General features: G+C 44.7%; 110 protein-coding genes, 1 pseudogene and 1 riboswitch (2 of these 112 only partly in view). Of the genes and pseudogenes, 33 read left to right on the top strand and 78 right to left on the bottom strand.

The window, feature by feature from the left end; genetic code table 11:
* From atpA to ACFOJ8_RS02165, 20 genes are all read right to left on the bottom strand, one after another.
* Nucleotides 1-1,263: the 5' portion of a F0F1 ATP synthase subunit alpha gene (gene atpA, locus ACFOJ8_RS02260; RefSeq protein WP_380652103.1), read on the bottom strand. The gene continues 246 nt to the left of window position 1, outside the view; only the first 1,263 of its 1,509 coding nucleotides appear in the window; the start codon lies at nucleotides 1,261-1,263; the stop codon falls past the left edge of the window.
* Between the two features lie 17 nt (nucleotides 1,264-1,280).
* The gene (atpH, locus tag ACFOJ8_RS02255; RefSeq protein WP_380652100.1) at nucleotides 1,281-1,823 is read right to left on the bottom strand and encodes an ATP synthase F1 subunit delta; all 543 of its coding nucleotides are present in this window, start codon (nucleotides 1,821-1,823) and stop codon (nucleotides 1,281-1,283) included.
* Entirely contained in the window at nucleotides 1,823-2,338 is a 516-nt protein-coding gene (locus tag ACFOJ8_RS02250; protein ID WP_380652097.1) for a F0F1 ATP synthase subunit B, read from the bottom strand. The genes atpH and ACFOJ8_RS02250 overlap by 1 nt, the downstream gene beginning before the upstream one ends.
* A gap of 99 nt (nucleotides 2,339-2,437) precedes the next feature.
* Nucleotides 2,438-2,653, bottom strand: a complete 216-nt coding sequence (gene atpE, locus ACFOJ8_RS02245; protein WP_031545243.1) for a F0F1 ATP synthase subunit C — start codon at nucleotides 2,651-2,653, stop codon at nucleotides 2,438-2,440.
* Nucleotides 2,654-2,707: 54 nt separating this feature from the next.
* Nucleotides 2,708-3,442: a F0F1 ATP synthase subunit A gene (gene atpB / locus ACFOJ8_RS02240; RefSeq protein WP_380652096.1), complete on the bottom strand. Its 735-nt coding sequence runs from the start codon at nucleotides 3,440-3,442 to the stop codon at nucleotides 2,708-2,710.
* 13 nt (nucleotides 3,443-3,455) lie between these two features.
* Nucleotides 3,456-3,809, bottom strand: coding sequence for a hypothetical protein (locus tag ACFOJ8_RS02235; protein WP_380652093.1), 354 nt, complete (start codon nucleotides 3,807-3,809; stop codon nucleotides 3,456-3,458).
* A gap of 150 nt (nucleotides 3,810-3,959) precedes the next feature.
* Nucleotides 3,960-5,093 (bottom strand): non-hydrolyzing UDP-N-acetylglucosamine 2-epimerase, encoded by a 1,134-nt coding sequence (wecB, locus tag ACFOJ8_RS02230; protein ID WP_380652090.1) that lies wholly within the window; start codon nucleotides 5,091-5,093, stop codon nucleotides 3,960-3,962.
* A gap of 21 nt (nucleotides 5,094-5,114) precedes the next feature.
* Nucleotides 5,115-5,744: a uracil phosphoribosyltransferase gene (gene upp / locus ACFOJ8_RS02225; protein WP_380652087.1), complete on the bottom strand. Its 630-nt coding sequence runs from the start codon at nucleotides 5,742-5,744 to the stop codon at nucleotides 5,115-5,117.
* A gap of 67 nt (nucleotides 5,745-5,811) precedes the next feature.
* Complete coding sequence (glyA, locus tag ACFOJ8_RS02220; RefSeq protein WP_380652084.1) at nucleotides 5,812-7,047, bottom strand: serine hydroxymethyltransferase; 1,236 nt, start codon at nucleotides 7,045-7,047, stop codon at nucleotides 5,812-5,814.
* Between the two features lie 23 nt (nucleotides 7,048-7,070).
* The gene (locus ACFOJ8_RS02215; RefSeq protein ID WP_380652081.1) at nucleotides 7,071-7,616 is read right to left on the bottom strand and encodes a TIGR01440 family protein; all 546 of its coding nucleotides are present in this window, start codon (nucleotides 7,614-7,616) and stop codon (nucleotides 7,071-7,073) included.
* Nucleotides 7,585-8,013 carry a ribose 5-phosphate isomerase B gene (gene rpiB, locus ACFOJ8_RS02210; RefSeq protein WP_380652079.1) on the bottom strand — a complete coding sequence of 143 codons (429 nt, stop codon included), beginning with the start codon at nucleotides 8,011-8,013 and terminating at the stop codon, nucleotides 7,585-7,587. The genes ACFOJ8_RS02215 and rpiB overlap by 32 nt, the downstream gene beginning before the upstream one ends.
* Before the next feature lie 61 nt (nucleotides 8,014-8,074).
* Nucleotides 8,075-8,488 (bottom strand): arsenate reductase/protein-tyrosine-phosphatase family protein, encoded by a 414-nt coding sequence (locus ACFOJ8_RS02205; protein WP_380652077.1) that lies wholly within the window; start codon nucleotides 8,486-8,488, stop codon nucleotides 8,075-8,077.
* Nucleotides 8,488-9,531, bottom strand: coding sequence for an L-threonylcarbamoyladenylate synthase (locus ACFOJ8_RS02200; protein WP_380652075.1), 1,044 nt, complete (start codon nucleotides 9,529-9,531; stop codon nucleotides 8,488-8,490). The genes ACFOJ8_RS02205 and ACFOJ8_RS02200 overlap by 1 nt, the downstream gene beginning before the upstream one ends.
* Before the next feature lies 1 nt (nucleotide 9,532).
* A complete protein-coding gene (prmC, locus tag ACFOJ8_RS02195; protein ID WP_380652072.1) occupies nucleotides 9,533-10,384 on the bottom strand; it encodes a peptide chain release factor N(5)-glutamine methyltransferase in 852 nt (283 codons plus the stop codon).
* Nucleotides 10,371-11,450 (bottom strand): peptide chain release factor 1, encoded by a 1,080-nt coding sequence (gene prfA, locus ACFOJ8_RS02190; protein WP_380652069.1) that lies wholly within the window; start codon nucleotides 11,448-11,450, stop codon nucleotides 10,371-10,373. Before prfA ends, prmC begins: the two co-directional genes overlap by 14 nt.
* A 99-nt stretch (nucleotides 11,451-11,549) precedes the next feature.
* Nucleotides 11,550-11,765, bottom strand: a complete 216-nt coding sequence (gene rpmE / locus ACFOJ8_RS02185; RefSeq protein WP_160655192.1) for a 50S ribosomal protein L31 — start codon at nucleotides 11,763-11,765, stop codon at nucleotides 11,550-11,552.
* A gap of 117 nt (nucleotides 11,766-11,882) precedes the next feature.
* Entirely contained in the window at nucleotides 11,883-13,199 is a 1,317-nt protein-coding gene (rho, locus tag ACFOJ8_RS02180) for a transcription termination factor Rho (protein ID WP_380652066.1), read from the bottom strand.
* 190 nt (nucleotides 13,200-13,389) lie between these two features.
* Nucleotides 13,390-14,658, bottom strand: coding sequence for a UDP-N-acetylglucosamine 1-carboxyvinyltransferase (locus ACFOJ8_RS02175; protein ID WP_380652063.1), 1,269 nt, complete (start codon nucleotides 14,656-14,658; stop codon nucleotides 13,390-13,392).
* Nucleotides 14,659-14,685: 27 nt separating this feature from the next.
* On the bottom strand, nucleotides 14,686-15,336 hold the full coding sequence (gene fsa / locus ACFOJ8_RS02170; protein ID WP_380652060.1) for a fructose-6-phosphate aldolase: 651 nt from the start codon (nucleotides 15,334-15,336) through the stop codon (nucleotides 14,686-14,688).
* Between the two features lie 149 nt (nucleotides 15,337-15,485).
* Nucleotides 15,486-16,343, bottom strand: a complete 858-nt coding sequence (locus tag ACFOJ8_RS02165; RefSeq protein ID WP_380652057.1) for a class II fructose-bisphosphate aldolase — start codon at nucleotides 16,341-16,343, stop codon at nucleotides 15,486-15,488.
* Nucleotides 16,344-16,456: 113 nt separating this feature from the next.
* Here ACFOJ8_RS02165 and ACFOJ8_RS02160 point away from each other — a divergent pair, with 113 nt between their 5' ends.
* Nucleotides 16,457-16,969: a DUF2529 family protein gene (locus ACFOJ8_RS02160; protein ID WP_380652054.1), complete on the top strand. Its 513-nt coding sequence runs from the start codon at nucleotides 16,457-16,459 to the stop codon at nucleotides 16,967-16,969.
* A gap of 38 nt (nucleotides 16,970-17,007) precedes the next feature.
* On the opposite strand, the gene ACFOJ8_RS02155 is transcribed toward ACFOJ8_RS02160, so the two are convergent.
* From ACFOJ8_RS02155 to ACFOJ8_RS02145, 3 genes are all read right to left on the bottom strand, one after another.
* Entirely contained in the window at nucleotides 17,008-18,603 is a 1,596-nt protein-coding gene (locus ACFOJ8_RS02155; protein ID WP_380652051.1) for a CTP synthase, read from the bottom strand.
* A 142-nt stretch (nucleotides 18,604-18,745) separates the two neighbouring features.
* Nucleotides 18,746-19,282, bottom strand: a complete 537-nt coding sequence (gene rpoE / locus ACFOJ8_RS02150; RefSeq protein ID WP_380652048.1) for a DNA-directed RNA polymerase subunit delta — start codon at nucleotides 19,280-19,282, stop codon at nucleotides 18,746-18,748.
* Between the two features lie 73 nt (nucleotides 19,283-19,355).
* Nucleotides 19,356-20,189 carry a GNAT family N-acetyltransferase gene (locus ACFOJ8_RS02145; RefSeq protein WP_380652045.1) on the bottom strand — a complete coding sequence of 278 codons (834 nt, stop codon included), beginning with the start codon at nucleotides 20,187-20,189 and terminating at the stop codon, nucleotides 19,356-19,358.
* 150 nt (nucleotides 20,190-20,339) lie between these two features.
* Here ACFOJ8_RS02145 and ACFOJ8_RS02140 point away from each other — a divergent pair, with 150 nt between their 5' ends.
* Entirely contained in the window at nucleotides 20,340-21,911 is a 1,572-nt protein-coding gene (locus tag ACFOJ8_RS02140) for a BCCT family transporter (protein WP_380652042.1), read from the top strand.
* A 79-nt stretch (nucleotides 21,912-21,990) separates the two neighbouring features.
* The gene (coaW, locus tag ACFOJ8_RS02135; protein ID WP_380652039.1) at nucleotides 21,991-22,788 is read left to right on the top strand and encodes a type II pantothenate kinase; all 798 of its coding nucleotides are present in this window, start codon (nucleotides 21,991-21,993) and stop codon (nucleotides 22,786-22,788) included.
* On the opposite strand, the gene ACFOJ8_RS02130 is transcribed toward coaW, so the two are convergent.
* Entirely contained in the window at nucleotides 22,783-23,493 is a 711-nt protein-coding gene (locus ACFOJ8_RS02130) for an ATP-binding cassette domain-containing protein (RefSeq protein WP_380652036.1), read from the bottom strand. The two genes, coaW and ACFOJ8_RS02130, sit on opposite strands and share 6 nt — an antisense overlap.
* Before the next feature lie 80 nt (nucleotides 23,494-23,573).
* Between ACFOJ8_RS02130 and ACFOJ8_RS02125 the strand changes: the two genes are divergently transcribed.
* Together ACFOJ8_RS02125 and ACFOJ8_RS02120 are read left to right on the top strand one after the other, a co-directional pair.
* Entirely contained in the window at nucleotides 23,574-25,091 is a 1,518-nt protein-coding gene (locus ACFOJ8_RS02125; RefSeq protein ID WP_380652033.1) for a potassium/proton antiporter, read from the top strand.
* 2 nt (nucleotides 25,092-25,093) lie between these two features.
* On the top strand, nucleotides 25,094-25,702 hold the full coding sequence (locus tag ACFOJ8_RS02120; protein ID WP_380652030.1) for a hypothetical protein: 609 nt from the start codon (nucleotides 25,094-25,096) through the stop codon (nucleotides 25,700-25,702).
* A 37-nt stretch (nucleotides 25,703-25,739) separates the two neighbouring features.
* On the opposite strand, the gene ACFOJ8_RS02115 is transcribed toward ACFOJ8_RS02120, so the two are convergent.
* From ACFOJ8_RS02115 to ACFOJ8_RS02105, 3 genes are all read right to left on the bottom strand, one after another.
* Nucleotides 25,740-26,156 (bottom strand): OsmC family protein, encoded by a 417-nt coding sequence (locus ACFOJ8_RS02115; RefSeq protein WP_380652027.1) that lies wholly within the window; start codon nucleotides 26,154-26,156, stop codon nucleotides 25,740-25,742.
* Between the two features lie 66 nt (nucleotides 26,157-26,222).
* A complete protein-coding gene (locus tag ACFOJ8_RS02110; RefSeq protein ID WP_380652024.1) occupies nucleotides 26,223-27,443 on the bottom strand; it encodes an Nramp family divalent metal transporter in 1,221 nt (406 codons plus the stop codon).
* Nucleotides 27,444-27,480: 37 nt separating this feature from the next.
* Complete coding sequence (locus tag ACFOJ8_RS02105; RefSeq protein WP_380652021.1) at nucleotides 27,481-28,422, bottom strand: agmatinase family protein; 942 nt, start codon at nucleotides 28,420-28,422, stop codon at nucleotides 27,481-27,483.
* A 171-nt stretch (nucleotides 28,423-28,593) separates the two neighbouring features.
* On the opposite strand from ACFOJ8_RS02105, the gene ACFOJ8_RS02100 reads away from it, so the two are divergent.
* The 7 genes and pseudogenes from ACFOJ8_RS02100 (at nucleotide 28,594) to ACFOJ8_RS02070 (ending at nucleotide 35,364) form a co-directional block, all read left to right on the top strand.
* The gene (locus ACFOJ8_RS02100; protein WP_380652018.1) at nucleotides 28,594-28,938 is read left to right on the top strand and encodes an ArsR/SmtB family transcription factor; all 345 of its coding nucleotides are present in this window, start codon (nucleotides 28,594-28,596) and stop codon (nucleotides 28,936-28,938) included.
* Complete coding sequence (locus tag ACFOJ8_RS02095; RefSeq protein ID WP_380652015.1) at nucleotides 28,938-30,242, top strand: arsenic transporter; 1,305 nt, start codon at nucleotides 28,938-28,940, stop codon at nucleotides 30,240-30,242. The genes ACFOJ8_RS02100 and ACFOJ8_RS02095 overlap by 1 nt, the downstream gene beginning before the upstream one ends.
* 16 nt (nucleotides 30,243-30,258) lie before the next feature.
* Nucleotides 30,259-30,678: an arsenate reductase (thioredoxin) gene (arsC, locus tag ACFOJ8_RS02090; protein ID WP_380652012.1), complete on the top strand. Its 420-nt coding sequence runs from the start codon at nucleotides 30,259-30,261 to the stop codon at nucleotides 30,676-30,678.
* Nucleotides 30,679-30,800: 122 nt separating this feature from the next.
* Nucleotides 30,801-32,127: pseudogene (locus ACFOJ8_RS02085) on the top strand (IS3 family transposase).
* 194 nt (nucleotides 32,128-32,321) lie between these two features.
* On the top strand, nucleotides 32,322-33,344 hold the full coding sequence (locus ACFOJ8_RS02080) for an NADH:flavin oxidoreductase/NADH oxidase (protein WP_380652009.1): 1,023 nt from the start codon (nucleotides 32,322-32,324) through the stop codon (nucleotides 33,342-33,344).
* 22 nt (nucleotides 33,345-33,366) lie between these two features.
* On the top strand, nucleotides 33,367-34,272 hold the full coding sequence (locus ACFOJ8_RS02075; RefSeq protein WP_380652006.1) for an acetamidase/formamidase family protein: 906 nt from the start codon (nucleotides 33,367-33,369) through the stop codon (nucleotides 34,270-34,272).
* 12 nt (nucleotides 34,273-34,284) lie between these two features.
* A complete protein-coding gene (locus ACFOJ8_RS02070) occupies nucleotides 34,285-35,364 on the top strand; it encodes a glycerate kinase (protein ID WP_380652003.1) in 1,080 nt (359 codons plus the stop codon).
* A 30-nt stretch (nucleotides 35,365-35,394) separates the two neighbouring features.
* Here ACFOJ8_RS02070 and ACFOJ8_RS02065 read toward each other — a convergent pair whose 3' ends face one another.
* Nucleotides 35,395-36,231 (bottom strand): aldo/keto reductase, encoded by an 837-nt coding sequence (locus ACFOJ8_RS02065; protein WP_380652000.1) that lies wholly within the window; start codon nucleotides 36,229-36,231, stop codon nucleotides 35,395-35,397.
* A 178-nt stretch (nucleotides 36,232-36,409) separates the two neighbouring features.
* Between ACFOJ8_RS02065 and murJ the strand changes: the two genes are divergently transcribed.
* Nucleotides 36,410-37,933 carry a murein biosynthesis integral membrane protein MurJ gene (murJ, locus tag ACFOJ8_RS02060; RefSeq protein ID WP_380651997.1) on the top strand — a complete coding sequence of 508 codons (1,524 nt, stop codon included), beginning with the start codon at nucleotides 36,410-36,412 and terminating at the stop codon, nucleotides 37,931-37,933.
* Nucleotides 37,934-38,092: 159 nt separating this feature from the next.
* Here murJ and ACFOJ8_RS02055 read toward each other — a convergent pair whose 3' ends face one another.
* The 7 genes from ACFOJ8_RS02055 to ACFOJ8_RS02025 form a co-directional block, all read right to left on the bottom strand.
* Nucleotides 38,093-38,620 (bottom strand): chromate transporter, encoded by a 528-nt coding sequence (locus tag ACFOJ8_RS02055; RefSeq protein ID WP_380651994.1) that lies wholly within the window; start codon nucleotides 38,618-38,620, stop codon nucleotides 38,093-38,095.
* Nucleotides 38,617-39,153, bottom strand: coding sequence for a chromate transporter (locus ACFOJ8_RS02050; RefSeq protein WP_380651991.1), 537 nt, complete (start codon nucleotides 39,151-39,153; stop codon nucleotides 38,617-38,619). Before ACFOJ8_RS02050 ends, ACFOJ8_RS02055 begins: the two co-directional genes overlap by 4 nt.
* Before the next feature lie 9 nt (nucleotides 39,154-39,162).
* Nucleotides 39,163-40,752 (bottom strand): gamma-glutamyltransferase family protein, encoded by a 1,590-nt coding sequence (locus tag ACFOJ8_RS02045; protein WP_380651988.1) that lies wholly within the window; start codon nucleotides 40,750-40,752, stop codon nucleotides 39,163-39,165.
* Nucleotides 40,753-40,827: 75 nt separating this feature from the next.
* Nucleotides 40,828-41,856 carry an SEC-C metal-binding domain-containing protein gene (locus tag ACFOJ8_RS02040; RefSeq protein ID WP_380651985.1) on the bottom strand — a complete coding sequence of 343 codons (1,029 nt, stop codon included), beginning with the start codon at nucleotides 41,854-41,856 and terminating at the stop codon, nucleotides 40,828-40,830.
* A 68-nt stretch (nucleotides 41,857-41,924) separates the two neighbouring features.
* A complete protein-coding gene (locus tag ACFOJ8_RS02035) occupies nucleotides 41,925-42,848 on the bottom strand; it encodes an AEC family transporter (RefSeq protein WP_380651982.1) in 924 nt (307 codons plus the stop codon).
* Nucleotides 42,849-42,862: 14 nt separating this feature from the next.
* Nucleotides 42,863-43,150, bottom strand: coding sequence for an AzlD domain-containing protein (locus ACFOJ8_RS02030; RefSeq protein WP_380651979.1), 288 nt, complete (start codon nucleotides 43,148-43,150; stop codon nucleotides 42,863-42,865).
* Nucleotides 43,147-43,833, bottom strand: coding sequence for an AzlC family ABC transporter permease (locus tag ACFOJ8_RS02025; protein ID WP_380651976.1), 687 nt, complete (start codon nucleotides 43,831-43,833; stop codon nucleotides 43,147-43,149). Before ACFOJ8_RS02025 ends, ACFOJ8_RS02030 begins: the two co-directional genes overlap by 4 nt.
* Before the next feature lie 79 nt (nucleotides 43,834-43,912).
* On the opposite strand from ACFOJ8_RS02025, the gene ACFOJ8_RS02020 reads away from it, so the two are divergent.
* On the top strand, nucleotides 43,913-44,767 hold the full coding sequence (locus ACFOJ8_RS02020) for an HAD-IIB family hydrolase (protein WP_380659875.1): 855 nt from the start codon (nucleotides 43,913-43,915) through the stop codon (nucleotides 44,765-44,767).
* On the opposite strand, the gene ACFOJ8_RS02015 is transcribed toward ACFOJ8_RS02020, so the two are convergent.
* Nucleotides 44,768-45,373, bottom strand: a complete 606-nt coding sequence (locus tag ACFOJ8_RS02015; RefSeq protein WP_380651970.1) for an alpha/beta hydrolase — start codon at nucleotides 45,371-45,373, stop codon at nucleotides 44,768-44,770.
* A gap of 77 nt (nucleotides 45,374-45,450) precedes the next feature.
* Here ACFOJ8_RS02015 and ACFOJ8_RS02010 point away from each other — a divergent pair, with 77 nt between their 5' ends.
* Nucleotides 45,451-46,377, top strand: coding sequence for a VOC family protein (locus tag ACFOJ8_RS02010; protein ID WP_380651967.1), 927 nt, complete (start codon nucleotides 45,451-45,453; stop codon nucleotides 46,375-46,377).
* A 51-nt stretch (nucleotides 46,378-46,428) separates the two neighbouring features.
* Here the strand turns inward: ACFOJ8_RS02010 and ACFOJ8_RS02005 are convergent, their stop codons facing one another.
* From ACFOJ8_RS02005 to ACFOJ8_RS01990, 4 genes are all read right to left on the bottom strand, one after another.
* A complete protein-coding gene (locus ACFOJ8_RS02005; protein ID WP_380651964.1) occupies nucleotides 46,429-47,376 on the bottom strand; it encodes an ATP-grasp domain-containing protein in 948 nt (315 codons plus the stop codon).
* A gap of 20 nt (nucleotides 47,377-47,396) precedes the next feature.
* Nucleotides 47,397-48,443: an LLM class flavin-dependent oxidoreductase gene (locus ACFOJ8_RS02000; RefSeq protein ID WP_380651961.1), complete on the bottom strand. Its 1,047-nt coding sequence runs from the start codon at nucleotides 48,441-48,443 to the stop codon at nucleotides 47,397-47,399.
* A 77-nt stretch (nucleotides 48,444-48,520) separates the two neighbouring features.
* A riboswitch (SAM riboswitch) is annotated at nucleotides 48,521-48,623 on the bottom strand.
* A gap of 93 nt (nucleotides 48,624-48,716) precedes the next feature.
* On the bottom strand, nucleotides 48,717-49,316 hold the full coding sequence (locus ACFOJ8_RS01995) for a response regulator transcription factor (RefSeq protein ID WP_380651959.1): 600 nt from the start codon (nucleotides 49,314-49,316) through the stop codon (nucleotides 48,717-48,719).
* Entirely contained in the window at nucleotides 49,313-50,344 is a 1,032-nt protein-coding gene (locus tag ACFOJ8_RS01990) for a sensor histidine kinase (RefSeq protein WP_380651956.1), read from the bottom strand. Before ACFOJ8_RS01990 ends, ACFOJ8_RS01995 begins: the two co-directional genes overlap by 4 nt.
* 127 nt (nucleotides 50,345-50,471) lie before the next feature.
* Here ACFOJ8_RS01990 and ACFOJ8_RS01985 point away from each other — a divergent pair, with 127 nt between their 5' ends.
* Genes ACFOJ8_RS01985 through ACFOJ8_RS01975 form a run of 3 tightly spaced genes read left to right on the top strand, consistent with a single transcriptional unit; the run spans nucleotide 50,472 to nucleotide 53,576 of the window.
* Nucleotides 50,472-51,401 carry an ABC transporter ATP-binding protein gene (locus ACFOJ8_RS01985; protein ID WP_380651953.1) on the top strand — a complete coding sequence of 310 codons (930 nt, stop codon included), beginning with the start codon at nucleotides 50,472-50,474 and terminating at the stop codon, nucleotides 51,399-51,401.
* Entirely contained in the window at nucleotides 51,401-52,459 is a 1,059-nt protein-coding gene (locus ACFOJ8_RS01980) for an ABC transporter permease (RefSeq protein WP_380651950.1), read from the top strand. Before ACFOJ8_RS01985 ends, ACFOJ8_RS01980 begins: the two co-directional genes overlap by 1 nt.
* On the top strand, nucleotides 52,446-53,576 hold the full coding sequence (locus ACFOJ8_RS01975) for an ABC transporter permease (RefSeq protein WP_380651947.1): 1,131 nt from the start codon (nucleotides 52,446-52,448) through the stop codon (nucleotides 53,574-53,576). Before ACFOJ8_RS01980 ends, ACFOJ8_RS01975 begins: the two co-directional genes overlap by 14 nt.
* Nucleotides 53,577-53,617: 41 nt before the next feature.
* Here ACFOJ8_RS01975 and ACFOJ8_RS01970 read toward each other — a convergent pair whose 3' ends face one another.
* The 3 genes from ACFOJ8_RS01970 to ACFOJ8_RS01960 all read right to left on the bottom strand — a co-directional run bounded on the left by ACFOJ8_RS01970 (nucleotide 53,618) and on the right by ACFOJ8_RS01960 (nucleotide 56,407).
* A complete protein-coding gene (locus ACFOJ8_RS01970) occupies nucleotides 53,618-54,397 on the bottom strand; it encodes a hypothetical protein (RefSeq protein ID WP_380651944.1) in 780 nt (259 codons plus the stop codon).
* A 71-nt stretch (nucleotides 54,398-54,468) separates the two neighbouring features.
* Complete coding sequence (gene rarD, locus ACFOJ8_RS01965; RefSeq protein ID WP_380651941.1) at nucleotides 54,469-55,386, bottom strand: EamA family transporter RarD; 918 nt, start codon at nucleotides 55,384-55,386, stop codon at nucleotides 54,469-54,471.
* Between the two features lie 103 nt (nucleotides 55,387-55,489).
* Nucleotides 55,490-56,407 carry a hypothetical protein gene (locus tag ACFOJ8_RS01960; RefSeq protein WP_380651938.1) on the bottom strand — a complete coding sequence of 306 codons (918 nt, stop codon included), beginning with the start codon at nucleotides 56,405-56,407 and terminating at the stop codon, nucleotides 55,490-55,492.
* 180 nt (nucleotides 56,408-56,587) lie between these two features.
* Between ACFOJ8_RS01960 and ACFOJ8_RS01955 the strand changes: the two genes are divergently transcribed.
* From ACFOJ8_RS01955 to ACFOJ8_RS01915, 9 genes are all read left to right on the top strand, one after another.
* Nucleotides 56,588-58,030, top strand: a complete 1,443-nt coding sequence (locus tag ACFOJ8_RS01955) for a PTS mannitol transporter subunit IICB (protein WP_380651935.1) — start codon at nucleotides 56,588-56,590, stop codon at nucleotides 58,028-58,030.
* 23 nt (nucleotides 58,031-58,053) lie between these two features.
* Nucleotides 58,054-60,054, top strand: a complete 2,001-nt coding sequence (locus ACFOJ8_RS01950) for a BglG family transcription antiterminator (protein ID WP_380651932.1) — start codon at nucleotides 58,054-58,056, stop codon at nucleotides 60,052-60,054.
* Nucleotides 60,055-60,071: 17 nt separating this feature from the next.
* Nucleotides 60,072-60,497 carry a PTS sugar transporter subunit IIA gene (locus ACFOJ8_RS01945; RefSeq protein ID WP_380651930.1) on the top strand — a complete coding sequence of 142 codons (426 nt, stop codon included), beginning with the start codon at nucleotides 60,072-60,074 and terminating at the stop codon, nucleotides 60,495-60,497.
* A 1-nt stretch (nucleotide 60,498) separates the two neighbouring features.
* On the top strand, nucleotides 60,499-61,605 hold the full coding sequence (locus ACFOJ8_RS01940; protein ID WP_380651927.1) for a mannitol-1-phosphate 5-dehydrogenase: 1,107 nt from the start codon (nucleotides 60,499-60,501) through the stop codon (nucleotides 61,603-61,605).
* A gap of 147 nt (nucleotides 61,606-61,752) precedes the next feature.
* Nucleotides 61,753-63,747, top strand: coding sequence for a catalase (locus tag ACFOJ8_RS01935; protein WP_380651924.1), 1,995 nt, complete (start codon nucleotides 61,753-61,755; stop codon nucleotides 63,745-63,747).
* Between the two features lie 158 nt (nucleotides 63,748-63,905).
* Nucleotides 63,906-64,370 carry a MarR family winged helix-turn-helix transcriptional regulator gene (locus ACFOJ8_RS01930; protein ID WP_380651921.1) on the top strand — a complete coding sequence of 155 codons (465 nt, stop codon included), beginning with the start codon at nucleotides 63,906-63,908 and terminating at the stop codon, nucleotides 64,368-64,370.
* Nucleotides 64,354-66,999, top strand: a complete 2,646-nt coding sequence (locus tag ACFOJ8_RS01925; RefSeq protein WP_380651918.1) for an MMPL family transporter — start codon at nucleotides 64,354-64,356, stop codon at nucleotides 66,997-66,999. Before ACFOJ8_RS01930 ends, ACFOJ8_RS01925 begins: the two co-directional genes overlap by 17 nt.
* A gap of 42 nt (nucleotides 67,000-67,041) precedes the next feature.
* Nucleotides 67,042-67,290 carry a hypothetical protein gene (locus tag ACFOJ8_RS01920; RefSeq protein WP_380651915.1) on the top strand — a complete coding sequence of 83 codons (249 nt, stop codon included), beginning with the start codon at nucleotides 67,042-67,044 and terminating at the stop codon, nucleotides 67,288-67,290.
* 81 nt (nucleotides 67,291-67,371) lie between these two features.
* Entirely contained in the window at nucleotides 67,372-67,896 is a 525-nt protein-coding gene (locus tag ACFOJ8_RS01915; RefSeq protein WP_380651913.1) for a hypothetical protein, read from the top strand.
* Nucleotides 67,897-68,145: 249 nt separating this feature from the next.
* On the opposite strand, the gene ACFOJ8_RS01910 is transcribed toward ACFOJ8_RS01915, so the two are convergent.
* On the bottom strand, nucleotides 68,146-69,252 hold the full coding sequence (locus tag ACFOJ8_RS01910) for an amidohydrolase (RefSeq protein ID WP_380651910.1): 1,107 nt from the start codon (nucleotides 69,250-69,252) through the stop codon (nucleotides 68,146-68,148).
* 92 nt (nucleotides 69,253-69,344) lie between these two features.
* Between ACFOJ8_RS01910 and ACFOJ8_RS01905 the strand changes: the two genes are divergently transcribed.
* Entirely contained in the window at nucleotides 69,345-70,784 is a 1,440-nt protein-coding gene (locus ACFOJ8_RS01905; RefSeq protein ID WP_380651907.1) for a YfcC family protein, read from the top strand.
* A gap of 13 nt (nucleotides 70,785-70,797) precedes the next feature.
* On the top strand, nucleotides 70,798-71,937 hold the full coding sequence (menC, locus tag ACFOJ8_RS01900) for an o-succinylbenzoate synthase (RefSeq protein WP_380651904.1): 1,140 nt from the start codon (nucleotides 70,798-70,800) through the stop codon (nucleotides 71,935-71,937).
* Nucleotides 71,938-72,103: 166 nt separating this feature from the next.
* Here menC and ACFOJ8_RS01895 read toward each other — a convergent pair whose 3' ends face one another.
* From ACFOJ8_RS01895 to ACFOJ8_RS01870, 6 genes are all read right to left on the bottom strand, one after another.
* Nucleotides 72,104-72,955, bottom strand: a complete 852-nt coding sequence (locus ACFOJ8_RS01895; protein WP_380651901.1) for a metallophosphoesterase — start codon at nucleotides 72,953-72,955, stop codon at nucleotides 72,104-72,106.
* Nucleotides 72,956-73,018: 63 nt separating this feature from the next.
* Nucleotides 73,019-73,873: an MBL fold metallo-hydrolase gene (locus tag ACFOJ8_RS01890; protein ID WP_380656980.1), complete on the bottom strand. Its 855-nt coding sequence runs from the start codon at nucleotides 73,871-73,873 to the stop codon at nucleotides 73,019-73,021.
* A gap of 100 nt (nucleotides 73,874-73,973) precedes the next feature.
* Nucleotides 73,974-74,777 (bottom strand): phosphonate ABC transporter, permease protein PhnE, encoded by an 804-nt coding sequence (gene phnE, locus ACFOJ8_RS01885; RefSeq protein ID WP_380651899.1) that lies wholly within the window; start codon nucleotides 74,775-74,777, stop codon nucleotides 73,974-73,976.
* Nucleotides 74,777-75,586, bottom strand: coding sequence for a phosphonate ABC transporter, permease protein PhnE (gene phnE / locus ACFOJ8_RS01880; RefSeq protein WP_380651896.1), 810 nt, complete (start codon nucleotides 75,584-75,586; stop codon nucleotides 74,777-74,779). Before phnE (ACFOJ8_RS01880) ends, phnE (ACFOJ8_RS01885) begins: the two co-directional genes overlap by 1 nt.
* Nucleotides 75,558-76,361, bottom strand: a complete 804-nt coding sequence (gene phnC, locus ACFOJ8_RS01875) for a phosphonate ABC transporter ATP-binding protein (protein WP_380651893.1) — start codon at nucleotides 76,359-76,361, stop codon at nucleotides 75,558-75,560. The genes phnE (ACFOJ8_RS01880) and phnC overlap by 29 nt, the downstream gene beginning before the upstream one ends.
* A gap of 84 nt (nucleotides 76,362-76,445) precedes the next feature.
* Entirely contained in the window at nucleotides 76,446-77,432 is a 987-nt protein-coding gene (locus ACFOJ8_RS01870; protein WP_380651890.1) for a phosphate/phosphite/phosphonate ABC transporter substrate-binding protein, read from the bottom strand.
* A 180-nt stretch (nucleotides 77,433-77,612) separates the two neighbouring features.
* On the opposite strand from ACFOJ8_RS01870, the gene ACFOJ8_RS01865 reads away from it, so the two are divergent.
* Nucleotides 77,613-78,545, top strand: a complete 933-nt coding sequence (locus ACFOJ8_RS01865; RefSeq protein WP_380651888.1) for an aldo/keto reductase — start codon at nucleotides 77,613-77,615, stop codon at nucleotides 78,543-78,545.
* Between the two features lie 80 nt (nucleotides 78,546-78,625).
* Here the strand turns inward: ACFOJ8_RS01865 and ACFOJ8_RS01860 are convergent, their stop codons facing one another.
* From ACFOJ8_RS01860 to ACFOJ8_RS01820, 9 genes are all read right to left on the bottom strand, one after another.
* Nucleotides 78,626-79,609: a Gfo/Idh/MocA family protein gene (locus ACFOJ8_RS01860; RefSeq protein WP_380651885.1), complete on the bottom strand. Its 984-nt coding sequence runs from the start codon at nucleotides 79,607-79,609 to the stop codon at nucleotides 78,626-78,628.
* Nucleotides 79,610-79,686: 77 nt separating this feature from the next.
* Entirely contained in the window at nucleotides 79,687-80,922 is a 1,236-nt protein-coding gene (locus tag ACFOJ8_RS01855; protein WP_380651882.1) for a hemolysin family protein, read from the bottom strand.
* A gap of 148 nt (nucleotides 80,923-81,070) precedes the next feature.
* The gene (copZ, locus tag ACFOJ8_RS01850) at nucleotides 81,071-81,280 is read right to left on the bottom strand and encodes a copper chaperone CopZ (protein ID WP_380651879.1); all 210 of its coding nucleotides are present in this window, start codon (nucleotides 81,278-81,280) and stop codon (nucleotides 81,071-81,073) included.
* A 90-nt stretch (nucleotides 81,281-81,370) separates the two neighbouring features.
* Nucleotides 81,371-82,621 (bottom strand): cytochrome P450, encoded by a 1,251-nt coding sequence (locus ACFOJ8_RS01845; RefSeq protein WP_380651876.1) that lies wholly within the window; start codon nucleotides 82,619-82,621, stop codon nucleotides 81,371-81,373.
* Between the two features lie 98 nt (nucleotides 82,622-82,719).
* Complete coding sequence (locus tag ACFOJ8_RS01840) at nucleotides 82,720-82,875, bottom strand: hypothetical protein (RefSeq protein WP_380651875.1); 156 nt, start codon at nucleotides 82,873-82,875, stop codon at nucleotides 82,720-82,722.
* 210 nt (nucleotides 82,876-83,085) lie between these two features.
* Entirely contained in the window at nucleotides 83,086-84,870 is a 1,785-nt protein-coding gene (locus ACFOJ8_RS01835; protein ID WP_380651874.1) for a S9 family peptidase, read from the bottom strand.
* A gap of 232 nt (nucleotides 84,871-85,102) precedes the next feature.
* On the bottom strand, nucleotides 85,103-87,142 hold the full coding sequence (ptsG, locus tag ACFOJ8_RS01830) for a glucose-specific PTS transporter subunit IIBC (protein WP_380651871.1): 2,040 nt from the start codon (nucleotides 87,140-87,142) through the stop codon (nucleotides 85,103-85,105).
* Nucleotides 87,143-87,258: 116 nt separating this feature from the next.
* Nucleotides 87,259-88,092: a glucose PTS transporter transcription antiterminator GlcT gene (glcT, locus tag ACFOJ8_RS01825; RefSeq protein WP_380659874.1), complete on the bottom strand. Its 834-nt coding sequence runs from the start codon at nucleotides 88,090-88,092 to the stop codon at nucleotides 87,259-87,261.
* Between the two features lie 106 nt (nucleotides 88,093-88,198).
* Nucleotides 88,199-89,362, bottom strand: a complete 1,164-nt coding sequence (locus ACFOJ8_RS01820) for a M20 metallopeptidase family protein (protein WP_380651866.1) — start codon at nucleotides 89,360-89,362, stop codon at nucleotides 88,199-88,201.
* A gap of 163 nt (nucleotides 89,363-89,525) precedes the next feature.
* Between ACFOJ8_RS01820 and ACFOJ8_RS01815 the strand changes: the two genes are divergently transcribed.
* A complete protein-coding gene (locus tag ACFOJ8_RS01815) occupies nucleotides 89,526-89,846 on the top strand; it encodes a winged helix-turn-helix transcriptional regulator (protein WP_380651863.1) in 321 nt (106 codons plus the stop codon).
* A 54-nt stretch (nucleotides 89,847-89,900) separates the two neighbouring features.
* Here the strand turns inward: ACFOJ8_RS01815 and ACFOJ8_RS01810 are convergent, their stop codons facing one another.
* From ACFOJ8_RS01810 to gltB, 3 genes are all read right to left on the bottom strand, one after another.
* Complete coding sequence (locus ACFOJ8_RS01810) at nucleotides 89,901-91,067, bottom strand: MFS transporter (protein ID WP_380651860.1); 1,167 nt, start codon at nucleotides 91,065-91,067, stop codon at nucleotides 89,901-89,903.
* Between the two features lie 95 nt (nucleotides 91,068-91,162).
* The gene (locus tag ACFOJ8_RS01805) at nucleotides 91,163-92,623 is read right to left on the bottom strand and encodes a glutamate synthase subunit beta (protein ID WP_380651857.1); all 1,461 of its coding nucleotides are present in this window, start codon (nucleotides 92,621-92,623) and stop codon (nucleotides 91,163-91,165) included.
* 16 nt (nucleotides 92,624-92,639) lie between these two features.
* On the bottom strand, nucleotides 92,640-97,106 hold the full coding sequence (gltB, locus tag ACFOJ8_RS01800; protein ID WP_380651854.1) for a glutamate synthase large subunit: 4,467 nt from the start codon (nucleotides 97,104-97,106) through the stop codon (nucleotides 92,640-92,642).
* A gap of 118 nt (nucleotides 97,107-97,224) precedes the next feature.
* On the opposite strand from gltB, the gene ACFOJ8_RS01795 reads away from it, so the two are divergent.
* On the top strand, nucleotides 97,225-98,106 hold the full coding sequence (locus ACFOJ8_RS01795) for a LysR family transcriptional regulator (RefSeq protein ID WP_380651851.1): 882 nt from the start codon (nucleotides 97,225-97,227) through the stop codon (nucleotides 98,104-98,106).
* Between the two features lie 52 nt (nucleotides 98,107-98,158).
* The gene (locus ACFOJ8_RS01790; RefSeq protein ID WP_380651848.1) at nucleotides 98,159-98,587 is read left to right on the top strand and encodes a pyridoxamine 5'-phosphate oxidase family protein; all 429 of its coding nucleotides are present in this window, start codon (nucleotides 98,159-98,161) and stop codon (nucleotides 98,585-98,587) included.
* Nucleotides 98,588-98,667: 80 nt separating this feature from the next.
* Here the strand turns inward: ACFOJ8_RS01790 and ACFOJ8_RS01785 are convergent, their stop codons facing one another.
* From ACFOJ8_RS01785 to ACFOJ8_RS01710, 16 genes are all read right to left on the bottom strand, one after another.
* Entirely contained in the window at nucleotides 98,668-99,117 is a 450-nt protein-coding gene (locus tag ACFOJ8_RS01785) for a hypothetical protein (RefSeq protein ID WP_380651845.1), read from the bottom strand.
* A gap of 3 nt (nucleotides 99,118-99,120) precedes the next feature.
* Entirely contained in the window at nucleotides 99,121-99,921 is an 801-nt protein-coding gene (locus tag ACFOJ8_RS01780) for a DUF3100 domain-containing protein (protein ID WP_380656977.1), read from the bottom strand.
* Nucleotides 99,922-100,068: 147 nt separating this feature from the next.
* Nucleotides 100,069-101,130: a tartrate dehydrogenase gene (locus ACFOJ8_RS01775; protein WP_380651842.1), complete on the bottom strand. Its 1,062-nt coding sequence runs from the start codon at nucleotides 101,128-101,130 to the stop codon at nucleotides 100,069-100,071.
* Between the two features lie 26 nt (nucleotides 101,131-101,156).
* Nucleotides 101,157-102,587 carry an SLC13 family permease gene (locus ACFOJ8_RS01770; RefSeq protein WP_380651840.1) on the bottom strand — a complete coding sequence of 477 codons (1,431 nt, stop codon included), beginning with the start codon at nucleotides 102,585-102,587 and terminating at the stop codon, nucleotides 101,157-101,159.
* Between the two features lie 69 nt (nucleotides 102,588-102,656).
* Nucleotides 102,657-104,729 carry a TRAP transporter permease gene (locus tag ACFOJ8_RS01765; protein WP_380651837.1) on the bottom strand — a complete coding sequence of 691 codons (2,073 nt, stop codon included), beginning with the start codon at nucleotides 104,727-104,729 and terminating at the stop codon, nucleotides 102,657-102,659.
* Between the two features lie 66 nt (nucleotides 104,730-104,795).
* Complete coding sequence (locus ACFOJ8_RS01760) at nucleotides 104,796-105,830, bottom strand: TAXI family TRAP transporter solute-binding subunit (RefSeq protein WP_380651834.1); 1,035 nt, start codon at nucleotides 105,828-105,830, stop codon at nucleotides 104,796-104,798.
* A gap of 24 nt (nucleotides 105,831-105,854) precedes the next feature.
* Nucleotides 105,855-107,051, bottom strand: a complete 1,197-nt coding sequence (locus ACFOJ8_RS01755; RefSeq protein WP_380651831.1) for an acyl-CoA dehydrogenase family protein — start codon at nucleotides 107,049-107,051, stop codon at nucleotides 105,855-105,857.
* Between the two features lie 13 nt (nucleotides 107,052-107,064).
* Nucleotides 107,065-107,625 (bottom strand): Fe-S-containing hydro-lyase, encoded by a 561-nt coding sequence (locus ACFOJ8_RS01750; RefSeq protein ID WP_380651828.1) that lies wholly within the window; start codon nucleotides 107,623-107,625, stop codon nucleotides 107,065-107,067.
* A gap of 11 nt (nucleotides 107,626-107,636) precedes the next feature.
* Nucleotides 107,637-108,479, bottom strand: a complete 843-nt coding sequence (locus tag ACFOJ8_RS01745) for a fumarate hydratase (RefSeq protein ID WP_380651825.1) — start codon at nucleotides 108,477-108,479, stop codon at nucleotides 107,637-107,639.
* Between the two features lie 12 nt (nucleotides 108,480-108,491).
* Nucleotides 108,492-109,016: a MaoC family dehydratase gene (locus ACFOJ8_RS01740; protein WP_380651822.1), complete on the bottom strand. Its 525-nt coding sequence runs from the start codon at nucleotides 109,014-109,016 to the stop codon at nucleotides 108,492-108,494.
* Between the two features lie 10 nt (nucleotides 109,017-109,026).
* Entirely contained in the window at nucleotides 109,027-110,184 is a 1,158-nt protein-coding gene (locus ACFOJ8_RS01735) for a CaiB/BaiF CoA transferase family protein (protein WP_380651819.1), read from the bottom strand.
* Between the two features lie 29 nt (nucleotides 110,185-110,213).
* Nucleotides 110,214-111,056, bottom strand: a complete 843-nt coding sequence (locus tag ACFOJ8_RS01730; RefSeq protein WP_380651816.1) for an HpcH/HpaI aldolase/citrate lyase family protein — start codon at nucleotides 111,054-111,056, stop codon at nucleotides 110,214-110,216.
* A gap of 100 nt (nucleotides 111,057-111,156) precedes the next feature.
* Entirely contained in the window at nucleotides 111,157-111,813 is a 657-nt protein-coding gene (locus tag ACFOJ8_RS01725) for a GntR family transcriptional regulator (RefSeq protein WP_380651813.1), read from the bottom strand.
* Nucleotides 111,814-111,842: 29 nt separating this feature from the next.
* Complete coding sequence (locus ACFOJ8_RS01720; RefSeq protein WP_380651810.1) at nucleotides 111,843-113,198, bottom strand: MmgE/PrpD family protein; 1,356 nt, start codon at nucleotides 113,196-113,198, stop codon at nucleotides 111,843-111,845.
* Between the two features lie 185 nt (nucleotides 113,199-113,383).
* Nucleotides 113,384-114,865 carry a malate dehydrogenase (quinone) gene (mqo, locus tag ACFOJ8_RS01715; protein WP_380651807.1) on the bottom strand — a complete coding sequence of 494 codons (1,482 nt, stop codon included), beginning with the start codon at nucleotides 114,863-114,865 and terminating at the stop codon, nucleotides 113,384-113,386.
* Nucleotides 114,866-114,912: 47 nt separating this feature from the next.
* A protein-coding gene (locus ACFOJ8_RS01710) for an L-lactate permease (protein ID WP_380651804.1) crosses the window boundary here: on the bottom strand, nucleotides 114,913-115,343 show its 3' end. The gene runs 1,312 nt beyond the window's last position; 431 of the gene's 1,743 nt are visible here — the last part of the coding sequence; its start codon lies beyond the right edge, outside the window; the stop codon is at nucleotides 114,913-114,915.

Below are 115,343 nucleotides of genomic sequence, written 5' to 3'. Positions count from 1 at the left end.
CTTGAGGACTTCGACAGTACGTTTACCACGTTCGAGCTTAGCAGCTGTTGCTTCATCCAGATCAGAACCGAATTGTGCAAAGGCTTCGAGTTCTCGGTATGCAGCTAGATCGAGCCTCAAAGTACCAGCAACTTTCTTCATTGCTTTGATCTGTGCGGAACCACCTACACGGGAAACCGAGAGTCCCGCGTTGATCGCAGGCCTTACACCTGAGAAGAACAAATCGGATTGGAGGAAGATCTGTCCGTCAGTAATAGAGATTACGTTTGTTGGTACAAACGCACTGATATCACCGGCTTGCGTTTCAATGAAAGGAAGTGCAGTGATAGATCCGCCACCTAACTCGTCGTTAAGTTTTGCTGCACGTTCCAGTAGACGACTGTGTAGGTAGAAAACGTCACCTGGGTAGGCTTCACGGCCTGGTGGACGCTTCAATAGGAGTGAAAGCTCACGATAAGCAGCAGCTTGTTTCGTTAGATCGTCATAGACGATGAGAACATGCTTGCCGTTGAACATGAATTCTTCTGCCATTGAGACACCGGCATAAGGCGCAATGTAAAGCAATGGAGCTGGCATTGAAGCACCTGCTGAAACGACGATTGTATAGTCGAGTGCACCATTTTTACGCAGTGTTTCAACTGTTGCACGGACTGTGGATTCTTTTTGTCCGATAGCCACGTAAACACAGATCATGTCTTCATCTTTTTGATTGAGGATTGTATCGATCGCAACAGTTGTTTTACCTGTCTGACGGTCACCGATGATTAGCTCACGCTGGCCACGACCGATAGGAACAAGTGCATCGATTGCCTTGATTCCAGTCTGTAACGGCTCATCTACCGACTTACGCGCCATAACGCCTGTCGCCGGACTTTCAATTGGTCTCGTCTTTGTTGCCCCCATTGGTCCTTTACCATCAATCGGCTGACCCAAAGGATTGACGACACGACCGATTAGCTCTTCACCTACAGGGACTTCCATGATACGTCCTGTACGCTTGACTTCGTCGCCTTCTTTAATGTCGTCAAATGGACCGAGGATTACGATACCAACATTGTTTTCTTCGAGGTTTTGGGCAAGTCCCAAAACGCCGCTTGGAAATTCGAGCAGTTCTCCAGCCATAGCATCATTCAAACCATGAGCAAGTGCGATACCGTCACCAACTTGTATGACTGTTCCCACATCGGATACTTTCATATCAGCTTCATAGTTTTCGATCTGGCTTTTCAGGAGAGCGCTTATTTCATCAGCTTTAATTGCCATCAAATGTCACTCCTTAATTAGCTATTAGTTCTTTCTCTGAATCGATTCTTCAAATCGGACAACTGGGTGCTTATCGAGCCGTCGTATACCTTGGTCCCAATAAATACACGGATACCACCGATAAGTGATTCATTAACCCTATTCTCTATAAGCAGCTTTGAAAGTCCGGTCTTTTTAATAAAGACTTTTCCAACACTTTCAATTTCTTCATCAGAGAGAGGATATACCGATTCTATTACTACATTTTCCTGATTATAGTGTGCATTGTAATTCTTTATGAAATGAGCATGGACGGATTCAATCTCATCGAATCTATTACGATCCGATAAAATGAGTAGCATATTCTTCAGGGGTGCAGCAGCATCACTGAAGGCTTTTAATACCGCCTGTCTGCGATTTTCACGTGAAATCTTAGGATTATTCATGAAAGTGATAAAGCCTGGGGTGCTTTCAACTGATCTGACTACTTCGTCGAAATCAGATTTTACTTCCTCGAGCTGTCCATTTTCACTGACGATACTGAACAGGGCGTGGGAATATTTTTGAGCTGTGTTAGCCATTATTTACCCCCTGCTTCTTGTAGGTATCTTGCTACCAAGTCTTTCTGGTCTTGCTTGTTGATTTCTTTTGAAATCATCTTCTCAGCGATTAGAACAGAAATGTCAGCTACCTGATCATTGATGTCGCGGATAGCTTTTTGCTTTTCTCTTTCAATATCAGCTTTAGCGTCTTCCATCATCTGATTTGCACGCGTGTTTGCATCATGAATAATTGCTTCTTGCTCTTTCTTAGCTTGCTCTTTTGCGTTATCCATCATTTCGGAAATTTCAGCTTGTGTGTTTCTTAGCACAGCTTCATTTTCTTCTTTGAGATTCACAGCTTCCATCCTGCGTTGCTCTGCATCATCTATTTCTGAATGAATGAGCTGTTCACGCTCGTCCATAACTTTCTTGAGAGGTTTCCATACGAAGTATGAAAGAGCCACAAGAAGAACAATGAAGGCAGCCAGCTGTATGAGACTGTTACCAATTGCTGCCGGCACGGTGTCCGTAGCTCCTAAAATTAGAAATTCCACCTATGTACACTCCTTTCGCGAGAGTTTCATTCTATTTTCATAGTCGACATAATAAGAGGGCGAAATCTTAATAGAAGACTTCGCCGGATGTAACGTTTCTTAGAACATGAACATAAGCATGAATGAAATAACGATCGCGATGATCGGAACGGCCTCAACAACACCGATACCAATGAACATGATAGTCATGAGCGGGCCACGAGCCTCAGGCTGACGGGATACACCCTCAACTGTTTTAGAAACGATAAGACCGATACCAATACTTGCGCCAAGTGCTGCAAGTCCAGCAGCGATACCTACTGCGAGTAGATTCATCATAAGATATAGTTCCTCCTAAAATATTTTAAATGGTTAATTAAATTTTTTATATTAATGATCGTCGCTCACCTTATGGGAGAGATAGACCATTGATAACATAACGAATATGAACGCCTGAATGACACCAATGTAGATTGAGAATCCTTGCCAGATCATCAACGGGATGAATCCGCCAACGAAACCAATTGCACCCGAAGCCATTACCATGATAAGCAGTGAAAGTAGAATTTCACCTGCGTAGATATTACCGTAAAGACGTAGACCGAGCGTCAGGTTGTATGTGAATTCTTCGATGAACTTGAACGGTGCCATGAACCACACCGGCTGTACGTACGATTTAAGATATGCTTTTGTGCCGCGCATCTTGATTCCATAATAGTGGGTAAGTACAATCATCAAGCTGGCCAGTGTCAGTGTGACTGACGGATCGGCAGTTGGTGATTTCCACCAGAGAGTATGGTCTTCGTCTGGGGCTATAAAAGCAAAAGGCAGCCCAAGCATATTTGCAACAAATATGTATAGAATCAATGTCAGGGCCAGGAAGTGGAATCTTCCGCCTTGTTTCCAAGCCATGTTACCTGAAATGATACCTTTGACGAAGTTCATCAGTACTTCCATGAGTACCTGGCTTTTACCTGTCGGTCTCACTGATAGATTTCTTGTCATGAAGAAAGCAACCAGGAATACAACAAGTGATGAAATAATAACCATCATGACCGTCGACAGATTGAATGTGACCGGGAGGCCAAACAAATCAAACGTCGATATCGGATTTCCGTGCTCCATTTTCTCACCTCTTTCACTTCGTCAATTCTTTAATCGCACGAAACAGAATCATTATATAGCTGAGCAAAAGCCCGAGTGCTATACCAAATATGCTGAAGATTTCCGGGAATCTCACCCAGAAAAGACATGTAACAATAACGATCATAAGGCGCGCAACGGTACCTGTTCTGATTCTTCCATCCTCTGTATTGTAAGCCTTCTCAAGATTGTAATACCAGTTCAAGAGCAACATAATGGACGCAAGGGTACCCAAAGCGAGTCCGGCTGCAAAAGATGAAAATGTAAACAGATAGATGAGTAGGCTGATGATTAGAGGGAAAAGCAAAAATCTAAGGAAATGATGGGAAAATCGTCTGAAAAATGGCACTTTAACACTGTCTCCTAGTGTATTCTGCGGCTTTGTGATGTAAACCGTTACATTACTCTTGTAATGATATATCTTTGTATTTTTTATGTCAATATTATGGACAGATTAATTTCATAGTACATTTTTTATGACATATTATCGACATATTTCCTATATATCGAAGCTTTTGGGCTTATCTTTTGTAATTCCGTAGTAATATTTTATGTTTTCGCATATTCTGAGTGACGCTTTGCCGTCTCCATAAGGATTGTTGGCTTCTGCCATCTTCTGATACACATTGGCGTCCGTCAGTAGTTCTCTTGTCAGGTTGTAGATATTTTCTTTCTGAATACCAGCAAGTTTGAGCGTACCCGCTTCAACACCCTCTGGTCTCTCAGTCGTGTCCCTGAGTACCAGTACCGGCTTTCTCAGAGATGGCGCTTCTTCTTGGACACCACCGGAATCGGTCATGATAATGTGACTTTTTGCCGCGAAGTTGTGAAAATCGAACACATCAAGTGGTTCAATGATTTCAATGCGATCATGATCAGCCAAGTATTTACTAGCGATCTCTCTCACTTTTGGGTTTTTATGGATTGGATAGACGACAGTGACATCCTCGAATTCTTCGACAATTTCACGGACTGCACTAAAAATGTTCTCCATTGGCATGCCAATGTTTTCTCTTCTGTGGGCTGTAAGCAGAATCACCTTCTTATCTTTATGCTTCTCGATGATTTCACTCTTATAATCCTCATTCACTGTTGTCTTCAATGCATCAATCGCAGTATTACCAGTCACAGAAATATTTTCAATTTTTTTATTCTCTTGCAAGAGGTTTTCTCTGGATGTCTCAGTCGGCGCAAAATGAAGGTCAGCAAGTACACCTGTCATCTGACGATTCATCTCTTCAGGGAACGGAGAATATTTGTTGTTGGTTCTAAGGCCCGCTTCAACATGACCAATGTCCACTTCATTATAGAAAGCAGCTAGACTGCCACCGAATGTCGTCGTGGTATCTCCGTGAACGAGAATCATATCCGGCTGTGCTTCTTTGATGACAGATTCGAGACCAGCAATTACTCTGCCTGTCACTTCCGATAACGTCTGTCCTTGTTGCATAATATCCAGATCGTAATCTGGTGTGATTCCGAATATCTCGAGCACCTGGTCAAGCATCTCTCGGTGTTGTGCGGTAACCACGACTACTGGCTCAAGTTCCGGGTCATTTTTCAATGCCAGAACGAGTGGCGCCATCTTGATTGCTTCAGGCCGTGTACCGAATACCGTCATTATTTTCTTCATGTGCTCTTCCCCTTGTTCATTCTATTTTGTACCGAATAGTCTATCACCGGCATCACCGAGACCTGGTACGATGTAGCTCTTCTCATTCAGCTTCTCATCCAGCGCAGCAATATATATGTTCACATCCGGATGCGCTTCTTTCAAGACTTCCACACCTTCAGGAGCGGCAATCAAACAAATGAAACGGACTTTTGTCGCGCCACGTTTCTTAACCGCTGTAATTGCTTCAACAGCGGAAGCGCCTGTAGCGAGCATCGGATCGATGACGAATATGTCACGCTCCTCTATATCCCCTGGAAATTTCGCATAATATTCAATCGCTTCGAGTGTTTCAGGATCGCGGTATAGACCGATATGACCGACTCTCGCTGATGGAATCAGTTTGAGTATCCCTTCTTGCATACCCAGACCAGCCCTTAGAATCGGGACGATACCGAGCTTTTTGCCGCTCAATCTTTTTGCTGTTGTGCGTGTGACTGGAGTATCTACTTCCACATCTTCCAATGAAAGATCCCGTGTCACTTCGTAGGCCATGAGCATGCCCACTTCATCGACAAGTTCTCTAAATTCCTTGGTGGATGTCTTTTCATCCCTGATGTAGCTCATCTTATGCTGGATCAGCGGGTGATCCATTACGTGTACTTTAGCCATGTATGTTCAATCCTCCAAGTTTTTAAATCAAGCCGAAATAAGGCAGACCCTATCTCGGCATGTTGGTTTATTTATATAGCGGGAATTTGGACGTCAGTTCCGTCACTCTGTCTTTCAATGTTTCGTACTTTTTACCTTCTTTTACATTGGACAGTGTTTCAACAATCAGATCTGCCACTTCTTGCATCTCTTCCTCTTTGAAGCCACGCGTCGTCATCGCTGGGGTCCCGAGACGAATACCGCTTGTAATGAACGGCGATTCTTCATCAAATGGGATGGTGTTCTTATTGCACGTGATGCCGATTTCATCCAGTGCTTCCTCTGCCTGCTTACCCGTCAGTCCGAAACTTTTCACATCAACAAGAACGATATGGTTTTCCGTACCTCCACTGACGATTCTCAAGCCACCTTCAGCAAGACGATCTGCAAGTGCTTGTGCATTTTTTATAACCTGCTCTTGGTAAACCTTGAAATTCGGATTTAATGCTTCCCCAAAAGCAACTGCTTTCGCTGCAATAACATGCATAAGTGGACCGCCCTGGATACCTGGAAAAATATTTTTATCCACTTTTTTAGCATGCTCTTCCTTAGTAAGAATCAATCCACCACGCGGGCCTCTCAGTGTCTTATGTGTCGTAGAAGTTACGAAATCTGCATGTGGCACTGGATCCGGATGCAATCCAGCAGCAATGAGTCCAGCAATGTGGGCCATATCAACCATGAGGTAGGCTCCTACTACGTCTGCAATCTCACGGAATTTGGCGAAATCGATTTTCTTAGAATAAGCACTACCTCCAGCAACGATCATTTTCGGTTCGTGCTCTTTGGCAATGCTGAGTAGCTCATCATAATCGATTGCTTCGTCCTCTTTGCCTACACCATACTCGACAAAGTTAAAGAGCTTGCCGCTGAAGTTGACTGAACTGCCGTGTGTCAAGTGTCCACCATGATTGAGATTCATACCGAGAACCGTATCACCCGGCTCCAACACTGAAAAGTAGACTGCCATATTCGCCTGTGACCCTGAATGGGGCTGGACGTTGGCATGGTCTGCACCAAAAAGCTGTTTTACTCTCTCACGTGCCAGATCTTCGGCTGCATCAGCATTCTCACATCCACCATAATAACGCTTATGCGGATAGCCTTCAGCGTATTTATTAGTGAATATTGAACCTTGTGCCTCAAGTACCGCCTGGGATACAAAGTTCTCTGATGCTATCAGCTCAATATTGTTGTTCTGGCGATCCAGTTCTGCTTCAATCGTTTCAAAAATTTTCGGGTCCTGCGATTCAATAAATGACATGTCTTCTCTCCTTGAGTGCAAGTTTAGTAGTGCGCGCGAGGGCCACCGATAAGTTTCGGTCTAGAATATGCAATAGTGACATTGGCTTCATTGATCGTTCTCTGTTCCACTCTAAGCGGGACAGCAACATGACGAATATGCATACCAATCAGCGTCTGCCCAATATCAATCCCGCGATCCGCTATGGCGTGCTCGACTACTACCGGGTCTGTAAAATGGCTGAATGCATATTCGCTTAGACTGCCGCCGGCAGACCGGTGTGGAACGACGCTGACCGGCTGTAAGCCATCTGCGTGTGCTGTCTTACGCTCCATCGTAACCGCACGATTGATGTGTTCGCAACCTTGAAACATGATGTGCATCTGATGGCGCTCTGTAGCCTGATAAAATGATTGGTATATCAACTCTGCCACCTCCATCGAGCTCTGCCGGCCGATATGATGACCCATCACTTCAGAAGTGGAACAACCGATCAGCAGTTTCTCTCCATCCTTGAAGAAATCCACAGCTTCCAACTGTTCGATGAGTGTGTGAAGATCATTCTTCAATCTTGCAAACTCTGCGTTCATGTCTGCCCCCCTCATAATCGGTGCTGAGCCAGACATCAACTATATCCTGTGCGAGACCTGGTCCAATGACCCGTTCACCCATCGCCAGCATATTCGAATTGTTGTGTGCTCTTGTCGCTTTGGCGGAGAATGTGTCGTGAACAAGAGCACATCGGATGCCTTTGACTTTGTTCGCACTTATGCTCATTCCAATGCCTGTGCCACAAACTAGAATGCCGCGATCAAACTCACCTGAAGCGACTTTTTCTGCTACAGGACGTGCGTAGTCAGGGTAGTCGACGGAATCGGATGAATCCGGGCCGAAATCAGTAATCTCCACACCTTTTTCCCTAAGTGCGGCAACGACGGAAGCTTTAAGGTTGAACCCACCATGGTCAGAAGCAATAATCACTTTCATAAACTTCACCTCACCTTTATTATATATTAAAAGCTTACAGAGAAAAGCGGTCATAAGCAAATCAGAACTTGAATTTATCAATAAATCCTTTTAGTTGGATAAACGTGCGTTCATAATGTTCCATGCTACCCCCGTACGGATCGACGACATCCTCTTGATATCCTACGGCAAACTCACTGATCATCTGCACATCTGCAGATGGAAACTGTTCCTTGACCAACCGCTTGTGGACATCAGTCATGACGAGGAGCAGCGCTTCTTCTACATCCGCTTTTGTTAAAGGTTCAGGAGTTGAAGGTGCTACGAGACTTTCTCGCTCCACTATGGCTTGTGAGATGCTGTTCACCCCGCCCGAATGTACCATCAATCCTCTAGATTCGAATACAACATCAAGGGCATCATACTGTGTTTTCGCATAGCTCTCCGCCAAAGGACTCCGGCAAGTATTTCCTGTACAGACGAATATGATCTTCATCATGATTCTTCCTTGATGATTTCACTGCCGGTCGCTTTTTGAATACGGTTCATCAATGCTTCTGTCTCTTCTTTTTTTGGAAAGCCGTGGATATATATCTTGTCTACATCGGATTTATCCATCTTCCTCAGTGCAGCATAGAGATTACGCCCAGCCTCAGGGTAGTCCCTTTCCCCAGAACACAAACTGATGAAATACACATTTTGCGGAAGATATTTGCGTACGGACTCCGGAGCAATTACGCCCACTTTCTCATCCCTGTCCAGCTTCAACTTTGTACTGTTTTTGAATCCACCCTCCACTACTATGAGCGGCTGATGAGGGGCATAGTGCTTGTACTTCATGCCGGGAGCTATCGGTTTCTCTGCATCACCATGATGTTTGCAGAGATCTTCCTTCAGCACACCCTCGAGCATGCCTTTAGTGATGCTACCCGGTCGCGCAATGCGGAACGGAAACTGCGTACAGTCAAGCACCGTACTCTCGAGCCCGTATGTGGCTGGGTCACTTGCCACTACACCGTATACCTTCTTATTTAGATCATCAATCACATGACTGAAATCGGTCGGAGAAGGCTTACCGCTCAAATTGGCGCTCGGCGCTGCGAGTGGAAAACCAATCTTCTCGAGTATCGCATGACCCACTGGATGACTTGGCATCCTGACTGCGACTGAATCCAAGTCGGCTACAGCATTATCTGCGAGCACGCTACCTTTAAGAGGTACAATGAAAGAGATTGGACCTGGCCAGAAATGCTTCATTAATGTTTCTACTTTAGGATCCAGCGCTTCCGTAAATTCTGCCAGTTGTGCTGTACTATGAATATGTACAATGAGTGGATTATCACCAGGCCTTTTTTTGGCGGAGAATATCTTTTGTATCGCCTCCGGATTTCTCGCATCCCCTGCGAGTCCGTAAACGGTCTCTGTGGGAATGCCGATCACTTCTCCATACTCAAGTGCCGTTTTTATTTCATCAAGTTTCGAAGCGGTCATCTCATCACCGAGCTGATCCGATCTGATATTCCAAATTTTAGTCTCCACACTATACCTCCCATCTGAAATGAAGCATCCTATCATTTCCATTGATATCTTTTTTAACTTTAGGTTCTACCCTAGGCCACCGCGCTTTAATATAGTCGCACAGCACTTTAGCCTGTTTCCAGCCAATTTCAAAATAGACGGCGCCACCGGGCTTTAATACTTCATCTAGCCGGTCCACCATCCGCTTGTAGAGTAAAAACCCCTCTTCTTCGGCAAATAGTGCCAATACCGGTTCGTGTGCAACGACCGACCGCCCCATATCAGCGAGCTCCTCTCTACCGATATAAGGGGGGTTAGAAACGATGCAATCCACTTTAATATTTCGTTCAATTAGTGGTTCGAAAAGATTACCCTCGAACATATTAACATCTGCGCTTAGAGCTGTTGCATTCTTCCTTGCTACTTCAAGTACCGCTTTTGAAATATCAGTCAAGATCACTGAATTGTCCTGCCACGCGTTTGCCAACGTCAACCCTATCACGCCTGTGCCACAACCGATGTCTACCACTTTAAGCCCGTTGTCGGGTTCCGTGGTGAGGATGAGTTCTACCAGTTCTTCGGTTTCGTTTCTTGGAATCAATGTATCCCGCGTAACAGTAAATTTTTCACCATAGAACCATGCATGGCCTACAACATACTGATAGGGTTCCCCTGCTACTATACGTCTGATGGCAGCTTCATACTGCATTCGCTCTTCAACGGGCACTTCCATGTCATTCTCCAGCATAAATCGTGCCGTGCTCATTCCAAAAAGATCTTCGAGCAGCAAGGTTGCTGGCCCGGTTTCTTGCCCTGATACGCTTAAAGAGGCTTTCGCCTCTTTGACCATCTCTCTATAACTATAGGGATGCATTATTCAGTTCTTCCAGTTTGCTCGTCTGCTCCTCGATTGTCAGCGCTTCGATGACCTCATCTAGCTTCCCTTCGATAACCTGATCCAATTTCTGGATGGTCAGGCCGATCCGATGGTCGGTCACACGGTTTTGAGGATAGTTGTATGTGCGGATCCTTTCGGAGCGGTCCCCCGTACCGACCGCACTTTTACGCTTCTCGGCATATTCTGCCGTAGCTTCCTGTAGCATCATATCGTAGACGCGTGCCTTCAGAACCTTCATTGCACGCTCACGGTTTTTAATTTGTGACTTTTCGTCTTGTGATGTGACAACCACACCGGATGGAAGGTGAGTGATACGCACTGCGGAATCGGTGGTATTGACGTGCTGTCCACCTGCTCCACTTGAACGATAGGTATCTACTTTGATATCTTCGTTACGGATATCCACTTCCACATCCTCCACTTCAGGCAGCACTGCCACTGTCGCTGTTGATGTATGGATTCGGCCGCCAGATTCTGTTTCAGGTACCCGCTGTACACGGTGGGCCCCATTTTCAAACTTCAGCTTTGAAAACGCGCCTTCTCCCTGTATTAGGAAACTAATCTCTTTATAACCGCCATGGTCGTTGGCATTGGCTTCCACAACTTCGATTTTCCAGCCATTCTCTTCTGCATAACGTGAATACATCCTGAACAAGTTGCCGGCAAAAATCTGTGCTTCGTCGCCACCTGCTGCCCCCCTGATTTCGACGATGACGTTCTTGTCATCATTCGGGTCTTTTGGAATCAGCAGAAGCTTCAATTGATCTTCAAGCGCCGGTATCGCCTTCTCGGAATCGGAAATTTCTTCTTTAATCATTTCAAGCATTTCCTTGTCGTCGGTTTCCTTCATCATAGCGCGTGATTCCTCAATTGTTTCCTTATGCTGCTTATATTCCCTGAACACTTCTACTGTCTTATGCAAATCGCTTTGTTCCTTGGAGTATGTCCGCAGCTTGTTGGAATCACTGACAACATCTGGGTCGCTCAGCAGTTCATTCAACTGTTCGTAGCGGTTTTCAATTATCTCAAGTTGATCAAACATATAACTTCACCTTTTCATCTCTATAATCTTGTCAATTATATCATATTCAAGCACAAAAAAAACTGTACTGAAGCTCTACTCCAGTACAGTTGATCTCTATTATTCGTTTGCGCTTTTGAAACCGAATTTTTTGTTGAATTTTTCAATACGGCCATCTGCAGAAGCGAATTTCTGACGTCCAGTATAGAATGGGTGACATTCAGAACAAACCTCTACTTTGATGTCTTCATTGTTTACTGAACCTGTTTGGAATTCGTTGCCACATGAACATACAACGTTTACCTTGTTGTATTCCGGATGAATTGCTTGTTTCATTATCTACATCTCCTTTGCCCTGAACCATCTGGCACAGAGTTAATTAAGTGGGATTACCACTTCGATACTTATATATTATACACGATCTGCCACCAAAAATCAAGAGTGGATGCTCAATCATATTACCGGGCGACCTGTTGATTGGGAAGACAGCATTCGCTGTCTTAGTACATCAAAAAACTCTTCGTTCGTTTTTGTCTGTTTAAGAATTTTCAGGAAGCGCTCCGTAAAATCAGGCGCATCAGTGAATAGATTCCTGAGCTGCCACAACACATCGAGTTCCCGCTTATCGAGAAGCAGTTCCTCTTTCCTTGTACTTGAGCGTCTGATATCAATTGCTGGATAGATCCTACGCTCGCTCAAGTGGCGATCGAGATGCAACTCCATATTCCCGGTTCCCTTGAATTCCTCATAAATAACATCATCCATGCGGCTTCCAGTATCAACCAACGCAGTCGACAGGATCGTCAGACTGCCACCTGCTTCAATATTCCTTGCCGCACCGAAGAAGTGCTTCGGTCTGTGTAGACTCGCAGGATCCAGACCTCCAGATAATGTACGGCCACTCGGCGGGATAACTAGATTATACGCACGCGCAAGACGCGTGATTGAATCCATCAGTATGATGACGTCCTCTCCCATCTCAACAAGCCGTTTCGATCTTTCAAGGAGCAGTTCGGCAACTTTGACATGATGTTCCGGTGGTTCGTCGAATGTCGAGTGGACCACTTCTGCGTCCTCAACAGAACGTTCAAGGTCTGTAACCTCTTCTGGTCGTTCACCAATCAGCAGAATGAACAGTTTCGTGTTCGGATGGTTTTCAGTCATTGCATTCGCAATTTCCTTGAGAAGCGAGGTCTTCCCAGCTTTTGGTGGCGCTACAATCATCCCCCGCTGCCCAAATCCAATCGGTGTCACGAGGTCCATGATACGGGTCGATAAATCGGTCGGTCTGTTTTCGAGTTTTATGCGTTCTTCGGGATATAGGGGCGTCAATGCCTGAAAGTGGGGACGCTTCTTGACCTGTTCAGCATTCTGATCATTGATGAAATCCACCTGGAGCAGACCATAATACTTCTCATTTTCTTTGGGACGACGGACTTTGCCGGTGACTTTATCCCCTTTCTTCAATTCGAACCTTCTGATTTGGGAAGCCGAGATGTAGATGTCTTTTTCACCTTTAGAAAAGTTTACTGTACGTAGGAACCCGTATCCGTCCGCTTGGATATCGTCTAGGACGCCCTCCATATAATAATTACCGTCCTTTTCCATCTGTGCCTCCATTATTGCGAGGACAAGCTCTTTTTTATTCAGACGGCTATAGTTGGACAGACCGAGCTCTTTTGCGCGTACGGTCAGTTCCTTGGTGTTGTTCTTCTTATAGAGTGCATCAAAGGATTCATACTTCGGTGCATTGGAATCTCTTTCAGCCATATATTCACTTCGCTTTCATTTATTGAAGTTTTGATACAAAAGAGGTGCAAGGGGGAGAGATCGAGGTGAGGCTTTAACCATTCCATATTCTACACCATTGCTTTATAAAAATAAAGATGCTCCAGATTTGGAAACGACTGCAAGCAAAAAGCAAACTCGGACTGCCCATGCAGTCCGAGTTCTAAATGCTTCAGTCTTCTTTGACTTCCTCACGCCATATATCAGCACCAAGATCCGCTAACTTCTTGACGATATCGGTATATCCGCGGTCAATGTGATTGACGTTATGGATGGTCGTTTCGCCTTCTGCTGTTAGGCTGGATATCAATAGGCATGCGCCTGCCCTGAGATCACTGGCATAGACATGCGTGCCTTTTAGCTGCGAAGGGAATATGAGTGCCGACCCACTATTCTGCTCGATCTTCGCATCCATGCGCATGAGCTCATCCACATGTCTAAAGCGCGCTGGATAGATTGTCTCAGTAATTTTACTTACCCCATCAGCCTTGAAGAGAAGAGGTGTCAATGGCTGTTGGAGATCCGTCGCGAAACCTGGGTAGACCTGTGTCTTCACAGAAATCGGACGATAAACTTCAGGCTTCGTAATGGTCGCAAAGTCGTCGCCGACCTCTATTTCAACACCCAGTTCCTCAAGTTTTGCAGTCAACGACTCCATATGCGTCGGTATGATATTGCGTACTGTGAAATTCTCACCAACTGCCGCAGCGGCGATCATATAGGTCCCCGCTTCAATGCGGTCCGGGATTATATTGTGCCTAGTGCCGTGAAGATGCTTCACGCCGTTGATTTTGATTGTATCCGTACCGGCGCCTCGGATGTCAGCCCCCATGTTGTTGAGCAGTGAAGCCACATCCACTACTTCTGGCTCCTTAGCCACATTTTCAAGGATAGTTTTACCTTCCGCACAACTCGCTGCAATCATCAGGTTGATCGTTGCGCCCACTGATACAACGTCAAAGAAAATCTTAGCACCTTTCAGTTCATCGGCTATCAGATACATTGCACCATGTTCGTTCGTCACCTTTGCACCTAATGCCTCAAAACCTTTAATGTGCTGATCAATTGGTCTTGGACCAAGCGGACATCCACCAGGCAGGCCAATGACACATTTTTTAAAACGCGCAAGCATTGCGCCCATCATATAATAGGAAGCGCGTAGCGACTGGACTTTAGTATTCGGCAACGGCATATTCTCGGCCCCTTCAGGGCTGATTTTCAGTGTCGTTCCGTCCAGTTCGGTCCCTATATTAAGGTCATTCAGAAGGCTCATCAATGTCTTTACATCTGAAATTTCCGGCAGTCCTTCCAGTATAACTTCACCCTCAGAGGCCATCAATGATGCCGGGATTAGGGCAACTGCACTATTTTTGGCACCGCTGATTTCAACTTCACCGGTCAATGACCTGCCGCCTCTGACTTTGATTACTTCTTTACTCATAATTCTTCTCCTTATATGGCAGACCGACTACTGGTCCTTTATACTATTCCAGTCTTCTAGGAACTTTTCAATCCCCTTCTCAGTCAGAGGATGCTGTGTCAGCTTCTTCAAAACTTTGTATGGGATTGTCGCAATGTGCGCGCCTGCAGTGGCAGCGCCGTGCACGTGTGCTTCATTTCTAATGGAAGCGGCAATGATTTCCGTACTGATATTGTGGACAGTGAAAATATGATAGATATCATCGATCAGATCCATGCCGACCAGTCCGATGTCATCGAGTCTTCCGATGAACGGAGAGACGTACGTCGCGCCTGCGCGCGCCGCTGTTAGTGCTTGGACCGTATTGAATATAAGTGTCACATTGGTCTTTATCCCTTCAGTAGCCAATACTTTGACAGCCTTCATGCCTTCTTCTGTCATGGGAATCTTGACGACGATGTGCTCGTGTAGCTTTGCAAGTTCGCGTCCTTCCTCAATCATACCTTCTGCATCCAGCGCAATGACCTCACCGCTTACAGGACCGCCGACCAGCTCGCATATTTCAACAAGACGATCGTGGAAGGAAATACCCTTCTCTTTTGCCACAAGGGAAGGATTAGTAGTGACACCCGCCAGTACACCCCACTCATTAATTTCTTTGATTTCATCCATATTCGCTGTATCAATAAAGTATTTCATGAAAACAATGCACCTCCATTTTAGATTATCATATCATTATAAGATACTTTTTGCCGAGTCGGCAATAAATATAGAACTATACAGCTATTATACATCATCTTTACATTAATCAAATAAAAGCCATCCCAAATGGGACGGCTCTACTCACCCTAGGCTTTGTTGGATGTACCAAATTCCTTGATTTTGCCTCTTACTGTTTCTTTAACAGCTTCTCTAGCAGGTCCAAGATACTTGCGTGGATCGTAGACTTCTGAGTCATTGGCAAGTACTTCTCTTACACGCTTGGCTGAAGCAATCTGACTTTCGGTGTTGACGTTGATCTTAGCTGAACCAAGGGAAATCGCTTTTTGGATATCCTTAGTCGGTATGCCTGTTCCACCGTGCAGTACGAGTGGAATGTCGGATTGGTTGCCGATCTCTTCCATTTCTTTGAAGCCGAGGTTCGGTTCGCCTTTGTAAGGACCGTGTACGGAACCAAGTGCTGGCGCGAGGCAGTCGATGCCTGTTCTCTCAACAAGTTCACGACACTCTTCAGGATCTGCATAGATGACACCATCAGCAATAACGTCATCTTCTTGCCCACCAACAACACCGAGTTCCGCTTCAACAGAAACGCCTCTCTCATGAGCATAATCAACAACTCTCTTAGTTGTTGCGATGTTGTCTTCGAAAGGTCCGTGGGAAGCGTCGATCATAACGGATGTGAATCCAGCTCCGATTGCTTCGATACACTTCTCATAGCTTGACCCGTGATCGAGATGGATTGCGACAGGCACTGTGATGTTCATGTCAGACATGAGGCCTTCAATCATTTTTACCACTGTTTTCATGCCGCTCATATATCTTGCAGCGCCTTCTGAAACCCCAAGGATGACGGGTGCATTTTCTTCTTGTGATGCCATCAGGATAGCTTGGGCGAATTCAAGATTGTTCACGTTGTACTGCCCGACTGCATATCCTTCTTTTCTTGCTTTATTGAGCATTTCTGTCATTGATACTAAAGGCATTGTTGATTTCCTCCTAAAAGTTCTTTCCTTTAAAGTGATTATAGCAAAAATATTTGATTCTGAGCAATGTTTTGATACTATAGCAATACCATCAAGCCGAACGGAGAATCTATATGGATAAAATCTTGCAGACACAACTTACTAATATATACAACCATATTAACGCCCAAGAAGAGGAGATAGAAATGGCTGCACGTCTCTTAGCACAAGCAGTAGGCAGCGATGGTGAAATCCATGTGAAGACCTTCCACGATTTCAAGGGGATCGAAGGATTTTTACTATCTGGTTCGCTTGCCTTGCGAAAGACAAGGCTTTTTGATTCGACAGAAACCATCGATGCGCCGGATCGTGTTCTTGTTCTTGCCGAACAGTTCGATGATGAGGTGCACGCCTTTGTAGAGACCCTTCAAAATGGCGGGGTGGAGTTCGTATTGATCTCAAACTACAATAAGCATCAAGCTGAAACAATTGACCAGCTTCACCATTATATCGATTTATCTTCACCACGTCCGCTCATACCGACGCCGAATTTCGACAAAATTGTTAACCCTTATATGTCTGCATTTCTCTACTTGTATGATCACCTCTATGTGCTCATAGATGAGATGACGAATGATGCGTACTAGTTATCATGGAAACCCTGCTTAATTGGCAGGGTTTCTTTTTATTTGATGCAAGCGTTGATTAGGCCTTGGAACAATGGATGCGGACGTGTCGGTCTGCTCTGGAATTCCGGATGGAACTGCACAGCCACAAAGTACGGGTGGTCGCTCAGCTCAACCATTTCAACGAGACGGCCATCCGGAGACGTACCAGAGAACACCATGCCCTTTTCTTCAAGCTGCTTCTTGTACTGGTTGTTGAATTCATAGCGGTGGCGATGACGTTCGTCGACGTGTGCCTGACCGTAAAGTTCACGGGCAATCGTGCCTTGCTGGATTTCACAAGGGAAGCTGCCGAGCCTCAGTGTGCCGCCGAGATCCACAACATCCTTCTGGTCCGGCATCAGGTCAATAACAGGATGTGGTGTATTCTCATCAAGTTCACTGGAGTGGGCACCAGCGAGCCCAGCCACATTACGTGCAAATTCTACAGTGGCCAATTGCATGCCGAGACAAATACCGAGTAGCGGCACCTTGTTCTCACGTGCATACTGCAACGCATAGATCTTACCCTCGACACCGCGTTCACCGAACCCGCCTGGAACTAGAATACCATCAACCTCTGATAGCTCGGCTTCGTAGTTTTCTTGTGTAAGATGTTCGGAATTGATCCACTTGATTTCAACGTCCGACTGACGTTCGTATCCAGCATGTCTCAATGATTCCGCAACAGACAAATAGGCATCCTGCAATGCGACATACTTCCCGACAAGGCCGATCGTTACTTTACGTTCGATACTATTCAGATTCTGCAACAGCTGCTTCCAGTCCTTAAGTTCCGCTTCCTTGCCAGCGGAAAGTTCAAGACGATCTAGTACGAGATTGTCCATGCCCTGCTCTTGGAGGCTGATGACAATGTTATAGATTGTTTCCTCGTCTCTCGCTTCAATGACACTTTTCTTATTAATGTCGCAGAAAAGTGCAATCTTGTCCTTTAGATCCTCACCCATTGGATACTCAGATCGTACAACGATCATATCCGGCTGTATACCGAGCCCTCTAAGTTCTTTGACACTATGCTGGGTCGGCTTCGTTTTCATTTCTCCCGCAGCTTTGATGTAAGGTAGGAGCGTACAGTGGATATACATGACATTCTCGCGCCCCAAGTCACTTCGCAATTGTCTGATGGATTCTAAGAAAGGCAATGATTCTATATCACCGGTCGTACCACCGATCTCAGTAATGACGATATCCGCATTGGATTCTTCGCCCACTTCAATCAATCGGGACTTGATTTCATTGGTGATATGCGGAATAACCTGGACGGTACCTCCTAGATAGTCTCCACGACGCTCTTTCTTGATCACTTCAGAGTAGACTTTACCAGCTGTGACATTCGAATATTTATGGAGGTTAATATCAATGAAACGTTCGTAGTGCCCGAGATCGAGATCAGTCTCCGCTCCGTCCTCAGTCACGAAAACTTCACCGTGCTGATATGGACTCATCGTGCCCGGATCTACGTTAAGGTATGGATCAAACTTCTGAATCGTAATCGAGAATCCGCGGTCTTTTAGCAGCCTGCCGAGTGATGCAGCTGTAATTCCCTTTCCGAGAGAGGAAACAACCCCGCCAGTCACAAAAATATATTTAGTCATTGCACTTCCTCCTATAAAATAAAATAAAAATAGCCCCCTTCCACACTTGGTGAAAAGGAGCCGTTCTTTACAATCCCTGTTTCAGGGAGCCCAATAAAAATAATATCACTTTTCTCTTGAATGTCAACTGGAAGTTCAGGCTCTAAAGATCGTTCTCGTCTTCGTAGCTATCCTCAAGATCATCCGTATCGTCGTACTCGACATCGTCATCGATTGTTTCATCAACCGACTCCTCTATGTCGTCTTCACTTTCCACGTCTTCTCCGTTAAGCGGGGAGTCGAGGTTTTCTATGTCCGATTCGACAAGGTCTTTATCCTGATCGAAAGCTTCATCGAATCCTTCGTCGTCTGTTACGATTGGATCCTCGTCATCCACGGCAAGTTCGAACTTGTGGATTGTTGGCGCAATCTTATCTGAAATGTCATCGACTGAATACCAGTCGCGAAGTCCCCATACACCGTCACCTGTACTTAAAAATCTACCGTCCGTATTAAGATCCGTATAGAATTGTAGCACGCGGTTTTCTATTTCATCATCGGAATATCCTGCAACTTCTTTGAATTTATCAATGATATCGTACAGGTTAGCTTCTTTGCCGTTATCCTGCAGATACATGTATGACATGTCGATGAAAGAATTCTCGTCCATCATTTCTCTGTCGTACTCGTTGAGCCTCATTTCGTTCATCCTTTCCAGTCTGGAATATCAAAAGATATAATACAGGTAAATAGGCTATGAATCAAGCACTAATTCAATAGTTTATATACTTCATATATTTTCCGGCATCCTCGTCAACCATGACGAAACCGACCCTTTCAAAGAGCCTCTGTCGGCCCGCTTCGTCTATGACTACGACAAGCTGTTTTACTTCAGGGCGCATGCGCCTCAGAAACGTTCCAAGCTGCCTGAGCGCACTGGAGGCTACGCCGCGGTTACGTTCTGTTTCCTCTATAAAGAGACTGTTAATATGGAGCATGTCTCCCGTCAGCTCCCCTTCGATGTACCCAGCCGATTTCTCATTGTTAAGGATGATGTCGAATTTCACGAACGGGGGCTCGACAGCATCATTTTGTGCCAGTTTGATGTTATGAACGTACTTCAGATCCAAATCAAGATAGTAGAGACGCTCCTCACCAATCGGTCCATTCTCCTTGGTTGCTGAATGCATGAAACCTGCGCGTTCGTATAGGTTCCATGCGCCCTCGTTTTCTGCATCGACGACGAGATATAGATGATCAAAAGCTGCAAAGTGCTCCTGTACGAAGAGCGGCAGTGTCATCGCTACTTTCGTCCCGTAGCCTCTCCCCTGCAGTGCTTCATTGATTGACAGGGAGCGGATATACACAACTTCGTGGGGAGTTGCGTATCCCTCATGTCGATAGTGCTTGTGGAGTACGAAAAAACCGACAACTTCATTCGATTCATTCAATACGACGCATGGTGTTCGGTCCGGATCTTGGACAGCATCATCCAGCACATCAATAGGCAGGCTGGAGTAGATTTGTTGCTGCTCGCTCAACTTAAAAGTTGCCAGACTTTCTCTGTCTGCTTCCGTAAAGGGGCGAATATGTATTTCGCTACTCATCACTCTTCCTCCTTCCCAAATGTTCGTTGTAATGTTTTTAATACCCTCTCAAGTATAGAATAGTCATTCGGATATACAACAATTTTTAGCTGTTTATCTAAAATTTATAGGGGTAAATGAGATTAGACAACACATTTAGGGGGAAAACATTTGCTTAACGACAATTCAGAAGAAACATCTAGGAACAATGCGAACTCTAATCAGAAATCTAACATTGGAATCGTATTTTGGATTTCTGCTGTTATCATCTTAATAGCTGTTATATTTGCAGTTGTAGTACCAGACCGGTTCGAGACAGGTTCTGAAGCAGTTTATGGATGGATAGCCAATTACTTCAGTTGGTTCTTCATGCTTGCGGTGTTCGGTTTCGGTGTATTCTTGCTTTTTCTTGCCATCTCACCGTACGGAAGGATAAAGCTTGGAGGAGACCAGTCGAAACCGGAATTTTCATTCCGTTCATGGATTGGCATGCTGTTTTCCGCAGGACTTGGCGTCGGACTCGTGTTCTTTGGTGTAGCAGAACCCATGACCCACTACATGATTTCACCATTTTATAATGGAGAAACGGAATCTATTGAAGCCGCACGCATGGCAATGGGGTATTCATTCTTTCACTGGGGAATCTCACAATGGTCAATATTCGGTGTAGCAGGCTTGGCCATCGGCTACACCCAGTTCAGAAAACAAAAAGATGGTCTCGTTTCAACCGCACTTGAACCTCTGATGGGTTCCGAGTACGATATCAAGACACGCAACACTATCGACATACTGGCAGTCATTGCGACTGTGACCGGAATGGCAACATCTGTTGGTCTCGGTATTCTCCAGATGGACGGCGGGCTCAGTATCGCATATGGTATTCCATCCGGACCCATGACTCAGATCATACTTACGGCTCTAATGACCGGACTTTTTATACTATCTACGACGACAGGACTAAAGCGTGGCATCAAATGGCTCAGCAACCTAAATATGCTGCTTGCTGCCGTTATCACTATCTTCGTTCTAGCAGTTGGGCCCTTTACCTTTATCATGGAAAGCATTATTGTCGGACTAGGGGATTATCTGTCGAATTACGTGGGGTACTCCCTTAGAATGGAGCCCTACTCCGGTGAAACATGGGTACAGGAGTGGACTGTCTTCTATTGGGCCTGGGTCATCGCTTGGAGTCCTTTCATTGGTTCATTCGTCGCCCGGGTTTCAAAAGGCCGGACAATCCGAGAATATGTTCTTGGTATTTTAATCATTCCACCGATGCTATCTTTCATATGGATTGGAGCACTTGGCGGTACAGCTATCTATTCCGATCTGTTCAATGGAACCAACATCGGTGCGCTCGTGCTTGAGGATGATACAGCCGCACTCTTCGCACTTTATGATCAGTTACCAATGACGCAGCTACTCTCTGCACTGTCGATTTTGCTGATCTTTACATTCTTGGTCACTTCAGCCGACTCCGCAACATTCATCGTCGCAGGGATGACTTCCGGCGATACAGAGGCACCTGCTACCAGATTGAAGATCATCTGGGGAGTGCTAATCGGCGTATTGACAGTAACTCTGATTATTGCCGGTGGACTGACGAGCTTACAGGCGGCTTCATTGCTTGCTGGGTTACCTTTTGGCATTGTCCTCATAGCAATGATCTTCTCAGTTTCCAAATCCTTGAGGCGTGAACCGAATGATGCGCTGAGGCGGAAAACCCGAAAAGAACGAAAATAATCTTCAAATAAAAACGTTACGAATAAAGGATGTCATTGGTATAATGCAACCAATGACATTTTTTATGTGGAGGCAACTTATGAAAATCGGAATTGATGCAGGCGGTACATTGACAAAAGTCGCATATGTAGATGGCGACTATAGAAGATTTGAAAAATGGAAGTCTACTGATGTGGACACATTGATAAAAATGATTGACTCGCAGTATCCGCAAGATGAAGTTTTCCTTACGGGTGGAAAAGCGGAGTATATGGCAGAGAAACTTAACCGGAACCACGGGGTTTCCATAGAGTTCGATGCTACCTACAGAGGGCTTAAAACATTGATGGCAGAACAAGGCATAGCGCTCGAACGCTTCGTCTATCTGAATGTGGGGACGGGAACCAGTTTTCATCATGCCTCCTCAAAAGGACAAAAGCGTGTCGGTGGTTCCGGTGTTGGTGGAGGAACATTGCTTGGCCTTTCCAAGTTGCTAGTCGGCATCGATGACTACAACAAAATCATCCACCTTGCAGATACGGGCAATAGAGATGCGATTGATCTCAAAGTTCACCATATATACAACGGACGGCCGACGCCTATCCCGGGTGATTTGACTGCGAGCAACTTCGGCAATGTCATTTCAGGAGACATTGAATCCCTTGAGCCGGCTGACAAACTGCAGGCAGTCATCGGTCTCGTCGCAGAAACAGTGACTGCAATCGGCATCAACTTGGCTGAAGGTTATGACACGAAGGACATCGTTTTTATCGGTTCCACATTGTTTGATAACAAAGTGATGCAGGAAATCATCAATCGCTACGCAGGATTGAAAGGTGCGAAGGCACACATCATAGATAATGGTGAATACTCAGGTGCTCTCGGCGCCATTCTATAGGCGTCTATGATAGACCAGCGCGCTACCTGATCTACGTTCCACTTCCAAGGGCAGATCATAGCACACAGACAACATCTCGGAAGTGACCGCACTAGGACTCATGGGGCCTGTAATCCGCCCGCCCCTGACCAAAGTGATCGTATCTGCGTAGGTCAGTGCAAGCGAGGCATCATGCATACTGGTAATGATCGTCCTGAAGGGCGCTTCGCGCCTTAGCCACTGCATCATTTCGTGCTGGTACTTTAGGTCGAGCCCCTGCTCTATTTCATCTATCATGATGACAGGCTTTTCTTCAATAGAGAGTTGGGCACATTGAACGCGCTTGAATTCGCCTCCTGACAAGTTTTCAATCGATTGATTAGTAAGATGCGAAATATCAAAGCGTTCGACAGCTGCCGAGTAAGCAGAGCCAGACACTCTTTCCGATGTCATGGTAAGGTAGTCAGCAACAGATATTTTGAAGCGTGGATTTTCCTGTGGCAGATAACTGATCGTATCTTGCACGCCATTCAGTGGATCATCGTCCCAATATATCCGTCTTACTTTAATCCCCGGCTCGTCGTAGCCGATGATGCCACGCATAAGCGTGCTTTTCCCACCCCCATTCGGCCCAAGGACGATGTTCAAACCTCCCGAAAAAGTGGCACCTTCGATTTCGACTCCAAATTTTTCATATGCGATTCGAAGTTGTTCAATTTTTAACATGCGAAGCACCTCTGCTAGTATTTTCTATATGACTCACTTATAATTATATACACAAATGTAAAATAAGAAGGAGGCTTTTAATGGATGTCTACATAAATCAGCCTATTCTTCTCGTAGCCATCGTCCTCGTCCTCGGGGTGGTAATCACTAGATTTTCCTCAAGGCTCGGGTTCCCCTCATTAGTGCTATTTATCATCATCGGTATACTACTCAATCAAGTCATCTACTATGATGATGTAGAGACAACCCAACTCATCGGTATGATTGCTCTCATTATCATACTGTTTGAAGGGGGACTGCAGACTAACATCACCGCTATAAGAAAGGTTGCCGCACCGGCTGTCCTTTTAGCCACCATCGGCGTTCTGCTTACCAGCCTCATCCTTGGCGTATTCGCCTACTTCATACTCGATCTCGATTTGATGACTTCTATGTTGCTTGGTGCCATTGTCGGTTCAACGGATGCGGCTGCCGTATTCGCCGTATTCGGCAGTAAGAATATTAAAGAGAAACTTTCTACGACTATCGAGGCAGAATCCGGAACCAACGATCCGATGGCAGTATTTCTGACCGTCACTATTATTTCCGTCATTGAAATGCCGGGAGAAACTAATGTTTTCCTACTCATACTTTCTTTCTTCTGGCAGATGGGCATCGCGGTACTCATCGGACTTATCATCGGACGCCTCGCTGTTTATGTCATCAATCGTATCGACTTGGAAGCTTCAGGGCTCTACCCGGTACTCTCGCTTGGCTTTGCCATGCTCTCATTCGGTGTCGCGGAAGTCGCTAATGCCAGTGGCCTGCTTGCCGTCTACATCATGGCCTTGCTCATGGGGAATCGCCCTTTGACCTACAAGCATTCCATCCTACGCTTTAATGAAGGACTGGCATGGATGATGCAGATCATCATGTTCATCATGCTTGGATTGCTCGCGTTCCCTGAGGAACTTTTTAACTACACTTTCCAAGGTATCCTGATGGCTCTTATACTCATATTCATAGCACGTCCGATTGGCGTATTCCTTACACTTATCGCAAGTAAATATGACCTTAAGGAGAAAGCCTTCATCTCGTGGGCCGGACTGCGGGGTTCAGTACCTATCGTACTCGCAACCTATCCACTTGTCAGTGGCATCGAAAACGGCTATTTGATATTCAACGTCGTCTTCTTCATCGTCATCTTCTCTGCACTACTTCAAGGGAGTACAATTACTCCTGTTGCGCGCTGGCTTGGGTTCGATGAAGGAGAGACAGACGCACCACCTTATTCAGTAGAACTTCTGGCACTCGGCCAAACACAGAATGATATTTATGGGGTTGAACTGCCAATTCAGTCCGCTCATGAAAATGCTAAGATAAAAGATCTCGATCTGCCACCGGATATTCTTGTCATCGCCATTATTAGAGATGATGAATTGATTACCCCAAATGGAGAAACTGTCATGCATTCCGAGGACTTCATCTATATTATGATGCCTAGGAAACTCCGCGAACGTACAGAAGCCTATTTCAGCAAGGTAAAAGAAAATAAAAGTAGCAAATCGAAACGAACTGAGTCGGATACTGACGCAGAGAATAATCAGGGAGGCACATAATCATGAAACTACTCATCCCTTTACTCGTAGCACTGTTCTTTATGACTGCCTGTACGAGTACTGATGACCAGACAGGAACCGAATCTGACGAAGTCGAAACTGAAGAAACGACCGATGAAACAGTTGCGGAAGAAGAGACGGCTGAGCAAGAACTCCCTGAAGTTAGGCCGATTGATATTACAAGTGGAGCATTTCTCTCAAACTTCTTCTCAGGCAACTATGAATACAGAACTATATCCGTCCATTCAAGCTACGACTATATGGTTGCAACACTCGGCGAACCCGAAGGATCCGGGAGTGTTGTAGATGGCACTTACTATCACTATGATCATATTGGTTTCAATTTCCCACAGTCAGCCGGCGAGGTGGATGATACTAGCGCACTTAATGTCGATGGTATCATCATCTTTCCAGAAGATCTTACTAAGCAGGAAGCTGTAGAGCGTTTCGGATGGCCAAGCAGTGACGAAGTTTCAAACTTCAGAATGTTATACGACAGCGATCCTGAGAATGGCCAGTATGTAATGATGAACTACGACCAGCAAGACCGTATCACTGAAATCGTCCTTCAGTATAAAGACTTATCCGACACAGACTTCTACGAAGAATAAAGGCGACAGGCCAATTGGCCTGTCGCCTTTATTTGTGTTATTTAATCTCACCATTTAGCTCCAGTTTCGTTTCCACTGTCGCGTTTAGAGAATTGATCGCAGAACAGTATTTATCAGCAGACAGCTTGATTGCACGCTGTGCTACCTTTTCACTGACATCACCTCTGATTTTTACGATGATTTCTATCTTCGTAAATTTCTTCGGCTCTGTTTCAGCACGTTCCCCATCAATTTCTATCTTTATGGTTTCTATCTTATCCATGCTGTGACGCATAATGACATTAAGATCGATACCCATGCACCCGGCTACACCATGAAGCAACATTTCCATCGGTCTCGGGCCACTGTCATGACCCCCAGCCTCACTGCTTGCATCCATCGTCACTTCGTATCCGGAAACATCTCCTTTGGAATTATAAGTCATGTCGCCTGTCCATTGTGCACTGATCTTCATCACTTCGTCCTCCCGTTCGCTTTTATCTTATTATATTCGTTTGAACCCTTTATATACAGAGGTTATTTATAAAAATGTCGAAATCGCATCTACTAGACTGTATATTCCGAGGAAGGAGACAACAGCTGCAACAAGCCATCCAATGATATTCAACCATAGTGGATTGACATGTTGGCCCATTGTACTTCTCTTGTTGATCAGAACCATAATAAGTATCGCGATAATCGGCAGAATCAGTCCATTAAGCGCCTGCGCGAATAGTAAGACCTCAAGAGGTTCAAAGCCGAGTGCCGAAGTGATAATGCCGAGAATAATAATGCCCGAGAAAACGAGTTTGTAATTCTTATTATCGAATCCGCCTTTCCATCGCATGAAACTACTAACGGTGACGGCTGCACCCATCGGTGACGCAATGGCCGATGACAAACCGGCAGAGAATAGACCAATACTGATGAACAATGGCGCCAAGTCTCCCATTAGGGGTTCAAGCGGTGCCGCAAGCTGTACAATACTGGTTACTTCCGTGCCTTGAATCAAAGCACCTGCTGTAATCAGTATTGCTGCTGTAATCAGTCCGCCGACGGTAATGGTTATAATGGTATCGATCCGTGATTCCTTCAACCCATCCGCACTATCCCACTTTTCACTGACAGTGGACGCATGGATGAAGAAGTTATAAGGGACAACAGTCGTACCAATTATCGCAATAACAGTAAGTATTGAACCGTTCGGAATTCCTGGTATGAACGCTCCGCGCAGAACTGCGCCGAGATCGGAAGCTGAAACAAACATCGTTGTAATGAAGGTGATGCTCATAACTACAATCAGGAAAATCATGACTTTCTCAATGATTTTATAACTCCCGCTAAGACCAAGTAGCAAGATGACAACACCAATTACCGGTGCAACATAGTTCTCAGGAATATTAAATAGATAAGACACGCCGAGTGAAGTTCCAAGTAAATCTCCACTTATGTAGGCTGCGCACCCCACACAGACTGCAATCATAACCAACCATACTGATGCAAATTTCATTATCACGTTATCGAAGAGGTTGCGGATATTTTCCCCAAGTCCTTCGCCGGTAATTATGCCGATTCTTGCGACCATTTCCTGCAAGACGATTGATGCAATGACAGCAAAAATGATTGTCCATAATAGCGCAAAGCCAAAACCGGCCCCCGCTCGGGTCGCTGTAGTGACAGTTCCCGGACCGATGAACGACGCCGTAATAATGGCACCAGGCCCAATAATTTTCAATTTTTCAATCAGTTTATTTCTACTCAATATCTGCACCCCTGTCTAGGAGGAAGGTCCCCCATTCCTATTTTGTATGGCCACCATGAACGTGACCCGCAAGTACGTAGAGCACTGCTGTTGAAACAAAGTGCGCCGAATTCTGGTTTGCATCCTGCTGCGGGTAGACCTCGACAAAATCCATACCGCACAAACCCCGCTTGCCAAACTCGTAAATCATTGTAACTAGTTCGTGTGAAGTGATGCCGTTCCCATCCACTGGACCGCCAGGATTGAATGCAAAATCTAGCACGTCGCTGCAGATGGTCAGATATACCACATCGACTTCTTTTGCGGCCATATCGTAGATTTCATTAGCAAAAGCCTTCAAATCCGACGCTTCTTTGATGTCGTTGATGGTTAAAGTGACGGCACCAGCTTCTTGTGCGTACTTCCCTGTTTCAGGCTTATTTCGTGGCCCTTTAATACCAGTGTGAATCAGACTTTCGTTGCGCACACCTTCTGTCTCATAGAGGCGCATGAATGGCGTACTTCTAGCAAACGCATCTCCTTCGTAGTGCGGCATATTGTCGTAGTGGGAGTCCAAGTGAATGATGCCGACCTTCTTGCCTGTATTCGCCAGTCCTTTGACTACAGGATAAGTAATGCCATGGTCGCCGCCAAGTCCGACCAGGAATTTGCCACTCTTCCATAAGTTTTCTGCAAAGGATTCAATCCTGTCCATTGTTCCCGGTACGTCATGCGGTATGACGCTGACATCGCCGACATCACCAAGTGTTAAATGCTCTTCGACGTTGATGTGGTCGAGTTCCGGAAGATATGTACTATATCTAGCTGAAGAAAGTCTGATCTGCTTAGGACCGAGCTCACATCCTGTGTAGTCTCCCCAAGTACATGCCCCTTCCCAAGGCACACCATAAATCAGCACATCCGTATCATACTGGTTGGCGTCCGTTAGATTTTTCGCTCCGAGCATAGGGGGCGTATTACCATAAATATTCGATTCCATCATAAAACCTCCAGATTTTTATATGCGCTACCTTACCGATGATATGTATTTTTATTTCTACTACCTATTAACCTATACAGATGGTCCATAAACACCTGTTGACCATATAATAAAACCCTTATATAATTTTTAGTGTCTGATAACAAAATGATTATATGGTTGAGGTGTAGTATGGAAAAAAAAGAAATAGATATCAGCCAGGCTGCTGAAATTTTTAAGATTATGGGTGATCAATCCAGGTTATCAATGCTCGCCATGATGAACAGACGTGAGTGTTGTGTCTGTGACTTTACAGAATGCTTTCAAATGAGCCAGCCGGCTGTCAGTCAGCACCTGAAAAAGCTGAAGACCCTAGGTCTCATCACGGAAAGAAAAGAAGGCTACTGGACGTACCTTTCATTGAACGAAGAAAGTCCCTTCTATGAAGTTTTACCGAGACTTATCGCCACCGTGCCGGATATCGAAACGCACGTCTCATCATTGCTCGCATCATGTAGCAGTCGGAGTTGTTGCTGATGGAGAGCGTCCAGCCCTTTATCGCAGTTATCTTGTTTCTCATCACCCTGTTTCTCGTCATCCGTCAGCCGCGGGGTCTTGGCATCGGCTGGTCGGCAAGTCTCGGTGCAGTCGTTGCGCTGCTCCTTGGGGTTGTCAGTTTCGCTGATGTGGCGACTGTATGGGGCATTGTCTGGAATGCCACACTCACCTTTGTTGCTGTTATACTTATTTCGCTTGTACTAGATGAGATCGGATTCTTCGAGTGGTCCGCACTCCATATGGCACGTTTTGCTAAAGGCAGTGGTCTGAAGCTTTTCATCTATATTATTCTGCTTGGTGCCATTGTTGCTGCCCTATTCGCAAATGACGGTGCTGCATTGATCCTAACACCCATTGTGCTCGCTATGGTCAGAAACCTGAATTTCACTGAAAAGATGGTCATGCCATTCATAATAGCAAGCGGCTTTATTGCAGACACCGCCTCGCTACCATTTATCGTCAGTAATCTGGTGAACATCGTATCTGCCGATTTTTTCGGTATCGGGTTCATTGAGTATGCATCCCGTATGGTTGTACCGAACCTGTTCTCAATTCTGGCGAGTATACTTGTACTCTACATATTCTTCAGAAAAAGTCTGCCTCAGAATTATGATCTGTCCAAGTTAAAACATCCAGCACAAGCCATCCGAGACACTCGCATGTTTTCATGGGCGTTCCCGGTACTCGCCCTGCTACTCGTTGGATATTTCCTGAGTGAGCCACTCGGTGTGCCTGTTTCCGCCATTGCCGGTGTCATTGCCCTCTTCTTCATATTGTTGGCAAGAAACAGTGATGCTGTACCAGTGAAGTCAGTCGTCAAAGGAGCGCCGTGGGATATCGTCTTCTTTTCTCTCGGCATGTATGTCGTCGTATACGGACTTCAAAATGCCGGATTGACAGGCGTTCTTGGCCAATTCATTGGTGCTGCTGCTACACAAGGGTTGTTTGTGGGTACTATGGTAATGGGCTTCACTGCCGCCATATTATCCTCTGTCATGAACAACATGCCGACCGTGATGATCGATGCGCTTGCAATCGCCGAGTCCGGTACCGAAGGACTTGTCAAGGAAGGCCTCATCTATGCCAATGTCATCGGGTCGGACCTCGGACCGAAGATCACACCGATTGGTTCACTGGCCACATTGCTATGGCTCCATGTATTAAAGAAGAAAGGCATCAACATATCGTGGGGCTACTATTTCAAGATCGGTATCATGCTGACAATCCCTGTTCTGTTCATCACACTTTTAGGATTATACGTATGGCTACTTATCATTTCTTAACTAAAGGAGAATTATTATGTCCAAACCCATCATTTATTTTCTATGTACAGGAAACTCATGCAGAAGTCAGATTGCAGAAGGTTTCGGCAGCAAGCATTTGGGAGAGCAGTACGCAGTCTATTCTGCTGGAATTGAAGCACACGGTTTGAATCCAAAAGCCGTAGACATTATGGCAGAAGTCGGCGTTGACATTACCAATCAGGAATCGAACATCATCGATAATGATCTGCTCGCTCGTGCCGATTATGTCATCACCCTCTGCGGCGATGCCAATGACAACTGCCCCGTGACACCTTCTCATGTTACCCGCATGCACTGGGGTTTTGAAGATCCTGCGAAAGCTACGGGCTCCGAAGAGGAAATCCATGCCATATTTGCAGATGTGCGTGACGCCATTGAAGAGAGAATCATCCAATTCAAAAATGAAGGCAAGTAGGAAGGGTGAACTATAACCCGAATAATGGACAGTTAATAAAAAACGTCCATTATTCGGGTTTTTCTGTGCCCACTCAATGATCTCGTTTATAATGAAACAAAGTATTGGAACGGAGGTAGCTTATGGCACGGCATTTTTCAGCATTTGAAATGAAGCAGTTAGAAAAGAATCCAAATATTCTCAGAGTTTCAGAGCGCTCGATCACTTATCATCCGGAATTTAAGAAGGTGGCTGTCCAAACCTATCTTTCAGGGGGCACACCGGCGCGGATATTCATTGACCATGGATTTGACCTGGCGATTATCGGAAAAGAACAGCCGGGCCGGTCCCTCAGCCGGTGGCGGAAAACATATGAAAAGCATGGTGAAGTCGGACTGGAAAATGATTTCCGGGGCAGAGGGGCCACAGGACGGCCATCCGACACGGCGCGCTCAGCAGCAGAAAAATTAAAGCGGGCAGAAGCGCGGATTAAATATTTAGAGGCAGAAAATGAATTCCTAAAAAAGCTCGAAACACGCGAAAGGCAGGCGAAGCATCAGAGACGAGACTAAAACCGTCTGAAGTATATGAACTGATTGAACAACTCCATCGCAAGCATCCACTTAAAAATATGGTATCCCACCTATGCAAGCTCTCGGGTGTCAGCCGAAGTGGCTATTACGCGTGGTTAAAAGGAGAGGCAGGCAGGCAAATGAGAATGGAAACTGACAATAAGGATGCGGCATTGATTGAAAAGATCTTTGATGCAGAAAAGGGAAAAGTCGGTGCACTACAGATCAAACTGTCTTTGGAGAATGATTACGGCATCATCATGAACCACAAAAAGATCCGGCGATTGATGAAAAAATATCATTTAACCGTAACAATCAGACAGGCCAAACCGTACAGACATATGTTGAAAGCGACGAAGGCACACAGCACATGCAAGAATTTGTTGGGCCGGACATTCGATCAAAATGAACCGGGCAAAGTGTATCTGACCGACATCACTTACATTTACTATGGAAACGGCCAAAAAGCATATCTCTCCTGCGTCAAAGACAGTACAACGAAAGAAATCATTACCCATGTCGTCTCCGCTCTCTAAAGATGGATATCGTCTATCGCACCCTCAAACAGCTGAATGAAACCGTAGCGTTCTTTCATCCGGAAGCAATGATACATTCCGATCAGGGCGTCCATTATACCCACCCCGAGTTCCAGAACAGAGTCAAACAACTGGGTCTCCGCCAATCCATGTCCCGTCGGGGAAACTGCTGGGATAATGCCCCCATGGAATCCTTCTTTGGTCATTTTAAGGATATGGTGGACCATAAAGCGTGCCAGTCCTTTAAAGAACTGAAGCATACGGTTGGCAATTATATCAATAAGTATAATAATGAAAGATATCAGTGGGGATTAAAAAGGATGACCCCGGTACAATACCGAGGTCATCTACTCGCAGCATGACGCTTTTTTTAACTGTCTAAATTATGGGTTACAGTTCAGGGAGGCTATGACCTCCTTTTTTATTTCGAAATTTAGCGTTGTTCCAATAAAAATATTATTTAAAAAGTGCATTTATTTTGTAAATGAGGGGCTTTATCTTTGAACTTTCACTAAATTTGCATAACAATAGATATATCAGAAAAAGGAGGGGTTTGATGATTTCTTTATTTGAACCATATTCAATCAAGGGGCTGGAGTTGCGCAACAGGCTCGTCATGGCACCAATGTGCCAGTACAGTGCAGTAGATGGAATACCAGACGAATGGCATTTCACCCACTATACTTCGCGGGCGGTCGGTGGGACCGGCCTTATTATGTTCGAAATGACGAATGTTGAAGCAAGAGGAAGGATCACAGACCACTGTCTTGGCATATGGTCTGACGGACATGTTCCTCACTACAAGCGGATTGTTGATGCATGCCATCGACACGGTGCAAAGGTTGGTATCCAGCTGGCGCATGCAGGCAGAAAAGCACAAGACACTGAATTGCCGGTATCAAGCTCTGCGATTGCCTATAGTGATGAGTTCAAGACCCCTCACGAGTTATCCACTGAGGAAGTGGAAGAGATGATTGATGCATTCCGCTGGGGGGCAGAACGGTCGGTTCAGGCAGGTTTTGATACAATTGAACTGCACGCTGCCCATGGCTATCTCATCCATCAGTTCCAATCCCACCGTACAAACAAGCGTACAGATGAATACGGACAGGATTTAAGCCTCTTCGGATCAAAAGTGATAGAAGCAGTAAAATCTGTCATGCCAAAAGAGATGCCACTCGTCCTTAGAATATCTGCCGTCGAATTTGCAGAAGATGGCTACGATCTTGACCACGCCGTATGGTTGTCAAAACAGTATATTGAAGCCGGAGTAGATATGATTGATGTTTCTGCAGGAGGTGAAGGCAAACCTTCAGAAGAACGCTTCCCGGGTGCCTATCCAGGGTATATGGTACCTTACGCAAAAACTATCCGCGAAGAGACAGATGTTCCAGTTATGGCTGTCGGTTTGTTAGAAGACATCAACCTCGCTGAGCATGTCGTCGCTTCTGAAGAAGCGGACCTCATTGCTATCGGACGCGGCCTGCTCCGGGATCCATACTGGGTGCTGAATGCTTCTCAGGAAAAGCAGGAAAAGAGCGATGCATTCATTCCCAAGCAGTACGGACGCGCGTATTAGAATTCTGGAAGGATACTGATAGATGAAACATTCTTTGGATAAATCACATTTCTATTATGCAATGTCAAAAGATAACGAGGCCGTACTCACAGTCGGCTTCGGCGATACAATCGAAATAGAGACACACGACTGTTTCCAAGGCCAAATCACTTCTGCCGAGACAGTGCTCGACACACTCAACTGGGATCAGATTAACCCCGCCACTGGTCCAATCCATGTGGAGGGCATCAAAGCAGGTGATGTACTCAAAGTCACAATAGATAATATTGTACTGGACTCACGTGGCGTCATGCTGACGGGACCAGGTCTCGGTGTCATGGGGGAATCCCTCGAACGCATGGAAGCGAAGATGTTCGACATCGACACTGCGGGTGGCTACGTCTCATTCAATGGTCTTGAACTACCTTTAAATCCCATGATCGGCGTCATCGGTGTCGCACCTGCAGACATACCCATTAACAACGGTACGCCTGAGCGGCATGGTGGCAATATGGACAGCAAGAAGATTACGACAGGCGCCACACTGTACCTCCCCGTATTCCATGACGGTGCCCTTTTTGGACTCGGCGATGTCCATGCCAAAATGGGTGACGGTGAGATTAGTGTCAGTGGTCTTGAAATCGGCTCAAAAATTACCGTAACATTGGATAAAGCAGACAATATAGTAACACAGCACCCTGTTGTCATCGACCAAGATGGCATTCATATGATGGTTTCTGATGAAAGCCTCGATGTAGCGGTCGAAACATCTGTAAAACAGATGATTGCCCTACTCCACCCACATACTGATTTGACGCTATCGGAAATAACCATGCTGATGAGCCTAGTCGGAGAAACGCAAATCAACCAGGTTGTCGACCCGCTCAAAACAGCACGTTTCTTCGTGCCGCATAGTGTATTGGAACATTATAAGATTTCTTTTAGTTAGGGAGAGGATAAAATGAGGGTCGTCATCGCACCGGACTCGTATAAAGGGACGCTTGACCAACATGAAGTAGCAGCAGTGATATCTACATCGCTCGAAGCGCTCGGTCACACTGCTGTAATGAAACCCATGAGCGATGGCGGGGATGGATTGCTCCAGAGCTTTAAGAACGAAGGGTATACAAAGATTACCGTCAATATTACCGGACCTGAAGGAGATACTATCGAGGGCAACTACTATTTCAAGGACGGCACCGCAGTCATTGAGACGGCTGAAGCCTGCGGTCTTCATCTCCTTACCACTTCGCACCCAAAGGACCGGACTACGTTCGGCGTAGGTGAGATGATCATGCACGCAATGGATCAAGGTGCTGAGCACATCATTCTCGGTCTCGGCGGCTCATCAACGAATGATGGTGGCTATGGTATGTTTATGGCACTCGGCGGACGAGCTACCGATGAGGACGAAATGCCTTGCGGGATATTTAATAGGGATATCTCAAAAATCACTGCCATCGATACAGACTCTCTGCGTAAATTTAGTGACATCACATTGACCGTCGCTTCTGATGTTGATAATCCGCTGCTCGGGCAGTACGGTGCTATCCCTGTATTCGGACCCCAAAAAGGTATTGCTTCTGCAGAAATCGAATGGTTCCAAACGATGCTTTCCCACTTGGCAGAGAAAACTCGCGCTGCATTTCCTAAAAGCGATCCTTCCGCTTCGGGCGCCGGCGCCGCTGGTGGCCTTGGCTGGATGCTGATGAACCTCGGTGCCCGGATAACACCAGGGGGGGAACTGGTGGCGAGGGAGATCAACCTCGAAGAGGCGATAGTAGATGCTGATGCCGTCATCACTGGTGAAGGGAAAAGTGATGCTCAGACGCTTCACGGCAAAGTTCCATCTGTCGTTGCAAAATTAGCTAAAAAATACGAAAAGCCATGCTATCTAATATCTGGCCAACTGACCGCAGATCTAAATGACCATTTTGCAGCTGTCTACGCACTCGCAGAAACAGAGGGCGATATACAGAATGTGATGGAAGACACCGCCCTGCATTTAGAGCAAAAGATTAAAGAAATATTTTCTGAATAGAAAACTGTCCGGATTTTTCCGGACAGTTTTTTATTCGTCGAAGCTAAAGTTATCAGGATTTTTGCCGATACGCTGATTTCTATCTAGAGCGTCAATTCGTTTCATATCTTCGTCACTGATTTTAAAATCAAATATGTCTATGTTTTCTACTATACGAGACGGTGTCGCCGATTTCGGAATTGTAGATACACCATTTTGTACATCCCACCTCAAGATAATCTGGGCAGGTGTTTTATCATACTTACCGGCCAATTCCTGGATGATTGGCTCTTTAAAAACGCCACCTCGATTGAGTGGTGCCCAGGCCTCAAGCTGGATGTCTTGAGCTTCGCAGTAGGCACGCATCTCCCTTTGGGCAAGATAGGGATGGTATTCTAATTGGTTTACCATCGGTTTTACACGACACATCGCAAATATCTCCTCAAGGTGCTGCTGATGGAAATTGCTGACGCCAATCGCCTTTACCTTGCCTTCCTCGTACAATTTTTCAAACGCTCGCCATGATTCAGTATATTTTCCCTCAATCGGCCAGTGAATCAGGTAGAGATCTAGATAGTCTAGTCCGAGGTTCCAGAGACTCTTATTAAAAGCATTCAATGTTTCCTCAAACCCAAGGTCATCGTTCCAGACTTTCGTCGTAATGAATAACTCTTCTCTCGGCAGACCGGAAGCCTTGATTGCCTCACCCACGCCTTTTTCGTTGCCGTAGAAGGCAGCCGTGTCGATATGCCTGTAGCCAGCTTCAATTGCAGATAGAACTACCTGCTTCATCTGATCGCCTTCCTCCACTCTGTAAACGCCAAGGCCAATGATCGGTATCTCGACGCCGTTGCCTAATTTATAAGTCTCCCGATTTATTGTTCCCATTTCCTTCAATCCTTTCCTGTTCATCTCTATCTTTCATCTTATTCCACTTTCTGCATGCGTATCAAATATAACAAAATACAGGGTGGCTGGTCCTACGGCATACCGTTTCTGATAGAATATGGATTATTAGCTTTCAAGCCCAGTCGTATGTGACTGGAAGTTAGGATAGTGTGAACCTATGAAAAAAGCAGTCGTGCTCCTTATGATTCTAACTATTATTTCCAAGATTTCGGGGTTTTTCAGAGACCTCACTTTGGCCTACTTCTATGGTGCTTCTGAAATCAGCGATGTCTTCTTGCTGGCTGGAAGCGTCCCTACCATTGTCTTTGGCGTCATTGCTGCAGGTATCTCGACAGGTTATATCCCGCTCTACTCACGTATCGAAAACGAGCTTGGTTTTAGAGCTGGAATAAGATATACAAACAACCTGATCAACGTACTACTAGTTGGCACGACAGCCATCGTTATACTTGCCCTGATCTTCACAGAACCTCTGGTAAGAATATTTGCCCTCGGATTTGAAGGGGAGACACTCGCTCTCGCGGTCGTCTTTACCCGCTTTAGTATTTTCGGCATCTATTTCACTATTATCATACGTATCCTCAGCGCCTATTTGAATTACAATAAAGTATTCGCGATTCCCTCGTTAATTGGTATTCCAATGAACTTCGTATTGATTGTTGCTATCGTCGTCAGTAGCTACACAGAGTGGATTCTGGTACTTGCTGCGGCAAACGTCGTTGCCTTGTTTGTACAATTACTCATCATTATTTTCTTCTCATATCGACATGAATTTCGTTTTGAGATGGTATTGAAACCCAAAGATCGACACATCAAGCAAATGGCGTCACTCGCGTTACCAGTCATACTCGGCACAGGAGTGTCACAGCTCAACAGACTTGTGGACCGATCCCTGGCCTCATGTGTCACTATCGGTGGAATCTCATCCATCAATTATGCCAATACGATGAATACAGCATTTGTCGGTATTTTTGTTGCGTCCTTTGTTACCGTATTCTATCCAGACATATCGAGAAAAGGTGCCAAAGGCGATATGAAAGGCCTTAGACATACAATGAACCAGACCATTCTGGGCGTTCTCATCCTCATCGTCCCTGCCACCGTCAGTGCCATGATGCTTGCCGAACCAATCGTCCGCCTGTTATTTGACCGAGGTGCATTTGATGAAAAAGCAGTGGCGCTCACGACATCAGCATTCTTCTTCTATTCTATTGGACTTTCGGGTGCTGGTCTCAATATAGTACTTGCACGCGTCTTCTATGCCCTTCAGGATACAAAGACACCGATGGTTAACAGTGCAATCGCAATGGCCATCAATCTTGTCCTAAACTTTCTGCTTGCACCGCTACTCGGCATTGGAGGACTCGCACTTGCGACAAGCATCTCCTCACTCATTACAGTCGCACTGCTGACGTACCAGTTGCGCAAAAAACTTGGCCGTCTCAACCTGAAGGTACTCGTTCCTTCAATATTCAAAATAACAGGGGCTTCGATTCTATCAGCTAGTGTTGCTTTCTTGATCTACAAATTCATTGAGGTTTCTCTAGGACTCTATATCAGTACAATCGCTGCTATTTTTGTAACAGTAGCGCTCTACTTCCTATCTATTGTTCTGCTCAAGGTCGAAGGTGTCCAGGAATTCATAGATGCAGGAGTGAAACGTCTCAGAAGAAAGATGTAGGGTGAATACGTTCATTTCGAGAGCCTATATCCGATTTTCATGTATGTTTTACTCACGTAAAGAACGTCCAACCATATTCGGTTGGACGCTCTTTATTAAATGTGGAATTAAAATTCAATATAGTACCGGATATGATTTCTTTTTATTCTTGTATTGTCACTATAGCAATAGTGCACCGTACACCAGTCCGAAAATAATGACCAGTGCAGGATGGACTTTGAACTTAGTCAGCATCAGTAGACTGGCGACAGATAGTATAATTGTGTGCACCACTCCTGAGTCGATATAGGAGTTGCTGAAAAAATCGAAAGCGATGACACCAAGAAGTATCGCAATAACCGGACGGATCAGAGTCGTCAATGTATCGAACTTCTTCGTGCCTTTAAGTTTATACAATAAACCGGCAAGAAAGACCATAAGTAACAGTGATGGTAGAACGGTTGCTGTAACTGCCACTATAGCACCAACCACTCCTCCGACTTCAAAGCCAATAAACCCGGCCATTTTAGTGGCAATGGGGCCAGGAAGTGCGTTCCCAAGAGCCAATACTTCCGCAAATTCCTGCGAAGTCATCCATTCGTAGTTCTGCACTACTTCCTGTTCAACTAGTGGAATCGATGCCGGACCCCCACCGTAACCTAGAACGCCAGGGATAAAGAAGGCGAGGAAGATCTTCAGGTAGATCATACACGTCTCTCCTTCCTGAGAAGACTGAACGCAACAATCAACAGAATGATGATGGCAGGATGCACATTAAGTACTGCCAACAGCCCGAAGGCGATAAGTGTAAAGAGAATTAGAAAACGCCATGTCGTCCTGGCCTTTGCTTTAGTCAAGAATTCATAGGTCATTATGAAAAGCATCACACCGACCACTGGCATAACACCGTGACTCATCCCCTGCACCCAGCCGAGATCCTTGAACTCGGTAAAGAGGTTGAGCAGTATGATCATCAATATAATTGTCGGAAGAATGGTAGCGAAAACGGCATTGACCATTCCAAGCCACCCTTTTTGCAGATGTCCAATATAACCACCAAGTTTGGTGATGATGGGACCTGGAAGCACATTACCGATGGCAAGTGCATCCTGGAACTCGTCATCAGTCATCCACTTATAAGTGTCCACTACCTCTTTATGTACGAGAGGGATGGAAGACGGACCGCCTCCATACCCCAGCATACCCACTTTGAAAAATACCCAAAAAATTTTGAAATGCATTGCTTTCTCCTAATATATAGATATTGAACCATCTGTCCGAGATTCTGTACCACCGATTAGGGCACCGTTTTCTCCACGGATGATAGCTTGGCCGCGACCGAAACTATTCGGTTCGAGATTGACGTTGATTTTATGTCCACGTCTCGCAAGTGCACGGGCGTGATCAAAATCGAAGCGATCTTCGACATCGATTTCCATTCCGGACTTGAACTGCCACCTTGGCGCATCCAGTGCACTTTGTGGGTTCATTCCATAGTCAATCAAATTCATCGCCACCTGCAGATGACCTTGGGGCTGCATGAAAGCGCCCATCACTCCAAATGGTCCGACAGGTTGTCCTGATTTGGTTATAAAGCCTGGGATAATTGTGTGGAATGGCTTTTTACCTCCCCCGACATAATTGGCGTGTGTCTCATCCATTGAAAAGTTATGCCCTCTATTATGCAAAGCCATACCGGTTTTTGGGACGACGACGCCTGAGCCGAACCCCATATAATTGCTCTGGATGTAAGATACCATATTCCCTTCGTGATCTGCTGTTGCCAAGTAAACTGTCCCACCTTGTGGTAAGTCACCATGAGTTCTCAGTTCAGCCTCTTCCGTTATTTCGCTACGTCGCTGCGAGAGATAGTTCTCATTTAGAAGATCTGCTGTTTTGACCTTCATATACGCTGGGTCTGCGACATGCGTGGTCGTATCGGCAAATGCCTGCTTGATTGCTTCTATCTGATAATGATAGGTTCTATCATCCAACCTTTCAAAGGTATCATCTTTTAGCATACCAAGTGCCATAAGTGCTGTTACACCTTGTCCGTTCGGCGGAATCTCGTGGACTTCATGCCCTTTGTAGTTTATGCTGATTGGCTCCACATACTCTACTTCAAAGTCTTTGAGATCTTCGTGTGTCAATAGACCCCCTGTTTCGTTACTGTACTGCACAATACGATCAGCCAGTTCCCCTTCATATACAGTTTGGGCATTGGTATTCGCTATATCTTCGAGTGTTTCAGCATGGTGGGGCAATGTTTTTATCTCACCAGCAGATACTGTCCCGAAGACGTCGAGCCAAGGTTTGATCTCTTCGAATTCCTCTACCTGTTGGCTATAGTTCTGGTAGGCCGCTTGCCAGTATTTTGCTACAACTGGTGTGATGGCGAATCCTTCACGTGCTGCCCGGATTGCAGGGGCAAGCACTTCTTTTAATGTCAGGTTGCCAAAATCATTAATTAAACTCGCCCATGCTTTCGGAACACCCGGTACATTCACAGGCAACCAGCCGAACTTAGGCATTTCGTTGAACCCTTTTTGTTTTATTTGTTCCATGCTCAGTTGTCCTGGAGAGCGTCCGCTGGCATTCATACCGTGCAGTTTGCCGTTCATCCAGGCGATCATAAAGGCATCCCCACCTATGCCGTTGCTTGTCGGTTCCACAACTGTCAAAGTGGCAGCCGTGGCGATAGCTGCATCCATGGCATTGCCGCCCTGCTTCATTACTTCAATACCGGCGTCGGTCGCGACCGGGTGTGTTGTGGCCACGATGCCATTTTTAGCATAGACGCTGTAACGTCGATTAAGATATGGGTAACTGTAATGATTCATATGTACTCCCCTTTTTGAATATTCAAATATATATTGGTATGAAGAAATCCTGCCATCCAGCAGGACTTCTTGAATTTATCTGCCACAGCACTTCTTATATTTTTTACCGCTGCCGCATGGGCATGGATCATTTCTGCCCACTTTAACTTCGTTTACAATTGTCTGCGTCTTCAATTCAGACTCCTTGTGCCCGCGATACTTGAAGTGTCGGGTGTTTTCGACGATGCCTGCAATATTATCGAAGAATGCTTGCTGATTGTCTGCACTGCTGAATTCCACATTCAATGTCGTCAGATATTTTACAATTTCATCGCGCTTTGAAGCCTGCATGATCAGCTGCAAGAGAGAAATATAGATACTGTGGTATTTTTTGGCGGACACATCAACATTCTCTTCCACCCATGTTTTCAGTTGCTTGTGATGCTTAGACTCATCGATGTAGTTCGGGTCACTGAACTTAATGAACTTTGCAAATTCCGGCTCATAGTATGGCCGATCACCCTGGAGCTTACGTACCATTTCGTACTGATTGTAGTTCATGTCATCTATGACGATCTGCCGCTTGTCTTGGTCTATTGAGATATCGTATGGTGACTGTTCAAGAAAATTGACGAGTACAGCTGAGTCCATATCCATATCGTAATACTTCTTAAACAGGTGGATGAGCTGCTCGAAACTTACAATACCATAGAGATGCAGAGATGCACGAATAAGATTGAGCTTGCGCTGGATGACGAGCCGTTCTTCACGCATATCGTCGCTATCGACTGTCGCGAAAAGTTCAGGTACACCTTCCGCGATGAAGAAATTATCTTCCTGCGCTGGATCTTCAAAAGCATACCCCATGATATAAAGTCCGAATAAATCTTCAAGGTTGTATTTTGCCTCGGGTGCCGCGTAGGAATTTTCCCATACTCCAAAAGAACGTTCGTCAATATATTTGAAGGCATACACTGCAGTTTCCGGAGTACGCTGCTGTTCGACAATGGCATCAATCAGTTCACTTTTTTTGTATTTGGAAAAGTTTTTGACCGAAATGGTACGAGCTAGACGTTTAAGGTCGGTCATATTATAATCTTCCAGATAGGTTTTTACATTTTCCATATTAGAAAACTCCTTGTTTCTGATTCTACTTTTCATTTTACCACATCGATACTATCATTGATAAATAATCAGAAGACAGCCAGAGCAACATAGATTACAGCTGACACCGTCACCGAACTGAGCAATGTGCTCATCATAACAATTTCAGCTGCGTACTCAGGATCATCACTATACTCCTGAGCGATGATAGAGCTGTTCACTCCAGCCGGCATGGCAGATGCGATCAGTATTACCTGCGCTACGACACCCTCCATGTTGAATAACAGGAGTAATCCGAAAGCCATGGCGGGACCTAGGATGAGCCGAGTCATGGCACCGACAAACGCACTCCATCTGAGACGCTTGAATTTTATTCCTGCAATCTGGGCACCGAGAATAAACAGAACCAGCCCAATCATAGCATTTCTAATATATGAAAGACCTGTTTCAATCGGAGCAGGAACGGGCAAGTGGAAGTAGTTGAAGATGAGACCAAGCGCCAAACCGTAGAAAATCGGCATTCTAAAGTATGAAAGAAGCGCTTGTACCTTGCCCACACTCCTGGCGCTGAGTGAGAAGATGCCATAGGAGAAGGCGAACATATTCTGGAATACTACCAACATGACTTGGATGCTCATGGCGTATGGATCGCTTCTGAATACGAGATCATTCACGGGTACGCCGTAGTTTCCAGCATTATAAAAAAGATTGGCGTTGGTAAACAGCACAGTCCTGTCTTTCTGGAGATTCATAAACCGGGCAATAAACCAGCATAGGATGAAAGATAGGAAGGCATAAAGTATAAGAAAACCCGTCACACCTAACAGCAGCGAAAAATCGATAGAAGATTCGTATAGACTCATGAAGATGAAAGCCGGCATAACATAATGTATGGAAAGCTTTGCAAGTGTCGAGCGGTCGAGTTTGAACTTTAACTGGATGACGTAACCTGTGACCACAATTAGTCCGATGGGCAGAATGATGCTTGTAAAGATAAATAGGAATTCATTCATTTTGTGTCATCCTTTTATAGCATGATAATGTATATGAACACTATGGAACCGAGTACGATGAAGAAAAGCGGAACGCGAAGCAATGCCAGTGCAATCGCAAAAAGTCCACCGAATATCCCATGAATGGGGTGTTCGACTGCACTGAGGATGCCAGGGAATATAAGCACACCGAGTGCTGCGTAAGGGATGTAGTTCAAGTATGCGACGCACCATTCGGGTAGGACAAGCCAATCTACAATGAAGGCTGGGATGATCCGTGGTACGATGGTAACGGCACAAAGTGCGACAATGAGAAGAATCAATTGTATACCTCCAATCGCTCAAGTATCAGGCCAAGCAGTGCAGCAAGCAATATTGCGACAATGATGGCGACACCGGATGGAAACGATGGAATGATGCTCATTATGTAATGCAACAGCATGCCGAATACTGCGACAATACCATATTTATAATGGACTCTGACTGCTGGAATCAGCAATGCGATGAAAAGTGCGTAGAGAGCGATACCACTGGCGACGATCCATTCGTCACTCATCCATTCGCCCGCAAGATATCCGACTGCAGAGAATACTACCCAGAAAAGGTAGGCAATGATAAATGTTGCAAAATAGTTAAGAAATGTTCGCTGCTCAGCGGTACTGTTTGCGGTCACTGCGAATGATTCGTCCGTTACATAGGATGAAAGCACCAGCCGTTTCAGGAAAGATTCGTGCTTGAGGTCATAATTGACCTTGAATGCCATGACAAAATGTCTCGAATTGAGTACGAATACAGCAACCACAATGGCCAGCGCACTACTTGACGCCAGCATCTGCAAAGCGAGGAACTGGCTCGCACCTCCGTACACCATGAAGCTCATCAGTACTGTATCCAGTAGCGACATGAGCGGTTTGGCACTGATTCCAAATGCAATCGCCACAGGCAGATAACCCATTCCGATGGTCATGCCATCCATGATGGATTTTTTAAAAGCTGTTTGCCCCACAATATCCCCCCGCGATAGAATAATAGAAACATTTTAACATACCTACTGGATGCACAGTGCATCAAAAAGATAAATTGGAGTGAAAAACAGAATGAAAGCAATAGCGTTGGACATGGATGGTACGATTCTCGATCATAGTGGGAAGTTCCCAGAAAGTCTGGTGAAGACACTAGAAGAGTTGAAAAGCAGAGGGTTTCTTATTTTCTTCGCCACTGGACGGACCCCTCATGAAATCGAAAGCATCACCCCAGCTGGGTGCCCTCTAGATGGCTATGTAGCCGCCAGTGGCATGGGAATCTACATTGATGGCAGGCTTGTTGAATCTACCTCTTTTGAACCAGACTTCATAGCACGTATGGTCGAAGAGGCAAGAAGTAAGGAAATATACTATGAGATCCACACACTGGAACATTCCAGCAGGACACTCCTTCAGGATCAGGCATATGTCTTTCAAGACATTGGTCAAGAACAGCCTGGAACCATGATGGATGCTGAATACAGCTATGCCAAAGAAACGCTTCGAAGTACAACACAATGGGTCTCTAACCTGTCTTTCGAACACGTAGTGAAAATGTTCTTCTTCAGCACTAATATGAAAAAAATCAGAGATTGGTACGATTATCTCGAGAACCACAAGGACAATGCAGTATATGCTCTCTACACCACAAGCCGTCATAACGCAGAAATTATGCTCGGCGGACGGGATAAAGCGACAGGCATGGAGGTTTTGCTTGATCATTACAATATCGACTTTGCGGATGTCCATGCTATTGGTGATTCGATGAATGACCTCCCTCTATTCGAGAAGGCCGGTCGCTCCACAGCAATGAAGAATGCATCTGATGCCATCAAAGAGAAGGCGCACGATGTCACTGCGTCGACATGCGACGAAAATGGCTTGGAGCGTTATCTCAGGATGGCATATCTGAAATAGTTACGATTTCACTTTAAGGTACCAAACATGCCCCTCCATGAGTTCTTCTGAAACAATTTCGTGGCCCCCATCGGTCAGCTTGACTTCTGTCGATGCGCCTTTTTGTTCAAGTTTTTGTTTTAACTGATAGGCCTCTCCAGCGGGTGCTATCATATCACGCGCACCAGCTGTCAACAGTACCTTTCTGCCGAGCAGATTGGCCTGTTCTGATATCTGCCCTTTATAGGCCGAGTGCATCAGGATTGCACCGGCGACCGGGAGCTGGTGATTGAGTAGAAGATGCGCAGCCATGTTGGCACCATTCGAGTAGCCGATATAGATGGCCTGCTCAAGATCAAGACCGTATTCGGAAAAGAGCTGCTCCAGCAAGCCCACGATCTTTTCGCCTTCGATTCTTAAGCTCTCTTCATTATGTCCACTACCCTGGCGTTTAAAGAATCGGACTTGTCCCTCGTCGTCGACGTCGCCACGTAGGGCCAGTACATTTGCAGTTCCATCGACCATGGCGGAAACCTCAAGCAGATCCGTTTCTCTGCCCCCACTGCCATGAAAAAGTATCAATGTATTCTGTTTACCGCTATTGGATTTTATAAATAAATGTTCCACTTTCACATCCTCCTTTATTAGAGTTTACCCTATTACTATAATATACTTGAAGCAATAGCACAGAAGGGGCGATATCCATGAAAGTTAAAGGCATCCATCATGTTTCTGCCATCACTAGGGACATTCTCGACAACCACGCATTTTACACAAACACCCTTGGTCTGAGACTGGTCAAGAAGACAGTGAACCAAGACGATACAAGCATGTACCATCTATTTTATGCTGATTATGAAGGAACCCCTGGGGCGGACATCACATTTTTCGAAATCGTTAATGCGCCGAAATACCAGCCAGGTACCAACAGTATATCGAGAACCTATTTTAGGGTACCGACAAAAGAAGCACTTGATTTCTTCAAAACGCGTTTTGCTTCAGCAGGTGTCTATCACGAAGGCGTCATCGAGCAGTTTGGTAGAACCATCATGAAATTCGAAGACAATGAAAAGCAGCGGCTTGCATTGATTGTGGAACAGAGCGATGAGCATAATACTCCAAACGACCATGCTGAAATACCGATGGCATACGCCATCACTTCAATCGGTGCTGTCGAGGTAACTGTGCAGTACATCAAACCGATGGTAGAGTTCCTGCTTCTCCTCGGGGGAGAAGTGGAGGGTAGTTTTGAAGACGGTGATACTGCAGCTATAATCGATGTCGGCAACGGTAGTGTATATATTACTGAACAGCGCAACAGTCAGTTAGAGAAGGAAGGCTATGGTAGTGTCCATCATTTTTCCTTGCGCGTGGATGATGAAGAAGCGTTGCTTTCAATAAAGCAGAAAGTCGACCAGCAAAACTGGCGGAATTCAGGCATTGTCGACCGCCACTATTTCAAAGCTCTCTATATCACCGCAGTCGGTGGCATTACAGTGGAGATTTCAACAGATGGACCTGGGTTTGATGTTGATGAACCTATAGAGGCATTGGGTGAAAACCTATCCCTCCCACCAAAATTCGAAGATCAGCGTGACTTCATCGAAACATATCTGGTGCCAATCAAATAAAATATAGATAAATGCAGCCGTAAAGCACATGCTTTACGGCTGCATTCGTCATTATTTGGTTACGTACTGCGCTTCAAGCGTATGCTTAAGGAATTTTGCCAGCTCGAGCATACCGAACTGTCCGGCTTTTGCCTCCGCATCGCTGTTATAATTTGTGTTTGTATTAATATCATAGGTGTAGAGTTGACCTGCTTCATCTTGAATGAATTCGATGCCTGCCACGTTGATATCATTGTCCCTAAGAACTTCCTCATAACTCTCGAGTACAGGATGATCGAAGTCTTCTATAATGCTGAATTTGGGTACTTCAGTAGGCATACTGTCCGCCGGACAGAATAGATCTTCGATTGAACATGCATCTGCCGGACATAATTCAAACCCTTCAGAAGTGTCGACACGAACAGCATAGACGAACTCGCCCCCGACAAATTCGCACCGTGTGATGAAAGACTGCGGAGACTTGATATAGTCCTGTATCAGAGTCACTCCATCAACTGGCTCTTCGAATGCCTCACTGTCGACGTATCTCTCAAGTGCTTCAATGGAATCGAACAGTTGGACACCCAAGCCCTTTCCAGCACGGTTGTGCTTCGTAATGAAAGAGTGTCCTTCAAACTGTTTTGCGGCTTCAATTATCTGTTGTTTACCGACGGCAGCGACTGTTTTCGGTGTTTTAACACCATGCTTCTCTAGTTCTAAGTACTGAAGCACCTTGCTGACTTCAAGCTGAAGTGCGCGACTACCGTTGATGACAGTACGTCCGTGGTGCTCGAGCCATGCGAGTACGGCATTGGCAAGTTCAGGTGCATAGCGGTTTCCCCGCGTGTGGGAAGATGCGCTCATCCTGTTGTAGAAGATGCCTTCAGGCGGTGCTTTTGTGAGATCCACTGTGCCTTGGGAAAGTTGCCAGTCCTCATAAGGCAGACCGAGTTCATCGAGACGCTTAAAAAGGTGCTCTGTCCATTCAGGATTTTCATGAAGTACATATATCTTTGTCATAATCATTTCCTCCTAGTTTATTAATTTGTTACTGCCCTCAATGCTTCCACTCTCGGCATCACTTGTTTTGAGAACCGTTCAAGTTCCTCAAGCTGCGGAGAAGACTGGAGCAGTAGCAGATCCACACCAGCCGCTTCGAATTCTAGAATTCTTTTGGCAATCTGATCCGGTGTACCTACAAGGTTCGGGCGCAACCCCCTGTTGGATACGGAATAATCCTGAAGCTGAATCTGCTGCTCCAGTTCCGATTTTGATGTGAAGTCTTCGAATCCTGCATAACCCGCTGCTTCCTTGACATCGGTGATTCGCGCTAATTCAGCCTTCGCTTCCGCCTCCGTATCTCGACAGATGACATAAGCTGCCATGCCGAAGGACTGGAATGATGGTTTATCCGCCTCTGATCGACGTGCCTTCATGCCGTCGATTTTCGCTTTAGCTTCCTCTACTGTATGACCGTGCATGACGTAGGCATCACAGTGTGAGGTGATGATATCCTTCCCCTTTTCACTTTCTCCACCAGCGTATAGTTTCGGGTGAGGCTGTTGGACCGGTTTAGGTGCGAGTTTTGCATTTTCTATTTGATAGAACTTGCCCTTATAAGAGAATGTCTCCTCACGCCACATTCCTTTTAGTACATCGAGAAACTCTTCAGTCCTTGCGTACCGCTCATCATGCGCAGTAAAATCTGCGCCGTATTGACTAGCTTCACCTGCCCACCATCCGGAAACAACGTTTAGCGTAAAACGTCCATTTGAAATGCGGTCGATATTTGCTGCCATTTTCGCCGTCACTGCGGGATTGTGGAAAACAGGCCTTACAGCAGTCATGATCTCAATTTTCTCAGTCACTAACGCAAGCGCTGCTGCTGTCGTCCAAGCTTCCAAGGAGTCCGCAGAAGTCCCTTTAATATCGTTTAGATACAGCTCGGCAATAAGTGTGACGTCGTATCCCCACTGCTCTGCCGACTGCGTCACTTTTTTTGCATATTCAAATGTTGATGGCATCCCTTCATCCTCAACATTTCTGAGCCACCCGCCAAAGATCGGCATCCAGAATCCATATTTCATCTCTCCATCTCCTTCTCTATTTATAAAAACAGAAGCCCTTTTCAAATATGAAAAGAGCTTCTTGCAACATTCATCTCTTCTCATCGTCCAGGCATACACCTGATGGAATTGGCACAGTATTCAAAGAACCCGCTGCCGAAGCTTCTTCGGGCCATCTCCCTCAGCTTCTCTGGATAAGAAAACAATTCATATTAAGTTGGTAGGTTAATGGATATAATAAACCAGAAAGAATTATCTGTCAACGGAATGTGCTTCATTTTGAGTGTCACACTTTTAATTTCTGTAATAGTATACGACGAGTTGTGTGCGATCACGGAGCGCAAGTTTATTGAGCATCTGGGAGATATAGTTTCTGACGGTCCCTTCGCTCAGGAACAACTGTCCTGAAATTTCCTTGTTACTAAGCCCTTCTGCAACAAGCTCTAATATTTCGCATTCACGTTTAGATAGTACTTCCATAGCCTTGAAATGAGATTTTGTCGACATGCTTTTGACGATATCACTATCAAATACTATATTGCCAGATACTACCGCCTCAATCGCAGGAAGAATCCCCTTGAAGTTATCTTTTAATAAATATCCTTTACAGCCGATTTTTAAAGCTTCATGAATATAAGCATCATCTTTAAACGTTGTGATTAGAAGAATATTGGCATCTTTACAATGTTCAAGTATGGTTCGGCTTGCCTCAAGCCCGGTGACACCTTCCATTCTAATATCTGTCATGAGTAAGTCCGGTTGGTATTTATGATACAGTTCTACCGCTTCTTCTCCACTACTGCCTGTAGCAATAACGGTGTAGCCCGATCCTTCAAGGATTGTCGCGAGCGCATTAACCACCAGTGCATCGTCGTCAACTATGACTATGTTCATCCACTTTCTCCTTCCTTATATAATGTGACGTGGACCGTAAAACCGTCATCATAAAATGTGTTGAACAGCCCGTTGTATTTGCCGACTACTTCCCGCATAGCAGGCAATCCCATCCCTTTTTTCGCTACAGGCTGCTTTGAGCCATCGTCTTTGACTGACACTATAATGAAATCTGTTTGTTCTCTAATGGCGATTTTAATTGTTTTTCCATCGGAGTGCTTTCCGAAATTATTGAGGCACTCTTTGACAATACTCAGTATATCCGTCTTCATTTCGTGGTCGAGAGAAGAAACGATATCATAGCGGAAACGTATCTGGCATCCCTTCATTTCACTGATGTAGTCGTCGATTCTCGTTTCAAGATCGATGGAAGTCTCATACAACTGGTGAATACTCGTACGAATATCATCCATACCGTTTTTCAACCGCTTCTGTAGGAGCCCAAGCGACTGCTTTACTTTTTCTTCATCCTTTATGTACTGGAGTGATTCTATCAATAAGATGCTTGAACTGAGAGAATGTCCAAGTGCATCGTGCATTTCTCTTGCGATGCGATTGCGCTCGTTCAATTCTGCCATATGGACGTCCTTCTCACGGTTACTCAGGACCATGTTGTGCTGGCGTCTGAGTAGCAGATTGTCGCTTGTCAGTTGGTCCCTTATTCTTCTATTCTCCTGCTCGTATGAATCAAGCCTGCCTCTTAAATAGCTGATGTAGAGGACAAAACATATGATCATTAAAAGAACGGTCTGCAGATTAACGATTGGTAGGATAAGCGTGACTAATGCAATACTCCCAAAACGTACTGCTAGTACCATGGTGAGCATTGGTACATAGAATATCCATTCGGCGCTTATAAGCAGAGAGACCAAATAGATCACTGCCACAATAAGAACAATGTGACGATACTCGAATACATCCACGATAAAGAACAGGATGAAGGCAAGCAATGCAATAATCAGGCTTGGTTCATCAATAGTGATGAAATAATAGGTTGTCAAAATAAAATACAGAATCAACTTCTCCATTACGTTTACCAGTGTCCCCACCCCGAATTCATGACATTTGTCATGTACTGATATTATTCTGCACACTAACAGCAATTCTAGTAACAGTATAAACTTAAAGTAACAATCAATACAGGAGGAGTTCATTATGATACGTATGGAGAACGTTGTTAAACGGTATAGCGACCTGATCGCCTTGGACCACTTTTCTTTCAGTGCCGAGGAAGGGGAAATCATCGGTCTGCTCGGTCCAAACGGGTGCGGTAAGACTACTGCTATCAATTGTATGCTCTCGTTGCTGACTTTCGATAAGGGGGAAATAGAGATCTTCGGCCAGCAAGTCCACCCGAACAACAACACGGTCAAAAGCCGAATCGGTATCGTTCCCCAAGAACTGGCTATCTTTGAAAAGCTGAACGTTTATGAAAATATAGATTTCTACTGCGGACTTTATGTCTCCGATAGAAGAAAGCGGAAAATGCTTGTCGAAGAAGCGATTGCTTTTGTCGGGCTCGATAAGTACCGTAGATTTATTCCAAAAAAGTTAAGTGGCGGATTGAGACGGCGACTTAATATTGCCTGTGGTATTGCTCATAAGCCATCCCTCCTGTTCATGGATGAACCAACGGTCGCTGTCGACGCACAAAGTAGAAACTTCATACTGGAAGGGATACGCAAAATGAAAGGCCAGGGAACGACCATCATCTATACGACACACTACCTCGAAGAAGCGGAGCAGTTGTGTGACCGCATGGTGATCATGGACTCCGGGCGTAACATTGCGCAAGGTACGGTGCACGAACTACAGAACTCTATATCTACCCAAGAACGGATTGATGTGGGGCTAATCACCGATGATCAGACCGTGGAAACACAACTTGAGCAACTGCCGCATGTCGTAAAGGTGACAAGGAAAAACGGTAACTATGTAATCCACTTCGAAAAGCAAGAAAACAACCTAGCGCACCTGATCAAATTCATGGAGTCAAAAAATATCACCTATACCGAGCTTTCGAGCGAACGGGCCACGCTGAGTGATATCTTCCTTGAGCTCACAGGCAAGGAGCTGAGAGACTGATGGGAATTTTACGCATGATCCGATACTTAATAAGCATCAATTTCAAAGATTTCGGATACTGGTTTTGGACACTATGCTATCCGCTTCTGCTCTGCGGACTGTTCACGATGACCACAGGCAGTATGAGCGATGCAGAGATCGAAGATATATCTGTTGGTATCGAATCAGGCAATCCTACAGCTGAAGTCTTTAATACAATGGATTTCATCGTTCTTTCTGAACTTGATGAAGCACAAGCAGTAGAACAGATGAAGTCTGGTGAACTGGACGGATACGTACATGGAAATGAGCAAATCGAACTACTCGTAACTGACATAGGGATCAAGCAGACCATTATCCAATCCATTCTGGATGAGATCAATAACATCGAGATGTCTGGCATTCCTTATCAGAACTTCGATTACGAGCAAGAATACATTATACCGGACAGTCAGAACACCCAACCCGAAACTATAATGTTCTATGCATTGGTCAGTATGATCACCATTTATGGTATGTTTTCAGCAATAGAGTTCATCTCAACAATGCAACCGAACTTGAGCCATATGGGGGCAAGGTTTTCTGCAAGTCCGTACAGCAAGTGGAAGTTTATCCTCTCGAGTATTGCCAGTTCATTGCTTTTGAATATTTTCTCAAATACGATTGTACTCGTCGCCATCGCAACGTTCTACCAGATATCTCTTTTCAACGAGCTCCGACCGACTCTACTACTGTTATTCATGGCTAACCTTACTGGGATCGGAATGGGACTGCTCATTGGCCTAATCCCGCGTATCACTGCGAACATAAAAACGACCATTGCAGTGATTCTGATGATTTCTCTCTCATTTCTTGCTGGCCTCACAGGTCCCGGGGGTAAGGTGGAGATTGCAGAAAACTTACCATGGCTGAGCAGGTTCAGTCCGCTTACAAGACTGACCGATACGATGTACAGAATCAACTTCCTTGGAAATTACAGCGACTACTGGGCGACAATCGGTTTCCTGTTAACTTATACGTTGCTACTTTTCGGTGTCACACTACTTGTATTGAGGAGGAAGCAATATGACCATATTTAAAGCGATTGTCCTCCATTTCTGGAAGTATAAGTACTTGATGCTGATTTTTCTGAGCGTCTTCTTCTTATTCGCTGTCGGCTTTTCGCAAAACAGCAATAGTCAAACTTATAGCAGCGAAGCTCTCGACTTGAAAGTTGTCGATCAAAGCGACAGTGAAATCAGTAGAGGGTTCATCGACTACCTCGCTGTCGACAACAATGTCGAAGTGATGGGAGCTGAAGCCGATACGAATGAACTGGAAGAGGAGATATTCCTCGGTATCAGCGACGGCATTATCCAGATACCGCCCGATTTTGAAAGTCGACTCAATGCATCTTCACCCGCCGTCGAAGTCACCAGTGACCAAAGAGGCATGGTTCACATGCAGCTTGAAAACATAATAAACCGATTTTTTGTTTTTCTTAATGCTACAAGCTCGACTTCCGAAGAAGTTGATTTTGAACAAATGAACACAATGCCTACAGAAGGAATCACTGTAAAACTGCATGAATCAGTAGATGTGGCATCACAAAGTAACTTCATGTCTATGAGTGGATTTGTCAATTTTGCCGGCTATTGGATCATGCTCTTCCTACTCATTGTTGTCGGCAATGTCATGTCCGAGTTCAACAAGGTCGAACTCAGGCAACGGGTCAATGTTTCACCGATGCCGACAAGGTCATTGATGCTTCAGACAATTGCTGCGCAAGCCGTGATCGGATTGTTTCTCGTATGCTTCATGTTCTTTGGCGGAATTTTGTTGCGGCTGGAACACCTTGAAAATCTACCGCTCGGTAAAATGCTTGTTGCACTTTTGCTGATTACAACATTTACACTTTCCGTCCACTACGTCATCGGTGCTTTGACGACAAATAAATTCATCATAAACGGATTGGCTAATTTTCTTGCCATCGGTATGGCTTTTCTGTCCGGCATTATGATGCCACTTGAAGTGATGGGCGAAGCCGCCCAAAATATTGCCCAGTATCTGCCGCTCTATCACTTCACGCAGATCTATGCATCACCCGATATATCATGGGTTGACAGCAGTTTACCAATATTGGTTCTAATTCTTTATATAACCGCGTTTTTAATCATCGGAATGATACTTGAAAACAAAAAGAAAATCGAATCATAAATAAGAATGTCCCTGAAGCAAGTCTTCAGGGACATTCTTATTTATTGAGCCATTTCAGGCAATGCTATCTCACCGATATCATTGAAAGAGGTAAAGGTAACTTCCCCTGAGAGTTCGTATGTGCCTTCCGCATCTTCACCCTCGGCATCGTAAGCCATTGAACGGATGAGAGAATCCTGCTTATCGACAATGATTTCTACATCGTTAGTCAATTGGGAAGTGTCGATATTTCCAAACTCCACGGCAAACAGTGCTTCAAATGTCTCGAACACTGCATCACTTTTTCCTTGTAGCGTATAAATCAACTCGTCGTCCGTTTCTTCCAATTCAAGTTCGCTTTTGATATCGGCGAATGATAAGACCGCATTTTTGTAGGTGACATGATAGAGTTGGCTGACATTGATTGAATCGGATATATCAATCCAATCGGTACCATTATTGTAAAATGTCGTGCCATCTTTTGAGATCGTGCGATCCTCACCTTCTGCCATCAGATGAAGGGCTGGCGGATCCCCATCCTTGAATCTCACGTCTGCCTCGAGCTTCTCGGGCTGGCCACCATCAACTGCAGCAGTAAGGTCAAGGATTGCTTCATAGCTTTCAATGCCTTCGGCCTGCTCAAGAATCTTAGCAAGTGAGTCGTCGTCCGTCTCTATCTCAGACAGTTGCCTATCTTCTACCTCAGTTGTTGGTGTCTCAGTTGTTTCAACTGCTGATTCATCTGATGACATCTCTGCATCATCTTCAGGTGCACCCCCCTGGCATCCGGCAAGAATTGCCGTTACTGCCAAGGAAGCAAGCAGATATTTTGGTACTTTCATATTTTCTTACTCCTTAGAATGCTCATTTCCGTAAATCATATCACGACTTTTTTCAATTCACTAATAATATGCTAGTGGCTTGCACGTCGTCTTGGTCTGTTCTGAGCCTCTCTATGCATCTCGCGGAATCGGCTGAACGTATAGAGTGCGAGCCCACCCCATATGAAAATGTAGGCAACGGTATGAATCTCTGTAAAAGCCTCTCCGTACATAAAAACACCGATCAGAAGCATGATTGTCGGTGCGAAATATTGTAAAATGCCGATTAATGACAGACGGATACGCTGTGCACCCAATGAGAACAAAAGTAGCGGAATCACCGTAATAATGCCTGTACCGATCATAATCAGGCTGTCTGAGTTGACGCCGAAGCTACCGTTACCGCTGCCTTCAACAAACAGAATATATATAAGTGCAAACGGCGCCAGAACGAATGTTTCAACAGCAAGGGCAAATACCGCGTCCATATTGATGACCTTCTTAATCAAACCATAGATACTGAATGATAGTGCCAGATAAAGTGAAATCCATGGCGCTGAACCAAGACCGACCGCGAGATATGTAACACCTATAAAGACGATGAGTATGGCACCCCACTGCAGTTTTGAGAAACGCTCACCAAGGACGACAAATCCGATCATGATGCTAATCAGCGGATTGATGTAGTAGCCGAGGCTCGCATCCAGAATGTGTCCGTTGTTAACCGCAATGATGTACATCAGCCAGTTCGAAGTGATAATGACAGACGCTGCAAAAAGTGCGACGATTTTCTTCTTCTCTTTGAATATGAACTTTAGATCTTTACGGAACAAATGCATTCTATTTGTCGCAAAGATGAAGATGATCATAAAAATAAAAGACCAAAATACCCTATGGGCGATAATTTCAAATGATGAAATATCTTCGACCTGCTTCCAATAGATCGGTAGAAATCCCCATATTACATAGGCGCCGAGTGCAAACAGGACACCTTTTTTACTTTCGCTCAATTGCACACCTCCGTTTTTCACACTACCGCAATTCTACTCCAAGCCTGACCTATTTAAAACATAAAAGAAGATCGAAACCAAAGTTTCAATCTTCTGAATAAAGCTATACTTGTTGTAAATTTCGGTGCATTTCATCTAGATGATGTCGTCCCCTGAAGTAGTAGGCAGCAACACTGCCGACCGTGAAATACATTACTATAAAGTAAGCAATCATCATGGCTATGACTCCTGATACAAGCATAACAACGAAGGCTGTCTCTTCAAAATAGATACCGAGGAGTGCTGCACCGCCAATGAAGAGTGCGTAGATAATAATTGGGATGATCCATAGAATCAAATTGCTGAATATTAGTTTGGTAATACTCTCGCCACCACGGAACATTACATCCCAAGCAATCTGGAATTTTTCAGTGGTAGGTATCAACGGCTCATCGATGTAGGCCATATAAACGAGAAAAATGTAGATTGTCGCAAATATATAAGGAATATATGAGAGCAGGACTAGCAGCAGGTTGAGTAGAAGCACTGTAGCGATCGTGCCGATTTCCCCACTTGAAAATGCACCTTCCATATTACTCGTGTCAAAAAATGCGAACACAGGAGCGTTTACCATCATGAAGAGTACCTGCATGAGCATACTCACTGCAAACGAAAAGATAAGATAAGCGACAAATGTCAGTAAACCGACTTTGATAACCTTACTGTAGTTGCCTTTTTTGAAAACTGCGAAGGCATCTTTGAACTGATAATCCTGCTCCTTGTATGTGGCAGTGAAGTATCGAAGTACGCCAACCGACAACGGATAGAAAATAAAAATTGCAATCAATATTAATAATAGAAAGATAAAAAATATAGACAATGCCGCAAATGCTGGCTCTAACATGAAAATAGGGAGAGCAACTAGCGAGATGAATGCAATTGTTGCAGCGTAGATCATAATAAAAATTAGGACAGTGAACCAGAATGTTTTCGTGTGCCGACCTTTGCCATTTGTCTTGAAGAGACCTTGATATTCGAACATAGAACTTCTCCTTTATGTATAACGTTTTCTCAAGTATAACATTACAGTATTTACCTTTTAAAACATAACATGTGTTTTGTCACAGTTTGTGTGCCAAACTCGCTTTTTGTTTATATTGTAAGTGTATATGTTACGAGCTATCATTTAGTTACAAGTAATTATTCATAAGGGGGAACATAAATGTCCGAACAAAAGAAAGGGTTGTCTCGAAAGGTTCAAGCTTTCGGTTCGTTTCTAAGCAGCATGATTATGCCAAACATTGCTGCATTCATTGCGTGGGGTATTATTACTGCACTATTCATTGCAGACGGCTATCTGCCAAACGAAGAACTGGCTGGCATGGTTGGTCCAATGATCACCTACTTGCTACCGCTACTTATTGCTTATACGGGTGGTAAACTAGTCCATGATGCGCGTGGTGGCGTCGTCGGTGCCACTGCTACAATGGGAATCATCACTGCATTCCCAGACTCGCCAATGCTACTTGGCGCGATGGTAATGGGTCCACTTGGTGGGTACCTAATCAAGCAAGTTGACCGCTTCTTGGTTCCTAGAACACGCCAAGGATTAGAAATGCTTGTCAACAACTTCTCAGCTGGTATATTGGCATTCTTGCTTGCTCTCTTCGGTTTCTACGGACTTGGTCCAGTGGTCTCTTGGCTGACTCAAAGACTTGGCGACTTAGTCGACGTCGTCGTTGATGCAGGCCTCCTACCACTAGCGAGTATATTCATCGAACCTGCCAAAGTTCTATTCCTTAACAACGCAATCAACCATGGTGTTCTGACACCACTTGCGACTGAAGAAGTTCAGGAAGTTGGCCGTTCGATCCTGTTCACACTAGAATCAAACCCGGGTCCTGGATTTGGTATCCTGCTTGCATATATGGTATTCGGTAAAGGCACAGCTCGTGCTACAGCACCTGGTGCCGCATTGATTCAATTTGTCGGTGGTATTCACGAAATCTACTTCCCTTACATTTTGATGAAACCAATACTTGTCGTTGCAGCAATTCTTGGTGGTGCAACCGGTATTCTGACATACACACTATTCGGTTTCGGTCTTACAGGCCCACCGGCGCCAGGAAGTATTGTTGCATACGTTGCAATGACTCCTGGAGGCGAACACCTCATCATGTTCCTCGGTGTATTTGCAGCAACGCTCGTATCATTTATCGTCGCTTCACTGCTGCTCAAATTTACAAAACAGCCTGATGACGATATTGCAGGCGCTACACAGAAGATGGAAGCAGCAAAAGGTAAAAAGTCCACTGTTGCTGGTACATTGAGCCAATCCGAAGCAGCTGCAGACGATACAGCAGCGACTACCTTCGACTATAGCCAAGTGGATAAGATTGTCTTTGCTTGTGACGCTGGAATGGGTTCAAGTGCCATGGGAGCGGGTATGCTTAAGAATAAGTTCAAAAAAGCAGGACTCGATATAGAGGTTACAAACTCTGCAATCAACCAGCTCAAAGGTGACGAAGATATTATCATCACGCAAAAAGTACTGACTGAGCGCGCAGAAAACAAAGTACCGACTGCAAAGCATATTTCAGTCGACAACTTCCTCAACAGTCCGAAATACGAAGAGCTGACAGAGGAACTGAAGAAACACCAATAGCTTGAACTAAAGGAGGTGCCATTATGATCAGCTCAAGAGAGAAGAAAATCATCAACGAGCTCATATATCATAATGGCACCTTTCTACTTATTAAAGAGCTTGCTGATAAACTCGGTGTCTCCTCTAGGACCATTCATCGTGAACTGAAGAATGTTACAGAAACGCTTGAGCAATTGAACATCCGAGTGATCCGTGAGTATAAAAAGGGTGTGAAAGTGGCACTCGACACGCCGGAAATTGATGCATTGACAACTTTCATCAATGCCAACGCAGATAAAGACCTCAGTACTGAAGAGAAGAAAGTTGCCCTGATCTATAACCTCATGCTGAATACCGAAGGCATAAAGAAAAGTGCCCTCGCTGTCGAACTCGGGGTGAGTGAACATGCAGTGGATGAGCTCATTGGACAGATGACTGGCACTTTAGGTGCATTTAATCTCGAAATCACTAAAATTCGTTCAATTGGCATTCAGCTTGTCGGAGACGAGTTGAACAAGCAGAATTTCCTCGCAGACATGATGGTCAACGAGCTGAATTCGAACAGTATCTACTCGGTCATTGAAAATAACTTTGTGTTCAGCTCATTGGTCAACAACAAAATCATGGGGTTGCTTGAAGCCGACAACATTTTCAAAGTAGAACGTCTACTCATGGATGAGCTCGATGTACTTCCTTATCAGCTGACTGAAAATGCCTATCTCAATCTGACCCTCCATATCGTGTTAGCCATCGACCGTACTGAACACGCTCAGAACGTATCAGTGAAACATTCACTTAAAGAGGAACTTAATAAAACTCAGGAATTTGAAGTTTCTCTAGCTTTGACCAGCAAACTGGAGACTGAGTTTTCAATTACGTTTCCTGAAGAAGAAGTCTACTTCATATGTATGCACCTTCGAGGCAGCCGCAGAAAGTTCCAGTCGGAAAGAGACATGGATTCCATCGAATCGGCGACAATTCATTTCATCAATACGGTTAGCCGGAGAATGGACTATCCTTTCTATGCCTACCCTGAACTCAAGGAAGGGTTGATACTCCATATCGAGCCGACACTACACAGAATGGAATCTGGAATCATCACCGTCAATCCATTGCTCGATACCATTAAGGAAAAATATCCAGCATTGTTTGAAGTCGTCGGTGAGAGTTTCAAGCAACACTTTGATACACGTAAGCTCAATGAGTCTGAAATCGGGTTTCTGACCATTCACTTCGGCGGTATTCTGCACGCTAATCCTAAAGTTGAAGTGACGACGGTCTGTTCCAGTGGTATCGGAACGAGCCGAATACTTGCGAACCAGCTCCGCAGCAGATTCAACAATTTGTACATTCGCCAGGAACTTTCCATTTCCGAAGTGGCAGAAACTGATATTCATGATAATGAGCTGGTACTGAGCACCGTACCGCTTGATCTTGAAAACTATATTCTCGTTAGCCCGCTGCTCGATGCCAGTGATGAGAAGAAGATTACGGAAGCCATCTCGCGTCTTGATGCTACCCCGCTGCGTCATGTACCAGAGAGAGAAATGGTTCAGGTCGACGTCAATCCTGACCAGGTGATACAGGCATCTGAACTCTACCTTAATCGCTCCTTTTTAGCAAAGGACCGCCGTACTGATGCCCTTGCATCAATAGAAGAGGCACTTTCTTCTGAAACGGATATGTCACAGGACGATATTATCGAGATTCTAAAGCTTCTCAAAGTGCGTTTTGAAACAACTGGATTCATCGTAGGAGAGGCCGGTTTCTCCTACCCTCACATCAGGTCACCAGTAATCAATGCCCATCGGATGGTGTTTATTCATAATCGAGCGGGTATAGAAGACCGGAACTATAAAGGAGAGACAGTGGCAGTCGACTATCAGATTCTTCTGCTCGTCCCCGAAAAGACACTAGTTGCTGATATGATCAGTGAATTGAGCGTCCTATTCGGAACGCATCACATGAATATCGGCTACTTGTTTGAATCGTCCACTGAGGTGGAAAATATAATGAAAGATTATATAAAGACACTCTACAAATAGAAGGGAAATGATTTTCAATGATACAAAAAGAAAATATTGTACTTAACCAGACAGCAAGCTCAAAAGAGGAAGCAATCAAAAAAGCAGGACAAATCCTTGTTGACCAAGGTGCCGTTGAAGCAGCCTATATCGACTCCATGCTAGAGCGTGAAAAAGTGGTTTCCACATTCATGGGTAACGGTCTCGCCATCCCACACGGTACAGACGAAGGGAAAACTTCAGTCATCAAAAGTGGGCTGTCACTCGTCCAAGTACCAGGCGGTGTCGACTTCGATGGAAACGAAGCCAAGGTCGTACTCGGAATCGCTGGAAAGAATAACGAACACCTTGAAATGCTACAGAAAATTGCTGTTCTATTTTCAGAGGAAGAAAATGCAGAGAAAGTAATCAACGCTTCGTCTGCCGACGAAATCATCGCACTATTCGAAAACGAGGACCTATAATATGAAAGCTGTTCATTTCGGAGCAGGCAACATCGGACGTGGTTTCATCGGCAAGGTCCTTCATGACAATGGATATGCAGTGACTTTCGCAGATGTGAATACTGAAATCATTGATGCATTGAATAAAGACCATGAATACACGGTACACATTTCTGAGGAAAACGGTGCGTCCTACAAAATCAGTGGTGTAAATGGTGTGCATACTGCAAATGATCCGGATCAATTGTCAGAAGCAGTTTCTCAGGCTGACATCATTACGACAGCAGTCGGTGTCAATATTCTGCCGATTATCGCTAAGACTCTTGCACCACATCTGGCAAATCGTCAGACTGATAAACCGCTCAATATTATTGCATGCGAGAATGCTGTACTTGCAACAGACACACTCAAAACTGCTATTTTCTCAGAAGTGAATGAGACGTTGCCTTCAAATGTCGGATTTCCAAACTCCGCCGTTGATCGAATTGTTCCCATTCAAAAAAATGACAATATACTCGATGTCAAAGTAGAACCGTTCTTCGAGTGGGTCATCGAAAAGAACAGCTGGGTAGGAGAAGATACCCTAGCGGGCGTAAACTATGTTGAGGACCTCATGCCCTACATTGAACGTAAACTATTTACTGTAAATACAGGTCATGCAGGCATCGCCTACTACGGCAAAACGCTTGGCTACACGACCGTTTCTGAAGCGATGGATGATGAAAAGGTTGTCTCTTACCTGAAACAGGTTCTTGAAGAAACGACGCTTTATCTTACTCACAACTACGATTTTACAGAAGTCGAACAAAAGCAATATATCGAAAAGATTATCGCCAGGTTCAAAAACCCCTATCTGTCAGATGATCTTGATCGTGTAGGTCGTGGTGTTTTGAGAAAGCTTAGTCCAAACGACCGGATCGTGAAACCACTTGTCTATCTTCATAATCAAAATATGGATCATTCCGCATTATCTAAACTTGTAATGTTTGCACTGCAGTTCAATAACAGTGATGATCCAGAACAGATTGAAATGAAGCAAAGAATCGAGGAAGCAGGCGTAAAAGGGTTCCTAAGTGAGCACAGTCAGCTTGATGACAAGCTTATAGAAGAAATTAGATCGAGCATATAAAACAAAAATTTGGGACCTGTCTTTCAGGTCCCAAATTTTTTATTTACCCAGCTTTATGCGCTCTAAAACTTCAAAGCATAAATGCGTGTAAACCCCTCTATAGGCTGATACTATGATGTGGAAGACATCAATTTCAGGGGGCTTATTATGAACAAGAAAAAAGAAGATTTACAGAAGAATACGATAGATAATACGAAAAAAGCAAAGATGACAACAAACCAAGGCCTACCCGTCAGTGAGGACGAATTTTCTTTAAAAGCTGGTGAACGCGGCCCAACGCTTATGGAAGACTTCCACTTCCGTGAAAAAATGACGCATTTCGACCATGAACGTATTCCAGAGCGTGTAGTACATGCCAGAGGGTTTGGTGTGCATGGTGAATTCCAAGTGTACGAATCTCTTGAAAAATATACAAAAGCAGACTTTCTGAATGATCCTAGCAAGAAGACGCCCGTCTTTGTTAGATTTTCCACGGTCGCGGGAAATAGAGGTTCTATGGACATCCCACGTGATGTACGCGGATTTTCTACGAAATTCTATACAGATGAAGGTAACTACGACCTTGTTGGTAACAACATGCCTGTGTTCTTTATCCAAGATGCCATCAAGTTTCCAGATCTTGTACACGCTGTTAAACCAGAGCCACACAATGAAATTCCGCAAGCAGCTTCAGCTCATGATACCTTCTGGGATTTCGTTTCCCAAAATACAGAAAGTGCGCATATGATTATGTGGCTCATGAGTGATCGCGCCATCCCGAGAAGCCTCCGCATGATGGAAGGTTTCGGCGTGCATACATTTAGGCTCGTCAATAAGGAGGGCAAAAGCCACTTTGTTAAGTTCCACTGGAAACCGAAGCTCGGTGCACACCAGGTCGTTTGGGACGAAGCACAGTTGATTAATGGTAAGAATATTGACTTCCATCGCCAAGATCTCTGGGAAAATATTGATAAAGGTAATGCTGTCGAGTTTGAGCTTGGATTGCAGGTTATACCAGAAGAAGACGAGTTCAATATGGACTTCGACGTACTCGATCCAACTAAAATCTGGCCTGAAGAAGATGTACCTGTTCAGCTCGTTGGTAAAATGACCCTTAATCAAAATGTAGATGATTATTTTGCGGAAACGGAACAGGTTGCTTTCCACCCTGGTCACGTTGTTCCAGGCATCGACTTCTCAAATGACCCATTGCTACAAGGTCGACTATTCTCGTACACTGATACACAGCTGATTCGTCTCGGCGGGCCAAATTTTCATCAGATCCCAATCAATCGCCCTGTTTGTCCGTTCGCAAACAATCAGCGAGAAGGCTACAACCAGATGAATATTACTAAAGGACAGACTTCCTACCATAAGAATGCTTTAAATGATAATCAGCCTGAACCTGCCAGTCCGGAAGAAGGCGGATTTGAACATTACAATGAAAAAGTCGAAGGTAGAAAAGTGCGCGCTAGAAGTGAAAGCTTTAAAGACCACTTCAGCCAAGCAAAATTATTCCTGAACTCCATGCAGGATCATGAGAAGCAGCATATGTTCGATGCTTTGAGTTTCGAACTCGGCAAATGCAAGAATATGTCAGTCAGAAACAATGTTCTAAGAGAAGTTCTCAATAAGATTGATCGAGAAATGACAGAGTACGTTGCGGACAAGGTAGGCGCTGAGCTGCCCGAAGCAGTAGAAGAATCCACATATAGTAAAAGCTCTCCAGCGCTTAGCATGACCAACCACCCTACTTCGCTTGAAACGCGTACACTTGGTGTCATGATTACACCGGATGTTGCGGAGGCAACATTGAAGGAGACAAAAGATAAGTTCGAAAAGCATGGCATGGATGTTAGCTTCATTTCTGATAAGATACACAGCATAGGAGATGTGATGGTTGAAGAGACCTTCGATACCGTTCATTCTGTCCTGTTTGATGCTGTTGTTGTGCTAAAAGGTAAGGAATCACTGCAGCCTGAGGCAATTGAGAACCTTGCCATAGCCTTCAAACATAAAAAGGCAATCGGATATGGCGTCGATGAAGGCGACATCTCCGATGTACTTCCGTTCTCACTGGATGCAAAAGGGGTGACCGACATAGAAAAGAATGTCGACCAATTCCTCGAGGATGTTAAAGCACACCGTGTATGGAATAGATGATCACTAGAATAGGAGACGCCCTCTGGGCGTCTCCTTTTTTACTTACATCTTTACAGAAGTGTCACATATTATCTTTTGACCGAACCTACTTCGCGTGCTAAACTATGGTATATTTCAATTAGTTGAGTATGCTCAACAATTAAGTGAGGGTGCAATACATGGATAAAAGAAAAGAGATTATCCACAATTTAAGGGATATTTACGGCTATGGTTATACACAGGTGTTTAACGATGTTACTGATTCTGTCGCGCGCCTTCATATTTCCAAAACACAGATGGATATCATTCAGTATATCTACTTGAACGGGCACGCCACCCCTTCGGCGCTAGCCTTGGCGCTCGATGTCCAAAGAAGCGCCATTACGCACACAGTCAAAAAGCTTGAACGCAAGAAACTTGTCATCATTAAACAGAATGAACTGACACAAGATAAACGCTCTAAGTTGATTCTTATGACTCCGGAAGCAGAAGCATTACTTGAAGAGTCGATAGACAGCATTCTCGGTAAGATTAGAGCAGATATATCGAATCTTTCACAAGATGAAGAAAAGAAGCTCTATGAAGCAACGCTCACAATTTTGAAGTATATACCTGGAGGAACACAAGATGAAACACATTCTTAAATTCAAATGGCCGGTCACAGTATTGATGCTCATCTTTGCTGCAACTACCTTTATTCTATCTCCCAATCTGACTCAGTTGGCAACAGAAAAAGGAGACATCCAACTCTCGGATGAATCTTCGAGTGAACAGGCAAGGCAGTTCCTTGAAGCTTATGGTCAAGATAAAGAAACGATGTCACTCGTGCTCGAGTTTGAAGACCAAGTCAGTTCACACGAGTCGGATATCGTCTCTTATATTGAAGAGATCAGAACGCTTGATGAGGTAGATAATGTTATCAATCCTTTTACTTATGATGCGTCTGTGCAGGAGAACTTTATCAATAACGACAACGGCGTCATTATGATTCCGATGGATTATGTCGGTCCGGTCAACGACATCAGCAGTATCGCAGCTTCAATCGAAGAGATGAATACGACAGATGCCGACACTTCCATGACCTCAAATGAGCTGATTCAGAGCACAGTCGAACAAGATGCCATGGAAGGTATACAGTCCACCGAAATATTTACTGTCATTATCGTTGTCGGCGTACTGCTGCTCATGTTCCGCTCCATTGTGACACCATTTGTACCTGTAGCAGTTGTTGGTGTCGCCTATCTGCTCGGCCAATCCTTTGTCGGTTGGTTCGTGGAGTGGTTTGGATTCCCGATTTCACCACAAACCCAGAGTTTTCTCATCGTCATTTTATTCGGTATCGGTACCGACTACTGTATTCTTTTGCTTAACCGTTTCAAAGAGGAGCTCGAACACCATGATAAATACGATGCCATCATCCGTACCTTCTCGACTGCCGGAAAAACAGTGTTCATCAGTGGTCTTTCCGGTGCCATCGTATTCGGCGTACTCTACTTCGCCAATTTCGAAATCTACCGTTCTGCAGTCGGCGTGGCACTGGGTGTCGTCTTCCTTTTGCTTGCAATCTTCACACTACTTCCTGTACTGATGTACCTGCTCGGAAGATATATCTTCTGGCCAAACATCAAGAAAACAGAATTCAAGGAGAGTAGGTTGTGGACACCACTTGGTATATTGTCCTTGAAGTATCCGACACGCATCATCTTCTCCATCTTTGCCATACTTATCGCAATAGCCCTGTTCTACGATGACGAAGTGAACTTCGACTCCATAGAAGAACTGGACGACGGCTACTCAACTGTACATGCAACCAATGTTGTTAGCGAAAACTTCGATGAAGGTCAACTCTTCCCAGTGCGGGTCATCCTATCTAACGGCGATGATCTTCTGAACCAGGAAAGCCTATCGAAACTGGATGCAATCTCCTCCACAGTCTCCGGCCTTGAAGGAGTAAAAGAAGTACAAACCATTACGCGTCCTGCAGGCGAAGCGATCGAAGACTTCAATGTACGTAATCAGCTCGAACAGACAAATGAGGGCATCGTAGAAATGCAGGACGGCTTAGCGGAGATATCGACCGGTCTCACCGAAGCAAGCAACAGCCTTGCTGACAATGAAGCAACAGGCGGTGATTTGTCTGAACTTGGAGCAGGAATTGATGAAATTAATGACAGCATCACACAGATCACCTGGTATATGCAGCAGACAGGAGACGCTGAAGGCGCAGCGACACAGCTCTCACAAGTTCAAGAAGGACTGACGACACTGTCTGAAGAAGTTGATGCTGCTAACACCCAGCTAAACGAACAGCAAGCAGCGGCGAGTGAACAGCTGAGCGAGCTAAGCAATGGTCTCGCTGATTCGGCTGAAGGCATTGATGAAATACAAAACGGCCTCGAAGAAGTATCGAGTCTGCTTGAGGGTATCAGTGATAACCAAGCAGTAGATCAAACAGGAATTAACGTTCCACAAGAATTCATAGATAATGACGAAATTGAGGCCGCTGTCGACCAGTACGCATTCGGTGATAACAACGAAGCCCTCATAATGAATGTCGTCCTTGCCGTTGATCCGTACAGTCATGAGGCCATGTCCACCCTAGACGAGATCCAAACAACTGTAGAAAATGAACTTCATCGTCTAAATAGCGATGACACCACCGCTTATTTTTCCGGGGTTACAAGTATGAACCGGGATTTGAATCAGATTTCAAATGACGACTACAATAGGGTTGTAATCATCTTCATCCTGACACTATTCGTAGTGCTTGCCATCATCTTTAGATCACTGATACTGCCGATTTCGATGATCAGTTCAATTTTCATTACCTATTTTGCATCAATTACGATCACACAATGGCTCCTTGGTTTCCTTGGGTATGGTGAACTGAACTGGGCGGTACCGTTCTTCAGCCTGATCATATTCGCTGCTCTCGGTATCGACTACTCAATATTTATCATTGACCGTTTCCGTGAAGAGTTGGCTGACCGTAGCATTCGTGATGCAATCGAACAGTCCATCAGACGCATGGGTGGTGTGGTTATTACAGCAGTCATCATTCTGTCTGGCACTTTTGCGGCACTGCTTCCATCGGGTATGGTCATATTGATACAGGTTGCAAGTGTCATCATCTTCGCTTTGCTATTCTATGCATTCATCGTACTCCCGTTGCTTGTACCTGCATTCGTCATCACATTTGGCCGTGGCAACTGGTGGCCATTCAGAATGCCAGGTGGCAGAGCACGCGAGAAAAAGTTTAGAGATAAAGAATAATGGGAATATAGAGGTAGTTGATACTATTCAAGGGGTGAAAAAATGCCTTCGCAAAAAAGTTCAGGTATTGCAGCGGTACTGAGTGCACTCGTCAATGGACTTGGCCAGATATATAATGGCCAAATTCTCAAAGGTATCATCATCATTCTTATACAATTGATAAATGGTGCTTTGACAGTTGTACTTATCGGATATGTATTCCTACCGATTGTCTGGATTTACGCTGTCGTTGATGCCTACCGTAGTGCTGATAAGATAAACGCCAGAAACTACCGTAGATACGGTAGCTAGAAGCAGGCTTATAAGCCTGCTTCTTATTTTATGTACGTTTAGAAATATGGTATAATTTCACTGAAGGGTGTGAATAAATAAATGGAAATAATCGGTCTTCTAGCAGGTATCGCCATTGTTGGTATACTGCTAATCATTTTCTTTTCGCTGATTGGTCTCGTCAAGTGGCTTCTTCAGGGCTACTTCCTTTTCCGTGTTGCAGAGAAAAAGAATCTTGATATGCCGCTGCTTGGTTTCATTCCGTTCGGTACGTTCTATCTGGGGGGCCAGATGTTTGATGGGCATGTACTTGATCGTGGCAAATTCAATCCTAGAACCATTGGACTTGCGTTTGCTATTATTGGTATCGTCGTATATGTAATGGGTCTCTCAATCGGCGACATTGCCATCACCTACGTTCTGATGGAATCCATTGCTTTCTTCGGTATTTTCAAAGCCTACACGAAAAACTTTGGTACAGCTGCACTGCTTGCAGTGCTCAATATGATTACTGTAGGTATCGCAGCCATCATCATCCTCTTCCTCTACAACCGTAAACTGGAAGAAGATGCGATGGGTATTGTTGATGAAGGTAGTATAGACGAAGAACAATACAAGAGCATATAAAAAAATCCTGGACGCTGTCCAGGATTTTTTTATACTCCTATATTTTTAATAGCCGATCCTCTACCACAGAGAGCTTACATCCGTCAGTTTTGTCGATGATTGTATAGAGAATACCGTTTTTGATGTAAACATCTCATCCTACCATCTTCATCTCTCGAATGAATCGATTTATCAAGTGCAAGTGGGGCTTGGATCCTCTCATCGTCAATAGTACTGACTCGCTCTTCTGCGTCACTCTTCCTGCTCCATTTATTCTACGTTCACGATTGCTTTGTACAGTATTTCAGTTCCATTCTGCATCGCTGAGTGTTCGAACGACATGTCCGGATGATGCAATCCTGGGGTGAGGTCACATCCGATTCCAATCATTGCCCCTTTCAGTTTCGGTAGTTTGACCGTATAGTAGTGGAAATCATCGCCACCACTCGTCACAATCGGTTCTAGACACTTTTCTTCTCCAAGAACATCCACAATAGACTTTCGCAGTACTTCAATCGCGTCCGGATGGCTCTCACTTGCTACGATTCCCGAGAACTCCATATCTTCGATTTTCACTTCGTAGAATTCCTCAATATACTTAAGAATGTTGAAAACGCGCTCTTTTAGCTTGTCCATCTGTTCGTTGGTCTGCGCACGCATGTCGATTCCACATTCTGCAGCACCTGGAATAATATTCAGGGACTTCCCGCCAGCTAGAAATTTCGTCATTTTCACCGAAGAAGGAATGACTGGATTGATGTGTATCTTTGAGAGCATATTAACGATGTCCGCACCGACCTCTATAGCATTGTGATTGAGGTGTGGTCTCGCACCGTGCGCATCTTCCCCAACAATTCTGAACTTTAGTGAGCTGGCGGCCCCGTGCTCAATGCTTGGTGTGGCAAAACCATTGGTCGCCTCCTCGATTGGCCGCAAGTGGATACCAAAGAAATAGTCGAGATCATCGACTATCCCTTCATCGACAACAGAAAGCGCACCCGTCCCCACCTCTTCAGCAGGTTGGAATATAAACCTCACCCCTCTGGTCTCAAGAGCTTTATCATCTTTAATTTTCAGCATTGTACCGATGACCATCGCGATGTGAGCATCATGACCGCAAGAATGATTGGCTTGCTTGATACCATTCACTTCCTGATAAAGTGCATCAATATCCGCTCTGATACCAATGACTGGGAGACCTTCATCGAAATTGCCGATGTCACAATAGAGCCCAGTTGTATTACTAAACTTTACTGGAGAAAAGCCTGCGTCTTTCAGATAATTGTATATATATTCGGTCGTTTCGGTCTCTTCGTAGCTCAGTTCTGGATGTGCGTGCATATGTTCAAATACTTCCTGTATATTTTCTTTTAGCAAAATATATCTCCTTCCATACAAGTTATTGAATATTCATTCACTCTCTACTATACTATATCTAATTAAAAGAAAATTCAAACTGGAGGTATTCTATGACAGAGAAAAATGAATCAACTGAAGAAAACGGTATTGAACCCAAGAAAAAGAAAGGCTTTCGCATGCCTGATGCTTACGCAATTCTTTTCTTCTTCCTTGTTCTTGCAGCCATCGCAACATACATAATCCCAGCGGGTACTTTCGAAACCGAGGAATCTGCCGAGGGTATAGATGTAATTATACCTGGTACATTCAGTATCATCGACTCCAATCCAGCTGGCTTTCTCGATATCTTCAGTGCCATTGTCGAAGGATTGATCAGTACTTCGAATCTCATATTCCTAGTACTTATCATTGGCGGCACGTTCGCTGTCATCGAAAGAACCGGTGCTATTGACGCATTGGTTACAAAGATCATCCGCATAACACAAAATAAGGAATGGCTGCTCATCGCCCTTGTAATGGTCGTATTCTCCATATTCGGTACGCTCGGAATCGTCGTCAACGCGGTCATCGCTTTCATACCGCTCGGTATTATCCTGGCCCGGTCGATGAAAATGGATGCTATCATTGGAATATCCATCATCTATCTCGGTGCCTATGTCGGCTTTGGTGTGGCTGTACTTGATCCGTTGACTATCGGTTTCGCACAAGAAATTGCTGAGATACCGACCTTCTCAGGAGCGCCGGAACGTACGGTGATGTACATCATCGCATTGATTGTAACCATGATTTATGTCATCTGGTACGCAAATCGTATCAAGAAAGACCCAAGCCGTAGCATACTAAAAGATAATCCTTTCCCGAAAGTCCCAACAGAAGGACAGACACTCGGTCAGCAAGATATGAAGTTGAAACACATTCTCGTGCTACTTGCGTTGGCAGGCGGCATTGGTGCCTATGTAACTGGTGTATTCATAGCGGACTGGAGTCTTGGTGAAATGTCTGCCGTCTTCCTAGTTATCATGGTTGCTACAGCAATTATAGGTAGAATCCACGTGAATGACATGATTTCAACCTTCATCGAGGGCGCCAACGCAGTCCTTTATGGTGCGCTTATTATCGGAATGGCACGTTCGATTGTCGTCATTCTAGAACAAGGATTGGTCTTGGATAGTGTCGTTAATTTTATGGCCATCATCATGGAGCCGTTCTCGAGTACAAGTGGCGCCATCATAATGTTTCTCGCTAACGGACTTTTCAATTTAATCGTCACTTCAGGGAGCGGTCAGGCAGCGATTGTCATGCCAATCATGGCACCACTAGCGGATATTATGGACTTCCCGCGTCAGGTCGCCGTACAGGCTTACACAATGGGTGATGGTTTCACCAATATCATTACGCCACTTTCCGGTGTTCTGATGGCAAACCTTGCTATTGCTGGCGTACCATATACTAAATGGGTCAAATTCGCCTTGCCGCTTGTACTTATATGGTATGTCCTCGGTATTATCTATATAATTGTCCTTGTAGCCATCAACTGGGGACCAGTATAGGAGGAAAAATTGAATGAAGATTACAGAAATCAGACTGCACCAGCTTTTGATGAAGATGAAGACACCTTTCACCACAAGCTTCGGTACCCAACAGGACCGTTTTATAACAATCGTTGAAGCCATTGACGATAGTGGTCTATCCGGTTTCGGAGAATGTGTATCTGGAGAAGACCCTCTGTACTCCGAGGAGTTCATGGATGCATCCATCATTGCGATGAAAAAGTATTTTGCACCACTCGTAGTGCAAAACGAAATAGAGCATCCTGATGAAGTTTGGGAACTGTTCAAACCTTTTAAAAGAAACAACATGGCAAAAGCCGCCATCGAAGGTGCTGTCTGGGATCTCCATGCCAAACAGAAAGGTATGTCACTATCAGAAGCCATCGGTGGGAAAAAGCGACAAGTGGAGGTCGGCATCTCACTTGGTCTTGAAGACACTGACGAACTGTTGCTCGAAAGAGTTCAGGAGAAAGTCGACGAAGGCTATAAACGTATCAAAGTGAAAATTAAGCCTGGTCGCGATATCGATATGATCCGTAAGATTAGAGAACGTTTCGGCGACATTCCACTCATGGCAGATGCCAATTCCGCCTACACATTGGATGATATCGAAACACTGAAGGCACTCGATGCCTTCGATTTGATGATGATCGAGCAGCCGCTCGCTGCTGGCGACCTTATTGATCACGCCAAGTTGCAGAAGGAGATTAGTACGCCCGTATGTCTTGATGAAAGTATTGATTCCTACGAGTCTGCTCTCGGCGCCATTGAACTGGGCAGTTGCAGAATTATCAATGTGAAAGTTGGGCGTGTAGGCGGTCTTACACAATCTATAAAGATCCATGATCTCGCCGAAAAGCATGACATTCCTTTATGGTGCGGTGGCATGCTAGAAGCGGGCGTCGGCCGCCTTCATAACATTGCCATTACGACTCTCAGCAACTTTACATTGCCCGGTGATACTGCATCATCCAACAGATATTGGTATGAGGATATCATCACTCCGGAAGTCGTTGCGGAAGATGGTATTGTAGATGTTAATACTTCATACGGTATCGGTGCAGATGTCGATTTCCACAAAATGAATCAGTACTTGAAGAAAACTGATGTCATTACAGAAGCAAATACTCCAGACATGATTTTCTACAATTAATTTTAAAAATAAAACTCGTATCGGACAAGATGACCGATACGAGCTTTATTTAATATATAGTTAGATATACCGAACAAAACCAGCTCGTCAAATCCTCCGACAAGCTGGTTTTAGCATTGTATTCTCAATCTTTTTATTCGCAGTTTTAGCTTAGGCAGGTCCTCCGCTACTGTACGCCCTGCTGACGCTTGAGTTCCATGACGATGATCTCTGGACGATTGAAGACGCGAAATGGGAAACGGCTATTGCCGAGACCACGGCTGACAACCATACTGGTATCATTTTCTTTATGAACACCTTCAGTATATTTGGGAAGTACACCTTGGTGCGGCGCATAAAGCCCTTTGACGACTGGCAGACGAATCTGTCCACCATGTGCATGACCGGTGAAGACAATATCGATTGGAAAGCTTGTGTATACATCAAATAACTCTGGGCGGTGAGACAGTACAATGGTAAAACGATCAGGCCTGTTCTCAAGGCGATGCTCAAGATCCTCTTTGAAATCATCCACTACCTGATGATCCCCATCCGTTCCATAGAACCACAAATCTTCCATACCGACCAGTCTAATATGGTCATTCCCGGCATTCAGACGTTCGTTGCTCCTACTGATATTCTTCATACCAGAGGCATCTATCGCCCGCTCGAGTCTGTCAAATCCCCTATAGTGAGCTTCATGGTTGCCTGTTACATAATAGGTTGGCAGAATGTCGACAAGTTGTGATATCAACCCCATAGACCGCTTGAAGTTTGGAGTACGGCGATCGATGACATCGCCTGTCACAAAGATGACATCGCCATCAATCTTCCTTATTTCACGAATCAGCTTGCTTGATCGAAAACCAAACCAAGCATTATGAAAATCGGAAATCTGAATGATCTTATAGCCATCAAAAGCTTCAGGGACCCGCAAGGATTCATGCGTATGGTAAGTCGTAGTGATATCCTTGTCCTGCTTGTAGAGAAAGCGAGCCAAAGCAATGGAAAAACCTAATGCGATATGTGAAAACTTCATATTACTACCTCGATTTTTTTCTTTCCATTATAAATTAAATCGGCACGCCTTGAAACTCATATTCTATTTTTCTTCATCTACGTATTTACCGTGGGACGGTTTAGCAACTTCATCGAAGTTTTCGACAAGCTTGTTCAGACCCTCACGTAGTTCTACCCCTTGTAGGGCTTTACCATGACCGAACACCGCCGTTTCAGGTTCGATAGATGCTAGTTTTTCGACAGACGCCTTTGCAGCTTCCCAGTCATTTGTAAAATAAACCGGTGGACCGTGAATCTCTTGCTTCTGCAGCATCGTCTTATACAATGAATCCTGCTTTACAGTAACGAAGGCATCGCCCACAATCAATGTTCGATCAGATGCACGATAGAAAGAGACGTGTCCTTCGGAGTGGCCAGGTGTGTGGATCCATTCAAATTCAGGCAAATAGGGAACTGTTCCATCTGCTGGTAGCGAGTGTACATTTTCTGCTAGATCAATCGGTTCCTTCGGATAGATTGATGACATCTTAGCCATCATCCCCCCTTCTACAGTCGGATCAGGATCCGGATAAGGGGTTCTTCCCGTTAGATAGGGTAGTTCCAGTTTATGAGCATATACCGGCACATCCCAATGCTCGATTAATTCGATAATCGAACCCACATGATCGAAATGTCCGTGCGTCAGAATTATGGCTTGCGGTCGCGATCCTTGTCCAAAACGCTCCTCCACCACTTTAATGATGGCATCCGAAGACTCTGTTAAACCAGCATCAATCAGTACAAAATTGGAACTTTCAGGGTGTCCCACCAAATGCAGATTGACAATTTTGTTCGTATAAGTGCAAAGGTCCGGCAGTACCTCTCTCACATTTCCACTTTCAGTCGAATAGGTCGGTATATTCTTATAGTCACTGCCATATTCCATTTTACTCATTATAAGCCCCCTATAAATTTAATGTATTTACCATTCATTTACCCAAGGTTTTGATGTTCTATTCTAAAAACGGAAAGTCCTCTGGGCTATGAAGACTGGGGAGCTAGACTAGGCGCCTTCTTATAGTTCCGGACAACACATCAATCAGGCTAACAAATACGATGACTACGAGAAGTATCATGCCCACTTCTTCCCAACTCCTCTGATAGGTGGCAAGTATGAGTGGTGCGCCAATTCCCCCTGCACCAACGATACCAAGCACTGTGGAAGCACGTACATCGATTTCAAAGCGGTACAATGCGTAAGACATGAACTCAGGCATCACTTGTGGGAATATGCCATACCACATGGATTGGACACTATTACCACCACTTGCTTTGATAGCATCGACGTTTTCAGTGTCCATCGATTCAATGACTTCAGCATAGAGCTTGCCGAGCATACCGATGGAATTGATACTGATAGCAAGGACACCTGCATAGGGACCAATACCGACTGCAGCGACAAAGATGATTGCAAAGATAAGTTCTGGTATGGCCCTTATGGCGTTCAGAATGGCCTTGCCCAAATAAGAAAACCTACCTCCTACATTTCGTGCCGCTAAGAACCCGATCGGAACAGCAAGCAAGGTTGCAACGAGGACACCAGCATATGCGATGGCGATGGTTTCAAACATATAAACAGTGTATTCGGCATATTTTCCATAATTACTTATGTTGATGATGGGTTCGATGAACAAACGACGTAAATTTTCAAATACCGATACTGAGGAACCATTCACCTGAAAAGGCGTCGATAGCACCGCACTGAGATAAATGCCTGCGAGTATGAATAATATCGCATATATGTACATACGTTTTTTGCGACTAAATGTTCCGTTGACTTTCAGTTTCTGGTTCTCATTCATTATTCAAGACGCTCCCTTAGCCTGTTGCTGATGAAGTCAATAATAGATATCACAACGAATAGCGTAAATATAATCGCCGCCACATTTTCATATGTGAACAAACTAAGTTGCTGTCTAAGAATAATACCAATCCCGCCAGCCCCTACAAAACCAAGCACGACAGATGCCTTAACATTGATTTCAAGACAATAAAGGGTGTAGGACGCGTACTGGGGTAAGATTTGCGGCATAACCCCATATCGTATGACCTGTAGCGTATTCCCTCCAGATGCCCGGATGGCTTCAAGTGGACCGACATCGACTGATTCGACTGATTCGCTCAACAACTTGCCGACAATGCCGATCGTTAGTACAGTAAGTGCCAGAATGCCTGATATATCACCAATACCAACTAGTGCGACAAATAATACAGCTAGAATGATCTCCGGTACAGTACGCAGAATATTAAAGAAGACTCTAACAATACGATAGAAAAATCTGTTTGTATTAATATTCGATGCTGCTAAGAAACTGATGGGTAAGGCAAGTATTGCGCCGAACGTAGTGCCGAAAAGCGCAATATTCCATGTTTCAAGTAGAGGCTGTACAACACTTCTCAAGTACTTCCAGCTCGGTGGCCAAAGGTCGTCCATTACAAAGAAGAAAATTATCGGCAATCCTTCAACGACACGATTCGGGAAAGCTTTTGTTTGGTAGACCGCACCAATATACAACAGAGTAATTATGAGGAGGACACCAAGGATGAAAAGTTTGAAACGCATTGGTGTCAATACAATACGATCAGATCTGTTCAGGCTGGGTTTCTTCATCCATCTTTTCCTCGTTTCCGATAAGGTCGTCTTCTTTAATCGGACGACCATATATTTCTTCGAACGTCAGCTCCGTCACTTCTTCAATCGGGCCATCAAAAACCAGTTCACCATTGCGCAATCCTATAATGCGGTCTGCATATTCCATTGCCATGTCGATGAAGTGCAGATTGACAATGGTCGTCAATCCATCTTCCTTACTGACACGTTTCAAATCTTTCATGACCTTATGAGATGTGGGAGGATCTAGACTTGCCACTGGCTCATCAGCCAGTATCACTTTCGGTTGTTGGGTTAACGCACGCGCAATACTTACACGTTGCTGCTGTCCCCCACTTAGATTGCTCGCCCTGATATAAGCTTTTTCTTCGATGCCGACGCGCTCAAGGTTGCTCATCGCCAGTTTCAGGTCACTTTGTGGAAACATTCCTAAAAGGCTTCTTAAAGTTCCAGTGTGCCCAAGCCTGCCGGCCAACACATTTCGGAGGACACTGATACGCTTGACGATATTATAGCTTTGAAAAATCATTCCTACATTGGTTCTTAACTTTCTCAAGTTGCGTTCTTTCAATTTAAGGATATCCTCATTATCTACAATCAACTCACCGCTCGTCGGTGTTACCATGCGGTTGATACTTCTGATAAGAGTAGACTTGCCGGCACCTGACATACCGACAATAACAACAAATTCTCCTCTATTGATTGTCAGATCTATGTTTTTTAATCCTTCATGTCCGTTTGGATATACCAACGAAACATTTTTAAATTCTATCAATAGGTCCACCATCCTGGGTTTGTTTGTAATATGTAAAAAAGGGATGGGAAGCAAGTCTCCCACCCCTCTAGCAAGTATGACCGCCTATTCGCTGAGTTCTTCTTCGAATTCTGCATAAACATCACGGACGATATCGTAATCTTCGGATGAGGCTTCAGCGAGTCCATCCCATTCGTAGATTTCGTACATGACTTCAAGCATTTCTTCGTTATCATTCAAACTCATAAATGCATCTGTAATCTGTTGCTTCATATCTTCAGGTAATTCCGAACGAACGGAAATTGTATCGTTTGGAATCTCATCTGTATTGCCAATAACCTTGACCTGATCCATAACATCTGGAAGTTCTTCTTCTACAGTAGCTCGCGCGTCATCGAACGTTGTTGCGAAATCTGCCTGACCGTCATAAACCTGTGTCACCGCATTATCGTGTCCGCCAACTGAAAGCTGTTGGAAGTGGCTCTCCAAGTTTTCAATTCCCATTTCTTTCATTTGTGCAGCAGGGAAAAGATAGCCCGATGTAGACAGCGTATCTGGATATGCCCAGACGAGACCTTCCTCAGCTATTAGATCGTCGATGCTCTCGATATCTGAATCAGCATTAACGATATACTGAGCAGTATATGATTCAGAACCATTTCTGATGGATTTCAGAATGACTTCAACGTTTGCTCTATCCTCAGCTTGTACGAAACTAAAAGGCGCAAGGAAGCCGATATCAACTTGCTGAGTTCTCATCGCTTCAATCAAACCGCTGTAGTCGACCATTACTTCTGCATTGACTTCTATCCCAAGCGCCTCGCTCAAAAATTCTTCAAGCGGTTCTGCTGTTGTTGCGATATTCCCTGCGTCACTTGAAGGAATGAATCCCATTGACAGCGATTCGACTTCTTCGCCTTCAGAACTTGATGCATCCGCTTCATTGCTCTCTGCATTTTCTTCAGTATTCTCCGAGGCGTCTCCTTCTTCAGTGGTTGCTTCTTCTGAGCTATCGTTCCCGCATGCTACAACAACTGCAGCAACTACGATGATTGATAGCATTAGAAGGAATCGTTTAAATACGATGTTCATTTCCTCTACCTCCCGAGTAGATATATGTATTTTATGAGTGGAAAAAGCCCTCTCCTATCCAAAATATTGAAATAGCATCTTCAAGTCAATGTACTTTACAGTATCTTAATCAAACCTATACATACTTAGCATTCAGATCTATATTTAAGCATGTGGTAGAATGAAAATGAGGTGATTAATATGGATAGAATCAAGCTTGGAGGTTCGGAACTTGAAGCTTCGAGGATAGTACTCGGCTGTATGCGCATTTCAGAATTGGAAACGGGGGCATTGGCCAGACATATCGGCACGGCAATCGACTGTGGCATCAATCTTTTCGACCATGCAGACATCTATGGAAGTGGAGAATGTGAGCGGAAATTCGGCAGATTGCTCGCTACTGAAGTGAATCGCGAAGATATTCTGATTCAAAGCAAGTGCGGTATCCGTCAAGGGGCCACAAAAGACATTCAGTACTATGATTTATCAAAGACACATATCATCGGTTCTGTTGATAATATACTAAAGAGACTCGAGACAGAATATTTAGATCTGCTCATGCTGCATCGACCGGATGCACTGATGGATCCTGAAGAGATTTCAGAGGCGTTCGACCAGCTCCATGCTACTGGAAAGGTCAGACATTTCGGCCTTAGCAACTTCAATGCGACCCAATTTGATTTTATCCAGAAGTATACGGACCATAAGCTCATTACCAATCAGGTACAGTTTGGACCCGCTGCTTCTCACATGATCAATAGCGGTATTCAGGCCAACACACCTTTTGACGGCGCTGCAGATAAAGATGGCGGACTGCTCGAACAATCCCGTATGAACAACGTAACGTTGCAGGCATGGTCGCCTTTCCATTACGGCTACTTCGAAGGCATCATCATGGATGATCCGAAATTCGACGTTCTTAATGCGGTACTCGAAAACATCGGCCGGTCGCATGATGTGACGAAGAATGCCGTCGTTGTTGCCTGGATACTTAGACATCCTGCCAATATGCAGACCATTATCGGTACAACCGATACAAAAAGACTTCAGAACATCGCTCAGGCAGCAGAGATCGAACTTACACGGGAAGAGTGGTATCATATCTACAAAGCAGCAGGCAATATGGTTCCTTGATCCAGTATAATTTTAATACGGCCCCCATCAATTATTGATGGGGGCCGTATCATTAGATACGCTGCATATACAGAAAAATTTTACTCATTATCTGCGGGATACAGTATGTCAGCGCCCTTTCTTGCCTTTTCAAATGCATCCATTACATGCATGGAGTGTTCGAGCCAATCAGATGCTGATTGATGGTCATTGTTATCGTAGACTTCTTTGAAATCCTCAATTTCAGAAACCATATTATTCTCATGCTGACCAAGGTCGATCGCTTTTTCGTATCCATCAGTACATATTTCGATGGAATCGATAATATTCGCTGATCCATTTACTTTGATATATCCTTGTTCTCCTTGTATCAGAACGCTGTTTTCGCTTTTCGTATCCTTCGAACCGACACACGTGGCGACACTGTTTGCATACTGCATTACGCAGACGCCCGATGTATCTATCCCGTTCTCAAACTTATTCGGGAAGTAGGAAACAGTCTCAGGTCTGCCAAAGAGCCCGATGACGAAGTGAAGGTTATAGATATTCAAGTCAGCTAATGCGCCACCTGAGTAATCAAGGTTGAAAACATTGGGTGTTTGCCCGCCCTTTAATACATCATATCGGCTGGAATACTGCGAATAGTTTGCCTGAACCACTTTAACATCACCCACTCTATGCAGATGTTCTTTTATTGCTTTGTAGTGTGGCAGGTGAATTCCGGTTACGGCCTCGAACAAAAACAAGCCCTTCTCCCGACTCAAATCGATGAGTGATTGAAGTTCACGCGTATTCGAGGTGAACGGCTTCTCGCAGATGACATGCTTGCCGTATTCGAGTGCCTGCTTGGCATACTTATAGTGTAGGTTGTTCGGCGAAGCAATGTAGACGGTATCGTATTGATTTTGAGCAAGCATTTCTGATACGTCAGTAAAGTGGTTGTCCACCTGATGTGCTTCAGCGAATGATTTTGCCCGCTCTTTAGTGCGTGAATGCACAGCATAGACTTCAACACCTTCAACCTGCTTCGTTGCTTCGATGAATCGATCTACAATGAATCCTGTGCCTATTGTTGAAATATTCAAATGAATCCTTCCTTTTCATGGTGTTTTTCTATAGTCTAACACATAAAAAGGTGTACATCCGTCTGGATGTACACCTTCTACCTACTGCCTTCTTTTACTATATCGACCTTGCGGATCATCTGGTCTTCCATGATCATCACCTCGAACTTGAGGTGGCCATATTGAAGCGTATCCCCTTCAACAGGGAAGTCTTTGAACTCCTTGAGCAGAAATCCTGAGAGCGTATCTTCTTCCTGTGGAATTTCTGTATCAAATATCGAATTCAGACGATGAAGAGTGATCTTTCCGTCACATACAATGCGGGTTTCTGTAATGGATTCCACGAGTGCATCATTCCTGAGATCTGTTTCATCCTCTATTTCAAAACCAAGCATCGCTTCTATAATATCTTCATGTGTCAGTATGCCTTCTGTACCACCAAACTCATCAATGACAATCGCAAGGTGACGTCGTTCTTTGGTCATTTTGCGCAGAACATATTCGACCGGTTGGAATTCATGTATGATCAATGGGTCCAGGTCACAAAAGTCCAAGAGATTCTTAGATGGATCGACCGACCACTGGAGCAGATATTTCGAGTGGAATACCCCAATGATGTCGTCCATATCTTCTGCGTATACTGGATACCTTGTATACATATGATTGATGACATGGTCACGCGCTTCTTCGTATGTCGCTGTTGAAGATATGACCTCCATCTCGGTCCTTGGGGTCGTCAGAACATCCTTCACATTCAAGTTACGGAATTCCAGTACCCCTTTGATTCTGTAGGACTCATCCTTTGCAAGCATCCCTTCGGAATCTGCGATATCAACAATGGTACGCAATTCATCTTTCGAGACTGATGCAGCCCCCCCAAGTTCCCCTTTTGAAAGTATTCTAGCCAGTGCATCCGTTAACCAGTTGAGCACAACAGTGATTGGCTTGAAAATGACGACGAAAAAAGTGATTATGGGTGCGACCGCCATCGCGATGGGTTCCGGAAATGTTGCGGCCACCGATTTCGGGATGACCTCTGCGAAAACAATGATGATAATGGTCAGTGCAGCAGAAGCGATCGCTACATTAACACCATAGTCGAGTGCCATTGTCGTCACGAGCGTAGGCAGCAGTATGTTTGCTATATTGTTGCCGATAAGTATCGTAGTGATAAATACACTCGGTCTTGAAACCAGTCTCAGAAGACGTTTTGCTGAAGCATCCCCTTTATTCGCCCTGGACTGTAATTTCATTTTATTGACTGCTGTCAGGGCTGTCTCACTACCTGAAAAAAACAGTGACACAAACAGCAGTATAATGATCGCAATGATCAATTTTTATCCTCCTCGAATATCTCTAGCTATCTTAATATTACTTTACACAGATTCTTTTCATTTTACCATTTTTTTATGCTGATGTGTACTGATTAGAAAGATTACGTATAGAAAATACCTACTCCTAACGGAGCAGGTATTACCAAAATCAATGTTTTACATCATAGCCCTGATTTTCTATGGCTTTTTTCATAACGGTTTCGTCTACTTCCGACTCATCATACTCAACGTTCACTTCATTCAAATCAAGATCAACATCTACAGAATGGACACCCCTAAGTCCCGACAATGCGCCTTCTACGGCACTCTTACAATGTGCGCAGGTCATACCTTCAACGGCTATTGTTTTCTGAGTCATTCAATCCCTCCTTATTCTTATTTAAAGTATAAAGTGTGTACCGCAGTATTTATCTTAATTGACCAGTTGTGCATGGTTGTTATATTCATCTTAGAGGAATCTGAAGTTGTTTACTTTTACTTTGTCGTTCGGTACAGCTGGAATGTCATTGAATTCGAAGCTGAAATCCTGCTCTGGTACATCATATGAGATTGTGTTGACGAGAAAATCAAGAGTCGCACGCATCATGACAATCGTAACAAATTCTCCGGCACAACGATGGCCGAAATCATAACTACCACCGCCTTGCGGGATGAAATTGAACGGCGTCTGTTGCCAGCCTCTGAAACGTTCAGGCATGAATGTTTCTGGCTCCACCCAGTCCGAAGGATGACGATTCGTGCCATACAGATCGAGCAGAGTCAGTGTTCCAGCTTCGAAGAAATACCCTTGCCACTCGAAATCGATATCTGTCCTTGCAGCGGCAAAAGGAAAGAACGGATAGTATCTGCGCACTTCCTGGATGAACCATTCAAGTTCAATATCATCTGCACCTTTCAACTTCTCCTTTTCTTTCGGGTGTTCATGTAGCGCGAGACCGATCATGGCTACCCAAACGCTCACCGCGTTCATTGGACGTATGAGGTTTAAAATTTCGACTGCTGCGGTCTCCTTATCTAAAAGCGCACCTTTTTCATCCCTATGAAAGGAGAATGTGTAAAGTGCTTTCCCCTGATCTACTTCAATCTTGCCTGCTCTGACGTCTTCCACGAGGTTTTCAATCCAGTCGTTGACCTTCGAACGGGAACGTCGCCCTTTCCAGTGCTGGAGACCCAGAGCAGCTGGCGATTCATATAGATCAGAAATCTGTGAAGCAAGTGCATTCTTTTCGGAGTCTTCAAGCGGTACCCCTGTCCATTTGCAAGCCACCTGAAGAAATACGACTTTTGCCGCTTCATACAGTGACACGGTCTCGAGACTCCCGGCTTCTTTAAAATACAATTGCCAATATTGGCGTACAAGCATACCAATCTCGTCCATCGCCTCGTCATCCATCTGGGCCATGAACATTGCCTTTCGATTGCGATGCGCTTCTCCATCAAGTCCTTGCACACCTCCTTCACCGAATAGCGTCTTCTCTACTCTGGAAGGTGCAGCGTCCCGACGTCTGAAACGCGTGTCGTCATAAAAAAGTTCTGCAGCCTCGCTACCGGTCAGACATATCGCTTTCTCTCCCATGATCCGGGTCTCAAACACATCGGTATTCAATGCTTCACGCCTATTCATTACGAATCCATATCCTTCTTTAAGTACACTCAGCGTCCGATCGAATCCATCATCTTTAGGCATTTCCTGTGCCACCATATCTCCTCCTATGAATACGTTTACTGTAGTCCTCCTCTTCCCTCTTAAATCAAGTTCTAAGCGTATGTATTGGTACAAAAAAACAGACCTGATGATCAGGTCTGTCCATCGTCATCCTTTTTTCTGAGTACAAAGAAGTTCGTTACTGCAAAAAACGCGCCAGCAAGTATGCCGAGCGGCCAGTTATCGAACCCGACGCCAACTAATACCAGAAAAAATATACCTGACGTTAGAGCGATAGCAATATGCATATATCTTCACCTTTCAGACCTGAAACACCTTTAGAGCACTGGTGACAGCTTTGATCATTCTCATAATGAGTCCAATTGAACTCAAGAACATTTCAAACAAAAAGCTGTACCAGGCTTCATTTTTATAGGACGGTATTTCATTTTCTTTTACAATGGATGTCCTTACCCACCTGACTCATTCTAATTGTCTGCACGGAGAATCACAAGAATCTACTGGTGCTTTTCGAGAAATTCGAGCATGGTCTTATACACTTTGATTTCATTTTGCTTCTTTGAAAATCCATGACCTTCATCATCCAACACAAGGTAGTCAATTTCTCTGCCTGAACCTCTTAGTTTCTCGACAATTTGATCCGACTCTTCTTTGACGACTCTCGGGTCCTTCGCTCCTTGGATGACAAGCATCGGTTTTGACATCGTATCCAAGTAGGTGATTGGCGAATCCTTCTGGAATCGCTCTTTATCCTTCTGCGGATCCCCGATCCAGCGCTCCATGATCGGTTTCCAATGATCTGGTACGGAATCATAGAAGGTGAAAAGATTGGAGACACCGAATATATCGACGACTGCCTTGAAATATTCCGGATGCCTACCATGCAGAAGCAGTGCCATGTAGCCGCCATAACTTCCGCCGACAAGGAAAAGTTTCTCGGGAGATGATATGCCATTGTTATAAAGCCATTTGATGGCTTCGACATTATCAAGACGTGGACCGTGGCCCCAGTCCTGCTCGACAAGTTTTACAAAAGAAGACCCGTAGCCTGTGCTGCCTCTGAAGTTTGGGCAGAATATATTATAGCCACGGTTCAAAAACATCTGGAACATCGCCCGGTAGGATTTGCGCTCTGCCGCCTGTGGTCCGCCATGTGGCCAGAATATCGTGAAGCCGTTGCTATTTTCATCTTTCGCACGAAACAGTAGTGCCTCGATTTCCAAGTTATCGTAGGATTTAAAGCGAATGGTTTCAGGTTCCACCATGTCATCCGATGTTACACCAAGCACGCGGTTCTTTGTGAGTGTGTTCCATTTTTCGTGGCTATATCTCCAAATGTTGAATGGCTCTGTTGCACTGCCGCCAAGTACATAGAGATCACCGCTCTTCACCGTACTCAACTGTTTAATGGAGGCAAAAGGCAGTATGATTTCATCAGACTGATCATGATTGAGATCATAGTAGTAGAGCTTATCCACAACACCTTTTTCCGTTGTGACGTAGAGCATGTTTGCATCACGGTTGAACTGGACTTCCGTCACCGATTCATAACCAAAATCCATGACTTTCGAGAACGCTTTATCTGTCAGATTGTATTTTGCCAAATAGCTATACTCACTCTCGTAATCGGTGGCAAACCAGACTTCATCATCCTTTATGAATGTTAACCCGCTGACCGTATGCACTTTATCCGGATCGGGGGTGATATATTCAAAACCCGAGCTTGTCTTGATGAACCCGAGAATATAGGTGTTAGCCAGTAACTGAAGATGTGCTGTATGCTTTTCATCGTTCGATACATCGACCAGATAGGTCGGCCCCCGCTCACCTTCGTGCAGCGTCTTTTTTTCACCTGTCTCAATATCGTACACCTCGGTATTCAGGAAGCTCTCATTTCCTTTTGAAGTCATGTAATAGATTTTATTGCCGTCTTGGGACAACTTGGCAAAGAAATACTTTTCATCCGATTCACCAGTGATGAGCGGTTTTGGCACACCGCCTTCAGGGCCAGTCGCATAGATCTGATAGTTCTCATCCCCATCATGATCATATCCAGCCAAGACATAGCGGTTTTTCGGATCAAATTTTATGAAGTTCGTATTCTCGTCCTTTTGCGCAAAAAGATATGGGTATGTATCTGCAGCATCCATAGCCCAGATATTCACTTTGCCATTCATATTGGTACTGAACAGGATCTTTTTTTCATCCGGACTCACAGTAAAGTTGTTGATATTATAAGACGTAAAAAACTGCTCAACCGTCGGTTTTGGAAATTCAATCATTGTACAGACCCCTTTTATTTAAATATACTCTTACCACTATTGTAGTCTAAAACTATTTTTGTGACAATTCAGACATAAAAGTATGATTTTATTCTATTTATCACCTCTCGCTTATCTCCATGAGTTAAACCACTCTTTATCCATCGCAAATACTAGAAAGCCAAATTAAAATTAGAAACCATGACGATATACAAAAAACAGCATGCACTTGATGTGCATGCTGTCCTTTATGCTACTTAATGTTGATGACGACATCATCATTACTTACTTTGCCAAATTCTCTGGCTGCAATTTCCGTACCGGCTGGTCCGGTGATGATAATCGGTGTAATGTCGCTCTTTGCATTCTGTCTGATGTGGTCAAGATCGACTTCCATCAGTACATCACCTTTTTTGATTTTATCGCCACTTGCAACTTTCAAATCGAAACCTTCGCCTTTAAGGTTCACTGTATCCAATCCGAAGTGGATGAGCAGTTCCAGTCCACCTTCGTTGACGAGACCGAGTGCGTGTTTGGTTGGGAAGTCAGTGACGATTTCACCGTCGAATGGTGCTCTGACTGTACCGCTTGATGGCTTGATCGCAATACCATCACCCATCATCTTCTCACTGAAGACTTGGTCTGGCACTTCGGCAAGATCCACTGCCTCACCTTCGATTGGTGAATAGACATCTTTATTCTCATCGGACATCATCTGTGAATCTTGTGCTGCTTCCATGTTATCGTCAGTCGATTCCGTCACTGTCGTTTCAGCTGGAGATGTAATCTCACCATCGATAATACGCTGCATGTCATTTCTAATCTGGTCTGATTTTGGACCGAAGATCGCTTGCATATTGTTGCCGACTTTCATGACACCTGAGGCACCAAGTGCTTTTAGTTTCGGCTCATCGACAGCGGTAGTATCTGCCACTTCTACACGCAGACGTGTAATACATGCATCGAGATGCTTAATATTTTCTTCTCCACCCATCGCAGCGAGTACATTGAATGGCAGTTCTTGTGCGGTAGAAACCGATGTTTCTGATGTCTCGTCTTCTCTACCTGGTGTTTTAAGATTGAGTGCCTGGATGAGGACGCGGAAGATAACATAGTAGATGACTGCATATGCAGCACCCACAACAAGTACCCACCACCACTCTGTACGGTTTTGTAGAATGCCGAACAGGAAGAAGTCTATGAAGCCACCTGAGAATGTATAGCCCAGGTTTAAATCAAGCAGGTAGAGGATGAGGAAACTGAGCCCATCGAGTACTGCGTGTATAACATAGAGAATTGGCGCAACAAACAGGAATGCGAACTCAAGCGGTTCTGTGATACCTGTTAGGAAACTTGTCAATGCTGCTGAGAGCATGATACCTGCAACATATTTTTTACGTTCAGGGCGCGCTGTATGATACATCGCAAGTGCTGCTGCCGGCAGACCGAACATCATGACCGGGAATTCACCCTGCATGAAGTTACCTGCTGTCAGCTCAACCCCATCACGCAGTTGTGCAAAGAAGATATTCAGATCTCCACGCACGATTTCCCCTGCTGCGTTCGTGTAGGTTCCGAATTCGAACCAGAATGGTGCGTGGAAAATGTGGTGTAGACCAAATGGAATAAGTAATCGCTTGATCATACCGAAAGCAAATACGCCGATTGCCGTATTCTCTTCCATGAGCCATAGGGATACTTCATTCATGGCATTCTGGATTGGCGGCCAAACGATGAACATTGCCAAACCGATGATGAATGCCAAAGCTGCTGTTACAATCGGTACGAAACGTTTCCCGGCAAAGAACCCGAGGAAGTCCGGAAGATTGATGTTGTAGAACTTGTTATAGGCCCAGGCTGCGAGTATACCGATGATGATACCGCCGAATACACCCGTCTGAATTGTCGGAATGCCGAGAACACTCGCAAAGGCCGGGTCATCTGCTGCCATTTCCGGCGTGACGCTTGCAATCTGACCCATAGTCACGTTCATGATCATGTAACCGACGAATGCTGCAATCGCTGCAACACCGTCACCCTTAGCGAGACCCACTGCCACGCCTAGTGCGAATAGTAAGGCCAAGTTGTCAAATACGACCGAGCCCGCTGCTTGAAGCATGTCGGATAATGCCACAATCCAACCGGCCTCTAAAAACGGCAGCCAATCAACCATCGCATCAGTCTGCAGTGCCGCACCAATACCGAGCATCAGGCCGGCAGCTGGCAGAATCGCCACTGGAAGCATCAGTGCTTTACCGATACGCTGTAGCTGTCCAAAAAGCTTTTTGAACATAATGATTTCCTCCTGAAATAAGATTTTTATGAAGAAGACACAGAAAAAGAGCATGAGAATACAGAGAATAGTTAAATAAACCATTCCTGTAGACTCATGCCCTTTCGGTAACACGTCTATTTAGAATAATGTTTGAAATGCTGTATGTGCATGGTAAGATAAACAACTTCTGAGTCATATACCTTGCGCTGCAATTTATTCTGTATCATCTTCATTATTTTTACAGCTATATTATAGCATGCCGGATATTGCGCTTTCAATAGCAAATCGAATTGTTCTTGCGAAGGGACACTTTCCCCATTCATCACCCGTTGCACGCAGAAGCTGATGTGCCGTACAAATCGATCGTACTGGATGGAGGACTGGTCGATCGTCGTATCAAGACCATATTCGATGATTACGATTGCCTGATGGACCACCTCCGATAAGACATTCATATCATGGAGTGAACGGTTGTATATGGAGGAGTGCACATGGAGTGCAATAAAGCCCACTTCTGCTTTTGGCAGATGGATGCCATATTTCCTGTTGAACATCTCAACAACAGCTTCAGCAATCCTGAATTCCTTTGGGTAGAGCGCTTTTGTTTCATTGACGAAAGGATTGGTGATCTCTATCCCTTCTTCCTGGCGCTTCATTGCAAAAAGCAGGTGATCTGTCAACGATAGAAGTATCCTGTTATTAATGTTCTCGGTCGTCATTTCGTCAATCAGTTCGATGGCCTCGAGTGTAGATTGGAAAAGTCGTTCGTCCGCCATGGTCAAAAGTGTCTGGTACCTACTCGTATCCTGCTGGCCTTCAAGCTTGTACACTTTATCTGCCTCTTCAATATTTAGGACGTCGCCACTCTTTCTGCCAAATCCAATGCCGCGCCCGATCAGTACTACTTCCTCGAATTCGTCCGTACCGATCACTACATTATTGTTCAATGCTTTTTCAATCGTTACCAAAGATCCTCCCACTTTCATCGTCTGTTCATTCAAATATATATAATGCCGACGATAAGTGCAAGGTGTAGATTTCCAACAAAAAAGGCCGGCAGCGCCGACCTTTAGTCTATTGTTTTTGTGTCGTGAAGTTCACAAGTGACCGGATTGCGGTTTCAATGCTCTTTTCAGAGAAGATGACTTCTGGACTGTGAAGGGAGTATGTGCTTTTCTCTTCGTCCTTAATCTGCGTACCGATTCGGAATGCTGCACCGACGTAGTCCTGCATGTAGAAGGCAAAGTCCTCAGAACCCATGGAAGGCTCCTTGAGTTCATGGAATTTTACATCGTCTCCACTATTGATGAAGTCTTGGACAAGTGCTTTATTGTTGATGACGGGCGGGCAATATCGGCTGTATTCAATCTCGCAATCAGCGTCCGACATCTTCACAAGATCGTCCGTATATTCTTCGAGCATATGCTTCGCCATCTCAATCGATTTTTCAGAAAAGCTTCGGATGCTTCCCCCAAAATGAAGGGAATCAGGAATAACGTTGTTCTTTTCTCCTGCATGTATTTGACCGACTGTGATAACGACTGGTGTCGCCGGATCGTTGAAACGGGAAGCAATACCCTGTATGAATTGAATGATGTTTGAAGCCAGATAAATCGGGTCGGCGGTCGTATCCGGGTGGGCAGCGTGGCCACCCTTGGCAGTCAGCTTGACGTCAAAGGTGATTGAGCCTGCCATCATATCCTCTTCTCTGTAACCTACAAGGCCCTCTTCGAGTGTCGGCCATGTATGGAACATGACCATCTTATCTACAGGAATTTCGAGACGCTTCAGTTCGTCATTGATATACTTCGCACCTTCCAAAGTCTCCTCTGCAGGTTGGAAGATAAATACTAGGTTGCACTGGAGATCTTCGTATAATTCGTCGATCACCTTCGCGAATCCGTAAATTATACTTGTATGGATGTCGTGTCCACAGGCATGCATGACGCCTTCATTCTCTGACTTGAAATCCAAGTCATTCTCCTCAGTGATCGGTAGCGCGTCCATATCTGCGCGTACGCCGATATACTCGAGGCCGGGATCCTTCTCCATTACCCCGATCAATCCGGTGTTTTCGGATAGCTCATAAAATTTAATCTTCGTATCTTCCAAACCATTTGCCACAAGCTTTGTCGTCTGATATTCCTCGAAGCTCAATTCCGGTTCTTTATGAAGCTTTCTTCTGAAGTTGACGATATGTTCCAGATGATCTTCTATTACTCGATCTTTTAAAGTCATTGTGAGCCTACTCTCCTAAGTATTAGTATTAAAACTCAATTTACATTGTATTTATCCTGTTCAAGGGTACCTAAACACCAAAGACAGATTTGATCATAATATTTTCAATATGGTTGTAAAATGCATATAAATGAGGGTATAATATTACTCAAGGAGTGATGACATGGATTATTCGATTTGTCCGAAACTAGAAAATGCTATGGGTGTGCTTGGTCAGCGATGGACTGGGCTCATTATTTACCAGCTGATGACTGGTCCAAAACGTTTCTGTCACTTGGAGGCTTCTATGGGCGTCAGCGGCCGTGTCCTTTCAGAACGGCTTAAAGCTCTTGAAAAGGAGAGTATTGTAAAACGTGAAGTCTATCCAGAGACACCTGTGAGAATAGAGTATACCCTTACTGAAAAAGGAAAAGCTGTCGAACCCTTCATGAATGAACTCCAGAAGTGGGCAGAAGAATGGTTCGAAGTGCCTCAAGAAGTATAGGAGATACCTCAGACAGTATATAAAAAGCATGTGTTCAAATTGAACACATGCTTTTTATGCCTTATTCTTTTCATATCTTCCATAGACTAGATAATAGACGATAGCACCGAGTGTCACCAACACAACCATCGAACTGTATAGCCCGTTATAACCTAGTGTTGGTACCAGCGTGCCCAGAATGTAGGAACCGACACCAAGACCAAAGTCGAGAGCGATAAAATAGGTTGATGTGGCCAATCCTACATTTTTAGCATCGGCCACCTTGATGCAGAGCGCCTGTGTAATCGATTGGAAATTACCATAGCCGAATCCGATCAGCACACCAGACAACAGCAACATGAAACCTGATGAAGTCTGACCAAGCGCGAGATAACCGAGTGCAAGGAGCGCAAAGGATGGATAGATGACGATATTTGCCCCACGCTGATCCATAATCCTTCCTGTGATTGGCCTTGAGATGAGTATGACAGTCGCGTACACGAGGAAGAAGTAGCTCGCTGTAGCGACCAAATTCTGTTCCTCCGCAAAGAGCGATATAAACGACAGCACCGTCGAATAAGTCATGCAGATGATCAGTACAACAATGCCGACGGGCATCGCATTACGATCAATCCACTCAAACTTCGGTTTCGGTTCCCTAGTCAGATCGACCGTCGTATTATCTGTTTTGACGAAAATTGTGAAAACACTTGCGATTAGAACAAGCACAAATACGATCATGAACAGTGTCTGGTATGTAATATGCTGGAGTAAAAAGAATGCCATGAACGGCCCGAGTGCGGTTGCCATTACAAAGCTCAGGCTGAAATAACTGATGCCTTCTCCACGACGTGACTTTGGTAATGCAAGCGCTGCGATGGTGCCGACCGCAGTGGTTGCAACTCCGTTGGCCAGTCCATTGAAAAAACGTACCAGAAGCAACATCGGTAGATTACCTGCCACAAAGTACAGACCATAGGTAACGATGAACATACCTGTTCCGATATACATGATTCTTTTCGCACCAATTAAACTGAGTTGATGTCCAGTTAGTATCCGACCGATCAGTGAACCGACGATAAAGATTCCTGCCACAAGCCCGGCAGTACTTGTAGAAACATTGAATTCATCCACTGCATATCCACTGATGGTAACCATCAACAGAAACATCGCAAGCATGATGAAGAAATTAAAAATGAATACAATCACAAAGTCCTTTGTCCATAAACGTTCTTTTACCATTTGACCATTCCTTAATATGTATGACTATTCAATCCACATCATACCATACTTGATTGAAACGCAAAGAGTGCCGGTCAAGATGACCGGCACTCTTTTTAGGAATAGATTCTATTCTGTACAGCGAATTTATGCGCTGCACGCGCTACTTCTCGTCCTTCTTTGATTGCCCACACGACAAGACTTTGACCGCGTCTGGCATCACCTGCAGCGAAAACCTTTCTGCGATTCGTCTTGTAATCGTGCTCATCAGCAGCAATCTTGTTGTTCTCGAGCTGCAGATCGAACGCTTTTGGTAGTGCGCTCTCCACGCCTTCAAAACCGATGGAGAGCAGTACAAGATCTGCCTTGAAATAGCGCTCCTGGTCTTCCATTGTCACATCAGTCAGTGGCTGCTGGCTGAGCACCTGTGTCTGGATGCCGTTTAGATCACCGACCAGATCGACATCATAAGCCATCGTCTGTACACCGTATGCACGCGGCTCCTGGCCGAATGCACTCTCATACTCTGCATGTGCATAATCGAGCTTGAACACTTGCTTTTGAAGCGGCCAAAATGGATTGCCATCGACCTTATCCGGTAGACGATCATACTTGTTCAGCTGGAAGACCGACTTACAGCCTTCTCTGAGTGCCATTGCCACGCAGTCAGCCCCCGTATCACCACCACCGATGACGATGACATGCTTATCCTTAGCAGTGATAGATGGTGAGTCGATTTCATCGAACTGGTACTGGATTTGTTCAGTGAGATAATCCATGGCGAACTGAATGTCCTTACTCTGCCTGCCCTCAAGCTTTAGGTCTCTCTGCTTGCGTGCACCTGTGGCAACAATGATTGCATCGTATTTCTCATCCAGTTCCTCATAGGTGATGTCCTTGCCGACTTCGACGTCGCAGATGAAATTCACACCGGCCGCTTCCATCAGTTCAACCCTACGTTCAACGACTGCTTTATCCAGCTTCATGTTCGGAATACCATACCTCAGGAGGCCCCCTGGCTTGAGATCTCTCTCGTATACATCTACATGATGACCCCAAGAGTTGAGCTCATCTGCAGCGGTCATACCAGCTGGTCCACTGCCGATGATAGCGATGCGCGTCTCCAGTCTATGATTTGGCGTCCTCGGTTCCACCCAACCTTGCTCAAAAGCTTCGTCAATGATCGTACGTTCGATGCCTTTGATGGCTACCGGATCACTGTTGATTGATAGCACACATGAAGACTCGCACGGCGCCGGGCACACATTACCGGTAAATTCCGGAAAGTTGTTGGTTTCCATCAGACGTCTGTAGGCTTCTTTGAACTGCCCTTTGTATACGAGGTCGTTCCATTCAGGGATATAATTACCGATCGGACAGCCAACCGTTTCTTTGCCGACCCCCATCCCCGTCTGGCAGAAAGGCGTTCCGCATTCCATACAGCGTGCGCCTTGCTCACTCGCATCTTCATTGCAGAAGCGATGCTGGAACGCTTCATAATTCGAGAGTCTCTCTTTTAGGTCCTCTTCTGCCAGAGCTTTTCTATGGTAGTTTATGAACCCTTTAAATTCACCCATACTACACCGCTCCTTTCTAGAATATGTTCATTTTATCCAGTTCTTTATCTTCAAAGACCAGTTCTCCATTGAATGCTTTCAGTTCTGCTTCTGCCTGAGAATGCGCATTTTCAAGACCATAACGAATCTTCTGCTGCATTTTTCTGTATTCGACAGGGATGACTTTGATAACTTCAAGCTCTCCTGCCTCTATTTTCCTGATTGCATCACTTGCTCTACCACTATTTGTAAGCGTCTGATGGTCATAGAGCATGTGCATCACTTTCGCCAGTTCTTCAGCATCTTCCACAAGACCCACTTCAATCATTTCATGGTTCATGTTGACCTGGTTCTCAATGACCGACTTCTCATTGATGATATAGGCGATGCCACCGCTCATACCTGCAGCAAAGTTCTTACCGATTCCGCCGATAATGACGACACGCCCACCTGTCATATACTCCAGTCCATGGTCACCGATACCTTCGACCACAACTTCTGCCCCACTATTCCTAACACCAAAGCGCTCTCCGGCAACACCATTGATGAATACCTGGCCATCAATTGCGCCGTATAGACACACATTCCCAACGATGATATCGTGGCTTCTCTCTGCAACCGGCGCCTCGACAATGATACGCCCACCAGAGATTCCCTTACCGACATAGTCGTTCAAATCACCGATGTGGTGCATTGTCAGTCCTTGCGGAATAAATGCCCCATAACTTTGCCCAGCATGACCGAATGTGTTCACTTTGTACGTGTCGGTTTTAAGTGTGGCCATACCTTGTTTCTTTGTAATCAGACTGCCAAGCTGTGTACCGATATTTCTGTGTCGGTTCCTGACATGATATGCCGCTTCATGCGATTCTCCTGCCTCTACCTTACTCTCGAAGTCTGGCAACAAGTTGAGATCGTCAAGTGACCATTCGAACGGGTGCTTCTGTACATCCACTTTTCTTCTTGCTCCATCAATCGGCGTCAAGAGAGGCGCAAGATCAAGCTCACCCAAATGATGGTTGGCTGTTTTCTCTGTATCCACTTCAAGATGTTCCACTGCACCGACAAGGTCATCCATGGATTTTAAGCCGAGTTCTGCCAAGATTTCTCTGATATCCTCAGCAATGAAATGCATAAAGTTGATTACATGCTCCGCTTTACCCGTATAGAGTTTACGCAGATCACCATTCTGCGTTGCGATGCCGACTGGGCATGTATCCTTGTGGCATACACGCATCATGATGCAACCGAGTACGACGAGCGGTGCAGTAGCGAATGCAAATTCTTCTGCACCGAGGGCACAGGCAATCGCCACGTCACGGCCTGTCATGAGCTTGCCATCGGTTTCGAGTGTCACCCGCGATCTCAGACCGTTCAGCTGAAGTGTCTGATGCGCTTCTGTGAGCCCAAGTTCCCAAGGTAATCCGGCATGCTGAATGCTTGTCAACGGAGAGGCACCTGTCCCACCATCAAAACCACTGATAATGATCTTATCCGCGTAAGCTTTCGCGACACCGGCAGCAATTGTACCGACGCCGCCTTTGGCGACAAGTTTGACTGAAATATCCGCTTCCTTATTGGCATTCTTCAAGTCGTGAATCAATTGGGCAAGATCTTCAATCGAATAGATATCATGGTGCGGTGGTGGTGAAATCAGTCCGACACCGGGCGTGGAGTTACGAATCTCAGCAACCCACGGATATACTTTCTGACCCGGCAGTTGACCGCCTTCACCTGGCTTCGCTCCCTGTGCCACTTTGATCTGTATCTCCTTGGCACTATTCAGATACTCGCTGTTGACACCGAAGCGTCCGGACGCCACCTGCTTAATGGCACTGTTTAGGTCTCTGCCATCTTCCTTCGGCAGGAATCGTTCACGATGCTCTCCACCTTCGCCGCTATTACTTCGCCCACCAATCTGGTTCATTGCTTCTGCAAGTGTTTCATGCGCTTCTTGAGATAGTGAGCCGAAACTCATTGCACCTGTTTTAAAACGCTTCACAATCTCTTCTTTCGGTTCGACCTGATCGATGTCGATCGGACGGCGAGATTTGAATTTCAATAGATGGCGAATGCTTGAATTCTGGCTGCTGTGCATATATGTCTTATATTCTTCATATGCTTTTTGGTCATTGGTACGACAAGCAACCTGGAGTAGTCGGATTGAGTTCGGGTTGATGGTGTGATCCTCACCTTGTTGACGCCATTGGAATCTACTGCCGGACTCAAGATGATCAAGTCTTCTATCCTGCATCTGTTTGTTTCTGTAGTCAATATCCTCAATCGATAGTCCGCCAATTTTGGATGGCGCATCCCCGAAGTAGTCGTGCATGACAGATTTACCAAGTCCCACAGCTTCGAATACTTGCGCGCCATGGTAGCTCTGAACAGTCGAAATACCCATTTTTGCCATGACTTTGATAAGCCCTTCCGTCAACGCCTTATTATAGTCATCAACCGAGTTCGTATCCTCACTGGAAACAGAGATCAGTGTCTCTTGGGCAATATACGGGTGAACTGCGTTGGCACCGAAGCCGATTAGTGTCGCAACATGGTGCACTTCCCTAACTTCAGCTGTTTTCACGATGATACTTGTCTGTGTACGGCACTCTGCCGCTATGAGGGCCTGGTGGACAGCGCTGGTCGCAAGAAGTGACGGAATGGCGTACCTGCTAGGCTCCTTCAATATGCGTTCATCAGTCAGTACGATGACCCCGTGACGTGTCGCCTGTTCTGCTTGGGATTTTATGGACGAGAGTGCATCCTTAAGTGAACCTGTATATGTGATGTCGATTTCAATGACTCCAAGTTGCTGTACATCCTCACGGTCCATGATGCGCTGATCAATGACTGGTCGATCCAACTGAACGCGGTTAACCGCTTCAACACCTGGTGTAAGCAGATTGCCTTCTTGACCAAGATACGTAATTTCACTTGTTACGATCTTCTCACGATAAGAGTCAAGCGGCGGATTCGTTACTTGCGCGAAGTGCTGTTTGAAGTAATCGAACAGCAGCTTTGAATGGTTCGACAAGAAGGCAAGCGGCTGGTCAAAGCCCATAGCCCCGATCGGATCTTTAACTTCGCGGGTCAGTGGCTTCATATATTTCTCGATATCTTCCTTCGTATATCCGAAGCGGACGAGCACTTCATGTAGTGTTTCCTTATCGATCGCTTCACGCTTGAACGGTGCTGATTCTGTATCGGCACTGCGCTTTTGTGTCATCCATTCACTGTAAGGTTGCTGTGTTGCGATATTATGCTTCAGTTCATCATTCTCGATGATCTTCGATTGATCAAAATCGACCAAGAGAAGCTTACCGGGACTCAATTGCCCTTTATAGAGTACTTCCGACTCCTCAACATCCACGACACCTACTTCTGAGGAGTAGATGATTTCGTTGCTTCTTGTGACATAGTAACGCCCCGGACGGAGACCATTGCGGTCTGTAAGTGCACCAAGTTTGTGGTTATCACAGAAACTGATCATTGTCGGCCCATCCCATGGTTCCATCAGATAGCTGTAGAATTCATAAAAATCCTTAACTGCCAGATTGTCGTAATCTTGGTACTTCCACGGCTCAGGAATCATAATCATCGCAGCTTGTTCTGGAGACATGGTCAAGCTCATGAACTCCATAACATTATCGACGATAGCCGAATCACTACCGCTTTCATCGATGATGGCCTCTATTTTTTTGCCCTTTTCGCCGAATGTATCTATGAGCCATTGTTTCGTACGTGCCTTCATCCAATTCATGTTACCTTTGATAGTATTAATCTCACCATTGTGCATCAGAAGACGGTTTGGATGGGCACGTGCCCAGCTTGGGAAGGTATTGGTACTGAAACGAGAATGGACAGATCCAAATTTTGATACATAGCGCGAATCATTTAGATCCAGATAGAATTGCTTGATCTGTCCGGCGCGCAGCCAACCTTTATAGACTATCGTTTCGTTAGAGAATGAGGCCACATAGTGACCCACATTTTCACTTTCGAGATTCTGCTCGATCATTTTCCTCATATAGTAGAGATTCAGCGGCTCATGGCAGTCTGTAATTACCTGCATGAACTGTGGTACTGTTTCGCGCACGATATCCGCCAAGACATCCTCGTTGATCGGCAATGCTCTAAAGGCAATGACACGCTGACCTTCTTTAGATACAGTCTCTTCAACCACTTTCTTGAACGTGTCAAGAGATGCCTCCGCTTCAATCAAATACATGCCAACGGAATAACGACCGAATTCCGGCAGTCCCTCGATTTCTTCGTGTAGGAGTGCATGTGGTATTTCAGTCATGATACCAGCACCATCACCTGTGACGCCATCATTGCCGACACCACCCCGGTGATCCAATCTCTCAAGCATTTCAAGAGATTTGATGACGATGCCGTGGGATCTTATATTGTCCATATTGGCATAGAAACCAATGCCGCATGCGTCGTGTTCATCCGTATGATGATATAAACCTTTTTGTTTTATTGGCTGATACAGACTCATACCAGGTCACTCCTTTTTCAGAATATTTTAGTAAGTATATATTATCATCTGAACCACCTATACAATCAATATATCAATGATATAATATTAATATCAAAATTAGATTGGTGATCAAAATATGGAGATCAAACAGCTGAAATATTTTATTGAGACCGCCAGACAAGAGCATATGACCGAAGCTGCCCTTTCTTTGAACGTTGCCCAATCCGCTCTTTCGAGGCAGATTAACCTGCTAGAAGGGGATCTCGGCGTTAAATTGTTCAATAGAGTAGGCAGAAACATTAAATTGACCGATGCCGGAAAACTTTTCTACGAAGATGCCATAACAATCATCGAGGCTGTTGAAAAATCGAGAGAAAAGATCAATGAAGAGAACATACAGAAAAAATATACATTGAATATTCATATCACACGTTCCGACATGACTTCCAAAGTGCTACAGTCATTGAACCAGTTCCTTAGACATAATGATGGAGTGGAGTTCAATATCCATACACTGGATGAAGCGAGCGTGGAAGAAAAACTACTCGATGAAACAATCGATATCGTCATCTCGGCCAACAAGTCCAACCATCCGGATGTAAAAAGCGCCCTCTTGTTCGAGCAGAACTACTACTATGTATTCAGAGCGAGTAACAGCGTCCAGCTTCCGACGCGCGCCTCCCTAAACGAGCTCGAGGAATTCCCACTCGTCGCCTACGATCCCGTATATGATAGGCGCGAGCTCTTTAGACGTGAAGATATCGGTATTTATAAGGATATGACAATTATTCAGCATCTTTTGATCGACCATGGCCATGTCGCCATACTGACCCACGAAGAAACAAAGCAGCTCACCTACAGCTATCCGAATTTCACTGTCCACAGCCTAAACCATCTGAATATTAAGCATCCAATGTATGTCAGTATGCGAAGTGACAATCAGAAGACATTCGTCGGGAGATGGTACAACCAGCTGCACCAGTCCTTCAGTCCATTATTTCAGCCATATTCGGATTAAATCTGGTGATTAAGGGTAGAAGTGTCCTATGTATAAATTAGGAGGGAATTTCATGAATAGAGAAGACTTCAAAAACACATTGAAAGAGATTCTAGACAACAATAAGATTGGGACCCTAGCTACCATCCGCGACAACAAGCCGATCAGTCGCTATATGTATTTTTATAACGATGCGCTAACGTTGTACGCCTACACGAAAAAGGATACGTACAAAGTAGAAGACCTTGAAGAAAACCCAAATTCGCATATACTGCTTGGTTATGAAGAGAGAGATGACTTAGGTGAAAGATATGTAGAGATTCAGGGCAAAGCAAGCTTGCCGGGAGAAGTGTCCTCAGACGTTGACGCAATGCTCGCAGACGCAGGCAAGCGCTACGAAAAGCTAAAAGAAGAAGGCGACCTCCAGATTATCAAGATTGAAATCGATGCAGCAAGAATTATGAATGATGATGACACAGAACCTAAAACTGTAGATCTATAAACAATCGGTGGGTACTTTAATCCCTCAACGTTAACTCATAAAAGCATAAAGAAAGCGGCTACTCGAGTAGCCGCTTTCTTTTATATGATGCCCTGGACTCTTAATACAATTTCTGCGATTAGGGCAGATCCTAGAAATGTGCCGATAAATACAAGTATCGCCACGACAAGCGATTTCCAGCCCATCTCCTTAAAGTCCATCCAGTTCCTGCCGATGGATATGCCAGCATAGGCAAGGATTGGTGTAGTGATGGCCAGTAATTCGATTTGGCTCGTCCATTCAACAATATAGCCGGAACCTGGAAACCAAGGAATGGAGATGAAGATGCCGATTAGAGCAATGTAACCTACCGCAGGGATATTTAAAGGTATGTATTCTTCCATGATCATGCCAAGCAGTGCAATTGTAATCAGTATAAGTATGCCCAAAACCGCGCCCCAATTGTAAATATCGTAACCAATCATGTTGCCAAGGAGCGTCACCCCAGCGAATATTAGAAGTATCAATGTCCAGTCTATTATCTTTTTCATTGTCTACTCTCCCTGACCTTTATTCTTATTCATCAAAGCATAGATCTTGTTGGCCAGTGGTAAACCAATTAGCATACTGACGTATAACCCAGTCGCAAGGGAAATCAGGTTACTCGCACCGGCAAGGGCAATGATTTGCGATTCAAGTTCGGGATAAGCGGCAATCAATGTCCCACTGCCTGCAGCCATCATGCTACCACTCCCTACACCGGAAGCGAGCGCGAAAGATAGAGGATTAAGTGGTGTCACAGTCGCCAAGATACCCGCCAGCAGCCCAAGAAATATCGCACCGAAGACTGTACCGAAGATATACATCGTCATGACGCCGCGCCCTTCTGGCGAATCAAAACCATACCGGTCCATAATTAAGCCGACATTCGGTTCCCGACCGATAGAGTGAGTCATACCAACACTCTCCCGTTTCATTCCGAGCCATATTGCCACCGGCAAAGCGATCAAAATCGTGCCAAGATTACCAAGTTCCTGCAAGATTAGTGCCGGTCCTACCGCAATGAGATCTTCAATCTGTGGACCGATCACAACCCCGATCTTTGCGATGAGTACCCCCACCCCCATGACGATTAGCGGTTCTGCATTTTTTGACTGTCTCTTCGAAACAACCGGTGTAAAATAAAGAGCGAAACCAATCGCCAAAGCATACAGCATCGGCAGGAGCAATATAGCTCCAGGGCCAACAGGTATTGAAATCTGTCCAATGAATTCGGTTAGAACGACAATGAGCAACACAAGCACATGCAGTCGCCAATCCTTCAGAATCGTTCTTATTTCCACTTTTTCACTCATATAATTCCTCTTCTCCATAATCGTGAGTTTCTTAATCATAAGCACTTCTATGATTAAACTGAATATTATCACAACTATTGGCCAACAACAATTTCTATTTGGAAGATAAAAAACGGCCGATTTACATCGACCGTTTCTACTTATCATTTATGCTTTTGACTTCAACTTCCTAATCAGTGCCTCCACGACTTCGTCGGTCTGCTTGTCTCCACCCACATCAGGTGTCAGGAATCCTTCCGCCGTGACTTGCTCCATCGTATCCAGAAGAAGATTGCCCATTGCTACTTCCCCATGATGATCGAGCAGCAACTTTGCGGTCCATATCTGGCCGATTGGATTGGCAATCCCTTTTCCGACGATATCAGGCGCTGAGCCGTGCACAGGTTCAAACATGGAAGGATGCTTGCCGTTTAAATTAAGGTTGGCAGAAGGTGCGATACCGATGCTACCCATGATGCCGGCTCCAATATCTGTTAGCACATCGCCGAACAGATTGCTTGCAACTATGACGTCGTAGCGCTCAGGGTGGGTTACAAACGTCGCAGCCAGTGCATCGATATGCTGGGAAACTGTATCAATCCCTTCATACTCCGTTGCTGTTTCCTTGAATACTTCATCCCAAAAAGGCATGGAGTGGAAGATGCCGTTCGACTTTGTAGCGCTCGTCACATGACGTCTACGCGACTCTGCCAGTTTAAAAGCATGATCCATCGCTTGCTTAGTTGCACGTTTGGAAAACACATTGTTCTGGATGGCAATCTCATTATCACCATGATACATCCTGCCACCTACCGAACTATATTCCCCTTCACTATTCTCACGTACAACGACGAGATCAAAATCTTTTGGATTGAGAAGTGGCGATTGTATGCCTTTGAAGACTTTTGCCGGACGCACATTGATTTCGAGCTCGAACTCACGTCTGATCTTGAGCAGTAGCCCCCATAGGGAGATATGATCCGGCACTTTCGTCGCATCTCCAACGGCACCGAGGAATATACCGTCTGACGCCCTGAGACGATCCATCCCATCCGCTGCCATCATGTCGCCATGCTTCAGGTAATAGTCGCAACCATAGTCAAAATGTTCATATTCAAATGATAGTCCGCCATGGATATCCGCAATCGTATCGAGAACTCGTAAGGCACGCGGTACGACTTCAACACCAATACCGTCCCCTGGTACTACAGCAAGCTTGATTTTCTTCATATAAATCCTCCTGTTGTTCTAGCTATTTAAGGCCAAAAATCGATCCATCTCCAGTAAGTATACGCGATGACAATCATAATTACGATACTCGCAAGCGTCAGCCAGAACCCAGGCCACAGAAAATCCTTCTGACTGACCTGCCCGGTGCCATGTACTACAACGTTCGGCATCGTCTCGACGACAAGTAGGAATCCGAGCAACATTGCGATGGCAGAAGTGACAACGATGACCACCGGGTCGATGCCCGCCTGCACCGACAGGCTAATCAACACAGGCATCAATGTGATGACTGCAGTTGAGACATTGGTCACACCAAGGTGGTAGACTTGTGACAAAATAATGGTGATTGGAATGGCGAGCCATGGGTTGCTGAATATATCAAGCACAAACTGAGGGGAAATTAAAACTTCGAGTAGATCGATTGCACCAGATTCTATTAATGAATAGCCAAGGGAGAGCGTCGCACCGATAAGCAGTACGATGCCGAAGTTAATATCGAGCATCTTCTTCCAATCGGCAAAACCTGTAAAAGGCAGTGACATCAGTACAACAGCAAGCAAGGCACCGAATGTAGGATGGTAGCCATGCCAAGATTCCGTGAACCATATCAGAATTGTAATCATCAGAATCACTGTACATTTCTTCTCATCCAGTGTCAGGCGACCGAGGGAGTCGTACTTGTTTTTCATGTTGGTCTGCAACTTCTCAAAAGAATACACTTCGGGCGGGTAACATTTCCACACAATGTACATTGTAGCCAGCACGAGCAGCAGCCATACAGGCCCAGCGTAAATAAACCATTGGAGGTAAGATATCGAAACACCTACGTATAACCGCAGAATCTCGACAGCAAGAATATTACCGATGGCGGCTGTCAGAACAACAACACCACTGACACTGCCACCAAAAGCCGCACCGATATACATCAGTTTGTTGAAGTTTGAGCGTTTATCGACTCCCGTTTCCTCGATGATACTGCTGAGAATCGGGATCATGAGTGATGCCCGGACAGCTGTTGCAGGAATAAAGAAGGCCTGTATCTGCATAAGGATAAAAAAGCCAGTGTAGATGCCTTTGGCTGACCTGCCCATACGTGCGAGCAGAAAATAGGTCATCCTCTTAACAAGAAGTGTTTCATTCACTCCGACTGCCATCATCATGCCACCGATGATAAGGAAGACGGCAGGCGAAGCAAACCCGCTTAGGATGACGTTCATTTCAGTACTCTTCATCACCATGAGCAATACTAGAATGATAATCGAAGTCAGATCAATCGGAATCGGAGCAAGTGCCCAGAGAACCAGTCCAAATAACATGATAGCAATCGTACTTCTCGCAGACCACGACACTGTTTCTGGTAACAGTACAAGGACAGCAAAGAACAGTACGATAGCTGAAATGAACACAGCAATCCGGTTCCATTTCAGTCGCCTATCTTTTTCATCTTTTTTTACCATCTGAACCATCCTTCACATAACGTTTAAAGTTACAAAGAAATGCAGCATAAAATGCTGCATTCCCACTTTTTATGTCATCTTTATCCGCTTACCACTTCTAGTAGTGTTCAAAGACTTCTTCTCTCTTTTTTTCGGCTTATCTTTATTTATATATTTCTGCATGAGCATAGCAACAACAATAAGTGCAATAGCCACTATATCGGTATAGAGACTAGAAAGCATCAGCATTATAGCTATTATAAGAAGCACACCACGTACGTACCATGGAGATAATTTTCTAAAGAACCACCCTTGAACAGCGGCAGAAAGGAAATAGACACCAACCAGTGCAGTGATAGTAGCAACTGCAATGCTTAAGGTACTGTCGCTCAGCAGCAGTAATTCCGGACTATAGAACATCATAAAGGGTACAATGAATGCAGCAAGACCAATTTTGAAAGCTTCTCCTGCCGTCTTCATTGGGTTAGTTCCCGTAATGCCAGCAGCTGCAAAGGCTGCAAGAGCTACTGGCGGGGTAATTGCAGAGATAACTGCATAATAGAAAACGAACATGTGGGCTAATATTGGCTCCATGCCTAGTCTTACGAGCCCCGGTGCTACTACCGATGCGGCAACAGCATAAGCTGCAGTCGTAGGCATACCCATTCCAAGTATAATAGATAGTATCATCGCAAAGATTAGGGCAATAAGCATGTTGCTGTCAGCAATAGTAAGTAACATCGTACTAAAACGCTGCCCAACTCCTGTCAATGCGATAACACCAACAATAATGCCAGCACATGCAACAATGGCAATTAGTTGTAACGCATTTTTCATTCCAAGTTCTAGTGCTTCTAATACCTTCTTAAAGCCCATACGCGTTTCTTTGTTGAACAAGCTGAGTACAAAACACGAGATAATACCGGCCGTCCCAGCAAAAATAACACTGTAACCACTGACGAGAAGCCCGATAAGAAGTAGAATTGGAATGAAAAGATATAACTTCTTGAGCAAGTACATCTTATCAGGAAGCATTTTTATTGGCAAACCTTTCAATCCTTCTTTAAGAGCTTGGAAATCGACCATGAAGTAAACAGAAACAAAGTAAAGTATCGCAGGTATCGTCGCAGCCAAAATGACTTCCGAGTAGGGAATACCAGTAATTTCTGCCATCAGGAATGCACCGGCGCCCATGATGGGTGGCAGTAGTTGCCCACCGGAAGAGGCAGTTGCTTCTGTTGCTGCAGCAAAACGTGCTCTGTATCCCGTCTTTTTCATTAGAGGTATAGTAAGTGAGCCTGTTGCAACAACGTTGCCGGCAGAAGTCCCATTGATCATTCCCATTAGACCGGAAGAGAAAATTGCAACCTTAGCAGGTCCTCCTCTCATCCAACCTGCAAGACGAAAAGCGACATCAATGAAATATTGCCCAACACCTGACATCTGTAGGAAGGCACCAAATATAATGAAAAGAATAATGTATTTTGATGAAACATCTGTTGTTACACCAAATACACCATCAAGTCCATAAATGTAGGTGATGAATCTTTCGAAAGAATATCCGTTGTGATTCAATATCCCAGGCAAGTAAGGTCCTGCAAATGAATAGACAATGAAAATACCTGCCAGAATAGGAAGTGTCCAACCACTCGTCCTTCGTGTAATTTCCAGTACAAGTAATATCCCTACTGTTGCTACAATTACATCGAGTGTAGATGGCGTCACTCCAAATCTAAACACTAGCGTTGATAGATTTGCAAATATATAGTAGCCAACAAATAATGCAGCACCTATCAAAATCCAATCTAGTATCGGTATCCTATTGGATTCAGTCCGCCACCCTTTGTAGAACATTAGTGTCAACACAGTTCCAAATAGGATGTGTGTGCTTCTGAACACCCATGGGTCAATAGGGTTGAAATTCAAAATATAAAGATGATACAGCGCACCTAATACAGCAATGATCATAAAAGTATAACGTTTCCAACCTGTAAAGCTTCGAGTTTTCGGAGAAACCTCCAAAGCATCTTCAATCACTTCTGTGTTCAGTTTCCCATCTTCTTCAACCTTGGGATCTTTTTCAAGCTCTCCTAAATCATTTTGGTCTCTGGGCGCTCTTCCCCCCTCATACTTCTTCTCTTCGTATAAGTCTTTTTTTGACATACCATCCCCCCTTTGGATGCTTCCTAATCTAAATCTTTAGATCAGGAAAACTGAAAATATAGAATACTATTCACTCTCTTCTTCCCATTCAGCAGGGTATACTTCTTCAGGAAGCTCTACACCGATTTCCTCATAATAGCGGATAGCACCTGGATGCATCGGATAGTCAGTATTGTTCAAGATTGTTTCAGGATCTTCAGATTCTTGGGCAGAATTATGTGTACTAATCATCTGGTCAATATTTTCGTGATACATTTTTACAAGATCATAAACGAAATCAGAGTTAGCTTCCTTTTGTACTACACCGAAGTTAAACTGAGCGATCGTCTCGATTGGTCCTTCCTGAGAGTCATAGGTGCCTTCTGGTATTGTAAATTCTTTGAAGTAAGGTAGTTCTTCTAAGATAGTATCGCGATTTGCACCTTCAATACCATAAATATTAATATCTGTTTGAGTCTCTGCTTCAACTACAGCAGAAATCGGTATACCTGCTGAAAAACCGATATGTTGGAGCTGACCATCGAGCATTTGCGACACCATATCACTTGCTCCAGCAGCTACCTGCTCCCCTGTTTCAACTCCAAGTGTTTCATAAATAATTGGGTTGTAAGTTCCTGGTGTACCACCCGCTGGACCTACACCGACACGTTCTCCTTCGTGCTCTTCAATGCTTGTAACACCAGTAGACTCTAACGAAAACCAGTTAAAAGGCGTATCGTACATCGGGAAAATTACACGGATATCTTGATATTCTTTTTCCGCCCACTCGCCTTCACCTGTATACCCTTCAAATAGTGGACCTTCAGTAACCATACCTAGCTGAACATCATCCGCATCTAGTAGTTGAATATTATGCACGGGACCACCTGTCACTTCCACATTGGAAGTGATATCAAGGTGCTCTTCAAGCATAGTTGCGAAACCACCGCCCCATATATAGTAAGTCCCCCCTTGAGAAGCTGTACCAATTGTCACGGTACTCGGGTATTCCTTCTCTTCAAAGTCAGCTTCCGCCTCCTCATTTCCTTCTTCGTTCCCATCACATGCAGCCATTACGCTAACTGTTAGAATAAGCACCATCATAAACCATAACTTTTTCATAACGTTATCCCCTTTGTTTGATATTTAATAAGATCTCGGCATACCCAACACGTGTTGTCCAATGTAAGAAAGAATCATATTATTATTCACTGGCGCTACCTGGTACATTCTCGTCTCTCTAAACTTTCTTTCTATGTCATACTCGTCCACAAAACCAATACCTCCGTAAGTATTAATTGCGACATTTGCCGCTTCCCAACTAGCTTCGCTAGATATCAGTTTGGCAGTATTGGCTTCTTCCCCACAATTTTCACCAGTATCAAATTTTTCTGCCGCTTTATATCTTAGTGCGTCGGCTGCTTTAATAGAAGCGTACGCTCTGGCAATTGGAAATTGGACCCCTTGATTCTCTCCGATTTTCCTATTAAAGACCTCCCTTTCATTTGCGTAACCAGTTGCTCTATCGATAAAGAAATAGCCATCTCCTATACTTTCTGAGGCGAGTAATATTCGCTCAGCATTCATACCATCAAGTACATACTTGAATCCTTGTCCCTCCTCACCTATAAGGCTATCAGTAGGTATTTTCATATCTTTGTACCATATCTTGTTCGTTGCGTAGCTGAACATAGTCCTTACTGGCTCGACTTCAAGAGACGCCGGTTGTTCTTTTCTAATTTCACGCAAATCCACCAGGAAAAGTGTCATACCTTGAGATTTCTTCTCTACTTTTTCGAGTGTCGTTGTACGAGCTAGGAGGAGGAGAAGGTCGGACTGCAGGATACGACTCGTCCAGTTCTTATGTCCATTGATAACATAACCGTCATTTGTCTTCTCCGCGAAGGTGGTGATTGCTGTTGTGTTAGATCCTGCCTCGGGCTCTGTAATCGAAAAAGCTTGCATACGTATTTCGCCACTTGCAATACCAGGCAGATATTTTTCCTTTTGCTCCTTGCTGCCGTGTCTCAGTAATGATCCCATTGTGTACATTTGAGCATGGCATGCAGCAGCATGTCCTCCCGCTCTGTGTATTTCTTCTAGGATTATCGTTGCTTCAGTGAGACCATATCCCCTACCACCATACTCGGAAGGGATCAGGACCGAAAGGTAGCCTTCTTCTGTCAATGCATCAACGAACTCTTGTGGATATCCTCTGTCTGGATCAAGTCGCCTCCAATATTCGTTACCGAATGAGTCACACAGCGCCCTTACTTTAAGACGCAGTTCCTCCCGTTCAGATTCATTTAAAGTGATCGTTTCAGTACCAATTAATTCACTCATTCTTGCATCCCCTTTATTGGTTTGATGATTCTCCGAACTGTTTGTGTGCTTCCTTGTACCAATCATTTCCGTGACTATCATTTATAACGATGCATGGAAAATCCACAACTTCCAACTTCCTGATTGCTTCTGTTCCGAGATCTTCATAGGCGACCACTTCGGAAGAGATAATCTTTTGGGCAAGTAGTGCCCCTGTTCCTCCAATTGCGGCCATATAGACGGCTGAATGCTTCTTTATTGATGCAACAATTTCCTCGCTTCTGTAGCCTTTCCCAATCATACCTTTCAAACCTTTTTCCATCAGTTTGGATGCATAGGCATCCATACGGCTGCTTGTTGTCGGACCGGCAGAACCGATGATAGCATCAGGCTTGTTCGGTGTCGGTCCGACATAGTAGATAACCTGGCCTTTCAGCCCAATAGGTAAAGATCCATATTTTTCTAGTTGTTCAACCATCCTCTTATGTGCCGCATCTCGCCCCGTATAAAGTGTTCCTGTCAACAACACCTGTTCGCCACTTCTCAAGTTCTCCACTGCTCCTGCTTCAAAAGGGACCTTCAATCTGGTGTTCATTCTTATCCTCCTCACATCGCAAAATGCTTATGTCGACTCGCATGGCAATTGAGATTTACAGCAATGGGCAATGCCGCAATGTGGCACGGTGCCGTTTCGACCTTGATATCTATTGCCGTTGTACTGCCCCCCATCCCCTGGGGTCCGATGCCGAGCTTATTAACTTCTATCATCAGTTCTTCTTCTAGATTGGCTAATTCAGAATTTTTATGTCTTTCACCGACAGGACGGAACAATGATTTTTTCGCAAGGTAGGGAGCAACTTCGAAATTACCTCCAATACCAATACCAATTACCAGTGGTGGGCAGGCATTTGGTCCCGCTTCACGAACGGTGTCCAGGATGAATTTCTTAACTCCTTCGATTCCGGCACTTGGAGTAAGCATCTTCATTGCGCTCATATTCTCTGCTCCCCCTCCCTTGGCAGACATCTGAACTTCAAAACCATCCCCTTCTACGAGTTCGACATGGATGACGGCGGGGGTGTTGTCTCCGGTATTTTTACGATTGAGGGGGTCATCCACTATGGAATATCTCAGATAACCTTCATCATAGCCTTTCTTGACCCCTTCATTAATAGCATTCTGCAAAGAACCTCCAGTAATATGACAATCCTGCCCAAGTTTTACTATAAATACTGATACACCGGTGTCCTGGCACATTGGCACCCTATTAGAAGTGGCGATATCTGCGTTTGCTATCAACTGGTTCAGAATAGATTTACCTGCCTCAGACTTCTCAGTCTTCATCGACTGCTTAAAGGCATTGACTACATCCTCTCCTAAGTCATAGTTTGCTTCCTGGCATATCCTAGCCACTTCGTCAACGATGTCCTGGTATTCTATCTCTTTCATCCTATACCTCCCTTACTGCTTCTTTTGGTGATTAAGCACTTTCTGTAAGAGTTCATCACCCCGCCTAGGCGCATTCTCCCTCTTATAGACCATCATCGTTCTTTTAAATGAGATGATCACCTCACCACGCTGGTTGTAACCAAAAGTTTTCACATTAACAATGCCAACATTGGGACGGGATTTTGATTCTCTAAGTCCTGTTACTTCCGAATAAGAGTAGATAGTGTCTCCTTCAAATACCGGATTCGGAAGAGTAATATCATCCCATCCGAGGTTTGCCATCGCATTCTGAGAAATGTCGGTAACCGACTGTCCGGTCACCAGTGCTAGTGTGAATGTAGAATCGACAAGCGGCTGTCCGAATTCTGTCTGCTGTGAATAGTAATCGTCAAAATGAATTGGATTCGTATTCTGAGTCAGTAATGTCATATAGATGTTGTCCGTTTTTGTGACCGTTCTACCGAGTGGATGAGAATATATGTCCCCTTCCGAAAAATCTTCATAGTACCTGCCTGTCCAACCTCGTTGAATACTCATGAATTCCCTCCTATTTATTGAATGTTTCAGACTTCAGTCCAAGTTCTTCTAAAATGATATCTGTATGCTCACCAAGCCCAGGTACCGGCTTCATCACCGCTTCGAAACCGTTCATAGTCACCGGGGGCACAAGCGCACTGATACGCCCCTCCGGTGTCTCCACATCCTTCCAGCGCTTTCTTGCCTTCAGCTGCGGATGGTCAAAGAAGTCCTTCATTGTATTAAGTCTTGCATTGGCAATTTTTGCATTTTCAACGCGTTCAATCACAGTTTCAGACACAAGTTCGGAAAAGCGTTCTTCGATTAATACTTTCAAAGCTTCTCTGTTTTCCGATCGCAGCGAATTCGTGTTAAATCGTGTATCGTTTTTAAGTCCCGGATCATCCAGCACTTTTTCACAGAAATGCGCCCACTCGCGTTCGTTCTGTAGACCAATGAAAACGGTCTTACCATCTCCGCAAATGAACGGTCCATAAGGATAAATGGTCGAATGACTTGCACCGGTACGTCTCGGTTCCTTATTGCTGTAAGCGGCATAGTATGCAGGATAACCCATCCATTCCCCAAGTGCTTCAAGCATGGAGATTTCTATAACCGTCCCCCGACCCGTCTTCATACGGTTCATCAAAGCAGTAAGTACTCCTGTGTAAGCATACATACCTGCTGCGATATCTGCGATGGATATTCCCGCCTTGGACGGTTCCTCTTCCGTGCCAGTAACTGATACCAGACCGGCTTCGCATTGGACTAACAAGTCGTAGGCTTTCTTCTGTTCATATGGCCCCCCCTTACCATAGCCTGAAAGATTGCAAACAATCAGTTCAGGGTATTCTTCAACTAATTCTTCAGGAACAAATCCCATACGTTCAAGAGCTCCAGGAGCCAGATTCTGTATCAGTACATCCGCTTTTCCGACTAACTTTGACAATACATTCTTTCCTTCGTCCGACTTAAGGTCCAGTGCAATCGACTCTTTCGAACGGTTGCACCATACAAAATGGCTCGACATACCATTTACAGTCGTATCGTATCCTCTGGCGAAATCACCCACATCAGGTCTCTCAACTTTTATTACTCTTGCTCCAAGATCCGCAAGCTGTCTTGTTGCGAAAGGAACAGCAATGGCCTGCTCTAAAGAGATGACTGTTATACCTTCCAGTGGTAGCATGAAACTCCTCCTTCTAATTTAGTAAGCGCTTACATTTTAAGAATTTTTTTAGCCCTTTCAGCTATAGGGGCATCTATCATCTTCCCATTCACTTGCAAAGCACCATCTCCGTCGTTGAATGATGTTTCATATGCTTCGACAATCTTTCTCGCTTCCTCGATTTCATAGTCCGTCGGGGCGAATATTTCATTGATTGTTTCCAGCTGCTTGGGGTGGATGACCAGTCTACCTTGGAATCCGAAGCCTCTGCTCCTGAGTGAAGCGGTTTTCAGACCTTCTGGATCATTGAAATCTGTATAGACCGAATCTATGGGTGGAGCAATGTCGGCAGCACTTGAAGCTGTTACGAGTATTGAGCGTGCATAGAGCAATGCATTGCCCTCATCTTTCGGGATACTAACATCAAGCATATAATCCTCAGCACCAAAAGCCAGCGCTTCAACGCGTTTAGTGGATTTTGCAATATCGACAACGTTCATGATACCCTTTCCTGTTTCAATCAGCGGGACAATACTAATTGATCCTATTGCTAGATTATTCGCTTTTTCGTAATTCCTGAGTAAAAAATCCGCTATCATCATTTCATCTTGTGTATTCACCTTCGGGATGACAATGCCGTCAGGAGCTGTACCTGCAAGTGTTGAGATATCATCGATGAAGAATGGACTATGAATATCATTTACACGTACAAAGTTTCTGCTTCCCGGCTTTGTTTGCCTAAGGGCTGCCTCCACCATCTCCCTTGCTTTCTTCTTATCTTTGGGAACAACACTGTCCTCGAGATCAAAGATGATTACATCGGCCTGAAGTTCATTTACTTTCTCCAGGAACTTCTTTTTATCACCAGGGATGAAAAGCCATGTACTATTCATTATGACCCTCCTCATTTTGGATATTGTAGATTGGATACAATTAAAGTGTAAAATAAATCAGATATGATGTAAATATAGTTTTTAGAATTTATTGATTTTTCTATTTATTTTCTTTTTGCTGCTTTAGAACTTCTATCAGATCTTTACGAGTCCGATCGATATGATTTGAAAGTTCACTTGCTGCCCTTTCCGCATCTTTACTTGAGATGGCTTTCAATATGACGCTATGCTCCCTATTGGACTTTTCAATCTGACCAGGAATGACATATGGTGTATCCTTAGCAATTCCATGTGATACTCTAGCCATCAGACTATGCACCCTCTTACTCTTGCAGCCACTAAAGGAGATGGCATGGAATCTTTTATTCAAGTCCACATATTCTTCTTTCTCGAATGTATTCAACATTTTCAAATGTAGATGCTGTAATTCCTCAAGTGCTTCATCTGTCAGATATGGAATGCTCTTTTTAAGAGCAAGAGATTCGAGCATTGTACGCAGTTCGTATATTTCATCGATATCATCGATGGTCAATTCATTAACTACGGCTCCCTTGTGTGGCTCAAGTGTTATCAATCCCTCCATTTCAAGCGTTTTTAAGGCCTCTCTAACAGGCATTCTGCTTACTCCCAATTGCTCCGCCAGTTCTGCTTGGACAAGGTGCTGTCCAGGGACCAGATCTCCCTTTAAGATCGCCTGTCTTAGAATAGTTGTTACAGAATTCGGAAGTACTTCTCTTTGTGCCATCTCAAGTTTCATAATGTTCACCTTTTCCTATATCATTATAACTATTTTGCATCTACCCGATTTTTAGGAAAAAGCACTTTTAAGTCTTCTACTTTCTCAAGTGAGAGTATCTTCTCAGAGATATTTTCACGCTCCGATTGATCCAGTTTTTGACTCAGCTGCATGAATTTTTCCAATAGTTCATCCTTCGTAACCGGCTGCTCCGGATCGCCTTTTGGATAATCTGTATCAAGCTCGATGTGCTTTCCATTTTTCAAAGTAACCTTCGCAATCGCCCCCCACTGGTTCGGGTAGGTATTATTTTTTGAGGGATCGACGTATATTCTTACCTTGGACATTACGTCTCTTATTTCTTCATTCCACAAGTTTTCTTCAGTAAATGTATAGAGACTTCCCTCCTGCAACACAAATGCATGTGCTGTACAATACTGGAGGCTGAATTTACCTTGATACACAGTCATCGGATTATCATTATTCGTAATGTTGATGGCAACCTGATATGTGCCAATCTCGATGCTTTCAATATCCTCTGCATCCAGTCTCCGCTCCCTAGACAATTCTGAAACCAGATCCATCGCATGATGTGTATGTCTGCAAGAGGCATGAACTTTGAAGGAGTTCTCCATTATCTTGTATGTCTCACCCAACCTCTCTGCTACTTTTGAAACATCATAATCATCACTCATCGCTTCGAAGAACCCACGATCCCCCTCCAATATACGGGTTGCTGCAGTAAAACCTTTCTGGGACAGAAGCCCGGCAATCACTCCATTCATTGCCGCTTTTCCAGGATGCAGTTGCTTTGACATCGCACCATCTTCTATGAACTCCCATAAACCGGCTGCCTGTGTTCCAGCACTACCCAAAGTGTGAACGATCTGTTCTTCAGATAAGTTGAGCAATTTAGCTACAGCTGCAGCTGCGCCAAATGTACCGCATGTTGCCGTGTTATGCCAGTAGTAATAGTGAGAAGGGGTTACTGCCTCACCAATCCTGTAGCATACCTCATAGCCAATAACTACTGCAGTAATTAAATCTTTACCGGAAAGATTATCTCGTTCGGCGATTGCCAGTGCGGCTGGAATAACAACAGTTGCTGCATGGATTATAGACCCCTTATGAATATCATCTTGTTCCACGATGTGACTGGATGCACCATTAAGTAATGCTGCATTCGTCACGGATGACTTCCCGCCAGTAATCAAAGTCGCCTGCTTAGCTCCCCCAAGTTCTTCGACTATCTCCTCTATCTTAGCAATGGGCAGTGTATCAGATCCTGCAATTGCAGAACTAAAATAATCGAGAATACAAAGCTTCGTAAATTCTACAACGTCATCCGGCAACTGCTCGTAAGAAACCGATCGTATATATGACGCAAGTGACTCGCTTAATTTCATCGTAACACCCCTTTTATGAAGTCATCTTCATTATATTGGATACAATAGCCAATTACAAATATTTTCTGAAAATTTATTTAATATAAAAGGCTTTGCCGAAGCAAAGCCTTTAAGCATTCGTATTCTATTGGTGTTTATAATTGAACGGAGAACAAACTGTTTATATAGGTGAAGGATGCCTTCTTCTATTTCAATCCAAGCTCCTTCGAAGTGGCCTTGCGGATTTCTTTCAGTAGCTCACTGTCTTCTATTAAGGATTGACCATATGAAGGAATCATTTCTTTAAACTTAGGTGTCCATTTTTCCATATATTGCGGGAAGTTTTTCTCAAAGACTTCAAGGGCGACAGATACAGAAGTAGAGGCCCCAGGAGATTCTCCAAGCAGGGCCATAACGGATTTGTCTTCAGAATGGACGACCTCTGTTCCAAATTGAATATATCCTTTTCCAAACGCATAGGTATCTTTGATCACCTGTACACGTTTCCCAGCTATGATCAGTTCCCAATCTTCATCTTTTGCTTCAGGTACAAACTTCCGCAATTCCTTCATCCGGTCTGCCTTATTCATCATCACCTGCTGGATAGAATATTTGACAAGTGCAGCATTCTTCAACCCGGAGGATGTCATGGTCAATATGTTATTTAGTTTAATAGATCTAAAAAGATCCATATTGGAGCCATGTTTCAAGAATTTGGGACCTATGGCTGCGAAAGGACCGAATAACAGGCTTTGATCCCCTTGGATATATCGTCTATCTAAATGAGGGACAGTCATCGGTGGTGTGTTTGGCGGTTCTTTCCCGTAAACCTTGGCACCGTGCTGTTCTACTATATCCGGATTCTTGCAGACTAGAAATGCGCCACTTATCGGGAAACCGCCAAGATTCCGACTCTCCGGAATTTTTGTTTTCTGCAGTAGTGGAATCGCGTTGCCTCCGGCTCCAATGAAGAGATAGTCCGCTATGTGATAGTCAATCCTATTCTCTTCGAGATTCCGTATCTTGACGCCCCATTTACCGTCTCTCCTTCTTTCGAAACCAAGCACTTCGTGATTGTAATAAACTTCAGCATTATCATGCCCACTGATGCTTTTCATCATTTTTCGAGTAAGTTCACCAAAATTGACATCCGTGCCTGTGTCTATTTTGCTTGCCGCAACAATTGCATCTCGGTCACGCCCCTTTACCATCAGAGGGATCCACTTCTCCAATTCATCAAGGTCTTGCGAATACTCCATACCTTCAAACATCGGCAATGGAGACAATGCTTCGTACCGTTTACGCAAAAAGTTCACATTATCTGAACCCTGCACAAAGCTGATATGAGGCAATGGACGAATAAACGCCTCCGGATTTTGTATTTCTCCACTTGTGACCAGATGTGCCCAGAACTGCTTAGAGACTTCGAACTGCTCATTTATTTCTTTTGCCTTTTCAATATCTATGGAGCCATCTTCTTGTTCGACTGTATAATTCAATTCGCAAAGTGCAGCATGCCCTGTTCCAGCATTATTTCTCTCGTTTGAGCTTTCTATCGCCGGTTGGTCCAATCTTTCGAACAATTTGATATTCCAGTCCGGCTCTATGTTTTTTAGCAATGATCCAAAAGTGCTGCTTAGAACGCCAGCACCTATCAGGATAACTTTTTTCGGTTCTGTATTATCCATTTTTCTGTCACCTTTCTAATTTAAATTATCTATTTCAATAATATTTCTTAGTTCGTTTCCATCCGCTTCTCCGAACGTAGAATCATTGATAATATGACTGCTAGTATCACGATGATGAGAAAGAGTCCGATATTCAAACCAAGACCATTCACCCATACGTATCCTACAGCCCCTGCAAGTACCAGGTAGAAGGTAGTTGGAATGAGAAGCCTTGAAATCAATGTGCCCTCTTTGCCGATAAGTCCTGCTGCTGCACTTGCTGCAACCACATTATGCACACAAATCATATTACCTGCAGCCCCGCCCACCGCTTGGAGCGCGACAATATAGAGTGGATTTGCACCGATCTGATCTGCTACTCCGAACTGGAAAAGACCAAACATCATGTTACTGACGGTATTACTGCCCGCCGCGAAGGCACCGAGTGCTCCAATAGCCGGCGAGATGAGCGGCCAGCTATCTCCAAATACATTTGCTG

This window comes from Salinicoccus sesuvii, from assembly GCF_042648145.1.
GTDB lineage: Bacteria > Bacillota > Bacilli > Staphylococcales > Salinicoccaceae > Salinicoccus > Salinicoccus sesuvii.
Note: the sequence above shows the minus strand (reverse complement) of the source record. Positions and strands in the feature narration are given on the sequence as shown.

What these genes read in the sequence shown, in the direction of transcription:
- ptsG (WP_380651871.1), bottom strand. Translation starts at nt 87,142, where the DNA reads ATGTTCAAAAAGCTTTTTGGACAGCTACAGCGTATCGGTAAAGCACTG.
- atpH (WP_380652100.1), bottom strand. Translation starts at nt 1,823, where the DNA reads ATGGCTAACACAGCTCAAAAATATTCCCACGCCCTGTTCAGTATCGTC.
- ACFOJ8_RS01940 (WP_380651927.1), top strand. Translation starts at nt 60,499, where the DNA reads ATGAAAGCTGTTCATTTCGGAGCAGGCAACATCGGACGTGGTTTCATC.
- ACFOJ8_RS02120 (WP_380652030.1), top strand. Translation starts at nt 25,094, where the DNA reads ATGAAACTACTCATCCCTTTACTCGTAGCACTGTTCTTTATGACTGCC.
- ACFOJ8_RS02005 (WP_380651964.1), bottom strand. Translation starts at nt 47,376, where the DNA reads ATGACAAAGATATATGTACTTCATGAAAATCCTGAATGGACAGAGCAC.
- ACFOJ8_RS01765 (WP_380651837.1), bottom strand. Translation starts at nt 104,729, where the DNA reads ATGTCAAAAAAAGACTTATACGAAGAGAAGAAGTATGAGGGGGGAAGA.
- atpB (WP_380652096.1), bottom strand. Translation starts at nt 3,442, where the DNA reads ATGGAGCACGGAAATCCGATATCGACGTTTGATTTGTTTGGCCTCCCG.
- ACFOJ8_RS01780 (WP_380656977.1), bottom strand. Translation starts at nt 99,921, where the DNA reads ATGAGTGAAAAAGTGGAAATAAGAACGATTCTGAAGGATTGGCGACTG.
- ACFOJ8_RS01925 (WP_380651918.1), top strand. Translation starts at nt 64,354, where the DNA reads ATGAAACACATTCTTAAATTCAAATGGCCGGTCACAGTATTGATGCTC.
- prmC (WP_380652072.1), bottom strand. Translation starts at nt 10,384, where the DNA reads ATGCATCCCTATAGTTATAGAGAGATGGTCAAAGAGGCGAAAGCCTCT.
- ACFOJ8_RS02045 (WP_380651988.1), bottom strand. Translation starts at nt 40,752, where the DNA reads ATGAATCATTACAGTTACCCATATCTTAATCGACGTTACAGCGTCTAT.
- mqo (WP_380651807.1), bottom strand. Translation starts at nt 114,865, where the DNA reads ATGGATAATACAGAACCGAAAAAAGTTATCCTGATAGGTGCTGGCGTT.
- ACFOJ8_RS01980 (WP_380651950.1), top strand. Translation starts at nt 51,401, where the DNA reads ATGGGAATTTTACGCATGATCCGATACTTAATAAGCATCAATTTCAAA.
- ACFOJ8_RS02165 (WP_380652057.1), bottom strand. Translation starts at nt 16,343, where the DNA reads ATGCCTTTAGTATCAATGACAGAAATGCTCAATAAAGCAAGAAAAGAA.
- ACFOJ8_RS01990 (WP_380651956.1), bottom strand. Translation starts at nt 50,344, where the DNA reads ATGGAGAAGTTGATTCTGTATTTTATTTTGACAACCTATTATTTCATC.
- wecB (WP_380652090.1), bottom strand. Translation starts at nt 5,093, where the DNA reads ATGAAGAAAATAATGACGGTATTCGGTACACGGCCTGAAGCAATCAAG.
- ACFOJ8_RS02095 (WP_380652015.1), top strand. Translation starts at nt 28,938, where the DNA reads ATGGAGAGCGTCCAGCCCTTTATCGCAGTTATCTTGTTTCTCATCACC.
- ACFOJ8_RS02115 (WP_380652027.1), bottom strand. Translation starts at nt 26,156, where the DNA reads ATGAAGATCAGTGCACAATGGACAGGCGACATGACTTATAATTCCAAA.
- ACFOJ8_RS01720 (WP_380651810.1), bottom strand. Translation starts at nt 113,198, where the DNA reads ATGAAATTAAGCGAGTCACTTGCGTCATATATACGATCGGTTTCTTAC.
- ACFOJ8_RS02175 (WP_380652063.1), bottom strand. Translation starts at nt 14,658, where the DNA reads ATGAGTAAAGAAGTAATCAAAGTCAGAGGCGGCAGGTCATTGACCGGT.
- rpmE (WP_160655192.1), bottom strand. Translation starts at nt 11,765, where the DNA reads ATGAAACAAGCAATTCATCCGGAATACAACAAGGTAAACGTTGTATGT.
- ACFOJ8_RS02040 (WP_380651985.1), bottom strand. Translation starts at nt 41,856, where the DNA reads ATGGAAAATGTAAAAACCTATCTGGAAGATTATAATATGACCGACCTT.
- ACFOJ8_RS01785 (WP_380651845.1), bottom strand. Translation starts at nt 99,117, where the DNA reads ATGAAAAAGATAATAGACTGGACATTGATACTTCTAATATTCGCTGGG.
- ACFOJ8_RS02155 (WP_380652051.1), bottom strand. Translation starts at nt 18,603, where the DNA reads ATGACTAAATATATTTTTGTGACTGGCGGGGTTGTTTCCTCTCTCGGA.
- ACFOJ8_RS01740 (WP_380651822.1), bottom strand. Translation starts at nt 109,016, where the DNA reads ATGAGTATTCAACGAGGTTGGACAGGCAGGTACTATGAAGATTTTTCG.
- ACFOJ8_RS02075 (WP_380652006.1), top strand. Translation starts at nt 33,367, where the DNA reads ATGAAACATTCTTTGGATAAATCACATTTCTATTATGCAATGTCAAAA.
- ACFOJ8_RS02105 (WP_380652021.1), bottom strand. Translation starts at nt 28,422, where the DNA reads ATGGAATCGAATATTTATGGTAATACGCCCCCTATGCTCGGAGCGAAA.
- ACFOJ8_RS02130 (WP_380652036.1), bottom strand. Translation starts at nt 23,493, where the DNA reads ATGTTAAAAATTGAACAACTTCGAATCGCATATGAAAAATTTGGAGTC.
- ACFOJ8_RS01835 (WP_380651874.1), bottom strand. Translation starts at nt 84,870, where the DNA reads ATGATTGAATTTCCAAAACCGACGGTTGAGCAGTTTTTTACGTCTTAT.
- rho (WP_380652066.1), bottom strand. Translation starts at nt 13,199, where the DNA reads ATGGCTGAAAGAGATTCCAATGCACCGAAGTATGAATCCTTTGATGCA.
- ACFOJ8_RS01745 (WP_380651825.1), bottom strand. Translation starts at nt 108,479, where the DNA reads ATGAAAGAGATAGAATACCAGGACATCGTTGACGAAGTGGCTAGGATA.
- coaW (WP_380652039.1), top strand. Translation starts at nt 21,991, where the DNA reads ATGAAAATCGGAATTGATGCAGGCGGTACATTGACAAAAGTCGCATAT.
- ACFOJ8_RS01810 (WP_380651860.1), bottom strand. Translation starts at nt 91,067, where the DNA reads ATGGTAAAAGAACGTTTATGGACAAAGGACTTTGTGATTGTATTCATT.
- ACFOJ8_RS01945 (WP_380651930.1), top strand. Translation starts at nt 60,072, where the DNA reads ATGATACAAAAAGAAAATATTGTACTTAACCAGACAGCAAGCTCAAAA.
- ACFOJ8_RS01985 (WP_380651953.1), top strand. Translation starts at nt 50,472, where the DNA reads ATGATACGTATGGAGAACGTTGTTAAACGGTATAGCGACCTGATCGCC.
- ACFOJ8_RS01735 (WP_380651819.1), bottom strand. Translation starts at nt 110,184, where the DNA reads ATGCTACCACTGGAAGGTATAACAGTCATCTCTTTAGAGCAGGCCATT.
- ACFOJ8_RS02145 (WP_380652045.1), bottom strand. Translation starts at nt 20,189, where the DNA reads ATGAGTAGCGAAATACATATTCGCCCCTTTACGGAAGCAGACAGAGAA.
- ACFOJ8_RS02070 (WP_380652003.1), top strand. Translation starts at nt 34,285, where the DNA reads ATGAGGGTCGTCATCGCACCGGACTCGTATAAAGGGACGCTTGACCAA.
- ACFOJ8_RS02205 (WP_380652077.1), bottom strand. Translation starts at nt 8,488, where the DNA reads ATGAAGATCATATTCGTCTGTACAGGAAATACTTGCCGGAGTCCTTTG.
- phnE (WP_380651896.1), bottom strand. Translation starts at nt 75,586, where the DNA reads ATGAAGAAACCCAGCCTGAACAGATCTGATCGTATTGTATTGACACCA.
- ACFOJ8_RS02055 (WP_380651994.1), bottom strand. Translation starts at nt 38,620, where the DNA reads ATGATCTACCTGAAGATCTTCCTCGCCTTCTTTATCCCTGGCGTTCTA.
- ACFOJ8_RS01840 (WP_380651875.1), bottom strand. Translation starts at nt 82,875, where the DNA reads ATGCATATTGCTATCGCTCTAACGTCAGGTATATTTTTTCTGGTATTA.
- ACFOJ8_RS02160 (WP_380652054.1), top strand. Translation starts at nt 16,457, where the DNA reads ATGGATAAAATCTTGCAGACACAACTTACTAATATATACAACCATATT.
- ACFOJ8_RS01795 (WP_380651851.1), top strand. Translation starts at nt 97,225, where the DNA reads ATGGAGATCAAACAGCTGAAATATTTTATTGAGACCGCCAGACAAGAG.
- ACFOJ8_RS01915 (WP_380651913.1), top strand. Translation starts at nt 67,372, where the DNA reads ATGGAAATAATCGGTCTTCTAGCAGGTATCGCCATTGTTGGTATACTG.
- atpE (WP_031545243.1), bottom strand. Translation starts at nt 2,653, where the DNA reads ATGAATCTACTCGCAGTAGGTATCGCTGCTGGACTTGCAGCACTTGGC.
- ACFOJ8_RS01790 (WP_380651848.1), top strand. Translation starts at nt 98,159, where the DNA reads ATGAATAGAGAAGACTTCAAAAACACATTGAAAGAGATTCTAGACAAC.
- ACFOJ8_RS02010 (WP_380651967.1), top strand. Translation starts at nt 45,451, where the DNA reads ATGAAAGTTAAAGGCATCCATCATGTTTCTGCCATCACTAGGGACATT.
- ACFOJ8_RS01755 (WP_380651831.1), bottom strand. Translation starts at nt 107,051, where the DNA reads ATGAGTGAATTAATTGGTACTGAAACGATCACTTTAAATGAATCTGAA.
- ACFOJ8_RS02035 (WP_380651982.1), bottom strand. Translation starts at nt 42,848, where the DNA reads ATGAATGAATTCCTATTTATCTTTACAAGCATCATTCTGCCCATCGGA.
- ACFOJ8_RS01970 (WP_380651944.1), bottom strand. Translation starts at nt 54,397, where the DNA reads ATGAAAGTACCAAAATATCTGCTTGCTTCCTTGGCAGTAACGGCAATT.
- ACFOJ8_RS02065 (WP_380652000.1), bottom strand. Translation starts at nt 36,231, where the DNA reads ATGGGAACAATAAATCGGGAGACTTATAAATTAGGCAACGGCGTCGAG.
- ACFOJ8_RS02100 (WP_380652018.1), top strand. Translation starts at nt 28,594, where the DNA reads ATGGAAAAAAAAGAAATAGATATCAGCCAGGCTGCTGAAATTTTTAAG.
- ACFOJ8_RS01905 (WP_380651907.1), top strand. Translation starts at nt 69,345, where the DNA reads ATGACAGAGAAAAATGAATCAACTGAAGAAAACGGTATTGAACCCAAG.
- glyA (WP_380652084.1), bottom strand. Translation starts at nt 7,047, where the DNA reads ATGTCATTTATTGAATCGCAGGACCCGAAAATTTTTGAAACGATTGAA.
- murJ (WP_380651997.1), top strand. Translation starts at nt 36,410, where the DNA reads ATGAAAAAAGCAGTCGTGCTCCTTATGATTCTAACTATTATTTCCAAG.
- arsC (WP_380652012.1), top strand. Translation starts at nt 30,259, where the DNA reads ATGTCCAAACCCATCATTTATTTTCTATGTACAGGAAACTCATGCAGA.
- copZ (WP_380651879.1), bottom strand. Translation starts at nt 81,280, where the DNA reads ATGACTCAGAAAACAATAGCCGTTGAAGGTATGACCTGCGCACATTGT.
- ACFOJ8_RS01895 (WP_380651901.1), bottom strand. Translation starts at nt 72,955, where the DNA reads ATGAAGTTTTCACATATCGCATTAGGTTTTTCCATTGCTTTGGCTCGC.
- ACFOJ8_RS01935 (WP_380651924.1), top strand. Translation starts at nt 61,753, where the DNA reads ATGAACAAGAAAAAAGAAGATTTACAGAAGAATACGATAGATAATACG.
- ACFOJ8_RS01955 (WP_380651935.1), top strand. Translation starts at nt 56,588, where the DNA reads ATGTCCGAACAAAAGAAAGGGTTGTCTCGAAAGGTTCAAGCTTTCGGT.
- menC (WP_380651904.1), top strand. Translation starts at nt 70,798, where the DNA reads ATGAAGATTACAGAAATCAGACTGCACCAGCTTTTGATGAAGATGAAG.
- ACFOJ8_RS01870 (WP_380651890.1), bottom strand. Translation starts at nt 77,432, where the DNA reads ATGAACATCGTATTTAAACGATTCCTTCTAATGCTATCAATCATCGTA.
- ACFOJ8_RS02215 (WP_380652081.1), bottom strand. Translation starts at nt 7,616, where the DNA reads ATGAACGCAGAGTTTGCAAGATTGAAGAATGATCTTCACACACTCATC.
- ACFOJ8_RS01950 (WP_380651932.1), top strand. Translation starts at nt 58,054, where the DNA reads ATGATCAGCTCAAGAGAGAAGAAAATCATCAACGAGCTCATATATCAT.
- ACFOJ8_RS01760 (WP_380651834.1), bottom strand. Translation starts at nt 105,830, where the DNA reads ATGAAAAAGTTATGGTTTATGATGGTGCTTATTCTAACAGTTAGCGTA.
- fsa (WP_380652060.1), bottom strand. Translation starts at nt 15,336, where the DNA reads ATGAAATACTTTATTGATACAGCGAATATGGATGAAATCAAAGAAATT.
- ACFOJ8_RS02080 (WP_380652009.1), top strand. Translation starts at nt 32,322, where the DNA reads ATGATTTCTTTATTTGAACCATATTCAATCAAGGGGCTGGAGTTGCGC.
- prfA (WP_380652069.1), bottom strand. Translation starts at nt 11,450, where the DNA reads ATGTTTGATCAACTTGAGATAATTGAAAACCGCTACGAACAGTTGAAT.
- rpiB (WP_380652079.1), bottom strand. Translation starts at nt 8,013, where the DNA reads ATGAAAGTGATTATTGCTTCTGACCATGGTGGGTTCAACCTTAAAGCT.
- ACFOJ8_RS02050 (WP_380651991.1), bottom strand. Translation starts at nt 39,153, where the DNA reads ATGCATTTCAAAATTTTTTGGGTATTTTTCAAAGTGGGTATGCTGGGG.
- ACFOJ8_RS01775 (WP_380651842.1), bottom strand. Translation starts at nt 101,130, where the DNA reads ATGAAGAAAATCAAGCTTGCTGTAGTACCAGGGGACGGTATTGGTGTT.
- rpoE (WP_380652048.1), bottom strand. Translation starts at nt 19,282, where the DNA reads ATGAGGCTCAACGAGTACGACAGAGAAATGATGGACGAGAATTCTTTC.
- ACFOJ8_RS01930 (WP_380651921.1), top strand. Translation starts at nt 63,906, where the DNA reads ATGGATAAAAGAAAAGAGATTATCCACAATTTAAGGGATATTTACGGC.
- ACFOJ8_RS01960 (WP_380651938.1), bottom strand. Translation starts at nt 56,407, where the DNA reads ATGTTCGAATATCAAGGTCTCTTCAAGACAAATGGCAAAGGTCGGCAC.
- ACFOJ8_RS02125 (WP_380652033.1), top strand. Translation starts at nt 23,574, where the DNA reads ATGGATGTCTACATAAATCAGCCTATTCTTCTCGTAGCCATCGTCCTC.
- gltB (WP_380651854.1), bottom strand. Translation starts at nt 97,106, where the DNA reads ATGAGTCTGTATCAGCCAATAAAACAAAAAGGTTTATATCATCATACG.
- upp (WP_380652087.1), bottom strand. Translation starts at nt 5,744, where the DNA reads ATGGCTAAAGTACACGTAATGGATCACCCGCTGATCCAGCATAAGATG.
- ACFOJ8_RS01815 (WP_380651863.1), top strand. Translation starts at nt 89,526, where the DNA reads ATGGATTATTCGATTTGTCCGAAACTAGAAAATGCTATGGGTGTGCTT.
- ACFOJ8_RS01805 (WP_380651857.1), bottom strand. Translation starts at nt 92,623, where the DNA reads ATGGGTGAATTTAAAGGGTTCATAAACTACCATAGAAAAGCTCTGGCA.
- ACFOJ8_RS01770 (WP_380651840.1), bottom strand. Translation starts at nt 102,587, where the DNA reads ATGGTAAAAAAAGATGAAAAAGATAGGCGACTGAAATGGAACCGGATT.
- ACFOJ8_RS01865 (WP_380651888.1), top strand. Translation starts at nt 77,613, where the DNA reads ATGGATAGAATCAAGCTTGGAGGTTCGGAACTTGAAGCTTCGAGGATA.
- ACFOJ8_RS01725 (WP_380651813.1), bottom strand. Translation starts at nt 111,813, where the DNA reads ATGAAACTTGAGATGGCACAAAGAGAAGTACTTCCGAATTCTGTAACA.
- ACFOJ8_RS01920 (WP_380651915.1), top strand. Translation starts at nt 67,042, where the DNA reads ATGCCTTCGCAAAAAAGTTCAGGTATTGCAGCGGTACTGAGTGCACTC.
- ACFOJ8_RS02000 (WP_380651961.1), bottom strand. Translation starts at nt 48,443, where the DNA reads ATGAAATATGGATTCTGGATGCCGATCTTTGGCGGGTGGCTCAGAAAT.
- ACFOJ8_RS01975 (WP_380651947.1), top strand. Translation starts at nt 52,446, where the DNA reads ATGACCATATTTAAAGCGATTGTCCTCCATTTCTGGAAGTATAAGTAC.
- ACFOJ8_RS01995 (WP_380651959.1), bottom strand. Translation starts at nt 49,316, where the DNA reads ATGAACATAGTCATAGTTGACGACGATGCACTGGTGGTTAATGCGCTC.
- ACFOJ8_RS01750 (WP_380651828.1), bottom strand. Translation starts at nt 107,625, where the DNA reads ATGAACACCAGATTGAAGGTCCCTTTTGAAGCAGGAGCAGTGGAGAAC.
- ACFOJ8_RS01730 (WP_380651816.1), bottom strand. Translation starts at nt 111,056, where the DNA reads ATGAATAGTACATGGCTTTTCATCCCTGGTGATAAAAAGAAGTTCCTG.
- phnE (WP_380651899.1), bottom strand. Translation starts at nt 74,777, where the DNA reads ATGAATGAGAACCAGAAACTGAAAGTCAACGGAACATTTAGTCGCAAA.
- ACFOJ8_RS01820 (WP_380651866.1), bottom strand. Translation starts at nt 89,362, where the DNA reads ATGACTTTAAAAGATCGAGTAATAGAAGATCATCTGGAACATATCGTC.